The sequence below is a fragment of the Microbacterium sp. RU33B genome (assembly GCF_900155915.1).
GTDB lineage: Bacteria > Actinomycetota > Actinomycetes > Actinomycetales > Microbacteriaceae > Microbacterium.
Window position 1 is genome coordinate 1069242 of record NZ_FTPO01000001.1, and the last position, 113883, is coordinate 1183124.

Below are 113883 nucleotides of genomic sequence, written 5' to 3' on the forward strand. Positions count from 1 at the left end.
TGACCTCGACGTGTCCTTTCGGTCTTCGCCGGCAGTCCTCGACGTGGTCAATGCGGTGTCTTCCTCGCTAGGCTGCGCCGCCTTAACCGCAGTTGACCCAGACGCGTGGAGCAAGGGCGGTCATGCGTATGCCGCTGCATACGCCAGTGACGTCGAGGAGGCCGACGGCATCGTGTCCCTCACCGATGACCTCGCATCCAGATTTCCGCAGGACACCATTGGTGTTATCTGCCGGGCCGCCTATAGGCGTGGCGCTCTGGACCGTGCGTATGAGCGCGCAAGGCACCACCCTCAGTTCTGGGATATCTCGCTCGATACACCGCGAGTCGCGCGGCTGTTGAAGCTTCACGCGCGACACGTTGACATCGAGCAGGACTTCGTTGACCAGGTAGCGGAGCTTCGCAGTCGCGTGAGCGACTCGCTTCAACGGTCGGACATCGACACGCTGAAGGAGGTGTCCGACGCTTGTGACCAGCTAATGGACTACGCAGGTGACGACGTTACCGTGCGTACGCTCATGAGTCGCCTCCGTGACCACACCGTCGTCGCTTCCATCGCTCCCGGTGTGCACGTGCTAAATGCGCACGTCGGGAAGGGGCAACAGTTCGACTGGGTCGTCGTGATGGGGCTTGAGGAAGGTCATGTGCCCGGGGGTAGGTCGGTCACCGTGGCGGCAATCGAGGAGGAGCAACGCGTTCTGCTCGTGATGCTCTCGAGGGCGCGGAAGGGTCTATTTCTCACTCATGCGACGAGCAACACCAACCAGTGGGGGAAGACATTCAGCAACTCCGAATCTCGCTGGTGGGAAAAAATCGAGTCCGCCTGCAAGGCAATGCCCAGAAGTATCGCGAAGCTCATGAAGGTCACATAGCCTGCCGCCGCGGGGAGAGGCCTACCATCGCTGGTCGCGTTCACTCCAAGTCCCGCATCGCGATGTCCCTCAGTCGAACTGCGTCCTCAAGCCCAACGAGGCGAATCAGCTCGCCCTGCTCATGGTCGTGGTCGTCGGCGGCAGTGAACGCGAGCTCCCCGATGACCTCGGCAAGGCTGTGCGGCCGGTCTAAGTCGAAGTGCGTTGAGGTCGCTGGAAGGGAGTAGTGGACGATTGCCGGCACACCGGTGAGGTCGCTGGCCAGCCTGGCGGTGAAGCCGAGCGCGTAGCTTGCTTCCTCGGCGAGGGAATGTTCCCCGCGGACGTTATGCGTAACCGCGACGCTAGCGGCCGCCGTCAGCAGTTCGGAACGGATCCAGCTGCGCGCGGGCGTTGAATGGGTCAGACCCGCCGGCTGGTTCAACTGAGTGCTCATGTTTGGATTCCTCAAGGGTGTGGTGGTGAGGGCTTCGCGGGGGCCTCTCGCTCCCGCCAACCAGACATGCGCGGCCCTGATTCGAATCATGGCCACCGCACACCTCCGGTCGCCAAGACGACGAGGCGCGAGGCGTCTGCCTGCGTGGTGCGGGGCAAGCGGCACATGCGCCGCTCGCTGGTGCGTCTCCGCGACCGGACATCCGAGTCCTCGCGTTGCTCGGCTACACCGTCGCGGGTGACGGAAGTATCTGCCTGTAGCAGGAGCCGAGGCCACCGAAGACGTCGACGAATTCCTGGATGCGGGCGCCGAGGTACACGAGAACGACGGGGAAGGGCGCGTCGCCGGTGGCGTCGCCGAACCGAAGCCGTCCCCGAACGAAGCAGCGAGCGTAGGGGGCGAGTCGATCCATCCACGCGGTGTTCACGCGCGCTGGAAGTAGGCAGATCGCTTCCGTGACGCGACCGGCCGTGTACTCGTCGACGAGCTTCGCGACCCATTGGCCGGGGGAGCCCTGCGAGTCCCATGGCGGATTCAGGAAGACTCTCCCGTTCCACCCTCGTGACAGCCCGTCATCGGCCCGTGTGAAGTGAGCCCGCGCCATGACCCACGGCTCGCCTTCGTTGGATGCGGGATCTAAGTCGATCTCACCGAAGAGTTCCGTTACGAGGTTGAGCACGTGGGGTGGGGTGTACCACTCGGTGGAGCCGCTGGCACGGCGAAGCCGGTGGTACTCCGCGACGAGGACCTTATCCTTGCCGGCGGCGCGGATGAGTTCGGCCGCCGCGCGTACCGCAATCAGGCCGCGCTGGACGTCATCGACCAACTCCTCGGGCGCATGGTCGATGACGACCTTCCCGTCCCGCACAGACCGTTCACTGATGCCCAGTCGCTCGGCGGCGTCGCGTTGGGTGAGGAGCGCGGCAGCGTTGCCATCGCGGCGCCCTCCGTGGGTGAACGTTGCGAGCCTGGCCGCCACGAGTGCGCGGGCGCTCTCGCTGAGGTGGCGGCGGTGCGAGTTCGTGTCCACCACGAACTCGAGCGCCTCGCGATCCGTGCCCGCGAACTCGACGAACCTCGGTGTGACTCTTGCGATCTCGCACGCTCGAAGCCGATTCCGGCCATCGAGGACCGTTCCGTCCTGGCGGGTCACGATGGGCTCGCGCAGGCCATTGCGGTGTATCGAATCTGCCAGCTCCGCCAGCTCCGCCTGCCCCATCAGTGGATAGATCTCGGCGATGGGGCTGACTGCGCGGTCGGTCACAACCTCATCTTCGGCCCCGCCGTGGGTCGCGGCCGGGAGTGACGCACCGGGACGGGGAAGACCGCGCATGAACAGGTCATGGATGACAGCACCAAGACCCCATTCGACAAAGCGCTCGCCTCCTACCGGCTCGCCTACCCCTCACCGACGGACCAGACGTGGGCTGACAACGCGCAGCGCCTGCACGACTTCATCGCCGAGCACGGTCGGATGCCGCGCAAGGGCGACGAACCACGGCGCCTCGCGCGCTGGGTCGACACGCAGCGTGTACGCATCGGGAAGACGCAGGAGGGCATCACGGGCGGTCGCATCCCGAAGGAGAAGCGCGACGATGCCAGGCGACGCGTGCTCAACGCGATGCCGGGGTGGGACTGGGGGAGCGGGAAGCCCTCGCCGGTGAACTTGCCCCGTCTCGAGCAACTGCGGGAGTTCGTCATGGCGCACGGCAGGCTACCGTCTCGGTCCGAGCATGTCGATGTGGTGGAGCGGAGCCTCGCGAAGTGGATGCGGCGGAAGGAAAGGAAGTGGAAGGAGAGGGCTGCGCTCGAAGGGCCGCAAGTCCCTCCTTACGAGGGAAGCGCCCGCCACAACCTCGACCTCCTTCACAAGCACTCCAACGGGCTCATCGGCGAACCCTTGGCTGAGTGCGACCGGGTGTACGCATCGGGCAGACAAGAGAGTCCCTACACTCCTGAGCGATGGTGAGCGCCGATGTGCTGGCCTACTCGGCAGTCAGTCGCGCACTGAAGTGGGAGTGCGCGTCCCTGATGTCTGTCGTCTTGGGCGCCCAAGCAGGGGCGGCCCCCGCCGGCGCGGCGAGTATCGGCATCTAGGAGATGAGGCGAAGTGGTTGGGCGGCCAAGCAAAGGAGATCGCGCGCAGGTTGCCGCGAAGCCGAACCGGGAGTTCGCGGAGCTCATCAAGGAGCTCGCTCGTGCGCGAGACATGTCATTCGGAGACTTCATGGTCGCCGTGACTGCCCATGCACTGGGAGTTCCCGGACATGCTCCGTTGCCGGAGGGCGAGCACGCACGCCCCTATGCCGGTGAGCAACCACAGCGTCCGAACGGCGGCGGGCCGGAACCGCGCACGGGCGCCCTCACCCTGGAGCCCAAGACCAAGCGCGTGGGGTCGCCCGGTTGCCACGGGGAACACGGACATCTCCGGTGAGGGTGAGTTACGTGGTGGACGCAAACTACAAGGAGCAGTTCGAGGAGATCGCACGGCGAGCGAACGTCTCCGGTGCCGTCCTTCTAGAGCTCGTCATCGAGCAGCTCGGAGAGGAGCTGGGGCCAAAGGGCATCCCGACTTGGTGGCACACCTCGCCGATACCCAACGCGCAGTCTCCTGCCGACTGCGCATCGCTTCCTTCCGCCGCCGCCGACTCACGCACGATGACCACGACTGAGCGCTGCGTACCCGCCGGCGCGTCCGAAATGAGGAGCTAAATGACCACGGACTCAAGCTCGGCCACCAGCGAGGTCGGCCCGGACTGTGGAGTACCGGCAGCCGATTCGCGACCAATCTGGTGGCGTGCCACCGATGGCGATCCGCCCGCGGCTTGGGTCGAGCGCTTCGACGTGCTCACGAGCGATGCGGCGGCCGACCAGTACGGCCGAGCCGCGGGCATCTTCATCTCACGTGTACGTCGCCGCACGGGTCAGGGGCCGACCTTCTCGGAGTTGTTCCACGAACTCTTCGAAGTCGGCGCCCTACATCCTGAGTGGCCGCCGAACCTGGACTGGCTGACACGCAGGTCCATCCGGGGCTCCTATCGGCTTCACGTCGCTATCCAGTGGAAGCGGAGGGGTTGGATCAGCTGGGACCCTCGTGTGACCCGGAGCCTCCGCGTAGGACGAGTGTTTCGTGAGCACGCCCGCGCGTGGCAGGCGGCGAAAACGCAATGACCGCAGCCAACCTCTTCCGCCCCGTCGTTGCTATCGAGGTAACCGGCTTGCTGGGGTTTCGCATCCCTCCGAACATCGACGCACGGCTGCTGTCCGGCACCAACGCGCAGATCACTTTCCGGCGCGAGCACTATCCGTCACGCTTCGTCGGCGAGCCGGTATGGGACGACTACGGGCAGTATGTCGAGCACTGGTTGTTTCGTGGAACGGGCCCGGACTGGGTCCGGAGTCTTGTCGCGCGCGATGTCGAAGTCGTGTGGGCGAGCCGGTATCAGGAGCACGCCAACAGGTACTTCGCTCCGGCGCTCGACCTCCCCGAACTCCCAGTAGCTGCAGTCAACGACGGACGCTTCCATACGACCGAAGCGGAATGGAAGGCCAGCCAGCTCGGCCGCGGCGCGTACGCAGGACGACCGCTGCTCTGGGTCGACGATGAACTAACGACTTCCGGCCGCCATCTGCTGGAACGTGAACGCAGACCCTTCATGCGCACGCTGACGTGGTCGAAGTACATCCCCGACTCGGCATCGGACAACGACGTACAGTCGATGAACGAGTGGTTGGAGCTTGCTAGCTCTTCCGAGGGTCACCTGCACCTTCGTCAGATGCGCACCCGTTTTGAGGCACTGCGGCGACGTGAGAGATTCTCCACAGGCCAACTTCATGAGGAGTGGGTTGAGATTCGGCGGCGACTCGACGACGTTGTCGACTTCCGGTCCGGACTCGCAGCACCGCTCGCTACCTACGCCATCGAGCACATCGGAGAACTCGACATTCGCGTGGTCGCTCGGATCCGAGAGGAGTGGGGGCTTCCCGTGGATCCAGCAGCTGAAGTTCTTCTGCCGCTTCTCTTTCCGGGCGGCCATCCTTCGCCATGACAAGAGAATTCTTTCGTGAGGAACGCTGCAGGGGCGTCCTCGAGGCTTTCGCGTCGAATCGGCTCGCCGGGCTGCCCCCCCCGTCGCCAGCGGCCATCCAGGATGCGTGGGACTACATAGAGGGCCGTCGCACACTTGACGAGATCATCCACGACGCTCTGCTCCGACATGCTCGCGGCGACGCCGAATCACCAGCGACAGGGCAGGGTCTCCCGTGACACGAGTTCGCGCATAGGGCCAACATGACACGTTTGAACATCACCCCTATCCCCGTCTTCTTCACCATCAATGAGTGCGAGGCATCCGGCGTCGAGCTGGACGACCTCGCGCTCCTCGAAGTCGCTGGCCACACCATCGTGCCCGTGACCGAACTCGCGGGAACGTCCGACCTCACGCTCATCGCCGAAGGCATCTCCATCGAACCCATCGCGCTCGTCAACCGTGACGGTCTCCACACCGAGGCGGGCGTGCTCGTGTGGGAGTACAGCATCCTCCAGCTCGAGCTCATCCTGGACATCGCTGAGGCGCGCGGCATCCGCGCGTTCGATGCCGCGACGTACCTCGCTCGCTGCGTCTTCCCCAAGCTCGGTGTACTCGACTCCGCCAAGAACCCGGTCACCAGACTCGACTCTCTCCCGCGCCACACGAGCGGACTCAGCCAGCGCGCGTGCCACGGCGAGTCCAACTTCCCGCTGACGGTCGTACCCCCCGGCATGGTTTCCGAAGGCCGGCCTGCCGAATGTCACCTTCAGCATCGCCCGGTAGCTCACGGCAAGACCGACTCGGCATCGAGGTGCCCCCGGCCGAACGCGGTCCGGGGGCACCTTCAGGCTCAGCGCGGCGAGACTCGGTTGAGAATCTCCGCGTCGAGTCGGCCGTCTCGCGTAATCTGCTCTTCTCGGCCGGACGAGGGACGCCGACCGCACATGCCGCACGACTGGCATCCCTTCCTGGACGCAGTTGAGGCACAGCCGGGCATCTGGACTCTGACCGCGCAGTATGCGGACCAGCCGTACGCGCGTATCGACATTCGACGCACGCCCATGGGCGTGCGCTACCGCATGGAGGCGTGCGGCCAGGTCATTGGCTTCGCGACGACCCTGCGAGTCGCCCGCGAGCAGGCACATCGGGCACGGTTGGCGAGCCTCGGTCCGGGCGGTCGTCCAATGGCCGATTGGGGTGGCTCGAGCTGGCGGCGCGACCCGTAGGCTCGGCGCACCGGCACGTTCCGAGGCGCCGAACCGCCGACCGCGAGATTTCACCAGGAATGCAGGCGGTGACCGCTGTCAGTAGCGGAGACGCGGCGGGAGTTGCGCCGGACCGACCGCGCCCTTGCCGGTGTTGGGTCGTTCGGCTTCAACGGCATCGAGCACCCAATCGAGTCCGGCCGCGGCGAGCGAGATGTCGGCGAGCACCGGTCTGCCCCCCGTGACTCTCAGGGAGTGATGGACGCCGCGGAGGCCGCCCGCGTTGGTGACGACGGCGCTCATTGCCGCGGGGTTGTCTGGTGTGAACGGCACGGAGCGCGGGTCGAGGAGCCGAGCGGGCTCCCAGATCTGTCCGGTGCCGCCTCGCATCCCGGTGGGGCGCTCCATGGGCAGGCTCCCGAAGTCTGCGACGATCCCGTCACCCGGGAAAAGCCGGTCCCAGCGGGCGACCGCGACCCGGGCTGCGGTGGGGTGAAGTGCGGTGCCGGGGTAGTTGACGATGGCGCGTTGGACGGCCCTCTTCACTTTGCGTTCGACTTCGCCGGCTTCGCCGCGGGATGCGTCTTGCCTGGGAGCGCAGACGAACAGGATGCAGAGGCCGGTGGCTTCGAGGCTGCGGCGGTGGAGGATGGCGACGAGCTTTTCGACCTTGTCGTTGAAGGCGCTGCCGCTCTTGCTGGCTGTCATCTCGACGGCGACTCGGAGTCCGTCGGTTCGCACGAGTGTGAGGTCGGCGCCGTTTTGTGCACCGGTGGTGGGTGCGTCGATGCCGCAGCCGGTGTAGGCGAGCAGGTCCATGCCGCTGAGGGTCTCGCCGAGCACCATCGATACCTGACCGTGTTCCGCAACACGGAGCCCAAACTCTGAGGCGAGGAGGTTGTGACGGGCGTACTGCCGGTCGGTGCTGAATCCGCGGCCGCCGGTCACGGACACCCATTCGGCGTAGGACAGGTACTCTTCGAACTCCTTCTTCGCTGCCGACGGTCGGGCAGGGCGGAGAAGGAGCATGTTGCGGTCGAGGGTGCTGGCGGCGAGGTCGCTCGTGGGCGACCCGACTTCGATGAGTCCGTGCACCCACAGTGCTGTCAGCAGCGACGTGCGTCCGTTCGTGATCCCGGAGATGTTCGTCAGTGCCTCGATTTGTTGCACTGTCATCGTGCGCCACTGCTCCAGTGCGGCCATAACGCACAGGACGTCTTCCCAGAGCCGTCGGGCGTAGACCCGCTCCTTTGCCTCCTCGGCGCTCATCTTCAGCCACGCGGGCATCCGCACGGCGCCTGCAGAGGCGAGGGCGAGGTAGTCGTCGTGGCTGAACCAGCTGGCGGTGCTGCCGCTGCGCCACAGTCGTGCTGTGTAGGGGTCGGTGCGCAGGCTGGTCCGTCGCGGATTCAGTGGGGTGCGGGAGGGAAGCCGCCGCATCTCGATGGCACGACCCCGGTCAGCGAGCGACGTCGCGGCGGCTGAGGAAGCAGGAGCGAGGGAGTTTTCGTTCACGGCCCATACCCTGCGGCAACTCCAACGCGGGTGACAGAGATGCATGCCTCGAGGGGAGTCAGCGTCGCCACCTTGCGTTTGACGTTGCCCGGCATGGACGTGCCGCGGTGTCTGGCGTTGGCTTGTGGCGCGACAGCGCCGAGTACTTCACGCCGCGCGCGACAGCGCTCCTGCTGATCGAGACGGTGAAACGATCCGCATACAAGGAGAGCTCGCGCCGCAGGCGCTCGCTCCACGTATCGGCGCTTCGTGATGCGGTTCGATTGGGCGCCCATTGCTCCGTCACCAGTGCGCCGGCGCGTACACGGTCGAGGCTCGGAGGAGCGTGTTCTGGTGTGGGCCCTCAGCAGGCCGGTGAGCCGGTGGGAGGATCATGAGCTGGACTTTCTAGGAGCTGCGCGGGGGCTCCGAATGGTCGCGCGACGGAGTCGTGCTCGTGGGAAGTTGCGTTGAGCCAAGCGGTCTCGCGTGCGTGTTGCTCAACGCCTCGATGCGTTCAGAACCGTCACCATGAATCGGGGGAGTCCGTACGCACCGTCGCTGGGGTAGAGCGCTTGGTCGTCGACACGTGATGAGTCACACTGCCGCGCACCGTGACGGCGAGATTGCTCACTGCTCGTGAGGTGCGTGGGAATGGGGAGAAGTTCCGCATGAGCGCCAGGCTCGTGGTGGGCGGTTTACGTCCCGTTTTCGGACACGTCACGGCGAGATCCGAGCCGTTTTCTTCGACTGTCGAACGGATGAATGCGCGCTCCGCGCAGACAAGTCAACGAATGGGTCGGGGCATCGTCAAGACCCGCCGCCCGTGTCCTAGAGCTCGCGCATAGAGGCTGTGTTCACGTTCGCCAAGAGAGAGCAACACATGACCCCGACGCACACTGCCACCAGCAAGATGGAAGAACCAACGAAGCTCGAACCCGGCGCGAGCGACCCCCGAGGCGAGAGCACCGCTATCGCCGACCGGCTTAAGCACTTGCCGCTGCCGAACGAGGCAGGGGATGACCTCGGCGTGCGAGTCCACGTCAACGAGAACGGCCGGTGGGCGGAGATTGCCTTTGACATCCCTCGCACCCTCAAGGGGCAGTCGCGGCGCGCGCTCCAGGACCTGCTGTTCCAGCGTGTCTTCTACACCGACGCCGACCGCGTCGCCGACCTTGTTCGGGGTTGCGCTGCCTCGGACTTGTCGGAGGCGACGGCGTTCGCGCGAGGTATCGCCGCCATCGTCGACGAGATCAGGAACGCACTCCGACGCCACTGCCCCTCGGCTTGATCGGGCGACTTGGGAGATCGATGTACTCGCCCCAACGAGGCGGACCATCATCGGACTGGTGCCGGTTCGCTTTCGGTGCGCAGCCAGCTCACTCAACTGGTGAGAACGCGTCGGTTAATTGCATTCTCGAACTCGTTCAGGCTGTCGTGGGCACTGGCCACGCACACCAGGAGGCGCATTTCGTCGGGCTAGAGGCGCGCAGGTGCGGACGGCGCCGGCGTCCAGCGGGTGATCTTGCCCCACCCTGCGCTCGGAGACGGCACGTGCGGGAGCCGGGGAGTGCTCAACCCATGTCGCACGACGTCCGCGCACACCGCGCATAGAGGTGCAAGGAGGGGCCGACGGCCAGTCGCCCCCCAAGACAGGAGGCAACTCTCAACATGATGATTCTCAGCAGTTCCGGCGCCATGCACAGCGACTCCATCGCCCAGGTCTCGACGGAAGGAACGCCCGCCTGGGTCCGGTTCTTCGGCGAGCCCGGGACGCGCGTCACCGAAGACGGGGACCTCGTCATCGACATCCGCGACTCCACGCAAAACGATGCAGGTGCTGACGCGCTCGTCCTGTGGGCAGCGGCACGCAGCTTCTCGCTCGAGGGCATCGACCTGAGGACCGCGGTCTTCTCCCTGTACTTCGCAACCTTGTACAAGGCGCTCGCCGAAGTGACCAATGACTCACCCCTGATGCCCGCCGTCTCAGCCACCTACGCAGGCGAGGACACCGGCCTCGACTTCCGCGTCCTCGTGAACGGTGACTACATCATTAAGAAGCTGGTCGCGGACTTTGACGGCCCGTTCGAGCCGGACCGGGAGGACTACTACAAGGCCATCTCCTGGCGGCGCGGCCTGCTCGGTGATGAGGGAAAGCCGGTGCGCCTGTTGCAACCCGGCGGCGGGGCTTCGGGTTCGGCCGAAGGGCCGCGGGGGGCGGCGACCGACGAGGGCACCGGGCGAGCAGAGGCGAGCGCCAGCGGTGCGTGGTCTCGCGTCTACGGCGACCCGTCGACCCGCATCACGGAGCGGGAGGATATCGTTCTGGACCTCAACGACCTCGTGGACGATGCCCCCGCCATCGCGGCGCTCATGGAGTGGGCAGACCGGCGGAACTTCTCGCTCGACGGAATCGACCTGGAGGTGGCGGTGAAGGTCCTGTGCTACCACTCGGTCCACGAGGCCGTCCGAGAGGTATCGAAGGACTCGCCGATGGTCCCCGACATCGAGGCGGTGTACTCCGGGCAGGCAACCGAATTGGACTTCCGCGTCTGCCTCGACGGTCACCTCGCAGTTCTTTGCTTGACCGTCGCGTTCGACGGGCCATTCACGGAGAAGGCGCACTTGACGGCGGCAATCGAGCAGCGCCTAGGCGCACCCTGGCCGCCGCTCACCTGGGCACAGGACGTAGCCTTCTGACGTCCGCGGTCACCGGCTGGTTCGAGATTCTCCGCACGCCAGCCGGTCGCCATGGACCTGACCGGATGGGTAGTACCCGGAGCCCACGTAGGCCCAGTCGGCGCGGGCTCGATGAGCGGATGAATAGATGTGCGTTCCACGTGCAGCAGGCAGAGAGTGGATCGGGGCACTTCAGGATCGGTGGCACCTGTCCTGAGAGCTCGCGCACAGAGGTCGGGTTCATATTCACCACATCGTGTCGCAGCTCGAACGCATCACGCAGATGGAAGCGGACGGGTCACTCACTGCCGAACAGGCCACCTCGCTAAAGGACAAGCTCATTTCGCGAGCGTGACGTTCTCCTCGTCAACTAGGCCGGCTGGCGTGTCTTCCAGGTTTGCCCTAGGCGCCAGTAGGCGAACACATGCACCTCGATGTGAATCGTGGCCGAGCGCTGGACTCGCCGTCACTTGCATCGTGTGAGGAGCTCCGACACATCAAGCGATACCAGGCGAGCGCCATCAGGTGAGCAGCGGAAGGAAGAAGCCGACGAACGCGGCGACGCCGCACCCAATCCATCCGATTACCAGTCCGCCATCGTCGTCGTCCGTGAGGGCGGAGATCGCCCACCCTCCGAGCCCAGACAGCAGAAAAGCCCACAGGATCATGCCGAAGGCGGCCCCAAGTGCGCCGCTGACAGTGTCTGGCGTCCCTTGCTGCCCAGTGATGCCGTCCAGCGGTATCTCCCCGAACGCGAGTGACCCGAGCACGGCTCCGACGGTCGCGAACACGAGCAGGACGGCGACGACGCCCAGCACGCGCGAGATTCCGCTGACCAGAGGTGGCGTATCACCGACCGTGACGATGACCGGGCTGCGGGAGGCGACAGCATCGCGCATGCTGCGATCCCCGTTCGACGGCGGTCGTGGCGCGCGCTGTGCAGTCAGCGCCGCCCAGAGGCCGGTCAATGCGGAGCCGACGATGGAACCTACGATGGCGGTGACTGCGTAGCCGATGATGGTCGCTTCGTCCGCCCACGGCTGCAGGCTGATAAGCCATCCGCCGGCGATGACCGCCGCAGCGACCAGCAGCGCGAGGAAGACCTTCATGCGCTGACTATCTCGGAACTAGAGTGGTCGTGTCCAATCGGCGGATAGGGGCTCGCCGAGCCGGGCATGCACCTCAGCCACGATGGCATCAGCCATGGCCTGAGGGATGGGGGATTGGTCGTTCTCGGAGGTCATCCGGTACCAGCCGGTGAGGCGGCCGTAGTCGTGGAAGTCGACCACAGCCTTCCAGCTCGTGAGACCGCTGTTCGACTTGACGTGGATGGTGACGATGAGCCCATCAGCATTGCTTGCGTACACGCGGGGGAGTCGTTGCGCCGTCCGGTTGACGACGTCCTGGAATGCCTCCCGCGGAAAGCGCGGATCCCACTCGATGGGCATGGCCAGCCGCTTCTTCTCTTCCTTCGCGGACTTCACGCCGGCCGTGATGCCCCATGCCGCCAGCGCGGCCGCGCCGACCCCCATCAGAATCTGTGGAATCATGCAGTCGCTCCTCCCCCGAGCCGTGAACGGAAGCCTACTGGCACAATCCATGCTCCAGCGCGATGCGGCACGACCGTGGCAGGACGCTGAGGACCGACACCTGGCGAGTGTCAGGCCTTCCGCCATGTGCTGCCGAGCATTACCGGCTTTGCGCTAATTCGGACGCCACGCACGTTGCTGGGCATCTGTGACGCGAGGACCTTCAGGACCGCGTCCGCGTTCTGGGTCGGTGTCTCGATGACGACCTCGTCATGTATCGGCATCCAGATGTGGCTCCCAGCCGGTAGGTGGTCATGAACGCGAAGCGCGGCGTCCTGGAAGATGTCGTAGGCGGTGCTTTGGATGATGAGGTTGGGCCGCGCGTGCTCGCTGTCGATGACTCCGAGCGGTCGACCGCTGTCGAGGCGATGCGTTCCCAGTCCGGTTTGTGCTTGCAGCCATGCTTTGGCCAAGGGGTATGGCGCCCAGAGGAGTTTGCGTACGCGCTCCGCTTCGGCGAGCGAAACGCCGAGTTGACGTGCTGTGCGTCCGGCTTGGGCTCCGTACATCGTGGAAATCATTACGATCTTGAACGCATTGCGGTAGGAGATGCGGCAGTAGCCCGCGCGTTCGGCGGCGTCCGCGTAGGGGTCGCCCGATTCGAGGTCTGCGATGAGTTTCGAGTCGCCGCTGAGCGCTGCAAGGACTCGAGGTTCGATGCCGTCGAAATCTGCGGTGACGAGCACGTGTCCCGGTCGCGCAACGAGGAGGTGACGAAGGTCCTTCGCCACATTGTTGAGCGCAGGCCCCGTTGACGAGATGCGGCCGCTGACCTGGGCCGCTGGCGTCAGCTTCGTGTGGACCTTGCCGCGCCTTAATTCTCGGCTCAGCTCGAAGACCTTCGGGAGCCGGCGACGGAGGTGGAGTGCTTCTTCGTAGACAGCCTCGGCCTCGCAGGCGAGGGCCGACCTATCCGTAGTCCGGCGTCCCCAGGCGTCGCCGGAGGTGGCATCGACGTGGACCCCGTGCTTGGTGAGCCATGCGAGTGTGGCGGCGTCGTTCGCGTCAGGGAGGGGGTCGAATCCCATGAGCTCGCGTAGCAGCTTGTGGGTGTGGAGCATCTCCGACTTGGTCGCGTTGAGGGTCGCGGTGTCGACGTGAATGCCACGTGCGGTGGATGAGGCGAGGATGGCTTCGAGGCGGGTCGTGTCGAGCGCGAACCGCGCAGCGCCTTGGTCTTGGAGCACGGCGGTCAGGGCTTCCTTGATGCTGGGCGGTGCGTCGGGGCCCTTCGAGCTGTGGAGGATGCGCCACGCGGTGGTCGCGCTGCGCACCCATTCCCATCCGCCCGTCTTGCTGTGTCGGATGAGGTCAGCGACTATTCCCTCGTGTGTCCAGAGCAGCCGACCGTCGCCGTGCGCCTGCCAGGTGTCGTGGAGCAGTCGGCCGTCTGTGCGAAGGTTCACTTGCCAGGTGCCTTCGATTTCGAGGGTCGCCGCTCGGAGGGCGCCGGTGTGCGGGCGCGGGGCGTGACTCAGCCATTCGGTGAAGGCGAGTGCGGTGTCGGGCGTGAGTTCGCGCATCAGAAGGTTCCTCCGCTCATCGCGGCTTTGAACAGGTTGCGTTCCGGTTCGGTCAGTGGCGGCCGGGTAAGCGGCTCTTGACGATGCTCGAGCAGCGCAGTCAGGTCGTACGCTTCGACGTCGAACAACCACCTCCCATTGGCGTCTTCGGCGGTGACGCGGTACACCCGGTCGCCGACGATGACCTTCTTGCCTCGCAGATTCTTGAGCGCGCGGGACCAGCGTGCGCCGAGCTGTCTGCGGCTCGCGGCCATGAGCTCGTCGTCGAGTCCGAGCTCGCCTTTGGAGGTGAGTGTGATGCGAGCGAACTCGCTCGCGGAGACGGGCGCGCTCAGGTGTCGCCAGGTGTAGGCGAGTGGTTCTCCCCACTGTTCGGCGTGGTGGTCGGCGCCGGCGACGTCCTTCTCCCATCCCTCGACGGCCTGGGCGGCCACCGTTTTGCCGTCTGATGTGACCCAGGTGAGGGCGCCGAGGATACGTTGTGACCAGGACGGGCGGAATCCGTAGCCCTTTAGCTGGTACGCCGGTCCCTGTTGGATGGCGCGGAGGACGAGGGTGTGGGCGGCAGCGACGAGCGCGGGCCGGTTGGCGCGAATGTACGCTTCGAGGTTGGGGTGTCTGTACTTGCCGCCGGTGGCCATCTGCAGGAGAGGCTTCTCCAGGCGGATGCGGAACCAGCGGCGTGCGTGGTCGTCGCTGAACGTGACGTTGTTGCCGCACGCGGTGACGATGATTCCGCGGACCGTGACGAGACGGTTACCGCCGAGTTCACGGATGGTTTCCGTGTCGTCACCGCCGGTGATGATTTTGCCCACTGCCGGGCTGTTGATGGGACCGCGGACTTCGTCGTTATGGAAGAACCGTGTGCTCCGCGTCAGAAGTGCGCTGGCGAGAGACTTCTTGGACTCCTCGTCTACGCCGCGTCCGAGCGTCCACTCCGCCGTGGTCATGCTGCCCTGTGCGACCAGCCGCACCGCCTCCATCGAGGCAGACTTCCCAGACCCGATGTCGTCCGCGTCGACAACGAAGCCGGGGCTAACATCGACGGCGGAGCGTGCAGCACCGGTGAGGAGAGCCGCCATGTAGCGGGCGCGGTCGCGTGGCTCTGCCCAGGGGAAGCTGTCGCACAGCTCGAGGTCGAGCAGGTCGAATGCTGCCTGGGCTTCTTCGATGGAGGGTCGGGCGGGGACAGAGTACTCGACGGCCCAGCGTCGGCGGTCGCGGTGTGGCATGGTCAGTACGGCTTTGGCGCGCCGGTGGTAGCCGGGGGTCGTGACGATGTCGTCGCCGATGATGGTGGGTTCGAAGACGATGTTCGTGACCTGGTGGGCCGCGGCTCGTAGTTCGAGGGCGATGCGGCCGAGCAGGGTGGCGGGAATGCCGCTCTCGTATCGTTCGCCGCGCATCGGCTGGACGGCGAGGAGGACGAGGGTGTGAAGGTCGGAGTTGGTGTCCCAACGCACGACCTCGCCGGATGGGGTGACGCTGAGGAGACGGGCGGGCGACCCCTTCGTTCCCGGCTCCGCGAGAACGAGCGGCAGTGACGCGTCGGCTTCCTGAACAGCGCTGACGAGAATGTCGACGATGCGACGGACCACGGCATCTACAGTGTCGTCCAGCGGCACGCTGATGATGCTGGACGCACGGAGATGGGGCGGTCGCACCTGAACATCGCCGTCCTCTTCGAGTTTCGCAGCGACTTCCTCCGCAGCGCCCTCGAGGAGGTCGAAGGCCCGGAACACTACGCCGTCCCGGAGAACGGCGTCGGGGTTGTCGCGGTTGTACGCGAGTCGAACGCGAGCGGTGTCAGTGGCGAGGGTGCGGATGTCCGTGGCTTGGGGGAGAGGAGCGGATGCTTCCTCGGACGACCAGTCGAGGAGGTCGCCGATGCTGAGCGCCTCAGCCTCCGTCAGCTGCGTGACGGTGCCCCGTGAACCCCGTGCGAGGTGCCCGAGGGAAACCGTGCCCGCCACCACAAGTTCGGCCACAACGACGGCGTTGCGGACCGTCGCGTGGGCGGCGAGAAGTTCGGGCCGGTCGATACGGACGAACAGCGACGCCATGTCTCCGTCACGTTCGACCCACTCGATTCGGTTGAGAAGGTCGCGGACTCCCGTCGCCTCTGACGCGTCCACCTGCCAGTCGGGGCGGCTCGTCGGCAGCCGCAGGGCGACGAGCCCGTTGTCGAGTGATACGCGGACCCCTCCGTTCTCGTCCTGCACCGCGGTGATGCCTTGCTCGCGCAGTTCGGCGGCCACGAGTGCCGGGGAGAGGAACGGCGGGCGCGAGGGGCGGGTCGGGTCGCCCACCCGCCCCTCGCTCGATGCCTCCGCGACGAGAGAGTTGTCGCCGGGCCTGGAGACACCCGCGGTGCTCATCTCGGCCGGAGGCTCGCCGGGGTGACGAAGCCCGGCGGGTTCAGGGGACGGTGGCGCGTTCAGCGCCTTGGGTTCATCGGGGAACGGGGTTTCCACGGCATCTCCAGGTATGTGAGGTCTGGCTCGGTCAGGAGCCTTGTGCGGATGCCCTATGCGGGCAGTCTGGGTGAACGCGAAGCCCTTTCGGCCGAGCATCTCGGCGGGTGCGTTCGAAGCCTCTATGCGCGACGTCCTCGATTGCGCCACTGAGGCGCCCAACACCTGCGTGGCCACCGAGGAGATGTGGTGGTCGAAGATGTTCGCTGGCGCAGTGGAGCTAGGGCGACTGCGGCGCTGGTTCTTTGAATTTCCGGGGATTGAGAGCGATCAGCGCAGTCGATAGTCGGTTTCCGCCGCTCGCCTCAGCGATAGCGCTCCCTTCGGGAGCGGGAGTGTGGCTCAGTATTCTCGAGGACAGATCGGACCCCGTAACTGCGGGAGAGAGCCCTGAGGCCCGGAATGTCGCGGGTTCTGAGGCCGCAGCTAGATGTTCGCGACTGCGGAAGACCTCTCCACGCCTTGCGCGCCGTTCGCGCGAAATGCACCGTCGGTACAACGAGGCGCCTGATTCGCTCGACCAGGATGTGAATACTCCTGTCGCGCAGACCGGGCGTCGTCTTGGACATGGGCGGGGAGGATCTGGGGATATGAACTAGCTAAGGCGAGGCCGATTCGAACCCCAGGTGGGGCTACGGGAATGAGGCGCACTATCCCTTACGGATTGAGGAGCCCGAGCAGGGTAACGATCGCCGGGTCACCGCACGTGGACGCGGTCGAGCCATTGCAGCAGCCCCGGGATCGCGAGGTAGGCGACGGTGTCGTGGGTCGCGAGCCCCCGTGCCGCTTGCCCTCCTTCACGTGCTCGGCGTCGCTTCACCCTCGGCCCCTTTTGCTTACCGGCGCCGAGCAATACGCGGCGTCGCGCTTGGGTCCGCCGATTTCCGGTCGTCCTTTGACAGAAGTGCCGCAACCGCGATCCCGGCAAGGGCCCGAGGTCGGCTTGGCGGATGGCCGCGGGCGCTCACCGAAGTTCAGACGCGTGAGGTCGTGCGCGCTTGCGCGGCGAGGGCAGGACGACGGCGGAAGTTGCCGCGCTCTTCGAGGCCTAAGTGTCCTCCGTCCGTCGAGCAGGACGTGACTGACGGAGGTCTTCAGTACGCTCTGGCTGTGACATTCAGCTGGCAGGATGCCGAGGACCTGGCGACAGAGCACATGCGCGCCCTTGGTCACCTCGACGCGCGAAAGACGAACGCGGGTGCCGATGCGGGACTCGACGTAGTCTCCGAGGATGGCCGAGTTGCGGTGCAGGTCAAGCACTACTCGGGCGCCGTGGGCAGGCCGGACATCCAGCGACTCGTCGGCGCTGGGTCACGATACACAGAGCACCTGTTCTACGCCCGGAGTGGATACTCGCGCGCGGCACACGAGTTCGCGGACGATCACGACGTCGCGTTGTTCCGATACGACGCGAGCGGCATGGTCTCGCCGGTCAATGCGCGTGCCACAGAGCTCGATGCGAGGCTCGAAGGCGACTACAAGCTCCGGCGAATCCGTCAACGCGAACGCGAGATGGCACGGGATGCGCACCTCAAGGTCAATCCGCCGCTTCCCGCATGGCAGGTCGAGTGGCGGAGTGAGTACTTCCCAGTCCTGCTGCGCCTCCGAGCGATGTACGACGTGTGGATGCCGCTGGAGCAGGCGCTGCAGTCGAGCGGACGCGCGGGCGCGGGGGAGCTGCTCGCCTGGCTGCAGGGAGAACGAACACGCATCTCTGGCCTGCTCGACGCACAGGATGCAGCCGAAGCCGAGATCCCGCGCCACTGGGAGGCTGAGCTTCAGCGGATGCAGGCGATGCGTCAGGGCGTCGCAGGACTTGAGCGGCAGTGGGCTCTCTACCTCGCCGGCGTGACCGACGTGACGTCCCTGCTAAACGCGGCGGTCACGGTCGCCCTCGAAGATGACGCCGCAGCGCGCAACATCGTCGGAAGCGAGTTCGTTCCGCAGCTGGTGAAGCCCCTGCCTACGGACCAGGACTGGCGGAACGTGCTGCTTCGGCGCGCTGCTGTGATGGTGCGGTACGAGGGCGTTATCGCCGCGTTGGCCGAGGTAGACCGGCGTTCGCCCTACAACCAGTCATGGTTGCGGTCTCGGCACCTCTTCTACGAACTATTGAGTGACGTCCCCGCGCTACTCAATCTCCGTGAAGGTTGGTGGGGACCCGAGGACTTCGGTATCCGTTTCGAGGACACGGTCCAGGCGGGGATTCGGGTTGCGGGCGCAGAGCAGGCCCTTGTCGAGAACTGGGGGGCGCAGCTCAAGGTCGGCCGACTCATCCAGAGTTACGCAAACTCGTGGCTCGTGCGGAACAACGATCGAACGGACATCGCGGCGCTCTGGTCCGCAGGTCACACAACATCGCTGCCGCTCGGTGACTGGCCGGCGTGAGCCCTCGAGAGGAGCGACCTGTGGAGCAGTGGCAGAGGTTCTACCTCATGCAGGCGGCGCTTGACCAGCAGAAGCGGGACATCAGCAACCGCGCCGTGGAGGCATGGAATAGTTTCGACCTGGCCTTTCGGCTCACGCACCGCCTCCGACACGACCGCCTGACCGAGGAGATCCCGCTCTGGCAGCGCGACAGTCAGATCAGACTCGTTCACGAGCTGCGAACGATGGCCGCCCAAGTCGCTGCGTCCGATGAGGTCGAGGCTATGCTGCTTGAGGCCACGGCGGCGCAGGTGCTTGGAAGTCAGCCATGGTCCCGCGGCCCGGACCAGCTGCGTGCGTTCGTGCGCGACTGGGTGCGGGAGCGGGCAAACCGGCAGGCTGTGGCACGGACAGTGACGGCGGCGGAGGTCGAAGAGATCCTCAAGAAACTGCGGTCGATGGGGGAGCCGGTCGCCTCTATGACGAAGCCTCCGACGCCACCGGGGGACTCCACAGTGTGATGGCGATATAGCCGGGGAGCAGGATGAGTGCGATAAATGCCAACTTGAGAACGGCAAGAATCGCGTGCCACCACTGATTCGCGCGGTCCACAAACTTCTCGCCGACGGTCTGCCTGCGGTCGAAGACGTCCCCATCGGGCGTCACGACGACGAAGAGGCCGACAAGCCACGCGAAGGCGACTAGGAGCAATCCTGTCCATACCCATCCGCCGACCTCGACGGCGTAGGCGACACACAGCCACGCGAGGCCGAGAAGCCGAGTGCCGCCGAGGTTGAGTTCGGAGACCGTCTCCTCTCGTCTCCGCCACGCGCGGTCACGACTCGCCTCGGCCATCTCGCGGCGCTGCTGCCGCTGTTCGTCGCTCTCCACCATGCCGAATCGGCCAGCCTGACGCGGGAGAACAGCGCTGTCTGCATAGCGCGCGGCCTTCGAGTAGCGGTCTGACGCACGGTGAAAGAGGTGCGTGACTCGAAGGAATCGGATGACGACCACCGATGCAAGACCGATGACGACCCACGTGCCAACCTTGAGCCGCGGCTCCGTCGTCAACCAGGTGTGGGCGTTCGCCATCGCCTCGCGCATGAGCTTCTCCGGGAGGCCCAGTCCGACAAGAAACTCGGCGACCGTGGTGGAAACTGTCTGATGAAAGTACAGCGCGAAGACCGTGAAGACCGCGATGAGCGACAAGATGAGTCCGAGAAACGGCGCGCTCTTGAGGCGGAAGAGCTCGAGGAAGTCCTTCACCGATGGCATATGCACAGTGTGGCATCTAGCGAGATGTGGAGCCGAACACGGCTTCGAGGATCGGCTTTCTCCGAAGTGATCTTCTTCCTGCAGGGGAGCTCTCCGATTTGGAGCCGACGCGCCGTGCGACCGTCGGACCCACGGCGGGGAGAAGAGCAAGAGGCCGCCGTGCCGCTTGCTCTCCTCCTCCCAGCGCTTACCTCGTCTCCCACTCCGCAGTGGCGCCTCGTCGAACATCGCCCTTGATGTTCGCGGAAGGTGGCCACAGCTGGATTGAGATGAGGGCTCGAACCAACTAGCCGCGGTTTTCAGCTGGGGTTGGAGCGCTGCCGGGTGAGTACGTCGCCCCAAGACGGTGAGAGATGGCGGCGTAGAACTCGTCATCCGTGTCCTCGCCGAACGGCCCATCGAAGTCCATCACCAGCTTCTGGATGGCGTAGTCGACGTGCACGCGCACGCGGAAGTCCAAGTTGGTCTTCCTGCGCTGGAGCGTGGCAGCCACAGCGGGGAGCAGCGGGGAGCCCGAGGGCAGCTCAGCGAGAGCAGGGTAGATGCTGGCGAAGTACAGCGAATAGAACGCGTCTCGCAGTTCGAGGCCCTCGAGCGAGAAGCGGTGGGTCGCTGCCCACTGACGCAGAGCGGCCTTCCCCTTGCTCTCGTCGAGAGCGTCGCGGATGTCGAGGACGAGATGGCCGTCGTTGGTCACGCGCGTGTTTGAGGCACCGAGATAGCGAACCCACGCGGGCGTCCCGTCATGCGAAACCTGAGCGATGGAGTTCGGGTCGATGGGTGAGGAGTTGAGGAGGAGAATCATGATTTTGCCTTCGGTCGTGAGCTGACTAACTGTCGAGCTCTTCAACATCTCCATGCGCGGCCCCAGCGCGAAGGAGTGACATCGTTGATGGAGCGTCTTTGAGGAACGACGTCGGATCGTCTCGTAGGGGATTGAATGGCGCGGCAGTGAGCATCGACGGTTCAGGGCCGACGGCGTCGAACGATCGCGAGGTGGAGCGAACAATGGCTCCAGGCAATCTCGGACAGTGGCCGAGAAACTCGAATGGATGCGCCTCGGCAGCTGCCGATCACCGGGTGCTCGGACTTCGGTTGTCCACGAAACCCCCCGAATCACCCCGTAGATTCAACGACCCGAGGTCCCCAATACCCGTGAGAACACGCGGGTATTGGTTGGTGAAGGAGTCGATACGGGGAGGCGACGCGGGAACAGTGGGTTCTGGGTTCAAGTCCCAGGGGGTGCACCAACGCCTCCGACCTCTCGCCAGGTCGGGGGCGTTCTGCATTCCCGGCGGCATCGCCGAGGGTCGCGAATCGATAACGACACGCCGCCCATCGCCCGCGCGACTTGACGAACTCCCCGCGGTTTCCTACATTGCGAATACCTGAATCACATTTCAGGTACACCCTCCCTCCGGGTATCACGAACCTTCCAATGGTGAAAGGCACGCACATGCGGGTTACGAAGAAGTTGCTCCTGGGATCCGTGGTCGCCACCGCCGCCCTCGCCCTCGCGGCGTGCGCGCCGCAGGCCACGACCCCCTCCGCGACCGAGAGCGGCGAGGCCGGACCCGCCGAGGTCACGGTCGGCATCGTCACGAGCGAGACGGGCCCGCTCGCGGGCTACGGCACGCAGTACATCGACGCGTTCGACGTGTGCCTCGACATCGCCACCGACGGCACGGGCGAGGTCAACGGCACGACGATCGTCGTGGAGCGCAAGGACGACGCGGGTGACCCCGACAAGGCGGTCACCGCCGCGAAGGAGCTCATCGGCGCCGGCGTCAACATCCTGGCCGGCACGGCGTCGTCGGGCGTCGCGCTCGCGATGGCCGAGCAGGCGGCGCAGAACCAGGTGCTCTACATCTCGGGCCCCGCAGCCGCGGACGCCATCACGGGCATCAACGAGTACACGTTCCGCTCGGGCCGTCAGTCTGCTCAGGACGTGGCGACCGCCGGAACCTTCCTCGACGACATCGAGGGCAAGACCATCGCCGTGTTCGCCCAGAACACCGCTTTCGGACAGGGCAACGTCGCCGCCGTCGAGGCGATCCTCGGAGCCCAGGGGGCCACGATCGCGCCCGTTCTCGTGGCCGAGGACGTCACGGAGTTCACCCCGTTCGCGCAGCAGGTGCTCGCGGCGGAGCCCGACCTGGTGTTCGTCGCCTGGGCGGGTGCCACGTCCGGGGCGATGTGGCAGGCGATGAGCCAGCAGGGCGTGCTCGACGCGGTCCCCGTCGTCACGGGTCTCGGCGACGCCGCCACGTTCGGCGCGTACGGCGAGGCATCCGAGAAGATCAGCTTCCTCAACCACTACTTCCCGGGCGCCAACGAGAACGAGATCAACACGCAGATGATCGAGGGCATCGAGGCCGCCGGCGGCACCCCCGATCTCTTCAGCCCCGACGGCTGCAATGCGGCGATCATGATCGTGCACGCCATCGGCGAGGGCAAGGGCGATGTCGACGCGATGGTCGCCTCGCTCGAGGGCTTCGAGTTCGACGGGCCCAAGGGCACCATGACGGTGCGTGCCGGTGACCACGCCCTCATCCAGGAGATGTACCAGGTCAAGCTCGTCGCCGACGGCGGGAGCTTCGTGCCCGAGCTCGTCGCCACGTCGTCCGCCGACGACGTCGCACCGGCCGAAGCCGAGTAGTCGCGGGCGGGGCGAGGGCGACGCATTCCGCCGCCCTCGCCCCTCTCACCGCTCTCCGACCGATGGCCACGGAAAGGCTTCTCCCATGACGGAATCCGTCCCTTCTGCGCTGCGCATCGAAGGCCTCGGCCTGCAGATCGGCGGCGCCACGATCCTCAAGGACGTCGAGCTCGACATCGCCGCCGGCTCGCTCGTCGGCGTCATCGGACCCAACGGCGCCGGCAAGACCACGCTCTTCAACGTCGTCTCCGGGCTCCTGCGGCCCACCGCGGGTCGCGTGCTCATGAACGGCGCCGACATCACCTCGGCCTCCGTGCCGGCGCGGGCGCGGGCGGGTCTGGGCCGGACGTTCCAGACGTCCAGCCTGTTCCCCAAGCTGAGCGTGCTCGAGAACGTGCGCCTCGCGGCCCAGGTCGCGATCGGCGGCGATTACTCCCTGCTGCGCTTTCCTCGGAAGTCGGATGCCGCGACCGCCCTCGCGATCGCGAAGCTCGACGCCGTCGGGCTCACCCACAAGCTCGAGACGCCCGCCGGCGACATCTCGCACGGCGACAAGCGCAAGCTCGAGATCGCCGTGCTGCTGGCCACCGAGGCATCCATCGTGCTGCTCGACGAGCCGATGGCGGGGGTGGCCTCGGGCGACGTACCCGGGTTGGTGGACAACATCCGTCAGATGCAGCGCGACACGGGCTGCACGGTGCTCATGGTCGAGCACCACATCGACGTGCTGATGGGGCTGGTCGACCGGGTCGCGGTCATGTACTTCGGCACCATCATCGCCTACGACACGCCGGACGCCGTGATGGCGAATCCGCTCGTGCAGTCGGCGTACCTGGGGAAGGCGGATGCCGCATGAGCGAGAGCATCCTGGAGGTCCGCGGACTCCGCTGCTCGATCGCGGGGCAGCAGGTCGTCGAAGACGTCACGTTCTCGGTGCCGGCCACCGGCATCACGGCGGTGCTCGGGCGCAACGGGGTCGGCAAGACGTCGACGCTCCGCGGCATCCTGGGTCTGATCGCCCGTCGCGGCGAGGTGCGGCTGGGCGGGGAGCGCATCGACGGGCTGCCGACCCATAAGATCGTGCGGCGCGGCGTGGGCTACGTGCCCGAAGACCGCGAGGTCTTCGCCAAGCTCACCGTCGCCGAGAACCTCGCGATGGCCGAGCGGCAGAAGAACCCGCGCCGCGAGTTCGTCGCCGAGCTCTTCCCCGACCTCGTCGCGCGTCGCGATCAGCAGGCGGGCACGCTGTCCGGCGGCCAGCAGCAGATGGTGTCGGTGGCCCGTGCGCTGATCAACGACAACATCCTCCTGCTCGTCGACGAGCCCACGAAGGGCCTCGCGCCGAGGATCGTCGACGAGGTCGCCGAAGCGCTGCTCGAGGCGTCCAAGATCGTCCCCATCCTGCTCGTCGAGCAGAACCTCGAGGTGGTGCGCCGACTGGCCGACGGTGCGATCGTCATCGGAGGCGGGCGCGTCGTCCACACGGGCGCCGCCTCGGAGATCCTCGATGACGACGACCTCACCCGCCGGCTCCTCGGCGTCCACGTCGAGCCCGCCCCGCACCCCTCGCCCACCTCGACAGGGGAGCCCCACGCATGAGCACCCTCGTCCTCACCCTCATCACCGGTGTCGGCCTCGGCGCCCTCTACTTCCTCGTCGCCTCCGGGCTGTCGCTGATCTACGGTCTGATGCACGTGCTGAACTTCGCGCACGGCGCGTTCCTGACGCTCAGCGCGTTCCTCGGGTGGACGGTCGCCCAGTCGCTGGGCACGGACTCGTGGGGCTCGTTCCTCGTGTCGATCGCGGTGGGCGCCGGGGTCGGGGCGATCTTCGCGACCCTCACCGAACTCGTGCTCATCCGGCCGCTGTACGAGCGGCACATCGAACAGGTGCTGGTCACCGTCGGCCTCTCCTTCGCCTCGGTGGCCCTGTTCGAGGGCATCTGGGGCACCGATGCCATCACGATCGCCGGTCCGACGTGGCTGAAGCAGACCACCGACGTGCTGGGGGCCCGCATCCCCAACGTCTACTGGATCCTCATGATCGCCGCAGTGCTCGTGCTCGCCGCCCTCGTGCTGTTCCTGCAGAAGACGCGCTACGGCATGATCATCCGGGCGGGCGTCGAGAATCGCACGATGGTGACGGCGCTCGGCATCGACGTGCGCTCGTCGTTCACGATCGTGTTCGCGATCGGCGGGGCCGCGGCCGGCATCGGCGGGGTGCTCGCGATGCACTACTCGACGTTCGTGTCGGCGCACCTCGGCCAGACGCTGCTGATCTTCGCGTTCATCGTGACGGTCGTCGGGGGTCTCGGCTCCCTCACGGGCGCCGCGATCGCGTCCGTCCTGGTCGCCGTGCTCCAGCAGTTCGCGAACTTCTACCTCGGGGGCACGGGCGACTTCATCGTCGTGGTCCTGCTCGCCCTCGTGCTCCTCGTCCGCCCGACGGGCCTCCTCGGGAAGAAGGCATGACATGACCCGCATCCGTCTCTTCCTCCCGATCGTCGTCGGCGCCGTGCTCGTGGTGTTCATGGCGGTGCTGCCGATGCTCAACCTGTCGCTGCCCGGCATCCTGCCCACGCCCACGTACATGCCCGGCACGCTCGCGCTGCTCTCGCTGTGCATGGTGTTCGCGGCCCTCGCGCTGTCGTACAACCTGCTGCTCGGCAGCGCCGGGATGCTGTCGTTCGGCCACGCCCTGTACTTCGGCGCGGGCGCGTACGGACTGGGCATCGCGCTGGAGCACTTCGGCGTGCCGCTGTTCCCCGGCGTGTTCATCGCGCTGCTGGGCGGCATGGTGATCGCCCTCGCGACGGGGGCGGTGGCGATGCGGGTGTCCGGCATCCCGTTCGCGATGGTCACCCTGGCGTTCGCCCAGGCAGGGTCGGTGCTCGTGCGCCGCAACTCCTCGGTCACCGGCGGCGAGGAGGGTCTGGGGCTGGCGACCGAGCAGGTGCCCGACTTTCTGATCGGTGTCGTGAACACCCGCAACCTCTACTGGCTGTGCCTCGCGATGCTCGTGATCGTGTACCTCGTGACGCTGTGGGTCGACACCTCGCGCCTCGGCCACCTCGTGCGTGCGACCCGCGAGAACGAGCAGCGCGTGCGGGTCCTGGGCCTCCAGCCGTACCGCGCCAAGCTCGTCGTGTTCGTCATCGCGGGCGTGCTCGCGAGCCTCGCAGGAGTCGCGTACATGCTCCTTCAGTCGGGCACGGTCCCGCGCGCGGTGTCGGCAGATCTCACGATCACGGTGCTCGTGATGGTGGTCCTCGGTGGCGTCGGGTTCCGCTGGGGTGCCATCGTGGGGGGCGTGCTCTACACGCTCCTCGATCAGCGCCTCACGGTGCTCGCCGGATCCGACGCGATCGCGGGGCTGCCCGACGTGCTGCGCGTGCCGCTGTCGGAGCCGCTGTTCCTGCTCGGGGTGCTCTTCATCCTCGTCGTGATGTTCCTGCCCGGCGGCATCGCGGGAACGATCGACGCGTGGGCGAAGCGCCGCCGCGGCGACCGGGCGCGGTCCGCGCTGCGCGGGATCGACGACGCCGAGACCGAGTCCCAGCTCGCGGAGGCGGGTGCCCGCTGATGACGTGGGAGAGCGCTCTGGAGGACGGCCCGCACACGATCGGCCGCTGGCTGATCGATCGCGCCACCGCGACGCCCGCGCGCATCGCGATCGACGACCGCGGCGTGACGTGCGACTACGCGACGCTCGCGATGCGGGCGAGCGCCCTGGCCGACGGGCTTCGAGCGGCCGGCTACGGCCCGGGGGATCGCATCGCCACGGTCTCGGGCAATTCCACCGACCACGTCGTCGTGCTGTTCGCCTGTGCGCTGTCGGGCGTCGCGTTCGTCCCGCTCTCCTGGCGGCTCACGCAGCGCGAGCTGACCGATCTGCTCATGCGCAGCGACCCGGCGCTCCTGCTCGTGGAAGACGAGTACGCCGCGCTCGCGGGCGACGCCCTGCGCGCGCTGGAGAGCGTGCCGCCGGTGGCGGAGCTCGGCACGACCGGGATCGAGGCCTCCGTCCCCCGCTCGCGCGCTCCCCGCGCGGTGCGCCACGTCGCCGACGACGACGCGCTGCTGGTGATCTACACGTCGGGCAGCGAAGCGGCGCCCAAGGGCGTCGTGCTCACCCACGCGAACTGCTTCTGGAACAACCTCGCCCTCGCCGGTGCGCTGCCGCTCCAGCAGGACGACGTCGTGCTCGCGATGCTGCCGCAGTTCCACGTCGCCGCGTGGAACTGCCAGCCGCTCCTGGCCTGGTGGGTGGGGGCGACGGTCGTGCTCGAGCGGTCGTTCCAGCCCGCGCGGGCGCTGCAGCTGCTCCGCGACCGCGGCGTCACGGCGATGATGGGCGTGCCCACGCAGTACGCGATGCTCGCCGCGGACCGTGACTGGCACCCGAGCGCGATCTCGTCGCTGCGCCTGGCGCTCGTGGGCGGGGCGACGATGCCGTGCGACGTGCAGGATGCCTGGACGGCCGCCGGCGTGCCGCTCACGCAGGGCTACGGGCTCACGGAGGCGTCGCCCAACGTGCTGCACCTGCCTGCCGACGAGGCCGCGTCCCACCCCGGGGCCGTCGGCCGTCCGTACCCCCACGTCGCGGTGCGGGTCGTCGACCCCGAGACCGAGCTTCCTCTCGAGGGCGAGGCGACCGGCGAGCTCTGGGTGCGCGGACCGAGCGTGTTCCCCGGCTACCTCGGCGACGAGCAGGCCACCGCGGCCGCCCGCCGCGGGGAGTGGCTGCGGACGGGTGATCTCGTGCACCGCGGCGCCGACGGGATCCTCCGGATCGTCGACCGCCTCAAGGACATCTTCATCTCCGGCGGCGAGAACGTCGCGCCCGCCGAGGTGGAGCTCGCCCTCGCGCTGCATCCGCTCATCGAGGCGGCGGCCGTGGTGGGTGTTCCGGATGCCGTGTGGGGCGAGCGCGGCGTGGCCTTCGTGGTCCGCGCCGAGGGTGCGGTCCTCTCGACCGACGAAGTGCTCGCGCACGCGCGGCGCACGCTCGCGGCGTTCAAGGTTCCCGTGCGTGTCGAGTTCGTCCGCGAGCTCCCACGCTCCACGATCGAGAAGCTCGCGCGTTCCCGCCTGCAGGACCGCGCACGACGACTGATGGAAGGGGCGCGCCATGAGCCTTCCCGATGACCTCCTCGACGACGGTGCGGCACTCGTGTCGTCCGCGACGGGACGACCGCTGACGAAGCGCGGGGAGGCGACCAGGCACCGGCTGCTCGAGGCCGCCGAGGTCGTGTTCGCCGAGCAGGGGTACCACGAGGCGTCCATCGTCAAGATCACCGAGCGCGCCGGCATCGGCCTCGGCACGTTCTACCTGTACTTCGACAGCAAGCAGGCGATCTTCGAGGCCCTCGTGATCGATCTCAACCGCCGGGTGCGCCACTCGATGTCGGAGGCCATGGCGGGAGCGTCGTCGCGACTCGAGGCCGAACGGGCCGGTTTCGCCGGGTTCTTCCGGTTCACGGCGCAGCATCCGGCGCTGTACCGCGTCGTCCGCGAAGCGGAGTTCGTCTCGCCCGACGTGCTCCGCCTGCACTACACGCGCATCGTCGAGGGCTATGAGGAAGGGCTGCGGGCCGCGCAGTCCGCAGGCGACGTCGACCGCGCCCTCGACCCCGCCGTCACCGCCTGGGCCCTCATGGGCATGGGCGAGCTGATCGGCATGCGGTTCCTGCTGTGGGAGAAGGATGCCGCCGGCAACCCTCCCGCGCAGCTCGATCCCGCGGTGTTCGACGCCATGTCGCGCATCATCGACAACGCCCTGGCGCCGCGCGCCGAGGCATCCGGCACCGAAGGCGGAGAGAAGTGACCGAGAAGGACCTCACCGGCAAGCGCGCGCTCGTGACGGGCGGCGCCAGCGGCATCGGCCTCGCCTGCGCGCACGAGTTCGCCTCGCGCGGCGCGCACGTCGTGATCGCCGACCTGAACGCGGAGGCCGCCGGCGCGGCGGCCGCCGAGGTCGGAGGCGAGGCCTGGGTGGTCGACCTCTCCGACACCGCGGCCCAGGAGGACCTCGACCTCGACGCCGACATCCTGGTGAACAACGCGGGCATCCAGCGCGTCATGGCGATCCACGACTTCGACCCCGACACCTTCCGCTTCATGCACCGTCTCATGGTGGAGTCGCCCTTCCTGCTCATCCGGGCGGTGCTCCCGAAGATGTACGAGCGCGGGTGGGGCCGGATCATCAACATCTCGAGCGCTCACGGGCTGCGGGCGAGCGCCTTCAAGTCGGCGTACGTCTCGGCCAAGCACGCGCTGGAGGGGCTGTCCAAGGTGACGGCGCTCGAAGGCGGCCCGCACGGCGTCACGAGCAACTGCATCAATCCCGCGTACGTCCGCACACCGCTGGTGGAGAAGCAGATCGCCGATCAGGCCGCGCTCCACGGGATCCCCGAATCCGAGGTGGTGGAGAAGGTCATGCTCACCGAGACGGCGATCAAGCGCCTGATCGAGGCCGACGAGGTCGCCTCTCTCGCGGGCTGGCTCGCCTCCGACCGGGCGGGCATGGTCACCGGCGCCTCGTACACGATGGACGGCGGATGGACGGCGCGATGAGCACGGCGACCCCGGTCGCCCGAGCGGCGACCCATTCCTACCGCGCGATCGACGTGCCCGTCGTCGGCGGCGACCTGCACGTCGGCGTCTGGGACCCCGTGGGAGAGCGCACCGACGACGTGCTGCTCGTGCACGGGGTGACGGCCTCGCATCTGGCCTGGCCGTTCGTCGTCTCGGGCCTCCCGGGCGTGCGCGCGGTCGCGCCCGACCTCCGCGGACGCGGGCGCAGCAATACGCTCGCGGGCGCCGCGGGGATGCGGGCGCACGCCGATGACCTGGCGGCCACCCTCGACGCGCTCGGCATCGAGAAGACGGTGATCGTGGGCCATTCGATGGGCGCGTTCGTCGCGATCGTGTTCGCGCACCTGCACCCCGACCGCGTGTCGCGGGTCGTTCTCGTCGACGGAGGTCTGCCGCTGGATCTGCCGCCGGGCATGGACGCCGACGCCCTCGTGGCCGCCGTCCTCGGCCCCACGGCGGCTCGACTGTCGATGCGATTCGCCGACGCGGGGGAGTACCTCGACTTCTGGAGGGATCACGCCGCGTTCCAGGGAGCGTGGAGTCGCGAGCTCGAGGCGTATCTCGCCTACGACCTGGTCGACGACGGCGACGGCGCGTTCCGACCCGCGACGAGCTACCGGACGATGGTCGAGGACTCGATCGACCAGAACACCGGGGCGTCGATCGTCACCGCCCTGGCGGAGGCGACGCAGCCCATCCGGCTCCTGACGGCGCCGCGCGGACTGCAGAACGAGGAGCCGGGGCTGTACGCGCCCGCGCATCTGGCGAGGATGCTGGCGGATGCGCCGGGGGTCCGCCACTCCGGGATCGACGACGTCAACCACTACACGATCGTGATGGCGCCCGACGGCGCCGCCGCCGTCGCCGCCGCGGTGCGGGAAGAGCTGGACGCAGCCCGCGACTGAGCTCAGCGCCCGGCTGACCTCAGCGCCCGGCGAGCCGGCTCGTGAGCTGGTGGGCGTGCGCCAGGAGGATGCGCCCGAGCTCGGGCAACCGGTCGGGACCGAAGCGGAACTCGGCACCCGTGAGGCTCAGTGCCCACTGCGGATGCCCGTCGCGCGCGAACACCGCGGCGCCGATGCCGTAGCTTCCCTCCACGATGAGGCCCGGGTTCACGGAGTACCCGCGCTCCTTGGTCTCGCGCAGTCGTGTGCGCAGTCGCGTCTCGCCGTGCGGACCGCCCCACTGCTCGGGAAGCTCAGGATGACGCTGGAAGTAGGCGTCCACATCGTGGGGAGGCAGGAACGCCAGCATGACGAGACCGGCCGACGCGACACCCAGGGGGAAGCGCACACCCTCCGACAGCACGAACGAGCGGATCGGGAAGCTCCCCTCCTCGCGGAGCAGGCAGACCGTCTCGTCACCGCGGCGCACCGAGAGGAAGGCGCTCTCCTCGGTGCGCACGGCGAGCGAGCGCACGATGTCACGCGCCATTCCGGTGATGTCGTAGCGGGATGCCGCGACGGTGCCCATGAGGTAGAGCTCCGGTCCCGGCATCCAGCGGCCGGTCCGCTCGTCCTGGTCGACGAGGCCCTCGTGGCGGAGCGCGGTCAGCAGGCGATGCGTCGTCGGGCGGGTGAGGTCGGCACGGTGTGCGAGGTCGGCCACGGCCACGCCGTCGTCGCCCGCCCCCGTGACGAGCCGGAGAAGCCGTGCGGCGCGCGCGACGGACTGCGCGCCGGGAACGGATCGCTCGACCATGTGTCCATCATATGGACACGAGGGCCGACCTCATCCATATGGCAGCGCGGGACGCGGTAGCCCGGGCGGGCGGCGCGCAGGATGGACGCAGGACGCCGCGGGGCTGCGGCGCCCTGCGGACCACGAGGGAGTGACACGTGATCGACAAGACCTGGGCGTCGGCCGAAGAGGCCGTCGCCGACATCCCCGACGGAGCATCGCTCGCCGTCGGCGGCTTCGGGCTCTCCGGCAATCCGATGGGCCTGATCTCGGCGCTGCACGCCCAGGGCACCCACGATCTCTCGATCGTGTCGAACAACTGCGGCGTCGACGACTGGGGCCTCGGGATCCTCCTGAACGACAAGCGGATCCGAAAGATGACGTCGTCGTACGTCGGTGAGAACAAGGAGTTCGAGCGCCAGTTCCTCTCCGGCGAGCTCGAGCTCGAACTGACCCCGCAGGGCACGCTTGCCGAGAAGCTCCGCGCCGGCGGGTCGGGCATCGCCGCGTTCTTCACGCAGACCGGCGTCGGCACGCAGGTGGCCGAAGGCGGCCTGCCCCGCAGATACGACGGCAGCGGCGGCGTCGCGGTCGCGTCGCCCGTCAAGGACGTGCGGACGTTCGAGGTCACCGGATCCCCGAAGGAGTACGTGCTCGAGGAGGCGATCGTCACCGACTACGCCCTGGTGCACGCGAAGAAGGCCGACCGGCACGGCAACCTCGTCTTCAACAAGGCCGCCCGCAACTTCAACCCGCTCGCCGCGATGGCCGGGCGGATCTGCATCGTGCAGGCGGAGGAGGTCGTCAATGCCGGCGTGCTCGACCCCGAGGAGATCCACCTTCCAGGCATCTACGTGCACCGCATCGTGGAGGTCGGACCTGACATCGAGAAGCGCATCGAGCGGCGCACCGTCTCGGTCGCCCAGGCGCTGAGCCGCGACATCCCCGAAGGAGCATGACGATGGCCCTCTCCCGCAACGAGATGGCGGCCCGCGCCGCCCAGGAGCTCGCCGACGGCGCGTACGTCAACCTCGGCATCGGGCTTCCCACGCTCGTTCCCAACTTCGTGCCCGACGGCGTCACCGTCGTGCTCCAGTCCGAGAACGGCATCCTCGGCGTCGGGCCCTACCCGACCGAGGAGAACGTCGACCCGGATCTCATCAACGCGGGCAAGGAGACGGTCACCGTGCTGCCCGGATCGGCGTACTTCGACTCGGCGATGAGCTTCGGCATGATCCGGGGCGGCAAGATCGACGCCGCGATCCTGGGCGCGATGCAGGTGTCGGCGACCGGCGACCTCGCGAACTGGATGATCCCCGGAAAGATGGTCAAGGGCCCGGGTGGCGCCATGGACCTCGTGCACGGCGCCGGACGCGTGATCGTGCTGATGGAGCACGTCGCGAAAGACGGATCGGCGAAGATCGTCGACGAATGCTCGCTGCCCCTCACGGGCCGCGGCGTCGTGGACCGCATCATCACCGATCTCGCGGTGATCGATGTCACCGAGGCCGGCCTCGTGCTCGTTGAGACCGCACCCGGCGTGAGCGTCGACGACGTCATCGCCGCCACCGAACCCGCCCTCATCGTCTCCGAAGAATCGAAGGTCGCATCATGAACCACGACGACATCGTCATCGTCGCCGCCGCGCGCACGCCGCAGGGCCGCCTCAAGGGCCAGCTCGCCTCTCTGACCGCGCCGCAGCTCGGCTCCCTCGCGATCTCGGGGGCGCTCGCCCAGCGCGGCATCCCCGCCGACGCCGTCGACGCCGTGCTGGTCGGTCAGGTGCTCCCGGCCGGGGCGGGTCAGAACCCCGCCCGCCAGGCGGCCATCGGCGCAGGTCTCGGCTGGGACGTGCACGCCGGGTCGGTCAACAAGGTGTGCCTGTCGGGCCTCACGGCCATCATCGACGGTGCGCGGATGCTCGCCCTCGGCGACGCGACGGTCGTCGTCGCCGCCGGCATGGAGTCGATGACCCGCTCGCCGCACCTGCTCATGGGGTCGCGCGACGGCTACGCCTATGGCTCGATCGAGGTGCTCGACCACATGGCCTTCGACGGTCTGACCGACGCCTACGACCGCGAGAGCATGGGAGCGTCCACCGAGCGGCTGAACGGGAAGTTCGAGATCACACGCCAAGCCCAGGACGCCGTGGCGGCCCGCTCCCATCAGCGCGCGGCCGCCGCGCAGACGGCCGGCGTCTTCGACGCGGAGATCGTCGCGGTCGAGATCCCGCAGCGCAAGGGCGACCCCATCGTCGTCACGAAGGACGAGGGCATCCGCCCCGAGACCACCGTCGAGACGCTCGCCGGGCTGCGCGCGGCATTCGCCGAGGGGGGCAGCATCACGGCCGGAAATGCGTCGCCGATCTCCGACGGCGCGTCGGCGGTCGTGCTGACGACGCGCGCGCACGCCGACGAGAAGGGCTGGGACGTGCTCGCCGTCGTCGGGGCATCCGGTCAGGTCGCCGGACCCGACAACTCCCTGCACGCGCAGCCGGCGCGCGCGATCGAGAAGGCCGTCGCCAAGCAGGGCATCGCGGTGTCGGATCTCGACTTCGTGGAGATCAACGAGGCGTTCGGGGCGGTCGTCGCACGGTCGCAGAGCGAGCTGGGTCTGTCGGACGACGTCGTCAACATCCACGGCGGCGGCATAGCGATCGGGCACCCGATCGGGGCATCCGGCAATCGCCTCGTGGTGCACGCCGTGCACGAGCTCCTGCGCCGGGGGAGCGGCACCGCGGCCGTGGCGCTGTGCGGCGGCGGCGGTCAGGGCGATGCGCTCATCCTGACCCGCTGACGCACCCCCCGGGGGTCAGGCGCGGAGGCGCTTCTTCAGGAGCTTCTCCGCGTCGGCGGCGATGGGGGAGTCGCCGGCGACGAGGCGGCCCTTCGACGCGCGGCGGGTGTCGACGATCGCACCGATCGCCAGCGCGAGCGTGATTCCCCAGCTCAGCCAGGCCAGCGCCGTGCGCCACGTGAACGGCTGGTCTTCGCGGAGTCCTCGGAACAGTGTGAGACCGGCGGTGACCGTCGTGAACAGACCCGAGCTGAAGAGGTACTTGCGCATGCGCTCCACGCTACCCCGCCGGGCGGCGGCGGGCACGATCGCGACCCCGCGATAGCCTGGAACGGTCCGCAACGGAACGGGAGCACTGTGTCCAAGGCCGAATTCGTCGTCGTCGCGAACAGACTTCCCGTCGATCGGTCGGGTGACGGCGAGGGCGATGACGCCTGGCGTCGCTCGCCCGGAGGGCTCGTCACCGCGCTCGAGCCCGTCATGCAGTCGGAGGACGGCGCGTGGGTGGGGTGGGCGGGCGGGGCCGACCTGACCCTCGACCCCTTCGAGTTCGACGGGATGCTGCTGGTCCCGGTGCCGCTGTCGGCCGACGAGGTGGAGCTCTACTACGAAGGCATGTCGAACGACACCTTCTGGCCGCTCTACCACGACGTGATCTCCGAGCCGCGCTACCGCCGCGTCTGGTGGGACGCCTACGTCAAGGTCAACCGGCGTTTCGCCGAGGCGGCGGCCGGTGCGGCCGAGCAGGGAGCGACCGTCTGGGTGCAGGACTACCAGCTGCAGCTCGTCCCCGCCATGCTGCGCGAGATCCGCCCCGATCTCACGATCGGCTACTTCCACCACATTCCCTTCCCCGCATACGGGCTGTATTCGCAGCTGCCCTGGCGCCGGCAGGTGCTCGAAGGGCTGCTTGGGGCGGATGTCGTCGGCTTCCAGCGGGTGGCGGATGCCGGCAACTTCGCCCGGGCCGTGCGTCGCGTCTTCCACTACCAGACGAAGGCGACCGGCATCGAGGTTCCCCAGGCCGACGGCACGACCCGTGTGGCGCTGGCCAAGGCCTTCCCCATCTCGATCGACACGGCGTCGTACGTCGAGCTCGCGCAGCGTCCCGACATCCGAGCCCGCGCCGCGGAGATCCGCGAGAGCCTGGGCAACCCTCGGAAGATCCTGCTCGGCGTGGATCGCCTGGACTACACCAAGGGCATCCAGCATCGGCTGAAGGCGTTCGGGGAGCTCCTCGAAGACGGGCGGCTCGCCGTCGAGGACGTCACGCTCGTGCAGGTCGCGAGCCCCAGTCGCGAGCGCGTCGCGGCCTACATCCAGCTCCGCGACGAGATCGAGCTGAAGGTCGGCCGCATCAACGGCGACTACGACACGATGGGCCACACGGCCATCCGGTACCTGCACCAGGGCTTCCCGCGCGAGGAGATGGTCGCGCTGTTCCTGGCCGCCGACGTCATGCTCGTGACGGCGCTGCGCGACGGGATGAATCTGGTGGCGAAGGAGTACGTCGCCACGCGCGCCGACAACCGCGGTGTCCTCGTGCTCAGCGAGTTCGCAGGGGCGGCGGACGAGCTCGCCAGCGCGATCCGCGTGAATCCGCACGACATCGACGGGCTCAAGGACGCCATCATGCGCGCCGTCGAGATGCCGGCGGGCGAACAGGGGCGCCGCATGCGCGCCATGCGACGCAAGGTGATCGAGAACGACGTGGCGGCGTGGTCGAAATCGTTCCTCACCGCCCTGCGGGGAGCGAAGAAGGCCTCCCAGTGAGCGTCGACCCCCTCGGCCGCATCGCCTCGACCGATCGTCTCCTCGTCGCGCTCGACTTCGACGGCACGCTTTCGCCCCTGGTCGACGAGCCGATGTCGGCGCGCATGCTGCCCGTCTCGCGGGCGGCGCTCGACGCGCTCCTCGCCACGCGCGACACGATCGTCGCCCTCGTCTCGGGCAGGAGCCTGAGCGATCTCCGCATCATCGCGGAGCACGACGACGCGTCGCAGGTGCTGCTGGCCGGTTCGCACGGTGCCGAGTACTGGCTGCCGGGGGAGGGCCGCCTCGAACTCGACGACGACCCGGCCGACGTCGCCCTCCGCGACACGCTCCGCACCCACGCGCTCGAGGCCACCCGGGGCATGGCCGGGATCTGGATCGAACCGAAGACATTCGGCTTCGGCGTGCACACTCGAGGGGCGGATGCCGCGACCGCCGCCGCGGCGAACACGGCCGTCGACGCGATCGTGCAGGCGGAGGCTCCGCACTGGCGGCGCCGCGCCGGGCACAGCATCGTCGAATACGCGTTCCGCCACGAAGGCAAGGACACCGGCGTCGCCACCCTGCGCGAGCGGACGGGGGCGACCGCCGTGCTCTTCGCCGGCGACGACACGACCGACGAGGACGCGCTCGAGAGCCTCGGCGCCGGCGACCTCGGCGTGCACGTGGGCGAGGGGCCGAGCGCGGCATCCGTCCTCGTCGCCGACATCCCCGCCATGGCGGCCCTGCTGACCCGTCTTGCGGCCGAGCGCACCGCCGCACAGGAATAGACTGCACCCCATGGCCTACGACCCGATCACCCCCGACACCGCGATCGACATCAAGCCCCGCAGCCGCGTCGTGACGGACGGCATCGAAGCCACGACATCGCGGGGGATGCTGCGAGCCGTGGGCATGGGCGACGAGGACTGGGACAAGCCCCAGATCGGCATCGCGTCCAGCTGGAACGAGATCACGCCGTGCAACCTGAGCCTCGACCGGCTCGCGCAGGGCGCCAAGGAGGGAGTGCACGCCGGCGGCGGGTACCCCCTGCAGTTCGGCACGATCTCGGTGTCGGACGGCATCTCGATGGGCCACGAGGGCATGCACTTCTCCCTCGTCTCGCGCGAGGTCATCGCCGACTCCGTCGAGACCGTCATCATGGCCGAGCGCCTCGACGGCTCGGTGCTCCTCGCGGGCTGCGACAAGTCGATCCCCGGCATGCTGATGGCATCCGCCCGCCTCGACCTGTCGAGCGTCTTCCTGTACGCGGGTTCGATCGCGCCGGGGTGGGTCAAGCTCAGCGACGGCACCGAGAAGGACGTCACGATCATCGACTCGTTCGAGGCCGTGGGCGCGTGCCTGGCGGGCAAGATGAGCGAGGCCGACCTCAAGCGCATCGAGTGCGCCATCGCCCCCGGCGAAGGTGCCTGCGGCGGCATGTACACCGCGAACACGATGGCCTCCGTCGCCGAGGCCCTGGGCCTCAGCCTCCCGGGCTCGGCAGCTCCGCCGTCGGCCGACCGCCGCCGCGACTATTTCGCGCACCGCTCCGGCGAAGCCGTGGTCAACCTGCTCCGTCAGGGCATCACGACGCGCGACATCCTCACCAAGGAGGCGTTCGAGAACGCGATCGCCCTCGCGATGGCCCTGGGCGGCTCGACGAACGTCGTGCTCCACCTCCTCGCGATCGCCAACGAGGCCGAAGTCGAGCTCACGCTGCACGACTTCAACCGCATCGGTGACAAGGTCCCGCACGTCGCCGACATGAAGCCGTTCGGCAAGTACGTCATGAACGACGTCGATCGCCACGGCGGCATCCCCGTCATCATGAAGGCGATGCTCGACGAGGGCCTGCTGCACGGGGACGCCCTCACCGTGACGGGGAAGACCCTCGCGGAGAACCTCGCCGACCTGAACCCCGACCCGGTCGACGGCACCGTCATCCACACGTTCGACGACCCGATCCACAAGAGCGGCGGCATCACGATCCTCCACGGCTCGATCGCGCCCGAGGGCGCGGTCGTGAAGTCGGCCGGATTCGACGCCGACGTCTTCGAGGGCCCCGCCCGCGTCTTCGAGCGAGAGCGCGCGGCCATGGATGCCCTGGAGGCCGGAGAGATCACCGCCGGCGACGTCGTCGTCATCCGCTACGAGGGCCCCAAGGGCGGTCCCGGGATGCGCGAGATGCTCGCCATCACGGCCGCCATCAAGGGAGCCGGCCTCGGAAAAGATGTACTACTCTTGACGGACGGACGATTCTCAGGCGGCACAACCGGCCTGTGCATCGGCCATATAGCACCCGAAGCGGTGGACGCAGGTCCCATCGCCTTCGTGCGCGATGGTGATCTGATACGGGTCGATATCGCAGCTCGCACTCTCGACCTACTCGTCGACGAGGCTGAGCTGAGCTCCCGCCGTGACGGCTGGGAGCCCCTTCCTCCGCGCTATACCCGTGGCGTCCTTGCCAAATACTCCCGTCTCGTGCGCTCCGCTGCAGAGGGCGCCGTCACGGGATAGCTCCACCTTCGCTCGGTGGTCGAGAGCCGGCGCAGTCGCGCATCTCAGCCCCGAATCGACACTTCGAGGATCATCACCATGCCCTCCGATTCCGCAACGGCCGTTCCGCGGCCGCCTGCCCGCTCCGCCTCCGCGCCCGTGCTCTCCGGTGCGCAGGCCGTCGTCCGCTCGCTCGAGCTGCTCGGCGTGACGGATGTCTTCGGCCTGCCCGGCGGGGCGATCCTGCCGGTCTACGACCCGCTCATGGACTCCACCGAGCTGCGCCACATCCTGGTGCGCCACGAGCAAGGCGCCGGTCACGCCGCCGAGGGTTACGCGTCCGCGTCGAACAAGGTCGGCGTCGCGATCGCGACCTCGGGCCCGGGCGCCACGAACCTGGTCACGGCCATCGCCGACGCCTACATGGACTCGGTTCCGATCGTGTGCATCACGGGTCAGGTCTTCTCGACCCTGATGGGGACGGATGCCTTCCAGGAGGCCGACATCGTGGGCATCACGATGCCGATCACGAAGCACTCGTTCCTCGTGAAGGACGCCTCCGAGATCCCCGGCGCGATCGCCGCCGCGTTCGAGATCGCCGGCACCGGGCGACCGGGTCCCGTGCTCGTCGACATCACGAAGGACGCGCAGCAGGCCGAGGTGCCGTTCGTCTGGCCGCCGAAGATCGACCTTCCCGGCTACCGCCCGGTCACCAAGGCGCACGGCAAGCAGATCCAGGCGGCCGCCCAGCTCCTCGCCTCGGCGAAGAAGCCCGTGCTGTACGTCGGCGGCGGCGTGATCCGCGCCCGTGCCTCGGAAGAGCTCAAGGTGCTCGCCGAGACCACCGGCATCCCCGTCGTCACGACGCTCATGGCGCGCGGCGCGTTCCCCGACTCCCACGCGCAGCACCTGGGCATGCCCGGCATGCACGGCACGGTGCCCGCCGTGCTGGCGCTCCAGGAGGCAGACCTGCTCGTCTCGCTCGGCGCGCGGTTCGATGACCGCGTGACCGGCAAGGCGGCGCTGTTCGCTCCGAACGCGAAGGTCGTGCACGTCGACATCGACCCCGCCGAGATCTCCAAGATCCGCACCGCCGATGTGCCCATCGTCGGCGATCTGCGCGACGTTCTCGTCGACCTCGACGCCGCGTATCGCGGGGCGATCGAAGACACCACGCCCGACATCGGCGAATGGTGGTCGTTCCTCGACGGACTCCGTGACGAGTTCCCGCTCGGCTACTCGCAGCCCACCGACGGCCTCATGTCGCCGCAGTACGTCATCTCGCGCATCGGCGAGCTCACCGGCCCCGAGGGCATCTTCGCCGCGGGCGTCGGACAGCACCAGATGTGGGCGGCCCAGTTCATCAAGTACGAGCGCCCCAACGCGTGGCTCAACTCGGGCGGCGCGGGCACGATGGGCTACTCGGTGCCCGCCGCGATGGGCGCCAAGGTCGCCGAGCCCGAGCGTCACGTGTGGGCGATCGACGGCGACGGCTGCTTCCAGATGACCAATCAGGAGCTCGCCACCTGCGCGATCAACAACATCCCGATCAAGGTCGCGATCATCAACAACTCCTCGCTCGGCATGGTGCGCCAGTGGCAGACGCTGTTCTACGACGGCCGCTACTCGAACACGAACCTGAACACGGGGCACGGCACCGTGCGCATCCCCGACTTCGTGAAGCTCTCGGAGGCGTACGGCTGCCTCGCGATCCGCGTCGAGAAGGAGGAGGACGTGGATGCCGCCATCCGCCTCGCCCTCGAGACGAACGACCGTCCCGTCGTGATCGACTTCGTGGTGAGCGCCGACGCGATGGTGTGGCCGATGGTGCCGCAGGGCGTCAGCAACAGCTACGTCCAGTACGCGCGCGACCACGCGCCGGCGTTCGAGCAGGAGGACTGACATGTCGTCTCACGTGCTGAGCCTCCTCGTGGAGGACAAGCCGGGTCTGCTGACCCGCGTCGCGGGCCTCTTCGCCCGTCGCGGCTTCAACATCGAGTCGCTCGCGGTCGGACCCACCGAGGTGCCGGGTCTCTCGCGCATCACGGTCGTCGTCGACGTCGACCAGCTCCCGCTCGAGCAGGTGACGAAGCAACTCAACAAGCTCATCAACGTCATCAAGATCGTCGAGCTCGACCCCGCGGCATCCGTCCAGCGCGAGCACATGCTCGTCAAGGTGCGCGCCGACAACCAGACGCGCTCCAACGTGATCGAGGTCGTGAACCTCTTCCGCGCGTCCGTCGTCGACTACGCCACCGATGCGCTCGTCGTCGAGGTGACCGGCGACAAGGGCAAGGTCGACGCCTTCCTGCGCGCGCTCGAGCCGTTCGGCGTGAAGGAGCTCGCCCAGTCGGGTCTGCTCGCGATCGGCCGCGGCGGCAAGTCCATCACCGAACGCGTCCTGCGGGGCTGACCGAGAACCTCCGGTCCTGAGCTCGCGCGAGCGCCGGGACCGACCACGACCCCTCGACAGGCTCGGGGACCGAACCAACGCAAGGAGAAACACGAACCATGGCTGAACTTTTCTACGACGACGACGCCGATCTCGCCCTCATCCAGAGCAAGAAGGTCGCGATCGTCGGCTACGGCTCGCAGGGTCACGCACACGCGCAGAACCTGCGCGACTCGGGCGTCGAGGTCGTCATCGCGCTCAAGGAGGGCTCGAAGTCCACGGCCAAGGCCGAGGAGGACGGCTTCGAGGTCAAGTCCGTCGCGGATGCCGCCGAATGGGCCGACCTGATCATGATCCTCGCGCCGGACCAGCACCAGCGGAAGATCTACTCCGAAGAGATCGCCCCGCACCTCGCGGCCGGCAAGACGCTCGCTTTCGCGCACGGCTTCAACATCCGCTTCGGCTACATCGAGGCGCCCGAGGGCGTCGACGTCATCCTCGTCGCACCGAAGGCTCCCGGTCACACCGTGCGTCGCGAGTTCGTCGCCGGCCGCGGCATCCCCGACATCATCGCCGTCGAGCGCGACGCCTCGGGCAACGCCTGGGCGACCGCCCTCGCGTACGCCAAGGGCATCGGCGGAACGCGTGCGGGCGTCATCAAGACGACCTTCACCGAGGAGACCGAGACCGACCTCTTCGGCGAGCAGGCCGTGCTGTGCGGCGGTGTGTCGCAGCTCGTCCAGTACGGGTTCGAGACGCTGACGGAGGCCGGGTACCAGCCGCAGATCGCGTACTTCGAGGTGCTCCACGAGCTCAAGCTCATCGTCGACCTCATGTGGGAGGGCGGCATCGCCAAGCAGCGCTGGTCGGTCTCCGACACCGCGGAGTACGGCGACTACGTCTCGGGTCCGCGTGTCATCGACCCGCGCGTCAAGGAGAACATGTCGGCCGTGCTCGCCGACATCCAGTCCGGGGCGTTCGCGGAGCGCTTCATCGGCGACCAGGACAACGGCGCCGTCGAGTTCCTCGAGCTGCGCGAGAAGGCGGCGAAGCACCCGATCGAAGAGGTCGGCCGCGACCTGCGCGCGCTCTTCGCGTGGAAGCAGCAGGACGAGGGATACGTCGAGGGCTCGGCCGCGCGCTGATCCTCGCCCCGAACGGGTGCCGCGGCATCCGTCCACCATGCTCTCGGCGTCATCCGCCGAGTCCGGCTTGAATGAGCCACGGAAGCCCGACCCTTACAAGGGGTCGGGCTTTCGGCGTTCGCGGGCGCAGTATCGTGTCAGCATGTCGTCACCCTCGGCCGTCGAGATCGCCGTTCAGGATGCCGCGGGAGCCCGCGTGGCGATCGCGCAGGGAGCCGCGCGGCTGGAGCTGTGCCAGGCGCTGGAGGTGGGCGGCCTGACCCCGTCGCTCGGGCTGCTGGAGGCGGTGTTCGCCGCCGTCGATCCGGCGCGCGTGAACGTGCTCGTGCGCCCGCGCGGAGGAGGGTTCGTGTACTCCGACGAGGAGATCGACGTCGCCTGCGCCGACATCCGTGCGTGCGTCGCCCGCGGAGCCGGGGGAGTGGTGGTCGGCACGCTGACGGCGTCCGGTCTGCTCGATCGCGACGTGCTGAGACGCTGGCAGGATGCCGCAGGGTCTGCGACCGTGGTGTTCCACCGGGCGATCGACGCCTCGGCCGATCCGCTCGCGGTGTTCGACGCCCTCGTCGAGGAGGGCGTCGGCCGGGTGCTCACCTCGGGCGGGGCGGCCCGGTCGATCGACGGCATCCCCACCCTGACGGCGTTCGTGGGGCGCGCGGGAGATGCGATCGAGGTCATGGCGGGCGGCGGTGTGCGCGTGGAGGACATCGCGGCGCTGCGTCGTGCGGGTGTGCGGGCCGTCCATCTGTCGGCGCGCGCGCGGGCGGGGACCGACAGCCCGAGCGGGCCCGGCGGCGGCGCCGAGGGGCACGACGAGACGAGCGCCGACATCGTCGCGGCCGCCGTGGCGGCGGCGCGCGGCTGAACGGACGGGCGGTGCCCGTCGCCGGGATACGCTGAACCCGTGACTCCGGGACGCGACGACGACGCATTGAGCTGGGATGGTGACGACGATCCGACGCTGGATGTCGGAGCGGCTCCCGAGGCCGAGGCCCCGCCCGTCGACGAGCCCGAGCCCGTGTCGGCTTCCCCGGCGTCTGTCGAGCCCGAGCCGGCTGCGCTCCCGGACGGCTTCCAGGCCGTCGGACCCGGCAGCGAGACCGTGGGTCGCATCGCGCCCGACGGCACCGTCACGATGCCCGACGAGCAGGCGCCGATGGGCAATGCGATGCTCGTCGCGCTCGGCGTGTTCGGCGGTGTCTACCTGCTGTTCACCCTCGGGTGGATCCTCTCGGCCGGACGGCTGGAGTTCTTCTCGATCCTCGCCGAGGTTCCCCGCGTCGCGTTCGTCGTCGGCCTCGTGCTCGCCGCCGCCGCCCCGGCGCTGTGGTTCGTCACCGCGTTCGTCCTGACACGCGGACGACCGGCCTGGATGCGGATCGTGTGGCTGGCCGCCGGCGCCGTCCTGCTCCTGCCCTGGCCGTTCCTCATGCTGGGGGTGATGGGACAGTGAGCGAGACCACACGCGCATCCGCGGACCCGAAGATGCCGACTCCGGTCGTGGCGACGATCGCGGGATTCTTCGGGCTCTTCTACGCCTACGCGGTGTGGAGCGCGGTCGCCCTGGCCGTCGTCCGGGCGAACGACATCCTGGGGCTCAACGCGCTGGGCTGGATCATCATGATCTTCGGCGTCGTGTTCCCGATCCTCGCGTTCGCCGTCGCCTTCGCCGTGGGATGGCGCCGCACCGCGTGGCAGTTCGCCCTCGTCCTGCTCTCGGGGCTGGCGCTGTCGGCGGTGTTCTGGCTCACCGTCATCGCCTACTCGGCGACGAGCTCCTCGATCTACGGCAGCTGAGCGTCATACGTTCCGGGCAGGGCATGAGCGCCCGGTAGGCTGAATTCCGCCCCGCCCCCATGGAGTGCGGCGTGGCATCCCATCCCTTCGTCGCGTTCCGCGACCGCCCCAAAGGTCTGCCGCCGTGTCCAAGCCCGTCGTGCTCATCGCCGAAGAACTCTCTCCCGCCACCATCGACGCCCTCGGGCCGGATTTCGAGATCCGCCACGTCGACGGCGCCGACCGCGCCGCGCTGCTGCCGGCGCTGGCCGAGGCCCACGCGGTGCTCGTGCGCTCGGCCACGAAGATGGACGCCGAGGCCATCGCGGCCGCTCCCGTCCTGAAGGTCATCGCGCGCGCGGGCGTCGGCCTCGACAACGTCGACATCAAGACGGCGACCACGGCCGGTGTCATGGTCGTCAACGCGCCGACGTCGAACATCATCTCCGCCGCCGAGCTGACGGTGGGGCACATCCTCTCGCTCGCGCGCCGCATCCCGGCCGCGCACGCGTCTCTCGCCGCCGGTGCCTGGAAGCGCAGCTCGTTCACGGGCACGGAGCTGTTCGAGAAGACCGTCGGCATCATCGGCCTCGGGCGCATCGGCGCGCTCATCGCGGCACGACTGCAGGCCTTCGACATGCGCGTCGTCGCCTACGACCCCTACGTCACCAGCGCCCGCGCGCAGCAGCTCGGCGTGCAGCTCCTCTCGCTCGACGAGCTCATCGAGCAGAGCGACTTCATCACGATCCACATGCCCAAGACCCCCGAGACCACCGGCATGATCGGTGCCGAGGCGTTCGCCCGCATGAAGCCGACGGCCTACGTGGTCAACGTGGCCCGCGGCGGACTCATCGACGAGGAGGCGCTGTACACGGCGCTCACCACGAACGAGATCGCCGGCGCCGGGCTCGACGTCTTCACGAGCGAGCCGCCGAAGCCCGACGGCACGGCGTTCCCGCTGCTCGACCTGCCGAACGTCGTCGTCACGCCGCACCTCGGCGCGTCGACCGAAGAGGCGCAGGAGAAGGCAGGCGTCTCCGTCGCCAAGTCGGTGCGTCTCGCCCTGGGCGGTGAACTCGTGCCGGATGCCGTCAACGTCGCCGGCGGAGTCATCGACCCGTACGTGCGCCCCGGCATCCCCCTCGTCGAGAAGCTCGGCCAGATCTTCGCCGCCCTCGCCCACTCGCCGCTCACGTCGCTCGACGTCGAGGTGCACGGCGAGCTGCAGGCGTACGACGTCTCCGTGCTCAAGCTCGCTGCGCTCAAGGGCGTCTTCACGAACATCGTGAGCGAGACGGTGTCGTACGTCAATGCGCCGCTGCTCGCCGAACAGCGCGGCGTCGAGGTGCGCCTGCTCGTCGACGACGACAGCCCCGAATACCGCAACGTCATCACCCTGCGGGGCGCGCTGTCCGACGGCTCGCAGCTGTCGGTGTCGGGCACGCTGACCGGCACGAAGCAGATCGAGAAGCTCGTCGGCATCAACGACTACGCCGTCGAGCTTCCGATCGAGAAGCACCACCTCGTGATGCTGTACACCGATCGCCCCGGAATCGTCGCGGTCTACGGTCAGAAGTTCGGCGAGGCGGGCATCAACATCGCGGGCATGCAGATCGCGCGCCGCGCGGCCGGCGCCCAGGCGCTCTCGGTGCTCACCGTCGACTCTCCGGTCGGCGACGAGCTGCTCGAGGAAGTGCGCTCGGCGATCCACGCCGACCTGTTCCAGCAGATCGAGATCACCGAGTCCTGATGCGCCGACGCCCGTCGGGGGTTCGCACGCTGTCGCGCGTGCCCGGCCGGCGCGCGCCCTCATCGGGGTCGCGTCAGGAGCGGATCGCGCGCTGCACGAGGGCGACGAGCGCGTCCATCGCCGCGCCGCGGGGGACGGGGCCCGGGATCGACCCGCCGGAGAGCGCGTTGTTGAAGTAGAGGCCGTCGCCGACGAGCATCACGAGGTCGAGCGCGGTCTCGTTGTGCGCGTGCGGCCTGATCGCGTCGGCCCACTTCTCGCGGACGTCGCGCAGCGCGTCGGCCGCGGTGTGGTTGCCGCCCTGCGCGAGGCGGGAGGTCGCGAGGATCGCCCGATCGAGCGGATCGTTCTCCATCACGGAGGAGTAGAGGTAGTGCGCGACGGCACCCTCGGGCGCCGCCGTCATGGCGGCGACGTCCTCGTCCACGAGTGCGCGCAGGCGCTCGACGATGCCTGCTTCGAGGGCGTCCTTCGAGGCGAAGTGGTAGAGGAGACCGCCTTTGGAGACGCCGGCGCCGCGCGCGGTGGCATCCATCGTCGCCGCACGCTCGCCTTCGGCGACCAGGAGCGCCTCGAACGCGTCGAGGACCTTCTCGCGAGCGAGGGGAGGGCGACTCATGTGCTCGATCGTATCCGCGCGATGTCCATGGATCTGATACTATACCGGCTGGACGGTACGTAAACATGATGACACTCACTCAAGAACTCTCGCTCGCAGACGCACAGGCCAAGAAGGTCGGATGGCGCGGCTGGGCCGCGCTCGTCGTGCTCATGCTCCCCGTGCTGCTCGTCTCGGTCGACAACACGGTGCTGAGCTTCGCGCTTCCGCAGATCGCCCTCGATCTGGGGCCGACGAGCACCCAGCAGCTGTGGATCATCGACGCGTACCCGCTCGTCCTCGCGGGCCTGCTCGTCACGATGGGGACCCTCGGCGACCGCTTCGGTCGCCGCAAGATGCTGCTCATCGGCGCGGTCGGCTTCGCGGCGGTCTCCGCCCTCGCCGCCTTCGCACCCACGGCGGCCCTGCTGATCGCCGCACGCGCCCTCATGGGGGTCTTCGGCGCGATGCTGATGCCCTCGACGCTCTCGCTCCTGCGGAGCATCTTCACCGACCGCGACCAGCGCCGCCTCGCGATCGCCGTCTGGGCGTCCGCGTTCTCCGCCGGCGCCGCGCTCGGGCCGATCGTGGGCGGCATCCTGCTCGAGCACTTCGCCTGGGGCTCGCTGTTCCTCATGGCCGTCCCGGTGCTGATCCCGCTGGTCGTGCTCGTGCCGATCCTCGTGCCCGAGAGCCGCGACCCGAACCCCGGCCGCATCGACGTCGTCAGCATCGCGCTCTCGATGGCGACCATGCTGCCGATCGTGTACGCGATCAAGGAGTTCGCCGTCCACGGCTTCGAGAGCGTCCTCCCGCTCGTGCTCGTCGTGATCGGCGTCATCGCCGGTGTGCTGTTCGTGCGTCGTCAGCTCGCGCTCCCGGTGCCGATGCTCGACATGGCGCTGTTCCGCCGCGGGTCGTTCTCGGGCTCGGTGCTCGTGAACCTGCTGAGCGTCGTCGGACTCGTCGGCTTCCTCTACTTCGTGGCGCAGCATCTCCAGCTCGTCATCGGGTTGTCGCCGCTCCAGGCCGGGCTCGCGCTCGTGCCCGGTCTCCTCGCGATGATCGTCGCGGGGCTCACCGTGGTGCCCATCGCCAAGCGCGTCGCGCCCCGCATCGTCGTGCCGTCGGCCCTGGCGTTCTCGGTGCTCGGCTACCTGCTGGTGTGGGTGAGCATGATCACCGGCTCGCTCGAGCTGCTCGTCGTCGCCTTCGTCAGCCTCGGGATCGGGATCGGCGCGGCCGAGACCGTCTCGAACGAGCTCATCCTCGCGAGTGCGCCGCCCTCCAAGGCCGGAGCCGCGAGCGCCGTGTCGGAGACCGCCTACGAGCTGGGCGCAGTCCTGGGCACCACGATCATCGGCGGCGCCCTCGCGGCGCTCTACCGTGCGAACCTCGTCCTGCCCGCGGGACTCCCCGCGGAGGCCGCCGAGGCGTCGCGCGAGACCCTCGCCGGGGCCATGGTTGCCGCCGACGGGCTGGACTCGGCACTCGGCGCCGCGCTCCGGGATGCCGCGGCTCACGCGTTCGACGCGGGCGTGGGCGTCACAGCGCTCATCGGAACGGGCCTCGTGCTCCTCGCCGCGGTGATCGCGGCGCTCACGCTCGGACGCCACGCCGCCGCCGTGCCCGCCGAGCACTGACGCGGACGCGGCCGCCGGGGCCGATACCCTGGACTCGGGCGCCTCTCGGCGCGCCATCCCCGAGCGAGGAGTCCCATGTCGCGTGTCGTGAAGCTGGCCGTCATCCCGGGTGACGGCATCGGTCCCGAGGTCGTGGCCGAGGCGGAGAAGGTGCTGGATGCCGCCACCTCCGGCGGTGAGGTGATCTTCGACCGCACACGGTACTCGCTCGGCGCCGATCGCTTCCTCGAGACCGGCGACACCCTTCCCGACGACGATCTGGAGTCGCTGAAGGGGCAGGACGTCATCCTGTTCGGCGCCGTCGGGGGAGTGCCCGGCGATCCGCGACTGCGCGACGCGAACATCGAGCGCGGCCTGCTGCTGAAGCTCCGCTTCGCGCTGGACCAGTACGTCAACCTCCGCCCGTCCAAGCTCTACCCGGGCCAGGCGGGTCCGCTCGCCGAGCCCGGCGACATCGACTTCGTCGTCGTGCGCGAGGGCACGGAGGGCCCCTACGTCGGCAACGGCGGCGCGATCCGTGTCGGCACCCCGCACGAGGTGGCCAATGAGACATCCGTCAACACGGCCTACGGCGTGGAGCGGGTCGTCCGCTACGCGTTCGACCTCGCGCAACGGCGGCGCAAGAAGCTGACGTGGGTGCACAAGACCAACGTTCTCGTGCACGCGGGGGGCATCTGGCAGCGCGTGGTCGCTGAGGTGGCCGCCGAGCATCCCGATGTCGCGGTAGATTACATCCACGTCGACGCGGCCACGATCTACCTGGTCACGAACCCCAGCCGCTTCGACGTGATCGTCACCGACAACCTCTTCGGCGACATCCTCACAGATCTGGCCGGCGCCGTCACCGGTGGCATCGGTCTCGCCGCATCCGGGAGCATCAATCCCGACGGCGCGTTCCCGTCGATGTTCGAGCCCGTCCACGGTTCGGCGCCCGACATCGCAGGACAGCAGAAGGCCGATCCCACGGCCGCGATCCTCTCCGTCGCCCTGATGCTCGATCACCTGGGGCTCACCGGCGAAGCAGACGGCGTCATCCGCGCGGTCGAGGACGACATCGCGGCCCGCGACGGATCTTCCCGCACCACCACTCAGATCGGCGACGCCATCGCCGCCCGGCTGCAGGCGTAACCTGTAACCGCCGCGACGCGTCGCCCGAACCCTCAGGACGTGACATGACCCTCATCGACTCCGACCCCGACACCGGACTCGCCCCGCTGAACTTCTCCGTCACCCGGAGCCTCAACGGCAAGACGCCGCAGCAGCGCGCCGAGATCCTCGCGAACCCGGGCTTCGGCACGAGCTTCACCGACCACATGGTCGACATCTGCTGGTCGACGAAGGGCGGCTGGCACCGCCCGCGCGTGCAGCCGTACGGTCCGATCGCGCTGGATCCCGCCGCCGCCGTGCTGCACTACGGCCAGGAGATCTTCGAGGGCATCAAGGCCTACCGTCACGCCGACGGCTCGGTGCACACCTTCCGTCCTGACCAGAACGGTCGCCGCCTGCAGCGCTCCGCGCGCCGTCTCGCGCTGCCCGAGCTGCCGGTGTCGTACTTCATCCAGTCGCTGCGCGAACTCATCGCGGTCGACGGCGACTGGGTGCCCTCCGGTGCCGACCAGAGCCTGTACCTCCGCCCCTTCATGTTCGCGAAGGAGGCGTTCCTGGGGGTCCGCCCCGCCAACAAGGTGGCGTACTACCTCATCGCCTCGCCCGCGGGCGCGTACTTCACCGGTGGCGTGCGCCCGGTGTCGATCTGGCTCAGCGAGGACTACTCGCGGGCCGGCAAGGGCGGAACGGGCGCGGCGAAGACCGGCGGCAACTACGCCTCGAGCCTGCTCCCGCAGTCCGAGGCCTACGAGCGGGAGTGCGACCAGGTCGTCTTCCTCGACCAGGACCGCAACGTCGAGGAGCTCGGCGGCATGAACGTGGTGTTCGTCTACAAGGACGGCACCCTCGTCACGCCCGAATCGCCTTCGATCCTCGAGGGCATCACCCGCGACTCGCTCCTGCAGCTCGCCCGAGACCGCGGCCACAAGGTCGAGGGCCGGCGGGTGTCGCTCGACGAGTGGCGCCAGGGCGTGGCATCCGGCGACATCGTCGAGGTGTTCGCGTGCGGCACCGCCGCCGTCGTCACCCCGATCGGCACGCTCAAGGGCGCGGACTTCATCGACGAGCAGCCGACCGGCGAGCTCGCCCTGTCGCTGCGCGAAGAGCTGACCGACATCCAGTACGGCCGCAGGGAAGACACCCACGGCTGGCTGGTGCGCCTCGACGCCTGAGCCGGAGCGGTCGGCTGAGTAGGCTGGTGCGGTGAGGATCGCACGCGTCAGCCACCAGGAAGCCATCACCTACGGGATCGTCGACGAGGGCGAGCTCGTCGTGCTCAAGGGCGATCCGATGTTCGTCGGGTTCGACACCACGGGGGAGCGGATCCCGCTCGCCGAGGTCACGCTGCTCGCGCCCGTCATCCCGCGTTCGAAGATCGTGGCGATCGCGCGCAACTACCGCGACCATGCGGCGGAGCTCGGCAACGAGGTTCCGGCGGAGCCGATGCTCTTCTTCAAGCCGAACACGTCGGTCGTGGGTCCGAACGACCACATCGTGCTGCCGAGGCAGTCCGAGCGCATCGACTTCGAGGGCGAGGTGGCCGCCGTGATCGGACGCGTCGCGAAGAACGTGCCCCGCGAGAGCGCGCTGGACTACGTGTTCGGCTACACGATCGCCAACGACGTCACCGCGCGCGACCTGCAGAAGAGCGACGGGCAGTGGGCGCGGGCGAAGGGATTCGACACGTCCTGCCCGCTCGGACCCGCGATCGAGACCGAGTTCGACCCGTCGGCCGAGGTCTGGATCGAGACGCGCGTCAACGGCGAGGTGAAGCAGCGCGGTCTGCTCGGCGACATGGTCTACGACGTCGCCGAGATCGTCGCGTACGCGTCGGCCGCCTTCACCCTGCTCCCGGGCGACGTGATCCTCACGGGCACGCCCGCCGGAGTCGGTCCGTTCGTGGCGGGCGACGTGGTCGAAGTCGAGGTCACCGGTCTCGGGATCCTCCGCAACACGGCACGGGATGCCTGACGCCGCGTCCGTCGAGGCGCCCGCGCCGACCCTGAGCGAGGTCGCCGCGATCCAGCGGCGCACCGTCGCGGTGCTGGCGGCCGGTCAGGTGCTCGGCGGCGTCGCGTTCGGCGCGACGATCTCGCTCGGAGCGCTCCTCGCGGCCGATCTGTCGGGTCAGGAGTCGCTCTCGGGGCTGGCAACGGCATCCGTCACCCTCGGCGCTGCGCTGTGCGCCATTCCGCTCGCGCGTCTCGCCGCCCGACGCGGCCGCCGTCTCGCGCTGACGCTCGGCAATCTCTTCGCGGTCGTCGGCATCGCAATCGTGATCACGGCCGCGGCGGCACGCAGCTTCCCGCTGCTCATCGTGGGCGTCATCCTGATCGGCGCGGGCAACGCCGGAAACCTCCAGTCCCGCTTCGCGGCGACCGACCTCAGCCCCACGTCGCGCCGGGCCCGCGACCTGGGCACGGTCGTGTGGGCCACGACCGTCGGCGGCGTGCTCGGGCCCCTGCTCCTCGCTCCCGGCGAGGCCGTGGGCGCTGTGCTCGGGATGCCGCGCCTCACCGGCGCCTACGCGTTCTCGATCGTCGCCCAGGTGCTCGCCCTCACCCTCTACCTCGTCGCGCTGCGGCCGGATCCGCTCCGGATCGCCCAGCGGCTCGCACGCGCGGGGGAGGCGGCGCGCGAGCACATCGTCGAGGCCGATCGACCTCTCGCCGCGCGCTACGCCGTCTTCGCCGTCGCCGGCTCCCACGTCGTGATGGCCTCCGTCATGGCGATGACCCCGGTGCACCTCGTGCACATGGCCGGTGGCCGCGTCGACTTCCTCGTGGGGCTGACCATCGCGCTGCACGTCTTCGGGATGTACGGACTCTCGCCCGTCTTCGGATGGCTCGCCGACCGCTGGGGCCGAGTGCCCGTGATCCTCCTCGGGCAGGCGGTGCTCGCGGCGTCGCTCCTCGTCGCGGCGCTGTGGTCGCACGAGGTCGTCGCCGTCATCATCGCCCTCCTGCTGCTCGGCCTCGGCTGGAGCGCTGCGACGGTGTCGGGTGCGGCCCTGCTCACGGAGAGCACCGTCACGGCGATGCGTCCGCGAAGGCAGGGTGTCAGCGACACCGTCATGACGCTGTCGGCGGCGGTGGGCGCGGTCCTCGCCGGCGTGATCCTGGGCCAGATCGGCTACGGCGGGCTGGCGCTGTGCGCGCTCGTCCTGGTCGCCGCCGTCGCGGGACTGTCCCCGCTCGCGCGCGGGCCGCGGGACTGACCGGGCCTCAGAAGATCGTCTCGACGAGGTCGGTCACGATCGCGCTGTCGACGTCGTCGATCGAGTCGACGACGGGGATGACGCGCCACTTGTCGAACATCGTGCAGGGGTGGGAGAGGCCGAACACGATGATGTCGCCGATCCGCAGGGCCGTGTCGGCGGCGAGCTCGACGAACGCGTGCTGGTCGTTGAGTTTGCGGGTCCGGGCTCCCGCGAGGTCGGTGCGGCCGGCGGTCGACAGCGCGAACAGCGGGACGGGCATCCCCTCGTCGTAGGGGAAGTCGCGCTTGCCGGCGTCGACGAGGACGAGTCCGGGCTCCGGTGCGGACACGACGCGCGCGAGGCCGCGCGCGGCCGGGCGGAGGCCCGCGCCCTCGAACGGCGACACCGAGCGGTAGTACCCCTCGTCGTGGACGAGGTAGGCGCCCGAGCGCAGCACGAAGCGCGTCTCTGGGTCGTCTGCCGCGGCGAAGACATCGGCCACGACGTCGGGATACGCGCTGCCGCCGGCGGTCACGATTGCGTCGCCGTCATCGCCGAGCGGACGGATTCGGCGGCCGAGCTCCACGAGATCGGCGACGAAGGCGCGGGCCGCGGCATCCGGTGCCTCTCCCCGCCCCTTCGCCACGGCGCCTTCGTAGCCCGCGACGCCCGCAAGACGCAGCACCGGCGACGCGGCGACGCGCTCGGCCAGACGCACCGCATCGTCGAGCGTGCGGACGCCGGTCCTCCCGCCGTCGCGTCCGAGCTCCACGAGCACCTCGAGCTGCGCGTCACGGCCGCGAAGGGCCTCCTCGACGGCCTCGACGGCCTCCGGGGAATCCACCCAGCTCCAGACGCGCCCGCCGCGCGCGGAGAGGTCGTCGGCGAGCCAGACGATCGCGTGGGGGTCGGAGAGCTGGTTCGCGAGCATGACGTCGGTGACACCGGCATCCCGCGCCACGCGCAGCTGCCACGGCGTCGCGACCGTGATGCCGGTCGCGCCGGCGTCGAGCTGCCGTCGCCACAGAACGGGCGCCATCGTCGTCTTGCCGTGCGGCATGAGCTCGAGTCCGCGGGAGACCGCGAAGTCGGCGAGGAACGCGATGTTCGCGTCGAGGGCCGCCTCCTCGAGCACGAGCGCCGGCGTCCACAGGTCGGCGACGCGGGGGGATCGTGCCAGGAACTCCGACGCCGTGAGACCGGCGGCCCACGCCGGCAGGGACTTGTCGGACGACGTGAGGATGCGTCCCGCGCTCACGTCAGGCCTCGGGCAGCTTCGCGACGACGTCGATCTCGACGAGGATGTCCGCCAGGTCCGACCCGACGGTCGTGCGGACGGGGTAGGGCTCCACGAAGAACTCCGCGTACGCCCGGTTGTACTCCGCGAAGTCGCGGTGCAGATGCTGCAGGTGCGCGGTGACCTTGACGACGTTTGCCATCGACGCCCCCGCGGCCTCGACGACGCTGCGGACGTTGCGCAGCACCTGCCGGGTCTGCTCGTACACGCCGCCGTCGACCACCGTGCCCGTGGCGGGGTCCTGCGGACCGAAGCCGGCGGTGAACACGAACCCGCCCGCGACGATGCCGTGGCTGTAGGGCCCGGCGGGCTTCGGAGCGTCGTCGAGCAGGAGGGCCTTCTTCGTCATGGGTGGTCCTTTCAGGATGCCGGAGGTCGGCGCGATCAGCGGGAGAGAGTGGCGCGACGGATGCCGCGACCGGGGAGGGCGGACGTGAGAGCGCCGCGGGCGAGCACGGGGACTCCGGCGACGAAGACGTCGTCGATCCCCACGGACGGTGTGCGGGGGGTGGCGTAGGTCGCGGTATCGCCGACGCCGTGCGGGTCGACGATCGCGAGATCGGCGATCCAGCCCGGCCGCACCGCGCCGCGATCGCCGAGCCCGAACCGCGCAGCCGTGCGGCCGGCGAGGTGCTGCGCGGCGCCCTCCCAGGAGAAGGCTCTGCCGACGAAAGTGGACAGGTAGCGTGCGAACGTTCCGGCTGCGCGGGGGTGGGGCACCCCTCCGATCCAGATGCCGTCGGAGCCGCCGAGGTGGGCGTCGTGGGCGAACAGGCGCGCCAGGTTGTCGACGGGCCGCTCGTCGCGCACGGCCATCACCGCGTTCACTTCGAGCCGCCCGGCGACGAGGAGGTCGAGGGTGGCGGTGACGACGTCGGTGTCGCTCCGCGCGGCGATCTCGGCGAGCGTCAGGCCCTCCGCCCACGACCACTCGGCGGCGGGGGTGTGGCCGATCGTGATCATGTGCGGCCAGTCCGGTCCGAGGCTGGGCTTCTCGGCGATCGAGGGGAACCAGTCGCGCACGAGCGCGTCGCGCTCGGCCGGATCGCGGAGGCGTTCGAGGGCGACGTCGACGTCGAGCGCGCTGTACGCGGGCGGAAGGACGGCCATGGACACGAGCGTGCAGCCGCGGGTGTAGGGGTACATGTCGAACGTGACGTCGACGCCGTCCGCCGTCAGGTCGCCGAGCAGGCGGTGCGCCTCCGCCTGATCGAGGTGGAGGTGCGACACGTGCACGCGCACGCCGCTGCGGGCGGCGATGGCGGCGACCTCGCGCAGTCCGGCCTCCGAGCCCGTCTCGTAGCCGCCGCGCATGTGCGTGACGTAGAGGCCCCCGACGGCCGCCACGGGATCGCACAGCCGCGCGATCTCGTCGGTTCCGGCGAAGACGCCGGGGACGTAGTCGAGCCCCGTCGACATCCCGAGCGCGCCGTCGGCGAGTCCATCCGCCACGAGTCGTCGCATCTCGGCGAGCTCGGCGGGGGACGCGGCATCCGTCGACATGCCCATGATCTCGTGGCGCACCGTGCCCGCGGGTACGAGGTATCCGGCGTTCAGGCGCGTCGCGGCGTCGTACGACGCCAGAAGCTCGGCGACGCCGCCGCCCGAATACGAGGGATGCGATCCGTTGATCGCGGCGAAGTAGCGCGCAGCCCAGGCGCCGTCTCCGGGGGCGTACGACACGCCGTCCTGACCGCCGACGACGGTCGTGACCCCCTGCCGGAGCAGCGCGAGCTGCACGTCGTCGCGGAAGAGCGCGCCGTCGGCGTGCGCGTGGGCGTCGATGAAGCCGGGCAGGATGAGGCGTCCGGTGCAGTCGACGACCTCGTCGGCGCCGTCCGCGGCGACCGATCCGACGGCGACGATCCGCTCGCCCTCGATCGCGACGTCGGCACGCCGGCGGATCGCGGCGATCCCGTCGATCACGACCCCGCCGCGCAGCACGGTGCGGCGGGATGCGTCGGTCATCGCGGGTCCTCTCCGGCGGGGCGGCCGGATCGAGTCTATTGTCGGCGGGTCAGCGCCCCAGCGCGGCCAGCGCCCGCCCGACGTCGTCGAGGTCGTTGAAGACGTGGAACGCGACGCGCGCACGTCCGTCGCGGCCGGAGGCCGTGATCCCGGATGCCGTCAGCCGGGCGAGATCGCATCCGTCGGGATCGCTCCACGTCACGATCGCGCTGGACCGCACCGCGTGGGGGAGTCCCACGCCCTCGCGGAATGCCGTCGCGAGCGCGGTCACGTGGCTGTGAGCGGAGGCGATGTCGAGCGAGGCGAACAGAGCCAGAGCAGGTTCGGCGCCGACGAACGCCTGCCAGGCCGGTGAGGTGTCGAACCGGCGCGCATCGTCGGCCAATTCGACAGCGGCGCCGTAGCACGACGTCCACGGGTCGTCGCCGGCGTACCAGCCCGCATGCACCGGGCGCAGCGTCGCGGAGTAGTCGGCCGACACGGCCAGGAATGCGACACCGCGCGGCGCGCACAGCCACTTGTACGCGTGGCAGACGAGGGCGTCGTACCTGCTCGCATCGACCGGCATCCAGCCGACGGCCTGGGTCGCATCGCACAGCGTGCGTGCCCCGTGGGCACGGGCTGCCGCGACGATGGCCGCGTCGTCGGCCACTTCGCCCGTCGCCGACTGCACGAGCGAAAAGGCCACGAGCGCCGTGGCCGGCCCGACGGCGTCGGCCAGCGCGTGCAGGGGTGCCGTGCGCACGCGGATGCCGCGCCCGGCGTGGACGAACGGCAGCACGATCGATGAGAAGTCCCGCTCGGGGACGAGCACTTCGGCGCCGTCCGGGAGGGAGGCGGCGAGCAGAGAGGCCTGTACGGAGGTCTGCGACCCGATCGCGATGCGCGTCGGGGGAACGCCGACGAGGGTGGCGAAGTGCGCCCGGGACCGCTCCACGGCGGAGGAGTACGACGCCGGATCGGGACGACCCGCGACAGAGGAGTCGAGATCGGCGAGCACCGCGTCGCGGGTGGCGCGCGGCGGCAGGCCCACGGTGCACGCAGCGAGGTAGCCCGCACCGCCCGCGAACGCATCCCGCACACGCGCGAGGTCTTCGCGGGGGTGGACCATCGTCGCGCTCATGCCTCCCAGCGTGGAGGAGGAAAACACAATGGTCTACGGCAGGTATCGCATGCAAAGCATGCGCGATGCTTATCATTGAGTCGTGAGCGATGCGATGGACGACCCCGGTCTCGACGTGCAGTCGCTGCGGGTCGTCAAAGCCGTGGCCGACGAGGGCTCGATCACGGCGGCGGCCGAGGCTCTCGGATACAGCCAGCCCGCCGTGAGCCAGCAGCTGAAGCGTCTCGAGCAGCGGCTCGGCGTCGCGGTGATCGAGCGCGTCGGTCGCACCGTGCGCCTCACCGATGCCGGACGCATCCTCGCCCGCCACGCCCCTGCGGTCACGACGGCGCTGGATGCCGCGGTCGGCGAGCTCGCCGAGCTTCGCGGCGTGCGCTCCGGCCGCGTGCGCCTCGTGGCCTTCCCCTCGGCATCCCCCTCCGTCGTCCCGCGTCTGCTCGCCGACCTGTCGCACCGGCATCCCGGGCTCGTCGTGACGTTCGTCGAGGCCGAGCCGCCGGAAGCCGTCGCCGCCGTCCGCGAGGACCGCGCCGACATCGCGCTCACGTTCAGCTATCCCGGCGACCGCGACGATCCGCACCGCTTGAGCGCCCGTGGACTCGCGGTGCGCACCGTCGGCACCGACGACCTGCTCGCCGTCCTGCCGGCGGGGCATCCCGCGGCGATCGCCGGACGCGTCGCGCTCGGCGACCTGTCGGGTGAGGACTGGATCGCGGGCTGTCCGCGCTGCCGCGGCCACCTCCTCGAAGTCTGCGATCGGGCCGGCTTCGAACCGCGCATCGCCTTCGAGACCGACAACTTCGTCGCCGTCGAGGGCCTGGTCGCGCAGGGTATCGGGGTCGCGACCCTGCCGCGCCTCGCGGTCGATTCGTTCCCGCAGCTCCCGGGGGTCGTGACGCTCCCGTTGCCCGCCGAGGAGCGACGCACCCTGCACGTCGTGACGGCCCACGGGGCGGACCGCGTGCCCTCGGTGCAGGCGGTGCTCACCGCGATCGGTCGCGCGCTCGACGACCGCCCCGACGCGAGGCATCCCGACGCCTAAACTGGACCGGATGTCTTCTGCACCCGATCCCCGCACCACGACCGCGACAGGCGCCGACGTGCGCGTGCGGTTCTGCCCCTCGCCCACCGGCCTCCCGCACGTCGGAATGGTCCGCACGGCCCTGTACAACTGGGCGTACGCGCGCCATACGGGCGGCAGGATGATCTTCCGCGTGGAGGACACCGATGCCGCGCGCGACAGCGAGGAGAGCTACCGGCAGCTCGTCGACGCGCTCACGTGGCTCGAGATCGATTGGGACGAGGGCGTCGAGAAGGGCGGGCCGCACGCGCCGTACCGCCAGAGCGAGCGGGGTCCGATCTACGCCGACGTGCTGCAGCAGCTCATCTCCTCGGGCGCCGTGTACGAGTCGTACTCGACCGCCGAGGAGATCGACGCGCGCAACGCGACGAACGGGCGGGCGAAGCAGCTCGGCTACGACAACTTCGACCGCTCGCTCAGCGACGAGCAGAAGGCCGCGTTCCGCGCCGAGGGCCGCGAGCCCGCGTGGCGCCTCCGCGTGCCCGACCACGACCTCACGTACGTCGACCTCATCCGGGGCGAGGTGACGTTCCCCGCCGGGTCGTTCCCCGACTTCGTGGTCGTGCGCGCCGGCGGGCAGCCGCTCTACACCTTCACCAACCCGGTGGACGATGCGCTGATGGGCATCACGCACGTGATCCGCGGCGAAGACCTCATGCCCTCGACCGCCCGGCAGCTCGCGCTCTACGGCGCGCTCATCGATGCCGGCGTCACCGGCTTCGTGCCCCGGTTCGGCCACATGCCGCTCGTGCTCGGCGAGACCGGCACCAAGAAGCTCTCCAAGCGCGACCCGCAGGCGGATCTCTTCCTGCACCGCGAGCGCGGATTCATCCACGAGGGGCTGCTCAACTATCTCGCGCTCCTCGGCTGGTCGATCGGCCCCGATCGCGACATCTTCACGCTCGAGGAGTTCACGGCGGCGTTCGACATCGTCGACGTCAACCCGAACCCGGCTCGCTTCGACCAGAAGAAGGCCGAGTCGATCAACGGCGACCACATCCGGATGCTGGAGCCCGCCGACTTCGCCGCGCGGATCGTGCCGTACCTGCGCGCCGCGGGCGTGGTGGGGGAGCAGCTCACCGAGCGCGAACAGACGCTGATCGCGGCCTCCGCACCGCTCGTCCAGGAGCGCGTGCAGATCCTGGGCGATGTCCCCGGGCTGCTGGGGTTCCTCTTCACCGACGCCGTGACGTATGCCGACGACGCTCTGGCATCGCTCCCGGCCAACGCCGACGATGTCGTCGTGGCGTCCGTCGGCGCGCTCGAGCTCGTCCCGGAGGAGGAGTTCACCACGGCTGCGGTGCAGACCGCGCTGACGACGGCCCTCGTCGACGAGCTCGGACTCAAGCCGCGGGTGGCTTTCGGGCCGCTCCGCGTCGCCCTGAGCGGCCGCCGCATCTCGCCCCCCCTGTTCGAGTCGATGGAGCTGCTCGGCAAGGCCGAGTCGATCCGTCGGCTGTCGGCGTTCGTGGAGCGCTGAGCGTTCGGCCGCAGGTTCGGCGACGACGTCGGTCGGAGAATCAGGTCATCGTCGGAGGATTCGGGCGGATGCCTCCGACGTTCGGCGAATTCTCCGACCGAGCGGGACGCGGGATTACGGACACGCCGCGGTTTGGATGAGGAGCGGAGTCAGGGTAGACTCGATCTTCGGCACGGCTTCGGCTCGGCGCCTTGGGGTATGGTGTAATTGGCAACACGGAGGTTTCTGGTACCTTTGTTCTTGGTTCGAGTCCAGGTACCCCAGCTTTGAAAAACCCCCGGTCATCCGGGGGTTTTTTCGTGACCGGAAGTCGGTTCCGAACGCTGCGCGGGTCTGGCCGGCGATCGGGCGTCGCGCCGTCACCCTTGCGGTGCCGCCGTGGGCGTCGCGGCGCTGTACCGGGCGCTCGCGATCGGGACGATGGGCGTCGTGGCCCCGATCGCCGCTCTCAGCGTTCTCGTCCCGGTCGGCGCGGGGATCGTCGGCGGCGACACGCCGGGACCGCTGCTCGTCGCCGGGATGATCGTGGCCGTGATCGGAACGGTGCTCGCAAGCGGCCCCGAGGTGCGCGGCGCCGAACGCGGCGGGGTCCGGCCGATCGTGCTCGCCCTCGTGGCGGCGGTCGGATTCGGCGTGAACAATCTCGCGGTGGCGTGGGGGAGTGCGCACGACGTCTCGGCGACGCTCCTCGCCAACGTGCTCACCACCCTCCTCGTGTATCTGATCGCCGTCGCCGCACTACGGGTCGTCCCCCGGGCCGCCGGTCGCAACCTCGTCGGGATCATCGCGATCGAAGTGCTCGGGTTCCTGGCGAACCTCTGCTTCGCCGTGGCGAGCACGTCGGGGATGCTGTCGGTGGTCGCGGTCTGCGCCTCCGTCTTCCCCGCCGTGACCGTCGTGCTCGGATGGTGGCTGCTGAAGGAGCGGCTCGCGCGCATCCAGCTCCTCGGGATCGTGCTGGTGCTATCGGGAGTGGCGGTCGTCGCCGTGTCGCAGTGATGTGGGGCGCGGGATGCCGGAGCCGCCCGCGCCCCACGACTGAGGCTCAGGCCGTCGCGATCGCGCCGATGCGACGAGTCCGGTGGGCGATGCGGTGACCGACCCAGAATCCGACGGCGATCAGGCCGGCCAGAGCGACACCGAGCATCCAGGGGATCATCGAGGGTGCCGCCGCGGCGGTCGCGGAGGCGAGCTCGCCCGAACCGTCGGCGATGCGTCCGGTGCCCTCGGCGAGAGACGCGGCGCCCGCGGACAGGTCGCCGCTGCCCTCTGCGAGTGACGCCGAGCCGTCGGCGAGCGCGCCGGTGCCGTCGGAGAGCGCTCCGATCCCCGTGGCCAGCGACGCGGCCCCCGTCGAAAGGGTCGACGTGCCGGTCGCCAGGCTCGCGGCACCGTCTCCCAGACGCGATGCGCCGGCGCTGAGGTTCTGCGCCCCCACGGTGAGACGGGACGCTCCGCTCGAGAGCGACTGGAGACCCGCGGTCAGATTCGCGGCCCCGTCGCGGAGCTCGCTCGTGCCCGCGCTGAGCCGCTGCGCACCGGCGGCGAGCGCGGGCGCGCCCTTCTCCGCGTCGGTCAGGGCGACCAGTCCCGGCCACGGCGTGGGCGTCAGGGCCGCATCGCCGTTGATCAGGTTGCTGACACCGCCCTTGGCTTTCAGGAGGCCCAACGCGAGGTCGGGAGCGGAGACCACGGCCTTCTCGATGCCGTTCACCTGCGCCTCGAGGGTGGCCGCGGTGACGAGCAGGCCGTCGAGTGTGCTCGTGTCACCCGTCGCGATCGCCGTGGCGATGCCCGCCGTGAGCTGGGAGGCGTTGCTCTTCGCCGCGGAGTGCGTGGCGCGGATCGTGTCGGCCCCGGTGACGAGCGGCGTGAGCGTCGCCTCGGCGGGGAGCGCGGCGACGATGCCGGAGGCATACGCCTGCGCGCCGATCACTCCCGCCGAGATGCTCGCCGCACCGGAGGCGACCGTCGCCGCGCCCTCCGCCGCGCTCCGGGCGCCGGCGGCGAGCCGGTTGGACCCGGCGAGGGCGTTGGAGGCTCCTGCCGACAGCGTGGACGCACCCGCGGCGGCCGACGACGCGCCGGCGGCGAGCGACGTCGATCCGTCGGCGAGGGTCGCGGCACCGGTGGCCGCAGAGACGGCGCCGGCGGAGAGCGCGGCGGCGCCGGTGTCGGCCGTCGTCGCCCCCTCGTGCAGCGCGCCCGCGCCGGCGGCGAGGTCGCCCGCGCCGTCGGAGAGCTTCTCGGCTCCCGCCGCGACCGCGGCTGAGCCGTCGTCGGCCCGTGAGGCGCCCGACGACAGCTGGGCGGCACCCTCGGCGATCCGCGACGTCGTCGCGAAGTAGAGGAAGATCATCGCGGCCAGCAGGACGCTGAGCACGATGACGGCGATGCGCATGCCGAGGCCGTGCGCGTGGGTGTGGGTACTCGTCATCGAGGGACTCCATGGTGTTGCGCCTGCACGCAGGCGTGGCGGATGCACCGGCATGCTGTGGCCGGCCGACGATCGATCGGGGGGTGTGATCGAACCCATCGGGGCGTGCCGTCCTTGGCGCATCCCGACCCCAGGGGGTTTCGTCGTGAGAGCGGTGCGACACTAACAGCCGCGCCGCCCCGTTTCCGTGCGCGACGACCAGAGTCTGGGAAAGAAACCAAGTCGCAGGGATGGTGACACTCAGTTTCTTGTGGAATGGCCACAAGTCACCGCGGAGGGCACGGCGCCATCGTGCCGGAGGGGCGGCAGAATGGATGCTGTGACGACGCTGACGCCGGACGCCGACGAGGAGCTGCGAGAGCTCCGCCGCCGTGCGTACGGCCCGCAGTCATCGGGCCTGTCCGCGGCGGAGCTCGCACGGCTGGAGGACCTCGAGGGGCGCGCCCGTGGCGCGGCGGTGCAGACCGATCCGCTGCCGGCTGAGGCGGACGCTGCGGCACCCCCGCATCCGGCTCCGCCGATCGAGCCGACGCCGGGTGCGCCATCCGTCTCCGATGCGGCGGTCGCATCCTCCTCCTCCGATCCCGTGCTCCCGCCGCCGCGACGTCGGCGCTGGCCGCTGTGGGTCGCGGGAGGAGCCGGCCTCGCCGCAGGCATCGCCCTCACGCTCGGCGTCACGTCGCTCGGCGAGCGCGCGCCCGATGCGACGCAGCGCCCGATCGAGAACGTGCCGCTGCCCGACGTCGGCAGCGGCGGTGCGCTGGACCTGGAGTCCCTGCGCACCTACGAACGGTGGAACGACGTCTCCCTGTGGACCGTCGATCGCCTCGACGGCGCCACCTGCCTCGTCATGGCGGGCGGAGGCGACGACGACCCCGCGGCGTGGTACGGCACGATGCAGTGCAGCCGCGACGGTCTCGATCCCCAGATCGACTTCACGGTCTGGCCGGGGATGGCGTCGATGATCGGCGTGGATCTGCCGGCCGACAGCTCGGTGCGCTTCGTCGCTCGGCGCGGCGTCATCGACGTGTGGGTCGATGCCGCCGGCGAGATCAGCGGGAGCTGAGTTCTGCGGCGGCCTCCTCCCCGAGCGCCGCATAGGCGGGGTTGTCGTCGCTGTGGTGCAGCAGCATCAGCGTGACGGCGACGGCCCACGCGCGTGCGCGGATCCAGGTCGCCGCGTCGTAGCGGGAGCCTGTCGCGGCGACGAACCGCGACCGCCCGACCGCGTCGAAGGCGAGCCACGCGACGGCGAGGTCGTACGCCGGATCGCCGGCCGTGACATCTCCGAAGTCGATGATCCCCACCAGCCGCGATCCTTCGGCCACGAGGTTTCCGGGATGCAGGTCGCCGTGGATCCAGACGGCCGGTCCGCTCCACGGCGCCGCCGCGAGGCCCTCCGCCCAGAGAGCGGCCACGCCGTCGAGGCCCCTCAGCCCTCGTGCGCGCAGGCCGTCGAGACGTTCGCGCACGGTGGGATCGCGATCCGCGAGCGCACCCCCGCGGAACGGGTTCACCGGGTGATCGGGCGGCGCGGGCGCATGCAGGGCGACCAGTGCCGCCGCGAGCGGCCGCGCCCATCCGCTGCGCTCGCTCCGGAGCACCTCGAGTCCCGACGCTCCGTCGATCCACGGCACGATCGACCACGGCCACGGATAGCCCGCGTCCGGCTCGCCGCAGAAGAGAGGCGTCGGCACCCGGACGCCGGTCGCCTCCATCCGCTCGGCGATCGAAGGAAGCCATCTCTGCTCATGCCGGATCAGCGGAGCGGCCAGTCCACGCCGGGGGAGGCGGACAGCGAGGTCGTCTCCCAGGCGCCACACGGCGCAGTCCCACCCGTCTGCCGCATGCCGGAGCGGCTGGTCCGCGGCATCCGGAAGCGACGCGGATGCCTGGGTCAGCAGCCTGCGCACCAGCAGAGCGTCGATCGCGAACTCGGCGGAAGGTTTGTCGGGCACGACACGACCCTAGAGGGGGCGGAAAGATCTTCGCCTTTGTTGTTGTGTATGTGTTGGATCCTGTTGTAGTGTGTGGCTATTCCAAAGGAGGATGCCACGTGTACGCAACGGAGCGCCAAGACCTCATCGAGCAGCGCCTGAACGAGGACGGCCGGGTCAGTGTCATCGAGCTCGCGCAGAGCTTCGACGTGACGACGGAGACGATCCGTCGCGATCTCGCCCACCTCGAGGGCATCGGCACTCTGCGGCGTGTGCACGGCGGCGCCGTCCCGCGGGAACGTGCGAGCACCACCGAGCCTTCTCTCACCGATCGCCTCCAGCGCCACGGCGCCGCGAAGTCCGCCATCGCCGTCCGTGCGCTTTCCGCGCTCGACACCTCGGTCGGTTCGGTCTACTTCGACGCCGGCACGACCACCGGGGCGGTCGCGGCGCGACTCGCCTCGAGGTCCACGGGAAGCCCGGTCGAGGTCGTGACCCACGCGCTGACGCTCGCCCAGGTGCTCGCCGGCGTGCCCGGCGTGTCTCTCTCGGTCATCGGCGGTCGCATCCGAGGTCTCACCGCCGCCGCCGTGGGATCCGACACGGTGCGCGCGATCGAGTCGCTCCGGCCGGACGTCGCGTTCCTCGGGGCCAACGGTCTGTCCGCCGGGTTCGGCGTCTCCACCCCCGATCCCGACGAAGCCGCCGTCAAGTCCGCGATCGTGCGGGCAGCGCGTCGCGTGGTGCTCGTGACGGATGCCGAGAAGCTCGGCCGTGAGCTCCTCGTGAGCTTCGCCCCCCTGAATGCGATCGACGTCCTCGTGACCGATGCGGCCCCCGAGCCCGTCCTGGCCGATGCTCTGGCCGAGGCCGGCGTGGAGGTGTGGCTCGCATGATCGTGACCCTCACCGCCAACCCATCGCTCGATCGCGCGATCGCGCTCGACGAGGCGCTGCGCCCCGGAGAGGTGCAGGCCGCCGCATCCGCCCGTGAAGACGCGGGAGGCAAGGGCATCAATGTGGCGCGCGTCGTCGCCGCCGCCGGCGTCGACGCGGTCGCCGTGCTCCCGCTCGCCGAGGACGACCCGTTCGACGCGGCTCTGCGTGCGACCCGCATCGCCACCCACCGGGTGGCGGTGACCGGGCACGCTCGCGCGAACCTCACGATCACCGATCCCGACGGCGTCACGACCAAGCTCAACCTTCCGGGGGCCACGCTCGCTCCGACCGAGGCCGCGGCGGTCGTCGCGGCGGTCGTCGAGGCATCCCGCGGCGCCCGCTGGCTCGTGCTGGCGGGGTCGCTTCCCCCGGGCGTGGGCGACGACTTCTACGTCGATGTCATCACCGCGGTGCGCGCCGCCCACGGGTCCGACGCGCCGCGCATCGCCGTCGACACCTCCGGTGCCGCGCTCACGGCCGTGGTCGAGCGCGCGCACCCCGACCTCATCAAGCCCAACGACGAAGAGCTCGCCGAGCTGGCCGGTGTCGCGCTCGATGAGGCGGCCGAGCTCGCATCGGCGGTGCTGCCGGTGGCCCGCACGCTCGTGCCCTCGCGTGTCGGCGCCGCCCTCGTGACGCTGGGCTCGCACGGGGCCGTCCTCGTCGAGGCCGACGGGGCGTGGGCGGGCACCCCGCCGCCGATCCGCGTGCAGAGCACGGTCGGCGCCGGCGACAGCTCCCTCGCGGGCTACCTGCTCGCCGACGTGGAGGGCGCTGCCGCGGAGGAGCGGCTCCGCCGAGCCATCCGCTACGGCTCGGCGGCGGCATCGCTCCCCGGAACCCAGGCGCCGGCCCCCGGCGACCTTCCGCCCGGCGACGTGCCGGTCTCACTTCTCCTCTGATTCCACCCCTTCCCACCCACCCACCACATCGACCACTGGAGGTCATCGTGTCCAAAACGATCACGGCGGAGCTCGTCAGTCTCGACGTCGGTCTCGGCTCCGACAAGGCGGACGTCATCCGGGCTCTCGCAGCCCGAGTCGCCGCCGAGGGCCGCGCCACCGACGCCGAGGCCCTCGCCCTCGACGCCCTCGCCCGCGAGGCGAAGGACGAGACCGGGCTGCCCGGCGGCATCGCCATCCCGCACGCAAAGAGCGCCGCCGTGACCCGCGCGTCGCTGGCGTTCGCACGGCTGAGCCCCGGCGTCGATTTCGGCGCCCCGGACGGCCCCGCCGACCTGGTCTTCCTCATCGCGGCGCCCGACGGCGCGGCGGAGGAGCACCTCGCCGTGCTGTCGAAGCTCGCGCGCAGCCTCATGCAGCCCGACTTCACAGCGGGTCTGCGCGCGGCGCGGACGTCCGCCGACGTCGTCGCGATCGTCGACGCGGCGATCGGGGAGGGCGAGGCCCCGCTCGATCTCGCCCCGAAGGCCGCCGCCTCGGTCGCTGTCGCCGGCGACGGGCTCACCGTCGAGGGGCGTCCCGCCAAGATCGTGGCGGTCACCGCGTGCGCGACCGGCATCGCGCACACCTTCATGGCCGCCGACGCGCTCACCGCGGCCGGACAGAAGGCCGGCATCGACCTCGTCGTCGAACCGCAGGGCTCCAGTGGCTACAGGGCGCTCCCGCAGAGCGTGATCGACGACGCGGACGCGGTCATCTTCGCGACCGACGTCGACGTGCGCGAACAGCAGAGGTTCGCCGGCAAGCCCGTCATCCGCTCCGGCGTCAAGCGGGGCATCGAGCAGCCCGACCAGATGGTGCGCGAAGCCGTGGCCGCCGCGAACGACCCGAGCGCGACCCGCGTCTCGGGCACGGCCGGAGCTGCGCCGTCGGGTGCGTCTGAGGCGAAGCTCTCGGGCGGCGCGAGGATCCAGCGCATCCTGCTCACCGGCGTCAGCTACATGATCCCGTTCGTCGCCGGTGGCGGTCTGCTGATCGCGCTGGGCTTCCTCCTGGGCGGCTACCAGGTGACGGATGACGCGGGAACGGTCATCATCGAGAACTCGCTGTGGGACCTCCCCGCCGGCGGTCTCGGTCAGTACCTCGGTTCCGTTGCCTTCATGATCGGCGCGGCATCGATGAACTTCCTCGTCCCGGTGCTCGCCGGCTACATCGCGTTCGCCATCGCGGATCGGCCGGGGATCGCGCCCGGATTCGTCGCGGGCGCCGTGGCGCTGCTCATGAGCGCCGGCTTCATCGGCGGCATCATCGGGGGTCTCCTCGCGGGATTCGTCGCCTGGTGGATCGGACGCCTCGACGCGCCTCGATGGCTGCGCGGGCTCATGCCGGTCGTCATCATCCCGCTCGTGGGATCGATCATCGCCTCGGGTCTCATGGTGCTCTTCCTCGGCCGCCCGATCGCATGGCTCATGACCGAGCTGACCAACGGCCTCAACGACCTCGCAGCCAGCAGTGTCGGTGTCGTCGCGGTGGGAATCATCCTCGGTCTCATGATGTGCTTCGACCTCGGCGGACCCGTCAACAAGGTCGCGTACGTCTTCGCGACCACGGGCCTCGCGGCGGCGTCCACCTCGAACACGACGCCCTACCTCATCATGGCGGCGGTCATGTGCGCCGGCATGGTGCCGCCGCTCGCGATGGCGCTGGCCTCGACGGTGCTCGCACGGCCGCTCTTCACGCCGGTCGAGCGGGAGAACGGCAAGGCGGCCTGGCTCCTGGGCGCCGCCTTCATCTCCGAGGGTGCGATCCCGTTCGCGGCAGCCGACCCGCTGCGCGTCATCCCGGCATCGATGGTCGGGGGCGCGGTCACGGGTGCGCTCAGCATGTTGATCGGCGTGCAGTCGTTCGCGCCCCACGGCGGCATCTTCGTGTTCTTCGCCATCAACCCCGTGTGGGGCTTCGTCCTGGCGCTGGTCGCCGGTACGGTCGTATCAGCGCTGATCGTCGTCGCGTTGAAGCGGTTCGTGGCTCCGAAGGAGCTCCAGGCCGCCGAGGCCGGCCTGGTCGCGACCGCCGCATAATCAGGAGGAAGAGATGGCAGAACGTCAGGCCACCATCGCGAGCAGCTCCGGGCTGCACGCACGTCCCGCGAAGCTTTTCGTGCAGGCCGTCCAGGAGAAGAAGATCCCCGTCACCATCGCGGTGGAGGGTGGTCCCGATCTCAACGCGGGCAGCATCCTCTCCCTCATGGGTCTGGGCGCCGGGCACGGCACGGTCGTGACCCTCAAGGCGGAGGGCGACGGAGCCGAGCAGGCGCTCGACGAGCTCGCCGCACTCCTGGAGACGGATCTCGACGCGCAGTAGTCGCAGACGAACGGATGCCGCGCACCCTCCGGGGTGCGCGGCATCCGTCGTTCCCGGGGTCAGGCGTCGATGCTCTCCCCGGCGTCGAGGGCCACGAACTCGCCACCGTGCTGCTCGACCGCCCACTGCAGACGGGCGCGGTGCATGTCACGTCCGGAGACGGACAGGGTCATGTCGTGGGTGCCGAAGGCCTGGCGGGGCGCCACGGCGAGCACGAAGTCCATCGCCTCGCCGATCTTCAGCCACGGCGCGCCGAGGGGAGCGGCCAGGAGCTGCACCTTCGCGCCCTTCGGCACGGCGTAGGAGTCGCCGGGGTAGTAGAACGCGTCGTCGACGAGCACACCCACGTTGTCGACCACGGGGATCGACTCGTGGATCACGCTGTGCGTGCCGCCGAAGAACTCGAGGTGGAACGGGTCGAGGGACACCGTGTCGCCCGGGCGCACGACGATGATGTCGTAGGCCGCCGCGGCGCGCGCGACTCCTTCGGGGCCGTAGATCGGGATGCCGGGGAACGACGCCAGCAGCCGGTCGAGGTGCGCGGGCGTCCAGTGGTCGGGATGCTCGTGCGTCAGCACGACGCCGACAACGTTCTGCACGGTCTCGAGGGGGAGCGTGAAGCTGCCCGGATCGATGATGAGGGTCTTGCCGGACTTCTCGAGGCTCAGCGCCGCGTGCTCGAATTTGGTGACTCGCATGGTGTCGAGTCAACCTTCTGACGCGGACTCCGGCAAGCGCGCAGCCGAACCCCGCCTCGATTTGGTCCGGTCGCTCGAGGCATGGCATAATCGAACGGTTGTCGCAAACGGCCCCATCGTATAGCGGCCTAGTACGCCGCCCTCTCACGGCGGTAACGCGGGTTCGAATCCCGCTGGGGTCACCAACAGAGAAATGCCCGTCCGATCGGACGGGCATTTCTCATTGGTGCGGGTCAGGGCGCGATCGATCGAAGTCGGTGACCACGGTCCACGCCGTCGCGTTCTGCAGCACCTCCATGAGCTGCAGGGCGTGACGGCGCGCGGTCTCGACGCCATCCACGGCGTGGACGTCGAGGGCGAGCGGCGGCGGCTCTCCGAACTTCGGGATGTCGATCTCGACCCAGACTCCCTCCGACAGCGGCACGCGGGCAGCGGTCGTGCCCGCGCCCACGACCGGCGACCCCACGGCGCGGGAGATGACGGCCAGCGCGGTGAGCTTGTCGACGGCGTCGGAGGAGACCAGCGTCGCGACAGCGGGTTCAGGGCTGGTCATCGTCATCCTCCAGGGGTGGGGCGGTCAACAGCGGCTCGACGTCGAGCGTGAGGTCGAGCGTCTGACGCAGCAGACCGCCCATCGTCGTCGATCGCAGGAGCCGGAAGCGGTCGAACTCGCCGAGGGGCGCGATGCCGGCGAGCTGCCAGGCGGAGGCGACGGGGTCGTCGGAGAGCTCCGTCGAGGGATCCCACAGCACGCTGCCGTACTCGGCCGCACGTGCGAGCACCCGCCGCACCGCTCTCTCCGCCTCGGCACGAAGTGGTGTGAGAGCGTCGTCCCATTCGAGCCGCGGGAGGGCGTGGACCTCCGCTTGCGGATAGGGGTCGTCCTCGAGCCAGCGATCGACGGAGATCCGCTCGTCTCCGACCGCGACGAGGTGCATGTCCTCGGCGCCGACCTCCACCTGCACGATGCGCGCCATCGTTCCGATCATGCTGCGGCCGTCACCGCCGCCTGCTTCGTGCCCGCGCTCGATCAGCACGACACCGAACTCGGGCTCCTCCTCGTCGAGCATCCGTCCGAGCATGACGAGGTACCGGGGCTCGAAGATGCGCAGGGCGATGGGCGTGTGGGGGAGCAGCACGCTGTTCAGGGGGAACATGGCCGTGGCGGACATGCGCCCAGTCAACCAGTCGCAGAAGGTCGCGGGGTCGGTTGGGCGGATCCGGTCACCGGCGGGCTGCTGCCAGCACGGCGCGGGCCGCACGTTCGCCCGAGACGAGCGCGCCCTGGATGGACGCCGTGTCGCGGTGATCGCCCGCGACGTAGAGCCGGTCGCCGATCCGCGAGGGCGAGACCACCCGCAGCGGAGGAGCCTGGGCGGGCAGGGCGTGCGGGATGTCGTCGCGTCGCAGCAGCTCCCAGTCGGCCGTGCCGGTCTGCCATATCTCGCCGAGCTGTCGGCGCACCTCGTTCTCGCTCGCCCCCGAGGCGCCGGGGTGCAGGAGGCAGGTCGCCTCGATGAGGTGCCGTCCGAGCGGGGCGTAGGCGGGGGCCGTGTTCGACATCACCACGGTGTTCACGATCGGACCCCGTCGTCGTCCGTCGACGGAGAGCAGAGCGGATGCCGTGGGCGGGGCGTCCGCCGCGAACCACCACGTCTGCAGTCCCCGCGTGGCGGGTCGGGGCAGCTCGATCAGGTCGCCGACGTCGGCGGGGCCGACCGCGACAACGACCGACCGCGCACGCAGCGGGTCGTCGCCGACGACGTCGAGCTCGACGGCATCCGCCCGCGTCGTCACTCCGGCGACCCGGGTGCGCACGCGGATCTCGGCGCCCGTCGCGCGCGCCGTGCGGGCCAGCTGGGCGGGGAGGGCCGCGATGCCGTGCTCGGGGACGCCCGGTCGTCCGATGGCGAACATGCGCACGAGCAGCTGCGCGAAGACGTCGGACGTCGCGCCCTCGCCCTCGGCCAGGACGCCCGCGAGGAACGGTTCGAGCACTTCGCTGCGCAGCGGCCCGTGCAGTCCGGCACGATCCCATCCTTCGCGCAGGCTCCGGTCTGATCCGGCGATCGCACGCCGTGGACGCACCAGCGCCGGCGTGATCCAGCGGGCGAGCGCGACGAGCTGCCGCGGCGAGACGATGCCGCCGGAGAGCGTCGCCGGGATCCCGGTGGGGTGACGGAGCGGATGCCGCAGCACGGCCGTCCCGGACTCACGACGCACCCGCACGCCGACGGGGAACGAGCGCATTCCGAGGTCGTCCACGTCGACCCACCGACGCACGGCAGGGTAGGCGGGGTTCAGCACCTGGAAGCCGCGATCGAGCAGGAATCCGTCGACGGTGTCTGTGCGCTGCCGACCCCCCACGTCGTCGGAGGACTCCACGACCAGGACGTCGAGACCTGCGCCCGCGAGCCGGGCGGCGGCACGGAGGCCGGCGAGACCCGCGCCGATGACGACGACGTCGTGCGCCGCCCCCGTCACGCGTGCCCCGTGCCGATGATCACTCCTGCGTGTCCGTCGAGGGCGACGAGCGCCGACGCCGAACGACGCGGCGGATGCCCCAGACCACCAGGACGACGATCCCGGCGATCACCAGCCAGGGGAGGAGGAAGCCGAGCGCGATCACGATGCCGTTGAGGGTCGCCACGAGGCCGTTCCAGCCGGCGGCCAGTCCATCGCCGAACCCGGCGGGGTCTGCCGTCACCGTCTCGACGGGTTCGACGAGGGTCACGGTGAGCGTCGACAGCGAGATCTGGCTCTCGAGCGCGGTGAGCTGCTGCTGGTACGACTCGAGCGTGCCCTGGCGGTCGGCGAGGGCCTGCTCGGCGGCGATCAGATCGGCCACCGTCGCGGACTGCGACATCAGCTCGGTCAGGCGCGCCACCGAGGCCTCGGCCGCGTCGATGCGTGCGCGGAGGTCGACGGTCTGCTCGGTGACGTCGAGGCGGTTGATGCTGGAGGCCGTCACATCGCCCCGTGCGGAGAGGCCCTCGATCATGTCCGTGAGCTGATCGGACGGCACCCGCACGCTCACCCAGCTTCCGCCGCCGTAGTACGGCAGCGACGGATCGACCATGACGAGCCCGTCGCCGGACTCCCGATCCTGCGAGACGACGTCGCTGCCGTCGAGCGTCATCGACTCGACGTAGCCTCCGCGGGCGACGGCGTCCGCGCCGATGGCCTGAGCCGCGGCCGCGGCATCCGTCACCTCGACCGTCGCGTTCGCGGTGGCGATCACGTCGCGCCCGGACAGGGGGGCGACGGTGTCCACGGCGCCGCCCGCCGATCGATCGCCCTCCGCGGTGAAGGCACCGCCGTCCGTGGCCGCCTCGAGCTCGGGGGCCGGCGCGACGGCGGAGTCGGAGAGCGACACGCTGCCGCCCGCGCCTCCGACGATGAGTCCCTGCACGCTGGGCGCGATCACAGCGGCCACCACGATGACGGCGGCGGCGGCGCCCGCGGTGATCCAGCCCGTGCGCCGGCGGCGGGATGCTCCGGACGACCGCGGGGCCCTCTCGCTGCGGATGTCGGCGAACAGGTCGCTCTCCATGCGGGCGATCGTGTCGTCCGAGAGATCGGGCAGCGCGTGGGGGCGGGGGTCGGACGTGGTGTTCATGAGGTCTCCTCGACGACGGTCCGCAGACGCGTGCGGATGCGGGAGAGACGATTGCGCACGACGCCGTGTCCGACGCCGAGCTGCTCGGCTGCGGACTGATATGCGTGGCCCTCGGTGGCGCAGAGTCGGAAGATGTCCTGATCGAGGGCGCTGAGGCCCTCGACCTCGCGCAGGATGCGTTCGGCGAGGTCGGCGCCGATCACCTGCTCCTCGACGTCCACCGTCGATGCGAGCGTCTCGTCGGCCGCGGCCCCGAGGTTCTCACGATCGCGCTTCTGGATCCGGATGCGGTTCGCCGACTGGAATCGGCACACCGTCGCCAGCCAGGGCAGCAGTGAATCGCCCTGGAGCTCGAGCCCCGGGATCTTCCGCCATGCGACGAGGAAGGTCTCCTGCGTCACGTCCTCCGCGTCGGAGGCATCGCCCAGCAGTCCGTGCGCCAGCCAATAGACCGGACGCACGTACGCGCGGTACAGCTCGCGGAAGGCCTGTTCGCTCCCGCCCGCCGCGCGCGCGACGAGCGCCGCGTCGTCCCGCTGGTCGTCGTATGGCATGCCTCGTCCGTTCACCGCAGCGACACGGCAGGGCCGGCGCTGCGGATCTTCATCATCTCTCACGAGGAGAGTGTCGAGCAGACCCGGATCGTCTCGCGGACCGCCACGGCCCGCCGCGCGACTATGCTGTCACGAGCGAGAGGGAGTATCCCGACAGCGCATATCCGTCATCACGGGCCCCGACAGCGCGGCCCCGGGTATGCGCCGCGAGCCGGAAGGCCGCGGGGAGAGACTTTCGGATCCCAACGACCCCTCTGCCCTTCGAAAGGCCCGCCATGGACCTCGACCTCCCCGTCTGGTTCGAGATCGGCTCGCTCGTCGTGCTGACCCTCATCCTCGTCGCCGACCTGCTGCTGATCCTCAAGCGGCCGCACATCCCCTCGACCCGCGAGTCGACCCTGTGGGTCGTGTTCTACGTCACGCTCGCGCTCATCTTCGCCGGGCTCATGTGGGTCTTCGCCGGGGGCGAGTTCGCCGGGCAGTTCGTGGCCGGCTGGCTGACGGAGTACAGCCTGTCGATCGACAACCTGTTCGTCTTCGTCCTGATCATGTCGCAGTTCGCCGTCCCGCGGCGCTACCAGCAGGAAGTCCTGATGGTGGGCATCATCATCGCCCTCATCCTCCGCGGGCTCTTCATCCTCGCGGGCGCGGCGATCATCGAGCAGTTCAGCTGGGTGTTCTACATCTTCGGCGCGTTCCTCGTGTGGACGGCGTGGCGCCAGGCGTTCCCCGGTGGCGACCACGACTCCGACGTCAAGCAGGAGAGCTTCATCGTGCGGCTCCTCCGCCGCACGATCGACATCTCCGACCACTACGACGGGGCGAAGATCCGCACGGTGGTCAACGGGAAGAAGATGTTCACGCCGATGATCATCGTCTTCGCGGCGATCGGCGTCACCGACCTGCTCTTCGCGATCGACTCGATCCCCGCGATCTTCGGCATCACCCAGAGCCCGTTCATCGTCTTCACGGCGAACCTGTTCGCGCTCATGGGCCTGCGCCAGCTGTACTTCCTGCTGGGCGACCTCCTCGACCGCCTGCGCTACCTCCACTACGGCATCGCCTTCATCCTCGCCTTCATCGGCGTGAAGCTCGTCTTCCACGCCATGCACGTCAACGAGCTGCCGTTCATCAACGGCGGTGAGCACATCGAGTGGGCGCCCGAGATCTCCACGTGGATGTCGCTCGGCGTCATCATCGTCGCCATGACCGTCGCAACGATCGCGAGCCTCGTGGCATCGCGCAAGGAGGCGAAGGCGGCGGATGTCGCGGCGGGCGCCGCCGACGACGGACTCGGTGCCGAACCGGCTGCCGAGGCGGCCGCGGAGTCCGTGGCTCAGGAGAAGGGCACTCCGGCCTCCGTCGAGCAGCCCCCGGCGCACGACGCGCGCTGAGTCTCAGAACGCCTGGAGGTTGGCGCGCAGGCCGCCCGAGACGTACTCGGACCGGAGGATCCCGCGGCGGCGCAGGATCGGCACGAGTTCGTCGAGCATGCGGTGCACGGTGACGGGGTGCAGATCGCCCCACAGCAGGACTCCGTCGTTGCCCCACTCTCCGAGCTCCTCGATCAGATCCGCGAACTCGTCCGCGGTGCCCACGAATCCGGTGCGGTCCGAGATGCGACCCAGACGTGCGTGTGCAGCCAGCAGGGTCCTCAGCGGGGTGGTTCGGACGTCGTGGGCGCCCACGAGTCTCTTGATGCTGCCCTGCGACACGTGGCCGCCGAAGACGGCGAGATCGAGGGGCCGGTCCGGGTCGAGTGCCGTGAGGTCGGTCTCCAGATCGCTCGAGTGCTTCTCCGCGATGCGGCGGACCGCGCCGTCGTCGGGGTGACGGGATGCGGCGACGAGACGGTCCGCCTCCTCGGGTGACGAGACGATCACCGGCTGGATCGCGAACATGATCTTGACGTCCTCGGGTGCACGTCCGGCGTCGACGGTCGCGGCGTGGATCTTGGCGCGATACGACCTCACGCTCGCCTCGTCGAGGGGGGCGAGCGCGAGCTGCACATCGGAGTTCGCCCCCGCGAATCCGAGCCCTCGTCCCGAGCCTCCGGGAGAGACGATGGCGGGCTCGCCGTCGGTGAAGGGAAGTGCGTTGAGAGGCCCGTCGAATCCGAAGTACTCGCCCCGATGCTGTACGGGAGCGAGGCGGGTCCCGTCGGCGTACACGCCGCTCACGGGATCGGCGATGAGGGCGTCGTCCGGCCAGCTGTTCCAGAGTGCGCGGATGCTCGTCAGCCACTCCTCTGCGCGATCGTAAGCACCGTCGTGCGACGGAGGCGGCGCAGTCGCGAAGTGGCGCGCGCTGCCGGTGTCGGTGACGACGTTGAGGCCGAGACGGTGGCCGCTCAGGTGCTGCAGGGTCGCGAACTGTCGGGCCGCGGTGTACGGCAGATAGGCGGCCGGGTTGACGGTCGGGACGACTCCGAGGCGCGTCGTCGCGGCGAAGAGGTACGGCGCCAGCAGGAGCGGATCGTGCTTCGGGCCCCCGAACGCGTGCCGTACGCGGAGGTCGATCGTGTCCGCGGAGCCGAGGGAGGGCGCATCCTCGATGATCAGGAGGTCGAAGCCTGCCTGCTCGAGGGTGCGGGCCGAATCCTGATAGAGCGCCGGCTCCGTCCACCGGAGGTTCCAGTCGAGATACGGGTGCCCCCACCCGTGGGGGCCGAACCCGCGCGCGAGGAACCAGCCGAAGTGCTGCGGCCTGCTCATGCGGGCACGGATGCGGGGCGGCGGCGGACGACGGGAATCGCCGAGAGCGAGAGCGCGGGGACCGGCTCGGGATGGGACGCCGCGAGACCTCGTCCGAGATCGACGATGAGGTCCGCGGGGTCCTCGATGCCGATGGACAGGCGGAGCGTGCCGGCGTGCACGCCGTGCGACTCCCGCTCCCGCGTCGTGCGCTGCACGTGGCTCGTCGTCGCAGGGTGGAGGATGAGGGATCTGACGTCCCCGACGTGGGTCATGTGCGTCACGACCTCGAGCGCCTCGATGAAGAGCCGTGCCTCGTCCACGCCGCCTCGGAGTGTGAAGGTGAAGACGGATCCCGCGCCGTCGGGGAGGTAGCGCTCGGCGTGACGGTGGTGCGGATGCGACGGCAGCCCGATGTAGTCCACCGACTCCACCTCGGGCCGCGTCGCGAGCCAGTGCGCGACGCGGGCGGCGTTCTCCGATTGGCGCTGGATGCGCAGGCTGAGCGTCTCCAGGCCCTGGCCGATCAGGAAGGCGTTCAGCGGCGAGGGAGTGGGGCCCAGGCGCGGCGCGACGACTTCGCGCAGGTAGGCGATGCGCGCGAGACCGCCGTGACGGTCGGCGACGCTCGGGGAGTCCGAGCGGCTCTTCGCGACGAGATGGGGGAACAACACGCCCGAGCGCCCGGCGTCGAAGCGACCGTCGTCGACGATGACGCCGCCCAGGACCGACCCCTGGCCCGACAGGAACTTGCTGGCGGAGTGGACCACGATGGCCGCGCCGTGCTCGATGGGGCGCAGCAGATAGGGCGTGGCGAGGGTGTTGTCGACGATCAGCGGGATGCCGTGCGCGTCGCCGACCGCGGAGACCGCGGCGATGTCGAGGAGATCGTTGCGCGCGTTCGCGATCGACTCGGCGAACAGGGCGCGGGTGGACGGACGGATCTGCGCCTCCCAGGCCGCGGGATCGTCGATGTCATCCACGAAGTCGACGTCGATGCCCAGCCGGGCCAGATTCTCCTGCAGGAGGCCTCGCGTGCCTTCGTAGATGTGCGATGACGCGACGATGTGCTCTCCGGAGGCGACCAGGCCGAGCAGGGCGACAGAGATCGCTGCCTGCCCACTCGCCACGAGAAGCGCCTGTGCGCCGCTCTCGAGCGATGCGACCTTGCGTTCGACGGCATCGACGGTCGGATTCCCGATGCGGGTGTATCCGAACCCGTCGCCCTGCCCGAAGTGCGCGGCGGCGTCGTCGAATCCCTCGAACGGGAAGCCCGCCGTCAGGTAGATCGGGGTCGTGCGCGACGCAGGACTGCGGTGCGTCGACCCTGCGTGCACTTGTCGGGTCGAGAATGCCTGGCGGTGGGGCGCTGTCGCCATCGTCGGCCGCTCCTCTCGTTTCGGGATGCCCCAGGGTGGCACGGAGCGAGCCGTCATGCGTTCCAATGCGTAGCAGTGTTACGCGCCCCTCGCGCGGGCGCAGACTCGGCACGGGCCGGGCCGGTGGTAGTCTGGCCCCGTGCGGATCGCCCGACTTCTCCTTAGCGGCCGCGACGAGTCCTAGTCCCAGGCCTTCCTCGTCGCGGAGTTCTTCGCGGGCTTGATCCCCTCTTCTTCCAGGAGAACGACACATCATGAGCACATCCGCGCCCGACGCATCCGCCATCCCCGATCAGCCGCGCACCCTCGCCGAGAAGGTGTGGGCCGACCACCTCGTGGTCAAGGGCGAAGACGGTCAGCCCGACCTCATCTACATCGATCTGCACCTCGTGCACGAGGTGACCAGCCCGCAGGCCTTCGACGGTCTCCGCGCCGAAGGCCGACCCGTTCGACGGCTCGACCTCACGATCGCCACCGAGGACCACAACACGCCGACCCTCGAGATCGACAAGCCCATCGCCGACCTCACGAGTCGCACGCAGATCGAGACGCTGCGGCGCAACGCCGCGGAGTTCGGCGTGCGCCTGCACTCGCTCGGCGACAAGGAGCAGGGCATCGTGCACGTCGTCGGCCCGCAGCTCGGACTCACGATGCCGGGCATCACGGTGGTGTGCGGCGATTCGCACACCTCGACCCACGGCGCGTTCGGCGCCATGGCGTTCGGCATCGGCACGAGCGAGGTCGAGCACGTGCTGGCCACGCAGACGCTCCCGCTCAAGCCGTTCAAGACCATGGCGATCACGGTCGAGGGCGAGCTGAAGCCCGGCGTCACGGCGAAGGACATCATCCTGGCGATCATCGCCAAGATCGGCGCGAACGGCGGCCAGGGCTACGTGCTCGAGTTCCGCGGCAGCGCGATCCGCGCGCTCTCGATGGAGGGTCGCATGACGATGTGCAACATGTCGATCGAAGCCGGCGCGCGGGCGGGGATGATCGCGCCCGACGAGACGACGTTCGCCTACGTCAAGGACAAGCCGCACGCTCCGCAGGGAGCGGACTGGGACGAGGCCGTCGCGTACTGGCGCACACTGCCCTCCGACGAGGGTGCCGTCTACGACGCCGAGGTCTTCCTCGACGCCGATGAGCTGGAGCCCTTCGTCACGTGGGGCACGAACCCCGGTCAGGGCGTCTCGCTGAGCGACGTGGTGCCCGACCCTGCATCGTTCTCCGACCCCAACGAGCGCGCCGCCGCCGAGCGGGCGCTGGAGTACATGGACCTGGAGGCGGGCACGCCGCTGAAGGACGTCCCTGTCGATGCCGTCTTCATGGGCTCGTGCACCAACAGCCGCATCGAGGATCTGCGCGCCTTCGCCTCGGTGATCGAGGGACGCACGAAGGCGGAGAACGTCCGCGTGATGGTCGTGCCCGGCTCCGCGCGCGTCCGGCTCGAGGCCGAGGCCGAGGGCCTGGACAAGGTCTTCATCGACTTCGGCGCGGAGTGGAGGTTCGCCGGGTGCTCGATGTGCCTCGGGATGAACCCCGATCAGCTCGCGCCCGGAGAGCGGTGCGCGTCGACGTCGAACCGCAACTTCGAAGGACGCCAGGGCAAGGGCGGGCGCACGCACCTCGTGTCGCCGCTCGTCGCGGCGGCGACCGCCGTGCGCGGCACGCTGTCGAGCCCGAGTGATCTGCCCGCCATCGAGAAGGTCGAGGCCTGACATGGATGCCTTCACCACCCACACCGGGATCGCGGCTCCGCTGAAGCGCTCGGCCGTCGACACCGACCAGATCATCCCGGCCGTCTACCTCAAGCGGGTCACGAAGACCGGCTTCGAGGACGCGCTGTTCGCCAACTGGCGCCAGGACCCCGAGTTCGTGCTGAACCAGCCGGCCTACCAGGGGGCGAGCATCCTCGTCGCGGGTCCGGACTTCGGCACCGGCTCCAGCCGTGAGCACGCCGTGTGGGCGCTCCGCGACTTCGGATTCACGGTCGTGCTGAGCCCGCGGTTCGCCGACATCTTCCGCGGCAACGCCGGCAAGCAGGGCCTCGTCGCCGGTGTGATCTCCGAAGACGACGTGGAGGCGATCTGGGCGGCCGTCGAGGCTGATCCCGGCATCCGCATGACCGTCGATCTGGAGGCGCGGACCGCGTCGATCGGCGACCTCCGGGTCACGTTCGAGATCGATGATTACACTAGGTGGCGGCTTCTCGAAGGGCTCGACGACATCGGGCTCACGCTGCGCGATGAGCAGGCGATCGCGCAGTTCGAGGCCCGCCGCGAGGCGTGGCGGCCGCGGACGCTTCCCGTTCCGTAGCCCCGGTCTGCGCCCCACAAGGGCGCAGCCCGACACCTGCCCCACCCTCGAAGACACAAGTGAGGTTCCACCGGATGATGACACTCCTCAGCGACTCGGCCGACTCGAAATCCGGCGATCGGGAGACGGCCGGTGAGGTGATCCGGATCCGCGGCGGACGGCCGCTCACGGGACGCGTGGAGGTCAAGGGCGCGAAGAACCTCGTCACGAAGGCGATGGTCGCAGCCCTCCTCGGGGAGACGCCCAGCGTGCTGCGCGACGTCCCCGACATCAGCGATGTGCAGGTCGTCCGTTCCCTCCTCGAGGTGCACGGCGTCTCGGTGATCGACGGCGACGAGGAGGGCACGCTCCACCTCGATCCGAGCGGAGCCGTCACGGCGCACTTCGAGGAGATCGACGCGCACGCCGGGGCATCCCGCATCCCGATCCTGTTCTGCGGACCCCTGCTGCACCTGCTCGGCGAGGCGCTCATCCCCGACCTCGGCGGATGCCGCATCGGCGATCGCCCGATCAACTTCCACATGGATGCGCTGCGCGCCTTCGGCGCCGTGGTCGACAAGAGCTACGAGGGCATCCGCATCACCGCCCCGAACGGACTCCACGGCGCGAACATCGCGCTGCCGTATCCGAGTGTCGGCGCGACGGAGCAGGTGCTGCTCACCGCCGTGCGCGCGAAGGGCACGACCGAGCTGCGCAATGCCGCGATCGAGCCCGAGATCATGGACCTGATCGCGGTTCTGCAGAAGATGGGCGCGATCATCTCGTACGAGCCGAACCGCGTCATCCTCATCGAGGGCGTTGACCGGCTCGAGGGCTACGACCACCGCGCGATCTTCGATCGCAACGAGGCGGCCTCGTGGGCGTGTGCGGCGCTGGCGACCGACGGCGACGTGTTCGTCGGGGGAGCGAAGCAGCAGGAGATGCTCACGTTCCTCAACGTCTTCCGCAAGGCCGGCGGCTGGTTCGACATCCACGAGGACGGGATCCAGTTCCGCCGTGCGGGCGCGCTGAAGCCGGTCGTCGTGGAGACCGACGTGCACCCCGGATTCATGACGGACTGGCAGCAGCCGCTCATCGTCGCGCTCACGCAGGCTCAGGGCGAGTCGATCGTGCACGAGACGGTGTACGAGAACCGGCTCGGGTTCACCGAGGCGCTCGTGCAGATGGGCGCCGACATCGTCGTGCATCCTCACGGCCTCGAGACCGAGGGTCGTCGCGTGCCCCGCCGCGCCCTCGAGCAGGCCGCTGTCATCAACGGTCCGACGCCGCTGCACGGGGCGGATGTCGAGGTGCCCGACCTCCGCGGCGGGTACAGCTACGTGATCGCCGCCCTCGCGGCCGAGGGGGAGTCGACCGTCCGCAACGTCGGCATCATCCGCCGCGGCTACGAGAAGCTCTTCACGAAGCTCGATGCGCTCGGCGCCGACTTCGACGTCGTGGGCTGATCATGGCATCCTCCGCCCGTCGATCGTCGCCGGAGAAGCGGCGTCCGAGCGTCTTCTGGCCGCTCGCCGCGATCATCGTCCCGATCGTGTCGCTCGTGGCCAAGATCGAGATCGAAGGCGCCGAGAACCTTCCGGAGGAAGGCGCCTACGTCGTGGCGCCGACCCACAGCACGGAGTTCGACCCGCTCATCGTCGCGGTCGCCGTGTGGCGACTCGGGCGAGCTCCGCGGTTCATGGCGAAGGCGAGCCTGTTCAAGGTGCCCGTCCTCGGCGCCGCACTCCGCGCGACCGGCATGGTGCCGGTCGCCCGGTCGTCGTCCGCGGCAGCCGCGAAGGAGACGATCGAGCTCTCCGAGCACCTCGTCCAGGCCGGGCGCGGCGTGATCGTCTACCCCGAGGGCACACTGACCCGCGACCCCGACCTATGGCCGATGCGCGGCAAGACGGGAGCCGTCCGGCTCGCGCTGGCCGGCGACATCCCGCTCGTCCCGATGGCCCACTGGGGCGCCGAGGCGATCATGCCGCGCTACGGCAAGCTCAGTCTGTGGCCGCTGCGACGGCGCGTGCGCGTGCTGATCGGAGAGCCGCTCGACCTCTCGCAGTATCGTCGCGAGCAGGGGCAGCCGGCGATGCTGGTCTCGGCCACGGGCAAGCTCATGGACGAGCTCGCGGCGCTGCTCTCCGTGCTCCGCGGCGTGCCCGCCCCGGCGGAGCGGTGGAATCCCAGCGAGCACGGGCAGAAGGAGACGGGTCGCCTTGAGCCGTAGGCACGACCTTCCCCGGGTCGCCGTGATCGGTGCGGGCAGCTGGGGCACCACATTCGGCAAGATCCTCGCCGACGGCGGAGCGCACGTCACGATGTGGGCGCGCCGCCCGGAGCTGGCGAACGAGATCAACGAGGGCAAGCGCAACAGCGAGTACCTGCCCGGCATCAACCTCCCGCGCGAGATGCACGCGACCCACCACCTCTCGGAGGCGCTGGAGGGCGCCGAGCAGGTGTACCTCTCGATCCCGAGCCAAGCCGTGCGGCAGAACCTGAAGGCCGTCAGGCCGCTCGTGACGGCATCCGGCATCCCCATCGTCTCGCTCATGAAGGGCGTGGAGCGGCGCACGGGTCTGCGCATGAGCCAGGTGATCGAGCAGGAGCTGCACTGCGATCCGAACCGCATCGCCGTCGCGTCCGGGCCGAACCTCGCGCTGGAGATCGCCCGCGAGCAGCCCACCGCGGCCGTCATCTCCTCGACGAGCCAGGAGACGGCGGAGGCCGTCGCCCGGAGGGCCCGCAACGCCTACTTCCGCACGTTCGTGAACACCGACGTCATCGGCACGGAGTTCGGCGGAGTGCTCAAGAACCTCATCGCCGTCGCGATCGGCATCGTCGACGGCGTCGGCTACGGTGAGAACACGAAGGCCTCGATCATCACGCGCGGTCTCGTGGAGATGACGGACTTCGCCGTCGCCCAGGGTGCGCATCCCGAGACGCTCCAGGGTCTGGCGGGACTCGGCGACCTGATCGCGACCTGCCAGTCGCCGCTCAGCCGCAACAACACGGCCGGTCGTCTCCTCGGGCAGGGCTACAGCTTCCAGGACGTGGTGAAGCAGATGAACCAGACCGCGGAGGGTCTGGCATCGGTCGCGCCGGTGCTCCAGCTGGCGAAGGATGCCGGCATCTCGATGCCCATCGTGGAGCAGGTCAAGCGCGTGCTCGACGGCACCATGAACCCGCGCGAGATCGCGCCTCACCTGACGACAGAAGACGACGAGCCGACAGGCGAGAGGACGCAGAATGGACAAGCCGGCGGTGGCGGTGCTCTTTGGAGGTCGCTCCAGCGAACACTCGATCAGTTCCGCAACGGCGGGCGGCGTCCTCCGCGCGATCGACCGTGATCGCTACCGGGTGATCCCGATCGGCATCACCCGCGACGGCGCGTACGTGCTCGAAGACGACGAGCCCGACAAGTTCGCCCTCGACGCCGATCGCCTCCCCGAGGTCGCCGACAACGGCACGCGGATCATCTGGCCCGACTCGGCGCTGAGCCGCGAACTGAAGGTGCGCGACGCCGACGGCGAGCGCTCCCTGGGCGACATCGACGTGGTCTTCCCGATCCTGCACGGCCGCTTCGGGGAAGACGGGACGATCCAGGGCTTCCTGGAGCTGCTCGATCTGCCGTACGTCGGCGCGGGCGTGCTCATGTCGGCGATCGGCATGGACAAGCACACGACCAAGAGCGTCCTGAAGGCCGCCGGGGTTCCGGTGGTTCCCTGGGTCACGGTTCGCCGGGCCGACCTCGCGCGCAACCGGGGCGCCTGGGAGCAGCGGATCCGCTCGCTCGGCCTCCCCGTCTTCGTCAAGCCCGCGCGCGCCGGCTCGAGCGTCGGAGTGTCGAAGGTCACCGAGTGGGACGAGCTCGATGCTGCTCTGGACCTCGCCTTCGCCGAAGACGGCACCGTGCTCGTCGAGCAGGCGATCGTCGGCCGCGAGATCGAATGCGGCGTCCTGCCCGGTCGTGACGGGGGCGTCCCGCGCGTGAGCGTCGCCGGCGAGATCGTGGTGACGGGCCGCGAGTTCTACGACTTCGAGGCGAAGTACCTCGACGCGCCCGGTGTCGATCTCGTCTGCCCGGCCGATCTCCACGACGGCGAGCTCGCCGAGATGCAGCGCATCGCCGCCCGCGCCTTCGAGGCCGCCGGGGGAGAAGGTCTCGCGCGCGTCGACTTCTTCTTCACAGGCGCCGAGTTCTACGTCAACGAGCTGAACACGATGCCGGGCTTCACGCCGATCTCGATGTTCCCGAAGTGCTGGATCGCGTCGGGGATGACCTACCCCGAGCTGATCACCGAGCTCATCGAAACCGCGCGCGCGGACGCGGCCTGACTCACTGCTCGCCGTCGAACGAGTCCGTCTCGGTGCACTGGGCGTCGCGCGGCAGAGTGCTGACGGCGGCCGACAGATCGGTGAGCACCTGCGCGGGCTCCGCCTTGTCGTTGTCCATGAAGACCTGCGCGGCCGGCGTGCGCCCGTACGTCGTCAGGTAGAGCTTCGGGTCGCCGGAGTCGTCGATCAGCCAGTCGACGCCGCCGAAGGTGATGCAGCGCAGGGTGGAGGGACCCGACGGCTCGAGACCGCACGTGAACAGGATGTCAGCCGGGTTGCCCCATGCTCCCGTGGCCTGCGCGTCGGTCCACCGGCGCTGCTGGCCGTCGACGGCGTCGGGAAGAAGCACCGAGACGTCGGCGCAGGCCGGGTCGTTCGAGAACTCGGCGGGCTGCAGCGACACGGTCGATCCCGCGCAGCCGGTCAGCGCACCGAGGGCCGCGACGAGGAGGAAGGCGGCGAGGGGGCGACGAGACACCCCTCCAGGCTAACCCGGACGGTGCGCGGATCCTCCGCGCCGAACGGGCGGCGGCGCCCGCGCCGGGTAGCGTGGGGGAGTGACCGATCAGGCCGACGATCCCCGCGTGGGCGAGCTCTCGGAGGGGCGGATCCTCCGCGGCATCCTGGCTGCCCTCGCGCCGAGCAGGGCGCTCGTCGGACCCGGCGACGACGCCGCGGTGCTGTCCGCTCCCGACGGGCGGGTCGTCGCGACGACCGACACGCTCGTGCACGGTCCCGACTTCCGGCTCGCATGGTCGTCGGCCCACGATCTGGGCTTCAAGGCCGCGGCGGTGAACCTCGCCGACATCGCCGCGATGGGTGCACGCCCCACAGCGCTCCTCGTCGCGCTCGCGATGCCGGACTCGACGCGCGTGTCGTTCGTCGACGGACTGGCCGCCGGACTCCGCGCCGCGTGCGACGAGCTCGCACCGGGCTGCGCGGTCGAGGGCGGCGACCTGACCGTCTCCGACACGCTGACGATCGCCGTGACGGCACTGGGCTCGCTCGACGGCCGGGCGCCGGTGCTGCGGTCGGGTGCGCGCCCGGGCGAGGTCGTGGCGGTCGCCGGCGAGCTCGGCGCCGCGGGCCGCGGCCTCGCGCTGCTGTTCGCCCGGTTCCGCGATGCCGCCGGTGCGCCGGTGCCCGTCGATGCCGCCGGACTCGATCCGGCCGACCTGCACGACCTGTCCGCGCAGCTGAGGCCCTCGCCGCCGATCGCGCTGGGGGCCGTCGCGGCCGATGCCGGGGCGACCGCGATGATGGACGTCTCCGACGGCCTGGTGCTCGATGCGACCCGGATGGCCGAGGCATCCGGGGTCACGATCGACCTCGACGCCGGATTCTCCGATGCCGAGCTCAGCGGCGGCGAGGACCACGCTCTTCTCGGCACGTTCCCGGCCGATGCGCCGCTCCCGCGGGGGTTCCGCGCCATCGGCCGGGTCGAGGAGCGCGGCGCACGCCCCGTCACGGTCGGCGGTGCGCCGTACGTCGGGAACGGCGGCTGGGATCCCTATCGGGATTGGGATGCCGCGCGCGGCTGATCAGGCCGGCGCGAGCCACCACAGCGTCGTGTCGCCGTAGCGCTTCGAGCGCTCCACGACCAGGCCCTCCGGCAGCGAGGGCTCGCCCGACCGCGACGACCGTTCGACGATGACGAGCGCATCGACCGCGAGCCGGGGCAGGAGGGCGGTGAGAGCGGCGGTCAGTTCGCCGTCTCCGAGGTCGTACGGGGGATCGACGAAAGCGAGGTCCCATGGACCGCACGGGCGGTCGAGGTAGGCGGCCACGGCGGCACGATGGACGGTGATCGATGCGCCGCGCCCCATCGACTTCGCGACGCGCCCGGCATTGCGCTGGACGATGGTCGCCGCGGGGGCGGCCTTCTCGACGAGATCGGCGGATGCCGCTCCTCGGCTGACGGCCTCCAGACCGAGCGCGCCGGAGCCGGCGTAGAGGTCGACGACGCGGGCGCCGCGCAGGGCGTCGGCGGACTCGAGGGCGCCGAACAGCGATTCGCGCACGCGGTCGCTCGTGGGCCTGGTGCCGCTGTCGGGGACGTCGATCGCGATGCCGCCCGCGCGGCCGGCGATGATGCGGGTCACGCCTTCACGATACCGAGGTGTCGGCGGCCCCCGGCGAGGACTCGTCGCGCAGGCGCGGCTCCACGCGGAACTGCGGACGCAGGCCCGCCTTGTCGGCGTAGAACGCGCGCACGCGGTCCATGTCGGCGGCGACGTCGCCGGTCACCTCGATCGTGGGTCCGAGCCCCGTCGTCATCGTCGTGCGGTCGACGAAGCCGAGCGTGAGCGGCATCCCCGTCTCGCGCGCGATGCGGTAGAAGCCGGACTTCCAGTGGGTGTGCCCGCTGCGCGTGCCGTCGGGCGTCACGACGAGACCGAAGACCTCGCCGGAGTGGACGCGCGCGACGACCTCGCCGACGACGCGTGCGGGATCGTCGCGGTCGACGGCGATGCCGCCGAGACCGCGCATGATCGGACCGCGCCAGCCCGAGAAGAGGCTCTTCTTGCCCAGCCAGCGCACGTCGATTCCCAGACGCCAGGCGATGGCGAGCATCAGGACGAAGTCCCAGTTGGAGGTGTGCGGTGCGCCGATCAGGATCGTCGGACGCGTCGGGGCCGGCTCGCTCACGAGCGTCCAGCGGCTGAAGGCCCAGAAGAGGCGGGCGACGGCACGGCGGAGCATCCGGCAACCGTACCCCCTGCCGTATGGCGCGGGCGGCATGACCGCGCCGATCCGCGCCGTCGGCGGGCCCTTCTAGACTCGTGACATGCCCGCGTTCACCCTCGACTCGCGTCTCGACGGCGCCGTCGGCGGCAAGACCGCAGCCGCGCTCGATCGCGCGTTCGGCATGAAGACCGTCGGCGACCTCCTGTCGCACTACCCGCGCCGCTACGCGAAGCGGGGCGAGCTGACGCAGATCTCGTCCCTGCCGATCGGCGATGCCGTGACCCTCGTCGCCGAGGTGCGCCGCGTGAGCGAGCGGCGCATGCAGGCGCGGAAGGGATCGCTGCTCGAAGTCGTCATCAGCGACGGGAACGGCGAGCTGTCACTGACCTTCTTCAACCAGTCCTGGCGGATGAAGGATCTCCAACCCGGACGGCGGGGGATCTTCGCCGGCAAGGTGGGGGAGTACCGCGGCGTGAAGCAGCTCGCCCACCCCGACTACGAGCTCTTCGACGACGAGGAGACGGCGCGCATGACGGCGGAGGCCAATGCGAACCTGCCCATCCCGATCTACCCTGCGACCAGCACGATCGCCAGCTGGCAGTTCACGAAGATCGCGGCGCTCGTCCTCGACGGACTCGGCGACGTGCCCGATCCGCTGACCGACGATCTGCGCGCCCGACACGGACTCCTCGATGCGCGGTCGGCCATCGAGCGCATCCACCGGCCGCAGTTCCCCGAAGAGATCGAACCCGCACGGGCGACGCTGCGCATGCAGGAGGCGTTCGTCCTCCAGGCGGCACTGCTGCAGCAGCGCCAGTTCGTGCGGGCGCTGTCGGCCACGAAGCGCGAGGGCGGCGCCCTGCTCGCGCGCTTCGACGATTCGCTGCCGTTCCCGCTGACCCCCGACCAGGTCTCGGTCGGCGCCGCGGTGGCGGCGGACCTGGTGGGCGAGTGGCCCATGAACCGGCTCGTGCAGGGCGAGGTCGGCTCGGGCAAGACCCTCGTCGCCCTGCGCGCCATGCTGCAGGTCGCGGAGTCGGGCGGCCAGTCGGCGCTCATCGCACCCACCGAGGTGCTCGCCGGTCAGCACCTGCGCTCGATCGCTCGGATGCTCGGACCCCGGCTCGCGCCCGAGCTCATGCCGACGCTGCTCACGGGTCAGATGCCCGCCGCGGAGCGCCGGAAGGCAGCGCTGCGCGTCGCGAGCGGACAGGCGCGGATCGTCGTGGGCACCCACGCCCTGCTGAGCGCCTCCACGACCTTCGCCGACCTCGGTCTCGTCGTCGTCGACGAGCAGCACCGGTTCGGGGTCGATCAGCGCGAGGCGCTGCGCTCGAAGGGCTCGTCGCCGCACGCGCTCGTGCTCACGGCGACGCCGATCCCGCGCACCGTCGCCATGACGGTCTTCGGCGACCTCGACGTCTCCACGATCCGCACGATGCCCGCCGGCCGCGCCGGCATCCAGTCGTTCGTGGCTCCGCTCGCCGAGAAGCCCGGCTGGTTCGCGCGCGTGTGGGACCGCATCGCCGAGGAGGTCGGGCAGGGCAGGCAGGCGTTCGTGGTCTGCCCCGCGATCGACGCCGAGAAGCCCGCCAAGGACGCCTCCGAGGAGGAGCCCGAGCCGCCGGCCGAAGGAGAGCGCACGCGATGGGGCGTCGTGCAGGTCGCGGAGCTGCTGTCGCGCCACCCTGCTTTCGAGAGTCTCCGAGTGGAGGTGCTGCACGGCAAGATGCCGTCGGACGAGAAGGATGCCGTCATGCAGGCGTTCGCCCGCGGCGACGTCGACGTGCTCGTGGCCACCACGGTCGTGGAGGTCGGCGTCGACGTGCCGAACGCCTCCACGATGGCGATCCTCGAGGCGGATCGGTTCGGCGTGTCGCAGCTGCACCAGCTGCGCGGTCGCGTCGGTCGCGGAGGCATCCCCGGGCTGTGCCTGCTCGTCACCGAGGCTCCGCTGGGCTCGCCGGCCCGCGAGCGCGTCGAGGCCGTGGCCGCCACGCTCGACGGGTTCGAGCTCGCCGAGGTCGACCTCGAGCTGCGCGGCGAGGGCGACGTCCTCGGCGACTCCCAGTCCGGCATCCGCTCGTCTCTGCGGCTCCTGCGCGTCGTGAAGGACGCCGACATCATCGCCGAGGCGCGGGTCGCCGCGGAGACGGTGCTCGACGAGGATCCCGCCCTGGTCCGCCATCCAGGACTCGCCGCCGCGATCGAGCGCCGCGTCGGCGCCGCGGAGCGTGCGGCCCTCGCGAAGAACTGACGTGCGCGCTCGGTAGGCTGGTCGCATGAGCAGCCGGATCGCCGTCGTCCCTGGTTCGTTCGATCCGCCCACGCTCGGGCATCTCGACGTCATCCGCCGGGCCGCATCGCTGTACGACACCCTCCACGTGCTCGTCGTGCACAACCCCGGCAAAGAGGCCATGCTTCCGATCGCTCAGCGCCTCACACTCCTCGAGCAGTCGATCGCCGAGGGCGATGTGGAGGGCGATGTCGTCGTCGCGTCGTGGAGCATGGGCCTGCTCGTGGACTACGCGACGGATGTCGGAGCCGGCGTGCTCGTCAAGGGCATCCGCTCGCAGGTCGACGTCGCATACGAGACGCCGATGGCGATCGTCAACCGCCACCTCGCCTCGATCGAGACGGTCTTCCTGCTGCCCGATCCCGCCCACGCGCTCGTCTCGAGCTCCCTCGTGCGCCAGGTCGCCGCACTCGGCGGCGACGTCTCGCCGTTCGTGCCCGCTCCGGTCGCCCGCTTCCTCGACACGGGCGCGCGCGGGATCTGACGGCGACGCGCAGGGCGGCATCCGGTCGCCACTCAGCCGCGCCCCGGTACGATCGATCCGTGAGAAAACGCCGCCCCGGGCCCTTCGCCCTGAACATCCGCGACATCGAGCACCGTGCCGGTGAGATGCGCCAGGAGACGATCGACGTCTCGGCCGCCGAGAAGTGGGGCGAGGGTCTCGTCGCCGTCGCGGAGGGCGAGAACGTGCACGTCCGGGTGCGGCTCGAGTCGGTCCACGAGGGCATCCTCGTCTCGGGAAAGGTCGACACGACGTACGAAGGCCTCTGCAGCAGATGCCTCAACGACGTGGCCGCGCCTGTCGAAGTCGAGTTTCAGGAGCTTTTCGCGTATCCTGGAGACGAAGCAACTGACTTCGAGGTTCAAGACGACCACGTGGATCTTGAAACTCTGGTCAGGGATGCGATCGTCCTGTCGCTCCCGTTTCAGCCGGTGTGTCAGCCGGATTGCCCCGGCCTTGATCCGGCCACGGGTGAGCGACTGACCGGAAGCAGCGGCGAAGAGCAGCCCGAACCCATCGATCCACGGTGGGCGGGGCTCCAGGACTACCCCTCAGACCACGACGACGACGCGCCGCGCGTCGGCGTCGAGAACACAGAGAAGAGCTAGCCATGGCAGGTAACCCCCCGAAGCGGAAGGTCTCCCGCTCCAACACTCGTTCGCGTCGCGCGCAGTGGAAGGCGGAGCCCATCGCTCTCGTCAAGACGGTCGAGAACGGCAAGACGGTCTACAGCCGTCCCCACCAGGCGAAGGTCGTCACCGACTCGCAGGGCACGGAGCTGTTCCTCGAGTACAAGGGCCGCAAGGTCGCCGACGTCTGAATCCGCTTCGCGGATCGTGACCGACGTCACTTCTTCGAGCCCGGCCACGGCGGCGCTCACCGATGAGCTCGGGGTCGACATCGACCCCGAGCTTCTCGCGTTGTCCCTCACCCATCGCTCCTTCGCGTACGAGAACGGCCAGGTGCCGCACAACGAGCGGCTCGAGTTCCTCGGCGACTCGATCCTCGGCCAGGCCGTCACCGTGCGGCTGTTCTTGGCCCATCCCGAGCTCGACGAAGGGGCGCTGGCCAAGCGTCGCGCCGCCGTGGTCTCCACCGTCGCCCTCGCCGAGGTCGCCCGCGCGATCGGCCTCGGCGCGCACGTGAAGCTCGGGCGTGGCGAAGAGCTGACCGGGGGGCGTGAGAAGGACTCGATCCTGGCCGACACGATGGAGGCCGTCATCGGCGCCACGTACTTGTCGGCGGGACCCGAGGCCGCGACCGCCCTCGTGCTCCGCCTCGTCGAGCCCCTCCTGGCAGACCCCGAGCGCTACGGCGCGGCGATGGATCCGAAGACGAGCCTGCAGGAGATCGCGGCGCGGTCGGGCATGCTCGCGCCGGTGTACTCGGTGGTCTCGACGGGCCCGGATCACGACCGCGTCTTCACCGCGACGGTCGTCGTGGGCGACCTGTCGGCGACCGGCACGGGTTCGAGCAAGAAGCACGCCGAGATGGCGGCCGCCCTCCGCGCGTGGCGAGAGCTCGACGGGCGTGCCTGAACTCCCCGAGGTCGAAGTCGTGCGCGCCGGCCTCGCCCCCGCCGTCTCCGGCGCCACGATCCTCGGGGTGAGCGTCCTCGACGAGCGCGCTCTCACGCGGCACCACGGGTCGGGGGCCCAGTTCGAGGCCTCCCTCACCGGCCGTCGCATCGTCGGAGCCGCTCGGCGCGGCAAGTTCCTGTGGCTCCCGCTCGGTGAGGCGGATGCCCGACCCGCTCAGGCGATCGTCGGCCACCTGGGGATGAGCGGGCAGCTCCTGCTGCGCTCTCCAGGGGCCGAGGAGGAGCGGCACGAGCGCGTGCGGCTCGACATCCACCATCCCGAGCACGGAGAGCTGGCGGTCGTGTTCGCCGACCAGCGCACGTTCGGCTCGCTCGCGATCGACGAACTCGTGCCGACACCGGATGCCGCCCCCGGCGGGAGGGGCACCGACGACGCGGTCGTGCCCAGCCAGGTCGCGCACATCGCCCGCGACCCGCTCGATCCCGCGTTCCGCGACGGCGTGTTCCGCGCCGCGCTGGCCAAGAAGGACTCCGCGATCAAGCGGGTGCTCCTGGACCAGTCGACGATCTCGGGCGTGGGCAACATCTACGCCGACGAAGCATTGTGGGCCGCGCGCCTGCATCCGGAGACATCCGCCCGAACCCTCCCCACGCGCGCGGTCAACCGGCTGCTCGCAGAGGTGCGGGTCGTGCTCGAGAAGGCGCTGGCCGAAGGAGGCACGAGCTTCGATGCGCAGTACGTCAATGTCAACGGCCAGGCGGGCTATTTCGCGCATTCGCTGAACGCCTACGGCCGCACGGGCGAGCCGTGCCCGAGGTGCGGCCGACCGATCGTGCGCGTGTCGTTCATGAACCGGTCGAGCCACTACTGCCCGCACTGCCAGCGGATGCCGCGGGCCTGACCCGCCGGTCAGGCCCGCGCCTCCCGTTTCTGCCACTCGCCCGCGTAGCGCGTGGGCGTGAAGCCCATCTCCTCGTTGATCGAGAGCATCGGCCGGTTCTCCTCGGCGTTGCCCGTGACGATCCTGTCCCCGGTGGGGAACACCGCACGAGCACGCCGCAGCGTCTCGGTCTTGACCAGCATCCCGAGCCGGTGTCCGCGGTGCTCGGCGAGGACGAGCGTGTCGTTCTGATCGATCGGCACGCCGGTGCCCGTGAACATCACGAGCTCGGTGAACGCGACGAGGCGCCCGGTGGCGAGGTGCTGTGCGGCGCCGACGAGCATGGTCATGCCGCTGGCCGCGTTGCGCGCCTCCATGCTGCGCAGCCGCTCCGCGTCCCACACCTCCTCGTCCACGACCGAGTCGCCGGCGGGGGCGTCCGTCGACATGCGCGACTTCATCCAGGCGTAGTCGTCGACCCACTCCGGGGGAGTCGGGGCCACCCACGAGACGTAGCGGTACCCGGTGGAGGCGGCGGTCGCCTGCACGCGGAGCGATTCGAGGGCGTCGAGCGGCCCGGTGAGATCGAGGGTGCTGATGCGGTACACCTGCTCCAAGGCGTAGCCCGCGTGGGCGAGCAGGGTGGACGCCGCATCCGTCGGGACCGCACCGAACCCGGTGCGTGCGGCGACCCTCGCACCTTCCGCGGGAGGGTGCTCTGTCCACGACTGCAGGATGTCTCTGCCCCGCTCTCGGGCCCGTTCCTCCACGAACGCCAGCGCGCGGGTGCCGAAGCCGCGGCCGCCGAACTCCGAGAGCACTTCGACCCGCACCTGAGCGCGACGCGATCCCTCCTCCAGAGGCACGTAGAGGAGCACGCGACCGGCGACCCGATCGCCGGTGCGCAGGATCCACCCGTGCACCTCCTCGTCGGTGGCATGCCACTGCGGGAGGGACTGTTCGGGGGTCACCGTCACTGAATCCGTGCCGCGCGTCTGCTCGCCGACGCGATTGCGCACCTCGATAGCGGCCCGGAAGTCCTCGAACTCCGGCGCGTGCACGTCGGCGTCGAGTCCTGGAACGCGGATCGGCGTGATGGTCAGCCTGTCGAGGATCGTCGGATCAGACATCCTGCACCTTCTTCCACGCACCCGCGTACGAGGCGGGCACGAATCCGAGTTCTTCGTTGATGTCGAGCATCGCCCGGTTCTCCTCCGCGTTGAACGTCGATACCCGGGGCGATGTCGGCACGAGGTCGCGCCACCGCCGAAGGTTGGCGCCCTTCACGATGGCGCCCAGCCGCTTGCCGCGGTGCTCGGAGACGACGAGCGTCCCCAGCTGGTGGGTCGATCCCGAGCGGTCATCGCCGATCAGGAGTTCGTTGTAGGCGACGATCCGACCCGTCGGCACATGCAGCACGGCGGCGACCGAGACGAAGTGGCCGCCCCCGAGCAGACGCGCGTCGCGTCGTTCGACGCGCGCGGCATCCCACGTCTCCTCCTCGAAGACCATGCCGGCGCTCGGCGCGTCGGTGGCCATGCGGGAGAGCACGTCGGCGAACCCCTCGCGGTACTCCCGCGGGGTCGGCGCCGACCAGGTCACGAGGCGGTAGTCCTCGCCGGCCTTCTCGAAGCCCTCCTGGAGCAGGCGATCGACGATCTCGAAGGAGCCGTGCAGATCGAACACGCTGTTGCGCTCGGCCTGTTCGAACGAGTATCCGTGGTCGAGGAAGAACCGGGTCTGCCGATCGTGCAGCGGGATGCCGCCGAATCCCGTCGGCGACGGCAGGATCTCTCCGTCGGCGTCACCGCGGTGCATCGTCCACGTCTGCAGGATCGAACGGCCGCGGGCGGCGGCCTCCGATTCGACGGTGTCGAGGAGAAGGTCCTCGATGCCGGTGCCCCAGTGCGCGGGATGGGCGAACAGGTCGAACTCCAGCGTCTTCGACCCCGGCTCGTTCGGGAACGTGATCAGCGCGGCTCCGACGATCTCGTCGTCGCGACGTGCGAGATGGCCGACGCGCGTCGTGTCGGTCTGGTCGAGCCACGCCGGCAGCGACTCGCTCGGCGTCTCGCGGAAGTAGTCGTGTCCGGCGTCGTGACGGCAGTACTCGTTGCACAGCTCGACCATCGCTCGGAAGTCCGCGGCGTCGGCGGAGTGGACGGATTCCGGGACGGTCAGAGCGACGAGCTCGAGGCTCGGGGCGGTCGTGTCAGTCATCGAGCACCTTCTTCCACGCACCCTGGTGCGCGATCGGGACGAAGCCGATGGCTTCGTTGATGTCGAGCATCGGTCGGTTCTCCTCGGCGTTCTCGGTGAGCACGCGAGGGGAGTCCGGCACCACGTCGAGCCATGCGAGCAGCCCGGCGCACTTCACGAGCATCCCGAGGCGGTGGCCGCGGTGCTCCTTCAGCACGAGGGTGTCCTCCTGGTGGGTCGGCGCGGTCAGGTCACCGCTCGCGACGAGCTCGTTGAAAGCGACGAGTTCGCCGGTCGCGATGTGCTGGGCGGCGGTCACCTGCATCGTGAGACCTCCGTCGAGGTAGCGCTGGTTGTGGTCTGCGACGCGCGCGGCATCCCAGACCTGCTCCTCGATCTCGAGGTCGGCCGACGGCGCGTCGGTCGACATCCTCGATTTCATGACCGCATACGAGTCGAGGAACTCCGGGGGTGTCGGCAGCACCCACTGCACGACGCGATAGCCCTCGGCAGCGGCCCGAGCCTCGGCGAGCAGCGCCTCCAGGCGGGGGCGGATGCCGGACAGCTCGAGGTGGCTGGAGCGGTCCACCTGCTCGAGGGTGTAGCCGTGCCGCAGGTAGAACCGGGTCACCGGATCGTCGGCGACCACCGAGCCGAAGCCCGTGGGCGCGTCCAGGCGCGGGCCTTCGGACTCCGGGCGCTCGGCCCACGACATCAGCACCGTGCGTCCGTGGTCGCGCGCGGTGCGCTCGATGAGCTCGTGCGCGGCGTCGGCGATGCCGCGTCCCCAGAAGGCGGGTCGGATCTCGATGGACCAGTACGCGTTCCGGGAATCGTCCTCGAACGGGATGTCGACGCCGACGCGTCCGATGACCTCTCCGTCGAGCACGACGAGCCACATGAGACGCAGTTCGTGCTCGTCGGGCTGGTAGTGGGGGAGGAGCTCCTCGGGCGCCATCGAGTCGTACGAGTACGGGCGGAGTTCGGCGTAGGCGATGTTGCGCACGCGCATCATCTCGAGGAAGTCGGCGGCGTCGTCTGCGTCGACGGAGGCGGGGAACACGAGGGGACGGAACTCCACCTCGGGGCGGTCGTGGTTCATGGTGTGCTTTCGGTCAGATGAGGGGTCGAGGGGCGCGACCCGGAGGGTGGAAGACCCTCCGGGTCGCCCCGGGTGGGTGCCGGCCGGCGCGATCACAGCAGTCGCAGCAGACGGTCGTGCTGGGCGGCGAGTTCGCGGGCTTCGCGCTCGCGCTCCGTGCGCAGGCGACCGGCGTGTGCGACAAAGTCGGAACGGCTCTCGCTCTGCCGCGCGCTGCGCAGCAGAAGCCAGAGACCGAGGCGCAGCGAGAGGCGGTCGGCGAGGCCGACGTGCCGATGCGGCGGGGGCAGGGCGGACAGGGACTGGTGGAGGACGAGTTCGGGACGATCCCGAACGCGGGAGTCGAGGGACGACATGGTGATCTCTTTCGAGTCGAAGGATGTGCGTGAGCGCCGAGTGCGGCGGGAGCATCGCGAGAGGATGCGGGCAGGCACGCCGAGAGGGCGGCCGCCGGAGTGCGCGGTGAGCAGGCGACGGAAGATCGTCGAAGGCTGCCGGAAGGCAGAGCTCTCCTGTGCGCGGGCTAGATCGCTGCGGGCGTGAGAGCGATGAAGAATCCGGTCGCCAGAGCAGAACGGACCTCCCCGCGGAACGGGTGGGCGACCGGAGTCATTCCGGGCACGAATCGTGTGAGCATCATGGCGACCTCCTTTCCTCATCTGACGCGAAGAGAGACGCTAGCGCGCCGGTGATGCGCACGTCAAGCCGATTCTCAGAATTCGTCGACCTCCGGGCGTGTCGAGCCGATCGCACCTCGCGCCCTCCGCGGCCCGCCTGCCGCGGAACGGCGCGGGAGTCCGGTACCGTGAAGCGGTGATCGACCTGGCCGGGAGGGCGTGCGGATGCACCTGAAGAGCGTGACGATCAAGGGCTTCAAGTCGTTCGCGCAGCCGACCACCTTCGCCTTCGAACCCGGTGTGACGGCCATCGTCGGCCCGAACGGCTCCGGCAAGTCCAATGTCGTCGACGCACTCGCCTGGGTGATGGGCGAGCAGGGCGCGAAGACCCTGCGCGGCGGCAAGATGGAGGACGTCATCTTCGCCGGGACCGCCACGCGCGGGCCGCTCGGACGCGCCGAAGTGCAGCTCACGATCGACAACAGCGACGGCGCCCTTCCGATCGAGTACGCCGAGGTGACGATCAGCCGAACGCTGTTCCGCAACGGCGCGAGCGAGTACGCCATCAACGGCGGAACCTGCCGCCTGCTCGATGTGCAGGAGCTGCTGAGCGATTCCGGCCTCGGTCGCGAGATGCACGTCATCGTCGGCCAGGGGCGCCTGGACAGCGTTCTTCAGGCGTCGCCCGAGGACCGGCGCGGCTTCATCGAAGAAGCCGCCGGCATCCTGAAGCACCGCCGTCGCAAGGAGAAGACTCTCCGCAAGCTGGAGGCCATGGAGGCGAACCTGACCCGCCTCAGCGATCTGGCGGGCGAGCTCCGGCGTCAGCTGAAGCCCCTCGGACGCCAGGCCGAGATCGCGCGGGAGGCGGCGACCATCGCCGCCGTCGTGCGCGACGCGAAGGCACGGCTGTTCGCCGACGAGCTCGTGGGCCTGCGCGCCGAACTGGCGGACCATTCGCGCAACGAGCAGGAGCGGCACGCCGAGCGCCTCGTGCTGCAGGAGCAGGCCGACACGGTGCGCCAGCGCATCGAGCAGCTGGAGGCCGAGCAGCGGTCCGAAGCCGTCGATCAGTCCCGACGGGTCACGTTCGAGCTCGAGCGCGTGCAGGACCGGCTCCGCAGCCTCTACACCCTCGCCGGGCAGAGGCTCGCTCTCCTGGGCGAGGCGGAGGACGACGGGGCCATCCAGTCGACGACGGTGTCGCAGTCCACGATCGACGAGGCCCGGGCGGAGATCGACGAGATCGCCTCCGGGCTGGGCGACGCGCAGGATGCGGCGGCAGAGGCGGCGCGCGACGTGATCCGCGCACGGGCAGAGCTCGATGCGCTCGACTCCGACATCTCGGCCCAGAGCGCGCTCGTCTCCCAGCACGACATGCGGCTGACGGCACTGCGCGGGTCGGCGGAGGCCGCGGCATCCGCTCTCGCCGCTGTGCAGGCTGCCGTCGAGCGGCAGCAGAAGGCACTGGACGCCGCGCTCTCACGCCGCGCCGAGGCCGAGGAGGTGCTCGCCGGCGTCGACCCCGACCTCGTTCCCGAAGGGGCATCCGCCGAGCACGCGGCCGAGTACGAGCGCGCGCAGCGCGACGCGAACGAGGCCGAGACCGAGGTCGGCGCGCTGCGCGATCGACTGCACGCGGCGGAGCGCGAGGTCGAGGCGCTGACGGCGCAGACGGCGGCGCTCGGCCGCGCCCTCGACATCCGCAATGCGGCCGCAGAACTCGTCGCGCGCGGCGGCGCGGGAGTGCGGGGGCTCATCGGCGACTCGATCAGGGTCACCGCAGGATACGAGGCGGCGATCGCGGCGGCGCTCGGCCCGCTCGCCGAAGGGCTGCTCGTCGACACCCGCGACGACGCCTATGCGATCGCCCGCATCGTCCGCGGCGACGACATCGGCGTCGTCGACATCGCCATCGCCGAGTCGGGTTCGGCCGGTCCCGCGTGGCCGCAGGTCGCCGGCGCGACGCCCGCCGTCGACATCGTCCAGGCCCCCGAAGGCGTGCTGGGCATCCTCGCGTTCACCGTCGTCGCCGATGATCTCGACGCCGCAGCAGCGGTCGTTGCGGCTCTGGGAGAGTCCACGACGGCGGCACCCGTCACGATCGTGACGCGCGCGGGCGAAGTGGTCACCGCGCACACCGTCCGGGCCGGCTCGGGGGGCGGTCGCTCCCGGCTGGAGCTCGCGGCGGAGCGGGATGCCGCGGCCGACCGACGCACGGAGATGGTCGTCGTCGCCGATTCGCTCCGCGAGGCTCTGGCCGACGCCGTGCGCACGCTGGAAGCCGCACGGCACCGCACGAAGTCCGCTCTTGAGAGCCTGCGCGCGTACGACGCCGCACTGGCCGCGCACACCGAGCAGGTGAACCGCGCCACCGTGCGCCACGAGGCCGCGATCGCCGAATGCGAGCGACTCGCGGCGGGCGTCGCGCAGGCCGAGGCGGCCGTCGCGGAAGCGGCCGCCGCCGCCCGTTCGACGGAGGATCAGCTCACCCACGCGCTCGAGGCTCCGCGCCCGATCCTCGACGTCTCCGCTCGCGACGGACTCCTCAGCGCGCTCGAAGAGGCCCGAGAGGGCGAGATGCGCACCCGGCTGGACGTCGAGACCCTCCGTGAGCGCGTGCGGGCGGGAGAGACCCGCGTCGTCCAATTGGAGCGTCAGCGCGAGCGCGAGCGCGAAGCCGCCGCGGAAGCAGCCCGACGTGCCGTGATCCGCCGAGCGCAGCGCGAAGTCGCGGCCGGAGTCGCGGCACAGCTGCCCGCCCTGCTGGACTCGGTCGGGCGGTCCGTCGCCCAGGCGCGCCTCGAACTCGCGACCGCCGAGTCGGCCCGTTCGGCGGTCACCGCCGAGCTGACCGACGTGCGGGCACAGGACGCCGCCGTGCGCGAGCGGCTCGCGGGACTCACGGAGAGCGTGCACGGCCTCGAGCTCCAGATGCACGAGAAGCGCCTGCACGTGACGAGCCTGCTCGAGCGCGTCGGCTCGGAGCTCGGCCTCGCCGAAGACATTCTCATTTCGGAATATGGTCCGGACCAGCTGATTCCGGCGGACGATCCGGCCTCGGATCAGGAGGACGAGGGTGCCGCGGCATCCGGAACGCCGTTCGAGCGCTCGGCGCAGCGACGCCGACTGCAGGACGCCGAGCGCAAGCTCGCACAACTCGGACGGGTCAATCCGCTGGCGCTCGAGGAGTTCGAGGCCCTCGAGCAGCGGCACAGGTTCCTGACCGAGCAGCTCGCCGACCTGGCGCAGACGCGTCGCGATCTCATGACGATCATCGAAGAGCTCGACGAGCGCATGCAGACGATCTTCCTGGCCGCGTTCGACGATACGAAGGCCGCTTTCCACGAGGTCTTCCCGATCCTGTTCCCGGGCGGAACGGGAAGCATCTCCCTGACCAACCCCGACGACCCGCTCACGACGGGGATCGAGGTGTCGGTGCGTCCGGTCGGGAAGAAGATCGAGCGGCTCTCGCTGCTGTCGGGTGGAGAGCGCTCGCTCGCCGCGGTCGCCCTGCTGACGGCGATCTTCATGGCGCGGCCGAGCCCGTTCTACATCCTCGACGAGGTCGAGGCGGCGCTCGACGACGCGAACCTCGGACGCCTGCTCGGCGTGTTCGAGCGGCTGCGCGAGAGCAGCCAGCTCATCGTCATCACGCATCAGAAGCGCACGATGGAGATCGCCGACGCCCTGTACGGGGTCTCGATGCGTCAGGACGGCGTGTCGGCGGTGGTCGGCCAGCGGCTGGGGGATCGCGCGGCCAGCTGATCATGTCGCTCGTACGATGGGGCGGGTGATCCTCTCGACTGCCCATCGGCGGCGCCTCGCCGCGGCATCCGTCCTCGCGGCTGTGCTCGCACTCGCGGCGTGCACGTCCGAAGCGGATGTCGTCCCGCCGTCCGAGGGAGCGTCTCCGACGGCGGGCGCCGACGGGACGCTGCCGCCGACCGACCTGTCGTTCGCGGCGGGCGCCGAGCTGGTCGCCGGCGAGTGGGTGCCGCAGTGGGGCGACAGCTTCGCCGCCGACGACGGCTTCACCGTCGGCTCGGCCGACGACGGCCAGGGCAACTGGTCGTACATCCAGACCGCGACGCAGTGCGAGATCTCGTTCTCGCAGGGCGGGCTCGGCGGCCTCGACGCGGCGGCGGGCGACGCTGCGCTGTCGGACGAGCTTCTCGCGCGCTTCCTCCAGGCGACTCCCGCAGAGGTCACCCCGCACACCGCCGATGACACGCTGCTGCAGGCGGTCTCCGGATCGGCCAGCGTGGACGTCCGCACCGTGGCGGGCACGAGCCCCGACAGCGGAGCGTCGTGGATCATGTCGGCGCGCGGATTCGGCTCCCTCGACGCGGGGCTGCTCGTCGGCGTGGTGTGCCCCGCGGGCGTCGATGCCGTGGCGCAGCGCGACGCCCTGCGCGACTCCCATCTGCGGATCGTGCTCGTCCCGCAGCAGTGACGAGCGGGAACTCTCTCGCCGCCGATCTAGGCTGGACTCATGGCTGAGAGCTCCTGGTCGCTCGGCCGCGCCCTGCGCGGCATGTTCGTCAAGCCCACGATCGATGAGACGACGTGGGACGACCTCGAGACGGCGCTGCTCACCGCCGACTTCGGTCCCGACATCACCGAACGCATCGTCGACGAGCTGCGCGAGAAGGTGGAGCGGTACCGCACGACCGATCCCCGTGACCTGCAGCGGATGCTGAAGGAGACGCTGGAGGAGCACTTCGCGAAGTTCGACACGACCCTCCGGCTCACCGAGCGCCCGGCCGTCGTGCTCGTCGTCGGCGTCAACGGCGTCGGCAAGACCACGACGATCGGCAAGTTCGCCAAGTTCCTCCAGCGCTACGGCCGATCGGTCGTCGTGGGCGCCGCCGACACCTTCCGTGCGGCCGCCGTCGACCAGCTCGCGACCTGGGCGGAGCGCGGGGGAGCAGCGATCGTCCGGCCCCAGCAGGAGGGCCAGGACCCGGCATCCGTCGCCTTCCAGACGATCGAGTACGCCAAGCGCACGGGCACCGAGATCGTGCTGGTCGACACGGCGGGACGTCTGCACACGAAGGGCGGGCTCATGGACGAGCTCACCAAGATCCGTCGGGTGATCGAGAAGCAGGCGCCGATCAGCGAAGTGCTTCTCGTGCTCGACGCCACGACGGGTCAGAACGGCGTCATGCAGGCCCAGGCCTTCCTCGAGCACGCGGGCGTCACGGGGCTCGTGCTCACGAAGCTCGACGGCTCCGCGAAGGGCGGGTTCGTCCTCGCCGTGCAGGAGAAGACCGGCATCCCCGTCAAGCTCCTCGGCCAGGGCGAGGGCATCGGCGACCTCACGGGATTCACGCCGCACGTCTTCGCGGCAGCGCTCGTCGACTGAGATCGACCGACTCGCCGGGTCGGGCTACCGCCCGGGCGGCGGGGATGATTGCATAGGGCCATGGCGATCGAGCACGACTACTTCGGACTCCTCGAGTCAGGGCCCGACGGGTCGATCTTCTGGTCGGAGAACGTCGACCTGGGAGATCAGACCGTGACGGTCGACCTCACGGCGCCCGATCAGGACGACGTGTCGGAGGCCGCCCTCGACGTCGCCGCCGGCCTCATCTCCGCGATCGAGACGATCGACCGCACCGCGCGCAACTCGATGGTCGACGAACTCGACGACCGCACGAGCGAGGTGACCGAGTACATCCTGCAGCTTCAGGCCGAGCTCGGCGCCGAGATCGACGACCTCCTCGTCGACATCTCCGGCGACACCCCGATCGACATCATCCGCTCGCTGCAGCTGATGAGCATGACGATCCTCGCCGACGAACACGGCGGGAAGGACCCGTTCGCCGTCCTCGAGTACGCGTTCGATCCCGATGCGACCGACGACGTGCTGCTGGTGAACCTCGGCTCCGACGGCGACGTGCTGTCGGTGACCTCGGCGGACTGACCTGAGCCGCTACACGGCCTGGGCGAAGCCGAGGTCGGCGGCGTCGGCGATGTGCGCCAGGTGGGGCGGGATGCCGCGGCCCTTCGCCGTCATCGACTGCGCCCACAGCCGCCCCGCACGGTAGGACGACCGGACGAGCGGACCCGCCAGCACCCCGAGGAATCCGATCCGCTCCGCCGCGTCCTTGAACTCGACGAACTCCTGCGGCTTCACCCAGCGCGCGACCGGCAGATGGCGGGGGGTCGGGCGCAGGTACTGCGTGATCGTGATGATGTCGGTGCCCGCGTCGTGCAGATCCTGGAGCGCCTGCACGACCTCTTCAGGCTCTTCGCCCATGCCGAGGATGAGGTTCGACTTCGTGATGAGACCGGCATCCCGTGCCTGCGTCAGCACGTCGAGCGAGCGTTCGTAGCGGAACGCCGGACGGATGCGCTTGAAGATGCGCGGGACCGTCTCGACGTTGTGGGCGAACACCTCGGGCCGCGAGTCGAACACCTCGCCGAGCAGAGCGGGATCGCCGTTGAAGTCCGTCGCGAGGATCTCGACGCCGGTGCCGGGGTTGTCGGCATGGATGCGGCGGACGGTCTCGGCGTGCAGCCACGCCCCGCCGTCGGGGAGGTCGTCGCGCGCGACGCCGGTCACCGTGGCGTAGCGCAGCTGCATGCGCTGCACGCTCTCGGCGACCCGGCGCGGCTCATCGGTGTCGTAGTCGGCCGGCTTGCCGGTGTCGATCTGGCAGAAGTCGCACCGGCGCGTGCACTGCGAGCCGCCGATCAGGAACGTCGCCTCGCGGTCCTCCCAGCACTCGTAGATGTTGGGGCAGCCGGCCTCCTGGCAGACCGTGTGCAGCCCTTCCTCCTTCACCAGGCTGTGGAGCGCCTGGTACTCCGGTCCGAGCTTCGCCTTCGTCTTGATCCACTCGGGCTTGCGCTCGATGGGGGTCTGGGCGTTGCGCACCTCGAGCCGCAGGAGCTTTCGGCCTTCGGGGGCGTGTCCGGGACCGGATGCCGCGGGAGCGGCGCCGCAGGCGCTCACGCGGCCACCGCCGCGTACTCGGCGGTGAACGCATCGGCGACGACGTCCACGACGTCGTGGGTCGTGATCACGCGGCCGAGCACTTCGCTCATGGTCGTGACGCCGGCATCCGTGATGCCGCAGGGGATGATCCCGCGGAACCCGGCGAGGGAGTTGTCGCAGTTGAGCGCGAACCCGTGCATCGTCACTCCGCGCTGCACGCGCACGCCGATCGCGGCGACCTTGTCCTCGCCGAGAGGCCGGCGCACCCACACACCGCTGCGTCCTTCGACGCGATAGCCGTCGATGTCGAACTCGGCGAGCACGTCGATCAGCACGCCTTCGAGCCGGCGCACGTGCGCCACGACGTCGACGGGTTCGGGCAGCCGCACGATCGGGTAGCCGACGAGCTGTCCGGGTCCGTGCCAAGTGATCTTGCCGCCGCGGTCGACGTCGACCACCGGTGTGCCGTCGGTGGGGCGTTCGTGCCGCGCCGTGCGCGCACCGGCGGTGTAGACGGGCTCGTGCTCGACGAGCAGGAGCGTGTCGGAGCGCTCACCCGACACGACGGCGGAGTGGATGCTGCGCTGCAGCGCCCAGCCCTCGAGGTAGGGCACGAGGGCGGGGGAGAGCCGCGGGGTGGGGATATCGAGCATGGCGTCCTTCGCTTCTGGCGGGCGACGTTGTTGGATCGCGTCCAACAATACGCTCCCCGGACCGGTCGACGGGCTGCCGTCGAGAATGGAGGAGACACGCCGACCGCGACGCGCTCAACATGCGGCAGGACTCGAAACTCCTACGGTTCTCGACGCGCCTAGGCTGAGAGCCATGTCGATCAGTGCCGGCCGACCCCGTGCGTCATCGCGGGAGATCCTCGCCGAGGCGGCGTGCGAGCTCTTCCTCGAACAGGGCTACGCAGGCACGTCCATCGCCGACATCGCCGCGCGCGCGGGTGTGAGCCGCTCGAGCTTCTTCAACTACTTCGCCTCCAAGTCCGACATCCTCTGGTCGGGTCTCGACGAGCGGATCGAGACTCTCTGCGCCCGCCTGGCGGGAGAGCGGTCGGCGGATGCCGCCGCCGACGTGCGCGGCGCTCTGCTCGCCCTCGGCGACGGGTTCGCGCCCGACAGCCTCGCCCTGGCACTCGTGAACGCCCAGGCGATGGGTCTGGTCGACGAGCTCGAGCGCGAGGCGTCCGTCCGCCGCTCGCGCATCGCCGCCGCCGTGTCGACGAGACTGCGGGATGCGGGCGCCCCCGTGGTCGCGGCCGACGTCGCGGGAGCAGCGCACGGAGGGGCGGTGCTGGCGGCGATCGACGCGTGGGCCCTCGAAGGGGCCGGGCTCGCGCCGCTGGCGGCTTCGCTGCGGGCCGGTGTCGATGCCGCCGCCCTGACGCTGCCCGCGCCCGTGCGGCAGCTGAGGCTCGTCGTCCGCGCGGACGACTTCGACGCCGCCCTCTCCTTCTATCGCGACGAGCTCGGGCTCACCGAGCAGGAGTCGTTCCAGGGCGACGGCGGTGCCCGTGTGACGATCCTGGGAGCGGGCCGCGCGACTCTCGAACTCTCCAATGCGGCGCAGGTCGAGCTGATCGATCGCGTCGAGACCGACGGCAATGCGCCGAGCGACGCTCTGCGTGTCGCTTTCGAGGTCTCCGACACCGCGGCGACGGTCGAGCATCTCGCGGCCGCCGGCGCGGCCGTGGAGGCATCCGCTCGCGTCACGCCGTGGCGCTCGCTGAACGCTCGACTGCGCGGCCCGGCCGGACTGCAGCTGACGCTGTTCCAGGAGCTCGGCCCGGAGCACTGAGCCGGAACCCGCACGATCGCCGCCGTGACACCGCCGCGACGAGCTCGGTGCTCGACGACCGTCCCGTAGAATCGGGGGATCATGGCAACTTTCGGCACGCTCTCCGATCGTCTCACCGAGACCTTCCGCAACCTCCGCACGAAGGGCAAGCTCACCCCTGCCGACGTCGACGGCACGGTGCGCGAGATCCGCCGGGCTCTGCTCGACGCCGACGTCGCGCTGCCCGTGGTGAAGGAATTCACGGCGAAGGTGCGCGAGCGCGCCCTCGGCGACGAGGTCAGCCGCGCGCTGAACCCGGCGCAGCAGGTCGTGCAGATCGTCAACGAGGAGCTCATCGCGATCCTCGGCGGTCAGCAGCGCCGCCTGCAGTTCGCCAAGACCGCGCCGACCGTGATCATGCTCGCGGGCCTTCAGGGCTCGGGCAAGACGACGTTCGCGGGCAAGCTCGCGAAGATGCTCGAGAAGGACGGCCACACGCCGCTGCTCGTCGCGGCCGACCTGCAGCGACCGAACGCCGTCAACCAGCTCCAGGTGGTGGCCGCTCAGGCGGGTGCCGCGGTGTACGCGCCTCAGCCGGGCAACGGCGTGGGCGATCCCGTGCAGGTCGCGCGCGACGGCGTCGAGACCGCGCGGCGGCAGCAGCACGACGTCGTCATCATCGACACCGCCGGACGCCTCGGCGTGGATGCCGAGCTCATGAAGCAGGCTTCCGACATCCGCAGAGCGACGAACCCCGACGAGGTGCTCTTCGTCATCGACGCGATGATCGGCCAGGATGCCGTGAACACGGCCAAGGCCTTCCAGGACGGCGTCGACTTCACCGGCGTCGTGCTGTCCAAGCTCGACGGCGACGCGCGCGGCGGTGCGGCACTGTCCGTGGCCTCCGTCACCGGCCGTCCGATCATCTTCGCCTCGACCGGCGAGGGCCTCGACGATCTCGAGGCCTTCCACCCCGACCGCATGGCCTCGCGCATCCTCGACCTCGGCGACATCCTGACCCTCATCGAACAGGCGCAGTCCGCGTTCGACGAGGAAGAGGCCATGAAGATGGCCGAGAAGCTCGCGACGGAGCAGTTCACGCTCGAGGACTTCCTCTCCCAGATGCAGCAGATGCGCAAGATGGGCTCGATGAAGAAGATGCTCGGGATGCTGCCGGGCATGGGCCAGATGAAGCAGCAGCTCGACGACTTCGACGAGCGCGAGATCGACCGCACCGAGGCGATCATCCGCTCCATGACGCCGAGCGAGCGCCGCAACACGAAGCTGCTCAACGGCTCCCGCCGCCTCCGCATCGCGCGCGGTTCGGGAATGACCGTCACCGACGTCAATCAACTCGTCCAGCGCTTCGAGCAGGCCGCGAAGATGATGAAGACCGTCGCCCGCGGCGGCGTTCCCAACATCCCGGGCATGGGGCCCGTCGGCGGCAAGCCCGGCGCATCCGCCAAACGCGGCAACAAGCGCAAGGCGCAGAGCACGTCGCGCTCCGGCAATCCCGCGAAGCGCGCGGCCGAGAACGCGGGAGCGGCCGCGCAGGCTGCGGCGGCGCCGACCGGTTCGGGCTTCGGCCTCGGCGGCGGGAAGGGCGCTCCGAGCGCGGAAGACCTCGCCGAGCTGCAGAAGATGCTCGGGCGCGGCTGACCGATTTCGGTCTGCTCTCCGCGGGCCGGTAGCCTGAGCGTGCGGGACCACTCTGGGGGAGAGGGACCGGGCGAGCTGGGGACCGCCTGCGGGAGAGCAACGGGGAATTCGTGGCGAGTCGCATCTCAACGGCGGACGTGTTCGAACGCGACGTGCCGCTGTACGTCGAGAGCCACACCGGACGCGTCCCCAAGTACCCCGCCAGCGCACTCTGGCGCTGGGGTCTGCGCCTCGTCATCGCCGCGTTCTACACGGGCCTGGCCATCTGGTGGAACTGGGCGGCTGAGGGGGACTGGGCGGGCACGGCCAACGCCGCCCTCGCCGCACGCGTCGCCGACATCGAATGGGGCGCCTCGGGCGTCGGCGTCATCGGACAGCTCTACCCGCCGATCACGAGCCTCGTGGCCGCGGTCATCCCGGGCGGAGCTCTCGGCCTCGCGATCGCCGCGTCGATCGCCGCAGCCCTGACGCTTCAGCTCATCCTGCAGTCCCTGCAGCGCAAGCAGTTCCCGATGAGCGTGCGCACGATCTTCGTCCTGACGATCGCCACGACGCCGCTCTACACCTATGTCGTACTGACGAACTTCGAGGCAACCGTCGCGCTCATGTTCTTCGCGCTGGCCATGGTCGACCTGGTGCGGTTCGTCACGTGGGCGAACACCCAGGCCGGCTTCCGAGCCGGACTGCTGTTCGCCTGCGCGGCGTTCTCCGACACCACGACCGTCTTCGCGGCGCTCGTGGCCGCCATCGGGGGTGGGCTCCTCATCCAGTCCCGCACCGGCGCCCGCGTGGCCAACGCGGTCGTCGTCGCGTTTCCGACGATCACCCTCTTCGTGTCGCTGGCCGTCCTCGGCATCGCGTTCGGCGCCGGACCGCTCGCGATGGTGCGCGGTGATCTGGCCTGGAGCAACGAGCGGGCGATCGGCTTCGCGCAGTCGCTCACCACTCCTCTGGGATGGCTGTACCTGGCGCCGCTCGTCCTGATGATCGTCGCGGCGTTCGGACTCGGCTTCCCCGGCACGGCAATCATCGCCGTGCTGCTCCAGGCGAGCACGGTGCTCGCCTTCATCGTCGGACTCACCCCGCCCGGTGTCGCGGGCGTGACCTACATGCTCCTTCTCCTGCTCGCCGTCGCGATCGTGCCGACGCCGACGACCGGCGCGCACTCGTTCCTCACGGCCGGCGTCTCGGTGTTCCTGTGGATCATCGGGTGGCTCACGGCGCTGCAGTGGCCGATCGTCGCGCTGTGGATGAGGACGTTCGGAGGAACCCCGTGAACCCCACCCGAATCGACGCGGGGCTGCTGTCGGCCGATCTGCGCACGACCTACGCGCAGCAGGGCTGGATACCCCTCGAGCGCGACGACGACGTGATCGTCGTCGGGTCGTCGCTGCCCGACTCGGCTCGACGGTCCGCGCGCATCTCCGCCCTGCTCGACGCGCGCGTGCGCATCGTCCCCCTGTCGCAGGGCGACATCGTCGACGCGGTCGTCGACGCCTTCCGGGCGGAGTTCGTCGAGGAGGCCGCCAACGCGCTCTACCACCGCGACCCCGGGCTGTCCGCGCGATACGTGCTCTCCCGCGGCCAGAAGATCGGCGGAGTGATCGCCCTCCTGGCCGTGATCGGCTTCGCCGTCGTGTGGCCCCTGCAGACCCTGATCGTCGTGATCGCCATCGCGAGCGCCGTGTTCCTCGCGAGCACGCTGTTCAAGTTCACCGTGGCGCTGCACGGTTCGCGCTACGACCTCGTGAAGCACGTCTCACCCGCCGACATCGCCGCCGTCCGCGACGAGGACCTCCCGATCTACACGGTGCTCGTGCCGGTGTTCCGGGAAGCGCGGATCGTCGGGCGACTCGTCGAGAACCTGGGGCGACTGGACTATCCGGCCGACAAGCTCGAGATCATCATCCTCGTGGAGGAGGAGGACGACGAGACGCGCGATGCGATCGCCGTGTCGGAGCCCCCCGAGAACTTCATCGTCGTCACGGTGCCCAAGGGCGCACCCCAGACGAAGCCGCGCGCGTGCAACGTCGGACTCGCCGTCGCACGGGGGGAGTATCTCGTCATCTACGACGCGGAGGACGCCCCCGAACCCGACCAGCTGAAGAAGACGGTCATCGCCTTCGACCGTTCGTCGGAATCGACCGTGGTCATGCAGGCCGCGCTCAACTACTTCAACGCGCGGGAGAACGTGCTCACCCGCATGTTCGCGCTGGAGTACAGCTACTGGTTCGACTACATGCTCGCCGGGCTCGACGTGCGTGATCTGCCGATCCCGCTGGGCGGCACGTCGAACCACTTCCGCACCGCCGCGCTGCGCGAGCTCGGAGGCTGGGACCCCTACAACGTCACCGAGGACGCCGACCTCGGCATCCGATCCAGCGCCCTGGGCTACCGGGTGGGCGTAGTCGACTCCACGACCATGGAGGAGGCGACGTCGCGCATGGGGATCTTCGTCGGACAGCGCAGCCGGTGGATCAAGGGCTACATGCAGACGGCGCTCGTGCATGCGCGCAATCCAGGCCGGCTCATCAAGAAGATCGGCCTGCGCCGGTTCGCCTCCTTCGCGCTGCTCATCGCCGGGACGCCTCTCACCTTCCTCGGCGTGATCCCGTTCACGGCGCTCCTGGTGGCCTCCCTCGTCTTCCCGTGGGCCGACATGTCGGCGATCTTCCCGCCGTTCGTGCTGTGGCTCTGTCTGCTGAACTTCCTCATCGGCAACGGCCTCATGGTGTACCTCAACATGATGGGTCCCTACAAGCGCGGCAAGTTCTGGCTCGTGGGCTGGGCGCTGCTCAATCCCGTCTACTGGATCCTGCACTCGCTCGCGTCGTACAAGGCGCTCTGGCAGCTCATCACGAAGCCGCACTACTGGGAGAAGACGGAGCACGGGATGTCGCACTTCGTCCTCGAAGAGGACGCGGACCGCCCCGACCGCGACTCCTGAGGTCAGTGCCCGAGCGAGGCCAGGTGCTCCCGCAGCGTCGGGCCCGCGCGGAACTCCCGGATGAGGTGGTGCACGACTTCGCGCAGATCGCCGTCCGCGGCATCCGCCACGAGCACCTGCCGCGCGTACGAGGCGCCCTGCGTCAGGATCCGGTCGAGTCCCGCGAACTCGCGGGCGCAGTGCAGCTCCGACGCGATGTCGCCGAGCTCCGCCATCGTCTCGCGCAGGTGCTCCGTGACCGGACGCTGCGTGCCCGCGCGATCCACGATGACCCGGGCATCCAGTCCGTAGCGGGCGGCGCGCCATTTGTTCTCGCGCACGAACCACGGCGGGAGCGAGGCCAGCTCGCGTCCTTCGTCGAGCTGGCGCGAGAAGTGCTCGACGAGCACCTGCACCAACGAGGCGACCGCGGCGAGCTCGGGCAGCGTCGACATCCCGTCGCACGCACGGACTTCGATCGTCCCCCATTTCGGAGCCGGTCGGATGTCCCAGCGCACCTCGCTGGCATCGTGCATCACACCGGTGGCGACCATGTCGTCGAGGTAGCTCGCGAACTCCCGCCAGTTCTGCAGGGGCCAGGGGAGTCCCGCCGTCGGGAGCTGCTGGAAGACGAGGGCACGGTTCGACGCGTAGCCCGTCCGCTCACCCGCCCAGAACGGGCTCGACGCCGACAGCGCCTGGAGGTGGGGCAGGTAGGTGGACAGCGCATTGATGATGGGGAAGACCTTGTCGACGTCGTCGACCCCGACGTGCACGTGGATGCCCCAGATCATCATGTTGCGCCCCCACCACTGGGTGCGCTCGATGAGGGTGTGGTAGCGCGTCTTGTCGGTGACCTGCTGGTCGTACCACTGTGCGAACGGATGGCTCCCGGCGCAGAGGATCTCGACATCGAGCGGATTGGTCACGGTGCGCACCGCCGCGATCGCGTCGGCGATGTCGTCGACGGCGGCCGCGACCGTGTCGCCGATGCCGCTGGTGACCTCGATCGTGTTCGTGAGCAGCTCGCCGGTGATCGTGTAGCGCTCGAGCTCCGTGCTCTCGCCGAGGGCGGCGAGCACGTCGGGCGCACGGGGGACGAGGTCTCCCGTCTCGCCGTCCGCGAGCATGAGCTCCCACTCCAGACCCACGGTCGAGCGGGCGGATGTCGAGAAGGCCTCCGTCACGCGCTCATTCTGGCACGGGGGATGATCCGATCGCGTCATCCGGCACCGCCGCGTCGGTTCGCGGCATCCGGCGCGATGTGGGACAATTGTGGGTCGGACCCCCTGCTCGACCCTCTATCCAGCAGCGGCGTCCATCCCTGAGCTTCCGCCGGGTGTGCACCCCACGCTCCAGGCGACCAGTTCCCACTTCCACACATCCAGGAGAATCGTGGCTGTAAAGATCCGTCTCAAGCGTCTCGGCAAGATCCGCGCGCCCTACTACCGCATCGTCGTCGCCGACTCGCGCACCAAGCGCGACGGTCGCGTCATCGAGGAGATCGGCAAGTACCACCCCACCGAGGAGCCCTCGTTCATCGAGGTCGACACCGACCGTGCCCAGTACTGGCTCGGCGTCGGCGCCCAGCCGACCGAGCAGGTGCTCGCGCTGCTGAAGCTCACCGGTGACTGGGGTCGCTTCCAGGGCGACGCGAACGCCGTCTCGACCGTGCGCACCGCGCCGGCCAAGGAGGAGTTCTCGATCGACGCGTCGAAGAAGTCGGTCGTCAAGCCCAAGGCCGAGAAGAAGGCCGAGGAGCCGGCTCCCGCCGACGCCGAGGTCGAGGCGCCCGCCGCCGACGCCGACGCCGAGTAATCCGTTGCTGGCCGCCGCGCTCGAGCACATCGTCAAGGGGATCGTCGATCACCCCGACGATGTGCAGATCCATTCGTCCACTTCGCCTCGCGGAGACGTCCTCGAGGTGCGCGTGCACCCCGACGATCGCGGACGCGTGATCGGGCGCGGCGGCCGCACGGCCCGGGCTCTGCGCACGCTCATCTCGGCGCTCGCCGACGGTCGACGCGTCCGCGTCGACGTCGCGGACGACTGAGATGGCCGAGCCCACCCGCAAGGAGGGGGCGAAGGCCGCTGTCACGCCGCCCGCCGCCCCCCGGACGCAGCTTCGCGTCGGACGCCTCGTGAAGGCCCACGGCCTGAAGGGCGCCCTCAAGCTCGAGCTGTACACCGATGACCCCGAGGGTCGCTTCACTCCCGGCGCCACCTTCACGCTCCAGGTGCCCGAGGCATCCCCGTGGCACGGCAAGCCCCTCACGGTGCGCGAGTTCCGCTGGATGAACAGCCACCCCGTGGCGTTCTTCGAAGACGTCGACGACCGCGAAGGCGCCGAGAGCCTCGTCCGCGCGATCCTGTGGATCGATCAGGACTCCGAGGCCGCGCCGGACGAGGACGAGGCCTGGTACGACCATCAGCTCGTCGGACTCGACGTGGTCCGCGACGACGCCGTGATCGGCCGTGTCGTGCGCGTCGACCACCTTCCGTCGCAGGACATGCTCATCGTCCGTCCCGCAGGGTCGGGATCCGGCGATGCCGAGATCCTGGTGCCCTTCGTGAAGGCGATCGTGCCCGAAGTGGATGTCCGCGCCGGACGCGTCGTCGTGACGCCGCCACCCGGACTCTTCGAAGACCTCGCCGACGACGACTCCGACGCGCCCGAGGCCTCGGCTGCCGAGGACGCCCCCGAGGACTGACGTGCGCATCGACGTCGTCTCGATCTTCCCGACGTTCTTCGACGTGCTCGAGGTATCGCTTCTGGGCAAGGCTCGCGACCGTGGACTCCTCGACGTGCGGGTGCACGATCTGCGCGACCACGCCCACGATCGGCACCGCAGCGTCGATGACACGCCCTACGGGGGCGGCGCCGGCATGGTGATGAAGCCGGAGCCCTGGGGGCAGGCGCTCGACGAGATCGTGGCATCGAGCGACGCGGATGCCGGGACGGTGCGACCCGTCATCATCTTCCCCTCTCCCGCCGGCGAGCTGTTCTCGCAGGCGACCGCGCGGGAGCTCGCGGACGAACCGCACCTCGTGTTCGGCTGCGGCCGGTACGAAGGCATCGACGAGCGCGTCTTCGACTACGCCGCGACCCTCGGTCGCGTGCGGCTCATGAGCCTGGGCGACTACGTCCTCAACGGCGGCGAAGTGGCCGCCATGGCCATGATCGAGGCGGTGGGCAGGCTGATCCCGGGAGTGGTGGGCAACCCGGAGAGCCTGGTCGAGGAGTCGCACGAGGACGGACTGCTCGAGTACCCGTCGTACACCAAGCCGGCCTCGTGGCGCGGACGCGAGGTCCCGGATGTCCTCCTCAGCGGCCACCACGCGCGCGTGGCCGACTGGCGCCGCGCGCAGCAGGTGGAGCGCACGCGCATCCGTCGCCCGGATCTGCTGCCCGCCGCCGAGACCGAACCGCAGGCCTGAGCGGCGCGGCGGACGGATCGCGCCGAACTCCGTCTGTACAGCTTCGCGACAACCGCGCGAAACACGGGCACGGCAGACTGGGGTGGTCCATCCCGCCCGAACGGAGACACGTGCCATGCGCAGAGCCAAGATCGTCGCCACCCTCGGCCCCGCGACCGAGTCGTACGAGGTCGTGGAGGCCCTCGTCCGCGCCGGCCTCGACGTGGCGCGCCTCAACCGCAGCCACGGCGACTACGGCGTGCACGAGCAGGCCTACGCGAACGTGCGGAGGGCGAGCGAGGCGTCCGGTCGCGCGGTCGGGGTGCTCGTCGACCTGCAGGGACCGAAGATCCGTCTGGCCCGTTTCGCCGCGGGCCCGCATCACCTCGCCCCCGGTGACGTCTTCACGATCACGACCGAGGACGTCGAGGGCACGAAGGAGATCGTCGGCACGACCTACCCCGATCTCGCTCGGGACGTGGCGGCGGGCGACAGCATCCTGATCAACGACGGCAAGGTGCGCCTCCGCGTCCTGGAGACCGACGGCGTGCGCGTGCGCACCGAAGTGGTCGTGGGGGGAGAGGTGTCGAACAACAAGGGCATCAATCTGCCCGGCGTCGCCGTATCGACCGCCGCCCTCAGCCCGAAGGACGAAGACGACCTGCGGTGGGCGCTGCGGCTCGGCGCCGACATCGTCGCGCTCTCGTTCGTGCGCAGCCCGCGCGACGCCCATCGGGCGCGGGTGATCATGGCCGAAGAAGGCCGCGACGTCCCGCTGATCGCGAAGATCGAGAAGCCCGAGGCCGTGGAGCATCTGCAGGAGATCATCGACGCGTTCGACGGCGTCATGGTGGCGCGTGGCGATCTCGGCGTCGAACTGCCGCTGGAGGCCGTGCCGATCGTGCAGAAGCGCGCGATCGAGCTGGCGCGGCGCTGGGCGAAGCCCGTGATCGTCGCGACGCAGATGCTCGAGTCGATGATCGACGCTCCCGTGCCCACCCGTGCCGAAGTGAGCGACGTGGCCAACGCGGTGCTCGACGGCGCGGATGCCGTGATGCTCTCGGGGGAGACGAGCGTGGGCGCGCATCCGGTCACGGTGGTCGAGACGATGCAGCGCATCATCTCCTCGACCGAGGAGCACGGGATCGGACGCATCCCGACCCTCGGCACGAAGCCGCGCACGCAGGCGGGCGCCCTCACGCTGGCGGCGGCGAGCATCGCCGACTTCGTGGATGCCCGGTACGTGTGCGTGTTCAGCAAGTCGGGGGACTCCGCGCGCCGGATGTCGCGCCTGCGCCTTCCCGTTCCGATCATCGCGTTCACCGACCTGCCCGGTGCGCGCTCGCGCAACGCCCTCGTCTGGGGCGTTCAGACCTACCTCGTGCCGTTCGGCCGGACCACCGACAGTCTGCTGGAGATCATCGACGCCACGCTGCTCGAGCAGGGTCTGGCCGAGGTCGGCGACCGGGTCGTGATGACGGCGGGAGCCCCTCCCGGCATCGCGGGCTCGTCCAACAACGTGCGCGTCCACACCGTGGGCGGAGAGGCCGGCCCGACCCCTTAGTCGAGCGGCGCTCGTCCGGCAAGAGCGGCCGGCAATTCACCCATCGTCGTTACGGTGGATACAACCCGATGGAAGGACCCCTCTTGCAGACTTGGCCTGGATCCGCCTACCCCCTGGGCGCGACGTTCGACGGCAACGGAACGAACTTCGCGCTCTTCAGCGAGGGAGCCACGAAGGTGGAGCTGTGCCTGTTCGGCACCCGCGGCAAGGAGACGCGCATCCCGCTGACCGATGTCGACGCCTTCGTCTGGCACGCGTACGTGCCGAACGTGCTCCCCGGCCAGCGGTACGGCTATCGCGTGTACGGGGATGACGACCCGGCCAACGGGAAGCGGTTCAACCCCCACAAGCTCCTCCTCGATCCCTACGCCAAGGCCGTCGACGGCCAGGTGCAGTGGAACCAGTCGGTGTTCGGCTACAACTTCGGCGATCCCGATTCCCGCAACGACGAGGACTCCGCCGCGTCGATGATGAAGGGCGTCGTCATCAACCCGTTCTTCGACTGGTCGGGCGACCGGCTGCCGAAGACCCCCTACGCCGAGACCGTCATCTACGAGGCTCACGTGCGCGGCCTGACGAAGCTCCACCCGGAGATCCCCGAGGAGATGCGCGGCACCTACAGCGCCCTCGCGCATCCGGTCGTCATCGACCATCTCAAGCGTCTCGGTGTCACGGCGATCGAGCTGATGCCCGTGCACCAGTTCATCAACGACTCCACCCTGCAGGACAAGGGGCTGTCGAACTACTGGGGCTACAACACCGTGGCGTTCTTCGCCCCCCAGAACACGTACGCCTCGACCGGTCAGGGCGGCGAGCAGGTCCAGGAGTTCAAGGGCATGGTGCGCGCCCTCCACGCGGCGGGCATCGAGGTCATCCTCGACGTCGTGTACAACCACACCGCCGAGGGCAACCACCTGGGCCCGATGCTCTCGATGCGCGGAATCGACAACGAGGCGTACTACCGCCTCGAAGACGACGACAAGCGCTACTACACCGACTACACCGGCACGGGCAACAGCATGAACGTCCGGCATCCGCACACGCTGCAGCTCATCATGGACTCGCTGCGGTACTGGGTGCTCGAGATGCACGTCGACGGATTCCGCTTCGACCTCGCCTCGA

General features: G+C 69.6%; 109 protein-coding genes and 2 tRNA genes (2 of these 111 running past the window's edge). 74 read left to right on the plus strand and 37 right to left on the minus strand.

Features of this window, described 5'->3' with window-relative positions; translation table 11 throughout:
• On the plus strand, nt 1–871 hold the 3' portion of the coding sequence (locus tag B0B14_RS05245) for a UvrD-helicase domain-containing protein (protein ID WP_076680414.1). 788 nt of this gene lie to the left of the window's left edge; 871 of the gene's 1659 nt are visible here — the last part of the coding sequence; its start codon lies beyond the left edge, outside the window; it ends in the stop codon at nt 869–871.
• 40 nt (nt 872–911) lie between these two features.
• Here B0B14_RS05245 and B0B14_RS05250 read toward each other — a convergent pair whose 3' ends face one another.
• Together B0B14_RS05250 and B0B14_RS05255 are read right to left on the minus strand one after the other, a co-directional pair.
• Nucleotides 912–1307 (minus strand): hypothetical protein, encoded by a 396-nt coding sequence (locus B0B14_RS05250; protein ID WP_076680415.1) that lies wholly within the window; start codon nt 1305–1307, stop codon nt 912–914.
• Between the two features lie 223 nt (nt 1308–1530).
• Nucleotides 1531–2571 (minus strand): DNA N-6-adenine-methyltransferase, encoded by a 1041-nt coding sequence (locus B0B14_RS05255; RefSeq protein ID WP_076680416.1) that lies wholly within the window; start codon nt 2569–2571, stop codon nt 1531–1533.
• A gap of 78 nt (nt 2572–2649) precedes the next feature.
• On the opposite strand from B0B14_RS05255, the gene B0B14_RS05260 reads away from it, so the two are divergent.
• The 4 genes from B0B14_RS05260 to B0B14_RS16165 all read left to right on the plus strand — a co-directional run bounded on the left by B0B14_RS05260 (nt 2650) and on the right by B0B14_RS16165 (nt 6564).
• Nucleotides 2650–3276 (plus strand): helicase associated domain-containing protein, encoded by a 627-nt coding sequence (locus tag B0B14_RS05260; RefSeq protein WP_076680417.1) that lies wholly within the window; start codon nt 2650–2652, stop codon nt 3274–3276.
• A gap of 476 nt (nt 3277–3752) precedes the next feature.
• The gene (locus B0B14_RS05265) at nt 3753–4019 is read left to right on the plus strand and encodes a hypothetical protein (protein WP_143733636.1); all 267 of its coding nucleotides are present in this window, start codon (nt 3753–3755) and stop codon (nt 4017–4019) included.
• Between the two features lie 455 nt (nt 4020–4474).
• Entirely contained in the window at nt 4475–5356 is an 882-nt protein-coding gene (locus B0B14_RS05275) for a hypothetical protein (protein WP_076680419.1), read from the plus strand.
• Nucleotides 5357–5607: 251 nt separating this feature from the next.
• Entirely contained in the window at nt 5608–6564 is a 957-nt protein-coding gene (locus tag B0B14_RS16165; RefSeq protein WP_143733637.1) for a hypothetical protein, read from the plus strand.
• 78 nt (nt 6565–6642) lie between these two features.
• Here the strand turns inward: B0B14_RS16165 and B0B14_RS05285 are convergent, their stop codons facing one another.
• Nucleotides 6643–8058 carry a hypothetical protein gene (locus B0B14_RS05285; RefSeq protein ID WP_143733638.1) on the minus strand — a complete coding sequence of 472 codons (1416 nt, stop codon included), beginning with the start codon at nt 8056–8058 and terminating at the stop codon, nt 6643–6645.
• A gap of 862 nt (nt 8059–8920) precedes the next feature.
• Here B0B14_RS05285 and B0B14_RS05290 point away from each other — a divergent pair.
• Both B0B14_RS05290 and B0B14_RS05295 read left to right on the plus strand, forming a co-directional pair.
• The gene (locus B0B14_RS05290; protein ID WP_143733639.1) at nt 8921–9328 is read left to right on the plus strand and encodes a hypothetical protein; all 408 of its coding nucleotides are present in this window, start codon (nt 8921–8923) and stop codon (nt 9326–9328) included.
• Between the two features lie 380 nt (nt 9329–9708).
• The gene (locus tag B0B14_RS05295) at nt 9709–10737 is read left to right on the plus strand and encodes a hypothetical protein (protein WP_076680422.1); all 1029 of its coding nucleotides are present in this window, start codon (nt 9709–9711) and stop codon (nt 10735–10737) included.
• A 500-nt stretch (nt 10738–11237) separates the two neighbouring features.
• Here B0B14_RS05295 and B0B14_RS05300 read toward each other — a convergent pair whose 3' ends face one another.
• The 5 genes from B0B14_RS05300 to B0B14_RS16740 form a co-directional block, all read right to left on the minus strand.
• Nucleotides 11238–11825, minus strand: coding sequence for a hypothetical protein (locus B0B14_RS05300; protein ID WP_076680423.1), 588 nt, complete (start codon nt 11823–11825; stop codon nt 11238–11240).
• Nucleotides 11826–11843: 18 nt separating this feature from the next.
• Nucleotides 11844–12266 (minus strand): hypothetical protein, encoded by a 423-nt coding sequence (locus B0B14_RS05305; RefSeq protein WP_076680424.1) that lies wholly within the window; start codon nt 12264–12266, stop codon nt 11844–11846.
• Nucleotides 12267–12376: 110 nt separating this feature from the next.
• Nucleotides 12377–13828, minus strand: a complete 1452-nt coding sequence (locus tag B0B14_RS05310) for a DNA polymerase (RefSeq protein WP_076680425.1) — start codon at nt 13826–13828, stop codon at nt 12377–12379.
• Nucleotides 13828–16302 carry a hypothetical protein gene (locus B0B14_RS16490; protein ID WP_179085270.1) on the minus strand — a complete coding sequence of 825 codons (2475 nt, stop codon included), beginning with the start codon at nt 16300–16302 and terminating at the stop codon, nt 13828–13830. Before B0B14_RS16490 ends, B0B14_RS05310 begins: the two co-directional genes overlap by 1 nt.
• Nucleotides 16303–16999: 697 nt before the next feature.
• Nucleotides 17000–17122, minus strand: coding sequence for a hypothetical protein (locus B0B14_RS16740; protein WP_256714269.1), 123 nt, complete (start codon nt 17120–17122; stop codon nt 17000–17002).
• 290 nt (nt 17123–17412) lie between these two features.
• On the opposite strand from B0B14_RS16740, the gene B0B14_RS05325 reads away from it, so the two are divergent.
• Both B0B14_RS05325 and B0B14_RS05330 read left to right on the plus strand, forming a co-directional pair.
• A complete protein-coding gene (locus tag B0B14_RS05325; RefSeq protein ID WP_143733640.1) occupies nt 17413–18690 on the plus strand; it encodes a restriction endonuclease in 1278 nt (425 codons plus the stop codon).
• A 20-nt stretch (nt 18691–18710) separates the two neighbouring features.
• The gene (locus B0B14_RS05330) at nt 18711–19190 is read left to right on the plus strand and encodes a response regulator (protein WP_076680429.1); all 480 of its coding nucleotides are present in this window, start codon (nt 18711–18713) and stop codon (nt 19188–19190) included.
• Here B0B14_RS05330 and B0B14_RS05335 read toward each other — a convergent pair.
• Together B0B14_RS05335 and B0B14_RS05340 are read right to left on the minus strand one after the other, a co-directional pair.
• Complete coding sequence (locus B0B14_RS05335; protein WP_076680430.1) at nt 19147–19944, minus strand: hypothetical protein; 798 nt, start codon at nt 19942–19944, stop codon at nt 19147–19149. The two genes, B0B14_RS05330 and B0B14_RS05335, sit on opposite strands and share 44 nt — an antisense overlap.
• A gap of 286 nt (nt 19945–20230) precedes the next feature.
• Nucleotides 20231–20749, minus strand: a complete 519-nt coding sequence (locus B0B14_RS05340) for a hypothetical protein (RefSeq protein ID WP_143733641.1) — start codon at nt 20747–20749, stop codon at nt 20231–20233.
• A gap of 651 nt (nt 20750–21400) precedes the next feature.
• Here B0B14_RS05340 and B0B14_RS05345 point away from each other — a divergent pair.
• The 9 genes from B0B14_RS05345 (at nt 21401) to B0B14_RS05385 (ending at nt 30104) form a co-directional block, all read left to right on the plus strand.
• Nucleotides 21401–22603 (plus strand): substrate-binding domain-containing protein, encoded by a 1203-nt coding sequence (locus B0B14_RS05345; RefSeq protein ID WP_076681292.1) that lies wholly within the window; start codon nt 21401–21403, stop codon nt 22601–22603.
• A gap of 85 nt (nt 22604–22688) precedes the next feature.
• On the plus strand, nt 22689–23459 hold the full coding sequence (locus tag B0B14_RS05350) for an ABC transporter ATP-binding protein (RefSeq protein WP_076680432.1): 771 nt from the start codon (nt 22689–22691) through the stop codon (nt 23457–23459).
• Nucleotides 23456–24202 carry an ABC transporter ATP-binding protein gene (locus tag B0B14_RS05355; protein ID WP_076680433.1) on the plus strand — a complete coding sequence of 249 codons (747 nt, stop codon included), beginning with the start codon at nt 23456–23458 and terminating at the stop codon, nt 24200–24202. The genes B0B14_RS05350 and B0B14_RS05355 overlap by 4 nt, the downstream gene beginning before the upstream one ends.
• A complete protein-coding gene (locus tag B0B14_RS05360) occupies nt 24199–25074 on the plus strand; it encodes a branched-chain amino acid ABC transporter permease (protein WP_076680434.1) in 876 nt (291 codons plus the stop codon). The genes B0B14_RS05355 and B0B14_RS05360 overlap by 4 nt, the downstream gene beginning before the upstream one ends.
• Nucleotide 25075: 1 nt before the next feature.
• Nucleotides 25076–26185, plus strand: coding sequence for a branched-chain amino acid ABC transporter permease (locus tag B0B14_RS05365; protein WP_076680435.1), 1110 nt, complete (start codon nt 25076–25078; stop codon nt 26183–26185).
• A complete protein-coding gene (locus B0B14_RS05370; protein WP_076680436.1) occupies nt 26185–27750 on the plus strand; it encodes a class I adenylate-forming enzyme family protein in 1566 nt (521 codons plus the stop codon). The genes B0B14_RS05365 and B0B14_RS05370 overlap by 1 nt, the downstream gene beginning before the upstream one ends.
• Nucleotides 27734–28429: a TetR/AcrR family transcriptional regulator gene (locus tag B0B14_RS05375; protein ID WP_076680437.1), complete on the plus strand. Its 696-nt coding sequence runs from the start codon at nt 27734–27736 to the stop codon at nt 28427–28429. The genes B0B14_RS05370 and B0B14_RS05375 overlap by 17 nt, the downstream gene beginning before the upstream one ends.
• Entirely contained in the window at nt 28426–29178 is a 753-nt protein-coding gene (locus B0B14_RS05380) for a 3-hydroxybutyrate dehydrogenase (RefSeq protein WP_076680438.1), read from the plus strand. Before B0B14_RS05375 ends, B0B14_RS05380 begins: the two co-directional genes overlap by 4 nt.
• The gene (locus B0B14_RS05385) at nt 29175–30104 is read left to right on the plus strand and encodes an alpha/beta fold hydrolase (protein ID WP_076681293.1); all 930 of its coding nucleotides are present in this window, start codon (nt 29175–29177) and stop codon (nt 30102–30104) included. Before B0B14_RS05380 ends, B0B14_RS05385 begins: the two co-directional genes overlap by 4 nt.
• A gap of 19 nt (nt 30105–30123) precedes the next feature.
• On the opposite strand, the gene B0B14_RS05390 is transcribed toward B0B14_RS05385, so the two are convergent.
• Nucleotides 30124–30900, minus strand: coding sequence for an IclR family transcriptional regulator (locus B0B14_RS05390; RefSeq protein ID WP_076680439.1), 777 nt, complete (start codon nt 30898–30900; stop codon nt 30124–30126).
• Between the two features lie 137 nt (nt 30901–31037).
• Between B0B14_RS05390 and B0B14_RS05395 the strand changes: the two genes are divergently transcribed.
• The 3 genes from B0B14_RS05395 to B0B14_RS05405 are packed head-to-tail and all read left to right on the plus strand — an operon-like array spanning nt 31038 to nt 33675.
• Nucleotides 31038–31838, plus strand: a complete 801-nt coding sequence (locus B0B14_RS05395) for a CoA transferase subunit A (protein WP_076680440.1) — start codon at nt 31038–31040, stop codon at nt 31836–31838.
• 2 nt (nt 31839–31840) lie between these two features.
• Complete coding sequence (locus B0B14_RS05400) at nt 31841–32494, plus strand: CoA transferase subunit B (protein WP_179085271.1); 654 nt, start codon at nt 31841–31843, stop codon at nt 32492–32494.
• A complete protein-coding gene (locus B0B14_RS05405) occupies nt 32491–33675 on the plus strand; it encodes an acetyl-CoA C-acetyltransferase (protein WP_076680441.1) in 1185 nt (394 codons plus the stop codon). Before B0B14_RS05400 ends, B0B14_RS05405 begins: the two co-directional genes overlap by 4 nt.
• A gap of 15 nt (nt 33676–33690) precedes the next feature.
• Here the strand turns inward: B0B14_RS05405 and B0B14_RS05410 are convergent, their stop codons facing one another.
• On the minus strand, nt 33691–33945 hold the full coding sequence (locus B0B14_RS05410; RefSeq protein ID WP_076680442.1) for a cytochrome c-type biogenesis protein: 255 nt from the start codon (nt 33943–33945) through the stop codon (nt 33691–33693).
• A gap of 87 nt (nt 33946–34032) precedes the next feature.
• Here B0B14_RS05410 and B0B14_RS05415 point away from each other — a divergent pair, with 87 nt between their 5' ends.
• The 10 genes from B0B14_RS05415 (at nt 34033) to serA (ending at nt 44989) form a co-directional block, all read left to right on the plus strand.
• Nucleotides 34033–35448 (plus strand): alpha,alpha-trehalose-phosphate synthase (UDP-forming), encoded by a 1416-nt coding sequence (locus B0B14_RS05415; protein WP_083710357.1) that lies wholly within the window; start codon nt 34033–34035, stop codon nt 35446–35448.
• Complete coding sequence (otsB, locus tag B0B14_RS05420) at nt 35445–36218, plus strand: trehalose-phosphatase (protein ID WP_076680444.1); 774 nt, start codon at nt 35445–35447, stop codon at nt 36216–36218. Before B0B14_RS05415 ends, otsB begins: the two co-directional genes overlap by 4 nt.
• A gap of 10 nt (nt 36219–36228) precedes the next feature.
• Entirely contained in the window at nt 36229–37947 is a 1719-nt protein-coding gene (gene ilvD, locus B0B14_RS05425; RefSeq protein ID WP_076680445.1) for a dihydroxy-acid dehydratase, read from the plus strand.
• A gap of 78 nt (nt 37948–38025) precedes the next feature.
• Nucleotides 38026–39828 (plus strand): acetolactate synthase large subunit, encoded by a 1803-nt coding sequence (locus B0B14_RS05430; protein ID WP_076680446.1) that lies wholly within the window; start codon nt 38026–38028, stop codon nt 39826–39828.
• A 1-nt stretch (nt 39829) separates the two neighbouring features.
• Nucleotides 39830–40339 (plus strand): acetolactate synthase small subunit, encoded by a 510-nt coding sequence (gene ilvN / locus B0B14_RS05435; protein ID WP_076680447.1) that lies wholly within the window; start codon nt 39830–39832, stop codon nt 40337–40339.
• 98 nt (nt 40340–40437) lie between these two features.
• Nucleotides 40438–41463, plus strand: a complete 1026-nt coding sequence (gene ilvC, locus B0B14_RS05440; RefSeq protein ID WP_076680448.1) for a ketol-acid reductoisomerase — start codon at nt 40438–40440, stop codon at nt 41461–41463.
• 142 nt (nt 41464–41605) lie between these two features.
• Complete coding sequence (locus tag B0B14_RS05445; RefSeq protein ID WP_076680449.1) at nt 41606–42328, plus strand: copper homeostasis protein CutC; 723 nt, start codon at nt 41606–41608, stop codon at nt 42326–42328.
• Nucleotides 42329–42367: 39 nt separating this feature from the next.
• Nucleotides 42368–42916, plus strand: a complete 549-nt coding sequence (locus B0B14_RS05450; protein ID WP_076680450.1) for a DNA polymerase III subunit gamma/tau — start codon at nt 42368–42370, stop codon at nt 42914–42916.
• Complete coding sequence (locus B0B14_RS05455) at nt 42913–43260, plus strand: bacitracin resistance protein (RefSeq protein ID WP_256714270.1); 348 nt, start codon at nt 42913–42915, stop codon at nt 43258–43260. Before B0B14_RS05450 ends, B0B14_RS05455 begins: the two co-directional genes overlap by 4 nt.
• A gap of 124 nt (nt 43261–43384) precedes the next feature.
• On the plus strand, nt 43385–44989 hold the full coding sequence (gene serA / locus B0B14_RS05460; RefSeq protein WP_076680451.1) for a phosphoglycerate dehydrogenase: 1605 nt from the start codon (nt 43385–43387) through the stop codon (nt 44987–44989).
• Between the two features lie 73 nt (nt 44990–45062).
• On the opposite strand, the gene B0B14_RS05465 is transcribed toward serA, so the two are convergent.
• Complete coding sequence (locus B0B14_RS05465) at nt 45063–45608, minus strand: TetR/AcrR family transcriptional regulator (protein ID WP_076680452.1); 546 nt, start codon at nt 45606–45608, stop codon at nt 45063–45065.
• Between the two features lie 65 nt (nt 45609–45673).
• Between B0B14_RS05465 and B0B14_RS05470 the strand changes: the two genes are divergently transcribed.
• The 5 genes from B0B14_RS05470 (at nt 45674) to B0B14_RS05490 (ending at nt 51554) form a co-directional block, all read left to right on the plus strand.
• Nucleotides 45674–47230: an MFS transporter gene (locus B0B14_RS05470; protein WP_179085272.1), complete on the plus strand. Its 1557-nt coding sequence runs from the start codon at nt 45674–45676 to the stop codon at nt 47228–47230.
• A gap of 75 nt (nt 47231–47305) precedes the next feature.
• Nucleotides 47306–48358, plus strand: a complete 1053-nt coding sequence (locus B0B14_RS05475) for a 3-isopropylmalate dehydrogenase (protein ID WP_076680453.1) — start codon at nt 47306–47308, stop codon at nt 48356–48358.
• 44 nt (nt 48359–48402) lie between these two features.
• The gene (locus tag B0B14_RS05480; RefSeq protein WP_076680454.1) at nt 48403–49509 is read left to right on the plus strand and encodes a branched-chain amino acid aminotransferase; all 1107 of its coding nucleotides are present in this window, start codon (nt 48403–48405) and stop codon (nt 49507–49509) included.
• 31 nt (nt 49510–49540) lie between these two features.
• Entirely contained in the window at nt 49541–50308 is a 768-nt protein-coding gene (locus B0B14_RS05485; RefSeq protein WP_076680455.1) for a fumarylacetoacetate hydrolase family protein, read from the plus strand.
• Nucleotides 50301–51554, plus strand: a complete 1254-nt coding sequence (locus B0B14_RS05490; RefSeq protein WP_076680456.1) for an MFS transporter — start codon at nt 50301–50303, stop codon at nt 51552–51554. Before B0B14_RS05485 ends, B0B14_RS05490 begins: the two co-directional genes overlap by 8 nt.
• 7 nt (nt 51555–51561) lie before the next feature.
• Here B0B14_RS05490 and B0B14_RS05495 read toward each other — a convergent pair whose 3' ends face one another.
• From B0B14_RS05495 to B0B14_RS05510, 4 genes are read right to left on the minus strand one after another with little or no spacing between them, the layout of a single operon-like run.
• A complete protein-coding gene (locus B0B14_RS05495) occupies nt 51562–52794 on the minus strand; it encodes an alanine racemase (protein WP_076680457.1) in 1233 nt (410 codons plus the stop codon).
• 1 nt (nt 52795) lies between these two features.
• Nucleotides 52796–53182, minus strand: a complete 387-nt coding sequence (locus B0B14_RS05500; RefSeq protein ID WP_076680458.1) for a RidA family protein — start codon at nt 53180–53182, stop codon at nt 52796–52798.
• Nucleotides 53183–53217: 35 nt separating this feature from the next.
• The gene (locus tag B0B14_RS05505; RefSeq protein WP_076680459.1) at nt 53218–54801 is read right to left on the minus strand and encodes an N-acyl-D-amino-acid deacylase family protein; all 1584 of its coding nucleotides are present in this window, start codon (nt 54799–54801) and stop codon (nt 53218–53220) included.
• Between the two features lie 49 nt (nt 54802–54850).
• Nucleotides 54851–55924 (minus strand): aminotransferase class V-fold PLP-dependent enzyme, encoded by a 1074-nt coding sequence (locus B0B14_RS05510; protein ID WP_076680460.1) that lies wholly within the window; start codon nt 55922–55924, stop codon nt 54851–54853.
• 94 nt (nt 55925–56018) lie between these two features.
• Between B0B14_RS05510 and B0B14_RS05515 the strand changes: the two genes are divergently transcribed.
• The 4 genes from B0B14_RS05515 to B0B14_RS05530 all read left to right on the plus strand — a co-directional run bounded on the left by B0B14_RS05515 (nt 56019) and on the right by B0B14_RS05530 (nt 59484).
• Nucleotides 56019–56966 carry a LysR family transcriptional regulator gene (locus B0B14_RS05515; RefSeq protein WP_076681297.1) on the plus strand — a complete coding sequence of 316 codons (948 nt, stop codon included), beginning with the start codon at nt 56019–56021 and terminating at the stop codon, nt 56964–56966.
• A 10-nt stretch (nt 56967–56976) separates the two neighbouring features.
• On the plus strand, nt 56977–58485 hold the full coding sequence (gene gltX / locus B0B14_RS05520; RefSeq protein WP_076680461.1) for a glutamate--tRNA ligase: 1509 nt from the start codon (nt 56977–56979) through the stop codon (nt 58483–58485).
• A gap of 192 nt (nt 58486–58677) precedes the next feature.
• A tRNA-Gln gene (locus tag B0B14_RS05525) sits at nt 58678–58749 on the plus strand.
• A 114-nt stretch (nt 58750–58863) separates the two neighbouring features.
• Nucleotides 58864–59484: a DMT family transporter gene (locus tag B0B14_RS05530; protein ID WP_076680462.1), complete on the plus strand. Its 621-nt coding sequence runs from the start codon at nt 58864–58866 to the stop codon at nt 59482–59484.
• A 46-nt stretch (nt 59485–59530) separates the two neighbouring features.
• Here B0B14_RS05530 and B0B14_RS05535 read toward each other — a convergent pair whose 3' ends face one another.
• Entirely contained in the window at nt 59531–60922 is a 1392-nt protein-coding gene (locus tag B0B14_RS05535; RefSeq protein WP_076680463.1) for a YhgE/Pip domain-containing protein, read from the minus strand.
• Between the two features lie 319 nt (nt 60923–61241).
• Here B0B14_RS05535 and B0B14_RS05540 point away from each other — a divergent pair, with 319 nt between their 5' ends.
• Nucleotides 61242–61988: a hypothetical protein gene (locus B0B14_RS05540; RefSeq protein ID WP_076680464.1), complete on the plus strand. Its 747-nt coding sequence runs from the start codon at nt 61242–61244 to the stop codon at nt 61986–61988.
• Here the strand turns inward: B0B14_RS05540 and B0B14_RS05545 are convergent.
• On the minus strand, nt 61975–62880 hold the full coding sequence (locus tag B0B14_RS05545) for an aminoglycoside phosphotransferase family protein (RefSeq protein WP_076680465.1): 906 nt from the start codon (nt 62878–62880) through the stop codon (nt 61975–61977). The genes B0B14_RS05540 and B0B14_RS05545 overlap by 14 nt on opposite strands.
• A 98-nt stretch (nt 62881–62978) precedes the next feature.
• On the opposite strand from B0B14_RS05545, the gene B0B14_RS05550 reads away from it, so the two are divergent.
• Genes B0B14_RS05550 through B0B14_RS05565 form a run of 4 tightly spaced genes read left to right on the plus strand, consistent with a single transcriptional unit; the run spans nt 62979 to nt 67063 of the window.
• Nucleotides 62979–63755 carry a DeoR/GlpR family DNA-binding transcription regulator gene (locus B0B14_RS05550; protein ID WP_076680466.1) on the plus strand — a complete coding sequence of 259 codons (777 nt, stop codon included), beginning with the start codon at nt 62979–62981 and terminating at the stop codon, nt 63753–63755.
• Nucleotides 63752–64699: a 1-phosphofructokinase gene (gene pfkB, locus B0B14_RS05555; protein ID WP_076680467.1), complete on the plus strand. Its 948-nt coding sequence runs from the start codon at nt 63752–63754 to the stop codon at nt 64697–64699. The genes B0B14_RS05550 and pfkB overlap by 4 nt, the downstream gene beginning before the upstream one ends.
• A 47-nt stretch (nt 64700–64746) precedes the next feature.
• Nucleotides 64747–66780, plus strand: a complete 2034-nt coding sequence (locus B0B14_RS05560) for a PTS fructose transporter subunit IIABC (RefSeq protein ID WP_076680468.1) — start codon at nt 64747–64749, stop codon at nt 66778–66780.
• A 13-nt stretch (nt 66781–66793) separates the two neighbouring features.
• Nucleotides 66794–67063, plus strand: coding sequence for an HPr family phosphocarrier protein (locus tag B0B14_RS05565; RefSeq protein WP_076680469.1), 270 nt, complete (start codon nt 66794–66796; stop codon nt 67061–67063).
• 59 nt (nt 67064–67122) lie between these two features.
• Here B0B14_RS05565 and B0B14_RS05570 read toward each other — a convergent pair whose 3' ends face one another.
• On the minus strand, nt 67123–67761 hold the full coding sequence (locus B0B14_RS05570) for an MBL fold metallo-hydrolase (RefSeq protein WP_076680470.1): 639 nt from the start codon (nt 67759–67761) through the stop codon (nt 67123–67125).
• A gap of 109 nt (nt 67762–67870) precedes the next feature.
• Here B0B14_RS05570 and B0B14_RS05575 point away from each other — a divergent pair.
• Nucleotides 67871–67946 (plus strand) — tRNA-Glu (locus tag B0B14_RS05575).
• 35 nt (nt 67947–67981) lie between these two features.
• Here the strand turns inward: B0B14_RS05575 and B0B14_RS05580 are convergent.
• From B0B14_RS05580 to B0B14_RS05600, 5 genes are read right to left on the minus strand one after another with little or no spacing between them, the layout of a single operon-like run.
• Nucleotides 67982–68314 carry a hypothetical protein gene (locus tag B0B14_RS05580; RefSeq protein ID WP_076680471.1) on the minus strand — a complete coding sequence of 111 codons (333 nt, stop codon included), beginning with the start codon at nt 68312–68314 and terminating at the stop codon, nt 67982–67984.
• A complete protein-coding gene (locus B0B14_RS05585) occupies nt 68301–68933 on the minus strand; it encodes an LON peptidase substrate-binding domain-containing protein (protein WP_076680472.1) in 633 nt (210 codons plus the stop codon). Before B0B14_RS05585 ends, B0B14_RS05580 begins: the two co-directional genes overlap by 14 nt.
• 52 nt (nt 68934–68985) lie before the next feature.
• Complete coding sequence (locus B0B14_RS05590) at nt 68986–70245, minus strand: FAD-dependent oxidoreductase (RefSeq protein ID WP_076680473.1); 1260 nt, start codon at nt 70243–70245, stop codon at nt 68986–68988.
• 19 nt (nt 70246–70264) lie between these two features.
• Nucleotides 70265–71380 carry a DUF4349 domain-containing protein gene (locus B0B14_RS05595; RefSeq protein ID WP_076680474.1) on the minus strand — a complete coding sequence of 372 codons (1116 nt, stop codon included), beginning with the start codon at nt 71378–71380 and terminating at the stop codon, nt 70265–70267.
• On the minus strand, nt 71377–71934 hold the full coding sequence (locus B0B14_RS05600; protein ID WP_076680475.1) for an RNA polymerase sigma factor: 558 nt from the start codon (nt 71932–71934) through the stop codon (nt 71377–71379). Before B0B14_RS05600 ends, B0B14_RS05595 begins: the two co-directional genes overlap by 4 nt.
• 275 nt (nt 71935–72209) lie before the next feature.
• On the opposite strand from B0B14_RS05600, the gene B0B14_RS05605 reads away from it, so the two are divergent.
• A complete protein-coding gene (locus B0B14_RS05605) occupies nt 72210–73328 on the plus strand; it encodes a TerC family protein (protein ID WP_076680476.1) in 1119 nt (372 codons plus the stop codon).
• Between the two features lie 3 nt (nt 73329–73331).
• Here B0B14_RS05605 and B0B14_RS05610 read toward each other — a convergent pair whose 3' ends face one another.
• Both B0B14_RS05610 and B0B14_RS05615 read right to left on the minus strand, forming a co-directional pair.
• Nucleotides 73332–74648, minus strand: a complete 1317-nt coding sequence (locus B0B14_RS05610) for an LLM class flavin-dependent oxidoreductase (RefSeq protein WP_076680477.1) — start codon at nt 74646–74648, stop codon at nt 73332–73334.
• Nucleotides 74645–76006 (minus strand): O-acetylhomoserine aminocarboxypropyltransferase/cysteine synthase family protein, encoded by a 1362-nt coding sequence (locus B0B14_RS05615; protein WP_076680478.1) that lies wholly within the window; start codon nt 76004–76006, stop codon nt 74645–74647. Before B0B14_RS05615 ends, B0B14_RS05610 begins: the two co-directional genes overlap by 4 nt.
• Nucleotides 76007–76260: 254 nt before the next feature.
• Between B0B14_RS05615 and leuC the strand changes: the two genes are divergently transcribed.
• From leuC to B0B14_RS05645, 6 genes are all read left to right on the plus strand, one after another.
• A complete protein-coding gene (leuC, locus tag B0B14_RS05620; protein ID WP_076680479.1) occupies nt 76261–77724 on the plus strand; it encodes a 3-isopropylmalate dehydratase large subunit in 1464 nt (487 codons plus the stop codon).
• Between the two features lies 1 nt (nt 77725).
• Entirely contained in the window at nt 77726–78322 is a 597-nt protein-coding gene (gene leuD, locus B0B14_RS05625; protein ID WP_076680480.1) for a 3-isopropylmalate dehydratase small subunit, read from the plus strand.
• Nucleotides 78323–78396: 74 nt separating this feature from the next.
• The gene (murA, locus tag B0B14_RS05630; protein ID WP_076680481.1) at nt 78397–79767 is read left to right on the plus strand and encodes a UDP-N-acetylglucosamine 1-carboxyvinyltransferase; all 1371 of its coding nucleotides are present in this window, start codon (nt 78397–78399) and stop codon (nt 79765–79767) included.
• A gap of 2 nt (nt 79768–79769) precedes the next feature.
• Nucleotides 79770–80534: a lysophospholipid acyltransferase family protein gene (locus B0B14_RS05635; protein WP_076680482.1), complete on the plus strand. Its 765-nt coding sequence runs from the start codon at nt 79770–79772 to the stop codon at nt 80532–80534.
• On the plus strand, nt 80524–81654 hold the full coding sequence (locus B0B14_RS05640) for an NAD(P)H-dependent glycerol-3-phosphate dehydrogenase (protein ID WP_076680483.1): 1131 nt from the start codon (nt 80524–80526) through the stop codon (nt 81652–81654). The genes B0B14_RS05635 and B0B14_RS05640 overlap by 11 nt, the downstream gene beginning before the upstream one ends.
• Entirely contained in the window at nt 81554–82642 is a 1089-nt protein-coding gene (locus B0B14_RS05645) for a D-alanine--D-alanine ligase family protein (protein ID WP_076680484.1), read from the plus strand. The genes B0B14_RS05640 and B0B14_RS05645 overlap by 101 nt, the downstream gene beginning before the upstream one ends.
• Before the next feature lies 1 nt (nt 82643).
• Here the strand turns inward: B0B14_RS05645 and B0B14_RS05650 are convergent, their stop codons facing one another.
• Entirely contained in the window at nt 82644–83120 is a 477-nt protein-coding gene (locus B0B14_RS05650; protein WP_076680485.1) for a DUF3515 family protein, read from the minus strand.
• A gap of 79 nt (nt 83121–83199) precedes the next feature.
• Between B0B14_RS05650 and thiL the strand changes: the two genes are divergently transcribed.
• Nucleotides 83200–84183 (plus strand): thiamine-phosphate kinase, encoded by a 984-nt coding sequence (thiL, locus tag B0B14_RS05655; RefSeq protein ID WP_076680486.1) that lies wholly within the window; start codon nt 83200–83202, stop codon nt 84181–84183.
• Here thiL and B0B14_RS05660 read toward each other — a convergent pair whose 3' ends face one another.
• Together B0B14_RS05660 and B0B14_RS05665 are read right to left on the minus strand one after the other, a co-directional pair.
• Entirely contained in the window at nt 84184–84744 is a 561-nt protein-coding gene (locus B0B14_RS05660) for an RsmD family RNA methyltransferase (RefSeq protein WP_076680487.1), read from the minus strand. It abuts the gene before it with no gap.
• Between the two features lie 4 nt (nt 84745–84748).
• Nucleotides 84749–85345 (minus strand): 1-acyl-sn-glycerol-3-phosphate acyltransferase, encoded by a 597-nt coding sequence (locus B0B14_RS05665; RefSeq protein ID WP_076680488.1) that lies wholly within the window; start codon nt 85343–85345, stop codon nt 84749–84751.
• An 85-nt stretch (nt 85346–85430) separates the two neighbouring features.
• On the opposite strand from B0B14_RS05665, the gene B0B14_RS05670 reads away from it, so the two are divergent.
• From B0B14_RS05670 to mutM, 6 genes are all read left to right on the plus strand, one after another.
• Nucleotides 85431–87587 (plus strand): ATP-dependent DNA helicase RecG, encoded by a 2157-nt coding sequence (locus B0B14_RS05670; protein ID WP_076680489.1) that lies wholly within the window; start codon nt 85431–85433, stop codon nt 87585–87587.
• Between the two features lie 25 nt (nt 87588–87612).
• Nucleotides 87613–88110, plus strand: a complete 498-nt coding sequence (gene coaD, locus B0B14_RS05675) for a pantetheine-phosphate adenylyltransferase (RefSeq protein WP_076680490.1) — start codon at nt 87613–87615, stop codon at nt 88108–88110.
• A 125-nt stretch (nt 88111–88235) separates the two neighbouring features.
• Nucleotides 88236–88736: a YceD family protein gene (locus B0B14_RS05680; RefSeq protein ID WP_076681298.1), complete on the plus strand. Its 501-nt coding sequence runs from the start codon at nt 88236–88238 to the stop codon at nt 88734–88736.
• A gap of 2 nt (nt 88737–88738) precedes the next feature.
• Entirely contained in the window at nt 88739–88948 is a 210-nt protein-coding gene (rpmF, locus tag B0B14_RS05685; RefSeq protein ID WP_076680491.1) for a 50S ribosomal protein L32, read from the plus strand.
• A gap of 16 nt (nt 88949–88964) precedes the next feature.
• Nucleotides 88965–89666 carry a ribonuclease III gene (gene rnc / locus B0B14_RS05690; protein ID WP_076680492.1) on the plus strand — a complete coding sequence of 234 codons (702 nt, stop codon included), beginning with the start codon at nt 88965–88967 and terminating at the stop codon, nt 89664–89666.
• Nucleotides 89659–90570: a bifunctional DNA-formamidopyrimidine glycosylase/DNA-(apurinic or apyrimidinic site) lyase gene (mutM, locus tag B0B14_RS05695; protein WP_076680493.1), complete on the plus strand. Its 912-nt coding sequence runs from the start codon at nt 89659–89661 to the stop codon at nt 90568–90570. Before rnc ends, mutM begins: the two co-directional genes overlap by 8 nt.
• A gap of 8 nt (nt 90571–90578) precedes the next feature.
• Here the strand turns inward: mutM and B0B14_RS05700 are convergent, their stop codons facing one another.
• From B0B14_RS05700 to B0B14_RS05715, 4 genes are all read right to left on the minus strand, one after another.
• Nucleotides 90579–91679, minus strand: a complete 1101-nt coding sequence (locus tag B0B14_RS05700; protein ID WP_083710358.1) for a GNAT family N-acetyltransferase — start codon at nt 91677–91679, stop codon at nt 90579–90581.
• Complete coding sequence (locus tag B0B14_RS05705) at nt 91672–92769, minus strand: GNAT family N-acetyltransferase (protein WP_076680494.1); 1098 nt, start codon at nt 92767–92769, stop codon at nt 91672–91674. Before B0B14_RS05705 ends, B0B14_RS05700 begins: the two co-directional genes overlap by 8 nt.
• Complete coding sequence (locus B0B14_RS05710; protein WP_076680495.1) at nt 92762–93850, minus strand: GNAT family N-acetyltransferase; 1089 nt, start codon at nt 93848–93850, stop codon at nt 92762–92764. Before B0B14_RS05710 ends, B0B14_RS05705 begins: the two co-directional genes overlap by 8 nt.
• Before the next feature lie 92 nt (nt 93851–93942).
• The gene (locus tag B0B14_RS05715; RefSeq protein WP_076680496.1) at nt 93943–94206 is read right to left on the minus strand and encodes a hypothetical protein; all 264 of its coding nucleotides are present in this window, start codon (nt 94204–94206) and stop codon (nt 93943–93945) included.
• Nucleotides 94207–94692: 486 nt separating this feature from the next.
• On the opposite strand from B0B14_RS05715, the gene smc reads away from it, so the two are divergent.
• From smc to B0B14_RS05735, 4 genes are read left to right on the plus strand one after another with little or no spacing between them, the layout of a single operon-like run.
• Entirely contained in the window at nt 94693–98235 is a 3543-nt protein-coding gene (smc, locus tag B0B14_RS05720) for a chromosome segregation protein SMC (RefSeq protein ID WP_076680497.1), read from the plus strand.
• A gap of 25 nt (nt 98236–98260) precedes the next feature.
• Entirely contained in the window at nt 98261–98923 is a 663-nt protein-coding gene (locus B0B14_RS05725) for a hypothetical protein (protein ID WP_076680498.1), read from the plus strand.
• A 39-nt stretch (nt 98924–98962) separates the two neighbouring features.
• A complete protein-coding gene (gene ftsY, locus B0B14_RS05730) occupies nt 98963–99835 on the plus strand; it encodes a signal recognition particle-docking protein FtsY (RefSeq protein WP_076680499.1) in 873 nt (290 codons plus the stop codon).
• A gap of 60 nt (nt 99836–99895) precedes the next feature.
• The gene (locus B0B14_RS05735) at nt 99896–100396 is read left to right on the plus strand and encodes a DUF2004 domain-containing protein (RefSeq protein ID WP_076680500.1); all 501 of its coding nucleotides are present in this window, start codon (nt 99896–99898) and stop codon (nt 100394–100396) included.
• Nucleotides 100397–100405: 9 nt separating this feature from the next.
• Here B0B14_RS05735 and lipA read toward each other — a convergent pair whose 3' ends face one another.
• On the minus strand, nt 100406–101431 hold the full coding sequence (gene lipA / locus B0B14_RS05740) for a lipoyl synthase (RefSeq protein WP_076680501.1): 1026 nt from the start codon (nt 101429–101431) through the stop codon (nt 100406–100408).
• A complete protein-coding gene (lipB, locus tag B0B14_RS05745; protein ID WP_076680502.1) occupies nt 101428–102066 on the minus strand; it encodes a lipoyl(octanoyl) transferase LipB in 639 nt (212 codons plus the stop codon). The genes lipA and lipB overlap by 4 nt, the downstream gene beginning before the upstream one ends.
• Before the next feature lie 172 nt (nt 102067–102238).
• Between lipB and B0B14_RS05750 the strand changes: the two genes are divergently transcribed.
• The 4 genes from B0B14_RS05750 (at nt 102239) to B0B14_RS05765 (ending at nt 107801) form a co-directional block, all read left to right on the plus strand.
• Nucleotides 102239–103216, plus strand: coding sequence for a TetR family transcriptional regulator (locus B0B14_RS05750; RefSeq protein WP_076680503.1), 978 nt, complete (start codon nt 102239–102241; stop codon nt 103214–103216).
• 81 nt (nt 103217–103297) lie between these two features.
• Nucleotides 103298–104854, plus strand: coding sequence for a signal recognition particle protein (gene ffh, locus B0B14_RS05755; RefSeq protein WP_076680504.1), 1557 nt, complete (start codon nt 103298–103300; stop codon nt 104852–104854).
• Nucleotides 104855–104964: 110 nt separating this feature from the next.
• Nucleotides 104965–106131, plus strand: coding sequence for a hypothetical protein (locus tag B0B14_RS16745; protein WP_256714274.1), 1167 nt, complete (start codon nt 104965–104967; stop codon nt 106129–106131).
• On the plus strand, nt 106128–107801 hold the full coding sequence (locus tag B0B14_RS05765) for a glycosyltransferase (RefSeq protein WP_076680506.1): 1674 nt from the start codon (nt 106128–106130) through the stop codon (nt 107799–107801). The genes B0B14_RS16745 and B0B14_RS05765 overlap by 4 nt, the downstream gene beginning before the upstream one ends.
• A gap of 2 nt (nt 107802–107803) precedes the next feature.
• On the opposite strand, the gene B0B14_RS05770 is transcribed toward B0B14_RS05765, so the two are convergent.
• Nucleotides 107804–108967 (minus strand): glutamate--cysteine ligase, encoded by a 1164-nt coding sequence (locus B0B14_RS05770; protein WP_076680507.1) that lies wholly within the window; start codon nt 108965–108967, stop codon nt 107804–107806.
• A 208-nt stretch (nt 108968–109175) separates the two neighbouring features.
• On the opposite strand from B0B14_RS05770, the gene rpsP reads away from it, so the two are divergent.
• The 6 genes from rpsP to glgX all read left to right on the plus strand — a co-directional run.
• Complete coding sequence (rpsP, locus tag B0B14_RS05775) at nt 109176–109598, plus strand: 30S ribosomal protein S16 (protein WP_076680508.1); 423 nt, start codon at nt 109176–109178, stop codon at nt 109596–109598.
• A gap of 4 nt (nt 109599–109602) precedes the next feature.
• Entirely contained in the window at nt 109603–109833 is a 231-nt protein-coding gene (locus B0B14_RS05780; RefSeq protein WP_076680509.1) for an RNA-binding protein, read from the plus strand.
• A 1-nt stretch (nt 109834) separates the two neighbouring features.
• Entirely contained in the window at nt 109835–110491 is a 657-nt protein-coding gene (gene rimM, locus B0B14_RS05785; protein ID WP_076680510.1) for a ribosome maturation factor RimM, read from the plus strand.
• A gap of 1 nt (nt 110492) precedes the next feature.
• The gene (gene trmD / locus B0B14_RS05790) at nt 110493–111218 is read left to right on the plus strand and encodes a tRNA (guanosine(37)-N1)-methyltransferase TrmD (RefSeq protein WP_076680511.1); all 726 of its coding nucleotides are present in this window, start codon (nt 110493–110495) and stop codon (nt 111216–111218) included.
• 115 nt (nt 111219–111333) lie between these two features.
• Complete coding sequence (pyk, locus tag B0B14_RS05795) at nt 111334–112761, plus strand: pyruvate kinase (RefSeq protein WP_076680512.1); 1428 nt, start codon at nt 111334–111336, stop codon at nt 112759–112761.
• Between the two features lie 83 nt (nt 112762–112844).
• A protein-coding gene (glgX, locus tag B0B14_RS05800) for a glycogen debranching protein GlgX (RefSeq protein ID WP_076681300.1) crosses the window boundary here: on the plus strand, nt 112845–113883 show its 5' portion. The gene runs 1166 nt beyond the window's last position; 1039 of the gene's 2205 nt are visible here — the first part of the coding sequence; the start codon lies at nt 112845–112847; its stop codon lies beyond the right edge, outside the window.

Coding starts and splice junctions, on each gene's coding strand:
- B0B14_RS05250 (WP_076680415.1), bottom strand. CDS start 1,307: ATGAGCACTCAGTTGAACCAGCCGGCGGGTCTGACCCATTCAACGCCC.
- B0B14_RS05260 (WP_076680417.1), top strand. CDS start 2,650: ATGGATGACAGCACCAAGACCCCATTCGACAAAGCGCTCGCCTCCTAC.
- B0B14_RS05275 (WP_076680419.1), top strand. CDS start 4,475: ATGACCGCAGCCAACCTCTTCCGCCCCGTCGTTGCTATCGAGGTAACC.
- B0B14_RS05290 (WP_143733639.1), top strand. CDS start 8,921: ATGACCCCGACGCACACTGCCACCAGCAAGATGGAAGAACCAACGAAG.
- B0B14_RS05295 (WP_076680422.1), top strand. CDS start 9,709: ATGATGATTCTCAGCAGTTCCGGCGCCATGCACAGCGACTCCATCGCC.
- B0B14_RS05300 (WP_076680423.1), bottom strand. CDS start 11,825: ATGAAGGTCTTCCTCGCGCTGCTGGTCGCTGCGGCGGTCATCGCCGGC.
- B0B14_RS05305 (WP_076680424.1), bottom strand. CDS start 12,266: ATGATTCCACAGATTCTGATGGGGGTCGGCGCGGCCGCGCTGGCGGCA.
- B0B14_RS05310 (WP_076680425.1), bottom strand. CDS start 13,828: ATGCGCGAACTCACGCCCGACACCGCACTCGCCTTCACCGAATGGCTG.
- B0B14_RS05335 (WP_076680430.1), bottom strand. CDS start 19,944: ATGCCATCGGTGAAGGACTTCCTCGAGCTCTTCCGCCTCAAGAGCGCG.
- B0B14_RS05340 (WP_143733641.1), bottom strand. CDS start 20,749: ATGATTCTCCTCCTCAACTCCTCACCCATCGACCCGAACTCCATCGCT.
- B0B14_RS05345 (WP_076681292.1), top strand. CDS start 21,401: ATGCGGGTTACGAAGAAGTTGCTCCTGGGATCCGTGGTCGCCACCGCC.
- B0B14_RS05350 (WP_076680432.1), top strand. CDS start 22,689: ATGACGGAATCCGTCCCTTCTGCGCTGCGCATCGAAGGCCTCGGCCTG.
- B0B14_RS05355 (WP_076680433.1), top strand. CDS start 23,456: ATGAGCGAGAGCATCCTGGAGGTCCGCGGACTCCGCTGCTCGATCGCG.
- B0B14_RS05360 (WP_076680434.1), top strand. CDS start 24,199: ATGAGCACCCTCGTCCTCACCCTCATCACCGGTGTCGGCCTCGGCGCC.
- B0B14_RS05365 (WP_076680435.1), top strand. CDS start 25,076: ATGACCCGCATCCGTCTCTTCCTCCCGATCGTCGTCGGCGCCGTGCTC.
- B0B14_RS05370 (WP_076680436.1), top strand. CDS start 26,185: ATGACGTGGGAGAGCGCTCTGGAGGACGGCCCGCACACGATCGGCCGC.
- B0B14_RS05375 (WP_076680437.1), top strand. CDS start 27,734: ATGAGCCTTCCCGATGACCTCCTCGACGACGGTGCGGCACTCGTGTCG.
- B0B14_RS05385 (WP_076681293.1), top strand. CDS start 29,175: ATGAGCACGGCGACCCCGGTCGCCCGAGCGGCGACCCATTCCTACCGC.
- B0B14_RS05390 (WP_076680439.1), bottom strand. CDS start 30,900: ATGGTCGAGCGATCCGTTCCCGGCGCGCAGTCCGTCGCGCGCGCCGCA.
- B0B14_RS05400 (WP_179085271.1), top strand. CDS start 31,841: ATGGCCCTCTCCCGCAACGAGATGGCGGCCCGCGCCGCCCAGGAGCTC.
- B0B14_RS05405 (WP_076680441.1), top strand. CDS start 32,491: ATGAACCACGACGACATCGTCATCGTCGCCGCCGCGCGCACGCCGCAG.
- B0B14_RS05410 (WP_076680442.1), bottom strand. CDS start 33,945: ATGCGCAAGTACCTCTTCAGCTCGGGTCTGTTCACGACGGTCACCGCC.
- ilvD (WP_076680445.1), top strand. CDS start 36,229: ATGGCCTACGACCCGATCACCCCCGACACCGCGATCGACATCAAGCCC.
- B0B14_RS05430 (WP_076680446.1), top strand. CDS start 38,026: ATGCCCTCCGATTCCGCAACGGCCGTTCCGCGGCCGCCTGCCCGCTCC.
- ilvN (WP_076680447.1), top strand. CDS start 39,830: ATGTCGTCTCACGTGCTGAGCCTCCTCGTGGAGGACAAGCCGGGTCTG.
- ilvC (WP_076680448.1), top strand. CDS start 40,438: ATGGCTGAACTTTTCTACGACGACGACGCCGATCTCGCCCTCATCCAG.
- B0B14_RS05445 (WP_076680449.1), top strand. CDS start 41,606: ATGTCGTCACCCTCGGCCGTCGAGATCGCCGTTCAGGATGCCGCGGGA.
- B0B14_RS05465 (WP_076680452.1), bottom strand. CDS start 45,608: ATGAGTCGCCCTCCCCTCGCTCGCGAGAAGGTCCTCGACGCGTTCGAG.
- B0B14_RS05470 (WP_179085272.1), top strand. CDS start 45,674: ATGATGACACTCACTCAAGAACTCTCGCTCGCAGACGCACAGGCCAAG.
- B0B14_RS05475 (WP_076680453.1), top strand. CDS start 47,306: ATGTCGCGTGTCGTGAAGCTGGCCGTCATCCCGGGTGACGGCATCGGT.
- B0B14_RS05480 (WP_076680454.1), top strand. CDS start 48,403: ATGACCCTCATCGACTCCGACCCCGACACCGGACTCGCCCCGCTGAAC.
- B0B14_RS05490 (WP_076680456.1), top strand. CDS start 50,301: ATGCCTGACGCCGCGTCCGTCGAGGCGCCCGCGCCGACCCTGAGCGAG.
- B0B14_RS05500 (WP_076680458.1), bottom strand. CDS start 53,182: ATGACGAAGAAGGCCCTCCTGCTCGACGACGCTCCGAAGCCCGCCGGG.
- B0B14_RS05505 (WP_076680459.1), bottom strand. CDS start 54,801: ATGACCGACGCATCCCGCCGCACCGTGCTGCGCGGCGGGGTCGTGATC.
- B0B14_RS05510 (WP_076680460.1), bottom strand. CDS start 55,924: ATGAGCGCGACGATGGTCCACCCCCGCGAAGACCTCGCGCGTGTGCGG.
- B0B14_RS05515 (WP_076681297.1), top strand. CDS start 56,019: ATGGACGACCCCGGTCTCGACGTGCAGTCGCTGCGGGTCGTCAAAGCC.
- gltX (WP_076680461.1), top strand. CDS start 56,977: ATGTCTTCTGCACCCGATCCCCGCACCACGACCGCGACAGGCGCCGAC.
- B0B14_RS05535 (WP_076680463.1), bottom strand. CDS start 60,922: ATGACGAGTACCCACACCCACGCGCACGGCCTCGGCATGCGCATCGCC.
- pfkB (WP_076680467.1), top strand. CDS start 63,752: ATGATCGTGACCCTCACCGCCAACCCATCGCTCGATCGCGCGATCGCG.
- B0B14_RS05565 (WP_076680469.1), top strand. CDS start 66,794: ATGGCAGAACGTCAGGCCACCATCGCGAGCAGCTCCGGGCTGCACGCA.
- B0B14_RS05570 (WP_076680470.1), bottom strand. CDS start 67,761: ATGCGAGTCACCAAATTCGAGCACGCGGCGCTGAGCCTCGAGAAGTCC.
- B0B14_RS05580 (WP_076680471.1), bottom strand. CDS start 68,314: ATGACCAGCCCTGAACCCGCTGTCGCGACGCTGGTCTCCTCCGACGCC.
- B0B14_RS05585 (WP_076680472.1), bottom strand. CDS start 68,933: ATGTCCGCCACGGCCATGTTCCCCCTGAACAGCGTGCTGCTCCCCCAC.
- B0B14_RS05595 (WP_076680474.1), bottom strand. CDS start 71,380: ATGAACACCACGTCCGACCCCCGCCCCCACGCGCTGCCCGATCTCTCG.
- B0B14_RS05600 (WP_076680475.1), bottom strand. CDS start 71,934: ATGCCATACGACGACCAGCGGGACGACGCGGCGCTCGTCGCGCGCGCG.
- B0B14_RS05605 (WP_076680476.1), top strand. CDS start 72,210: ATGGACCTCGACCTCCCCGTCTGGTTCGAGATCGGCTCGCTCGTCGTG.
- B0B14_RS05610 (WP_076680477.1), bottom strand. CDS start 74,648: ATGAGCAGGCCGCAGCACTTCGGCTGGTTCCTCGCGCGCGGGTTCGGC.
- B0B14_RS05615 (WP_076680478.1), bottom strand. CDS start 76,006: ATGGCGACAGCGCCCCACCGCCAGGCATTCTCGACCCGACAAGTGCAC.
- leuC (WP_076680479.1), top strand. CDS start 76,261: ATGAGCACATCCGCGCCCGACGCATCCGCCATCCCCGATCAGCCGCGC.
- leuD (WP_076680480.1), top strand. CDS start 77,726: ATGGATGCCTTCACCACCCACACCGGGATCGCGGCTCCGCTGAAGCGC.
- murA (WP_076680481.1), top strand. CDS start 78,397: ATGATGACACTCCTCAGCGACTCGGCCGACTCGAAATCCGGCGATCGG.
- B0B14_RS05635 (WP_076680482.1), top strand. CDS start 79,770: ATGGCATCCTCCGCCCGTCGATCGTCGCCGGAGAAGCGGCGTCCGAGC.
- B0B14_RS05645 (WP_076680484.1), top strand. CDS start 81,554: ATGGACAAGCCGGCGGTGGCGGTGCTCTTTGGAGGTCGCTCCAGCGAA.
- B0B14_RS05665 (WP_076680488.1), bottom strand. CDS start 85,345: ATGCTCCGCCGTGCCGTCGCCCGCCTCTTCTGGGCCTTCAGCCGCTGG.
- B0B14_RS05670 (WP_076680489.1), top strand. CDS start 85,431: ATGCCCGCGTTCACCCTCGACTCGCGTCTCGACGGCGCCGTCGGCGGC.
- coaD (WP_076680490.1), top strand. CDS start 87,613: ATGAGCAGCCGGATCGCCGTCGTCCCTGGTTCGTTCGATCCGCCCACG.
- B0B14_RS05680 (WP_076681298.1), top strand. CDS start 88,236: ATGCGCCAGGAGACGATCGACGTCTCGGCCGCCGAGAAGTGGGGCGAG.
- rpmF (WP_076680491.1), top strand. CDS start 88,739: ATGGCAGGTAACCCCCCGAAGCGGAAGGTCTCCCGCTCCAACACTCGT.
- B0B14_RS05700 (WP_083710358.1), bottom strand. CDS start 91,679: ATGTCTGATCCGACGATCCTCGACAGGCTGACCATCACGCCGATCCGC.
- B0B14_RS05705 (WP_076680494.1), bottom strand. CDS start 92,769: ATGACTGACACGACCGCCCCGAGCCTCGAGCTCGTCGCTCTGACCGTC.
- B0B14_RS05710 (WP_076680495.1), bottom strand. CDS start 93,850: ATGAACCACGACCGCCCCGAGGTGGAGTTCCGTCCCCTCGTGTTCCCC.
- B0B14_RS05715 (WP_076680496.1), bottom strand. CDS start 94,206: ATGTCGTCCCTCGACTCCCGCGTTCGGGATCGTCCCGAACTCGTCCTC.
- smc (WP_076680497.1), top strand. CDS start 94,693: ATGCACCTGAAGAGCGTGACGATCAAGGGCTTCAAGTCGTTCGCGCAG.
- ftsY (WP_076680499.1), top strand. CDS start 98,963: ATGGCTGAGAGCTCCTGGTCGCTCGGCCGCGCCCTGCGCGGCATGTTC.
- B0B14_RS05735 (WP_076680500.1), top strand. CDS start 99,896: ATGGCGATCGAGCACGACTACTTCGGACTCCTCGAGTCAGGGCCCGAC.
- lipB (WP_076680502.1), bottom strand. CDS start 102,066: ATGCTCGATATCCCCACCCCGCGGCTCTCCCCCGCCCTCGTGCCCTAC.
- B0B14_RS05750 (WP_076680503.1), top strand. CDS start 102,239: ATGTCGATCAGTGCCGGCCGACCCCGTGCGTCATCGCGGGAGATCCTC.
- ffh (WP_076680504.1), top strand. CDS start 103,298: ATGGCAACTTTCGGCACGCTCTCCGATCGTCTCACCGAGACCTTCCGC.
- rimM (WP_076680510.1), top strand. CDS start 109,835: ATGGCCGAGCCCACCCGCAAGGAGGGGGCGAAGGCCGCTGTCACGCCG.
- pyk (WP_076680512.1), top strand. CDS start 111,334: ATGCGCAGAGCCAAGATCGTCGCCACCCTCGGCCCCGCGACCGAGTCG.